Source organism: Thioalkalivibrio thiocyanodenitrificans ARhD 1 (assembly GCF_000378965.1).
Lineage (GTDB): Bacteria > Pseudomonadota > Gammaproteobacteria > Ectothiorhodospirales > Ectothiorhodospiraceae > Thioalkalivibrio_A > Thioalkalivibrio_A thiocyanodenitrificans.
In genome coordinates, this window is sequence record NZ_KB900536.1 from 485,321 (window position 1) to 599,240 (window position 113,920).

The 113,920-nt window shown below is 65.0% G+C and carries 108 protein-coding genes, 2 tRNA genes and 2 pseudogenes (2 of these 112 cut by a window edge); 78 read left to right on the top strand and 34 right to left on the bottom strand.

Going from position 1 to position 113,920, the window contains the following annotated elements:
• The 11 genes from hscA to der all read left to right on the top strand — a co-directional run.
• Positions 1-206: the end of a Fe-S protein assembly chaperone HscA gene (gene hscA / locus THITHI_RS0102210; RefSeq protein ID WP_018231437.1), read on the top strand. It extends 1,666 nt beyond the left edge of the window; only the last 206 of its 1,872 coding nucleotides appear in the window; the start codon falls outside the window, past its left edge; its stop codon occupies positions 204-206.
• A gap of 38 nt (positions 207-244) precedes the next feature.
• Positions 245-583, top strand: a complete 339-nt coding sequence (gene fdx / locus THITHI_RS0102215) for an ISC system 2Fe-2S type ferredoxin (RefSeq protein WP_018231438.1) — start codon at positions 245-247, stop codon at positions 581-583.
• A 17-nt stretch (positions 584-600) separates the two neighbouring features.
• Positions 601-801, top strand: coding sequence for a Fe-S cluster assembly protein IscX (iscX, locus tag THITHI_RS0102220; protein ID WP_018231439.1), 201 nt, complete (start codon positions 601-603; stop codon positions 799-801).
• Between the two features lie 216 nt (positions 802-1,017).
• A complete protein-coding gene (gene ndk / locus THITHI_RS0102225) occupies positions 1,018-1,449 on the top strand; it encodes a nucleoside-diphosphate kinase (RefSeq protein WP_018231440.1) in 432 nt (143 codons plus the stop codon).
• A 69-nt stretch (positions 1,450-1,518) separates the two neighbouring features.
• Positions 1,519-2,649, top strand: a complete 1,131-nt coding sequence (locus THITHI_RS0102230) for a bifunctional tRNA (adenosine(37)-C2)-methyltransferase TrmG/ribosomal RNA large subunit methyltransferase RlmN (protein WP_018231441.1) — start codon at positions 1,519-1,521, stop codon at positions 2,647-2,649.
• Entirely contained in the window at positions 2,646-3,416 is a 771-nt protein-coding gene (gene pilW / locus THITHI_RS0102235) for a type IV pilus biogenesis/stability protein PilW (protein ID WP_018231442.1), read from the top strand. The genes THITHI_RS0102230 and pilW overlap by 4 nt, the downstream gene beginning before the upstream one ends.
• On the top strand, positions 3,406-4,413 hold the full coding sequence (locus tag THITHI_RS0102240) for a helix-turn-helix domain-containing protein (RefSeq protein ID WP_018231443.1): 1,008 nt from the start codon (positions 3,406-3,408) through the stop codon (positions 4,411-4,413). Before pilW ends, THITHI_RS0102240 begins: the two co-directional genes overlap by 11 nt.
• 60 nt (positions 4,414-4,473) lie before the next feature.
• Complete coding sequence (hisS, locus tag THITHI_RS0102245) at positions 4,474-5,766, top strand: histidine--tRNA ligase (protein WP_026185984.1); 1,293 nt, start codon at positions 4,474-4,476, stop codon at positions 5,764-5,766.
• Positions 5,767-5,956: 190 nt separating this feature from the next.
• Positions 5,957-6,601 carry a YfgM family protein gene (locus THITHI_RS0102250; protein ID WP_018231445.1) on the top strand — a complete coding sequence of 215 codons (645 nt, stop codon included), beginning with the start codon at positions 5,957-5,959 and terminating at the stop codon, positions 6,599-6,601.
• The gene (bamB, locus tag THITHI_RS18315) at positions 6,598-7,791 is read left to right on the top strand and encodes an outer membrane protein assembly factor BamB (RefSeq protein ID WP_018231446.1); all 1,194 of its coding nucleotides are present in this window, start codon (positions 6,598-6,600) and stop codon (positions 7,789-7,791) included. Before THITHI_RS0102250 ends, bamB begins: the two co-directional genes overlap by 4 nt.
• Before the next feature lie 56 nt (positions 7,792-7,847).
• Entirely contained in the window at positions 7,848-9,242 is a 1,395-nt protein-coding gene (der, locus tag THITHI_RS0102260; protein ID WP_018231447.1) for a ribosome biogenesis GTPase Der, read from the top strand.
• Positions 9,243-9,527: 285 nt separating this feature from the next.
• Here der and THITHI_RS0102265 read toward each other — a convergent pair whose 3' ends face one another.
• Positions 9,528-10,334, bottom strand: coding sequence for a peptidoglycan DD-metalloendopeptidase family protein (locus THITHI_RS0102265; protein WP_018231448.1), 807 nt, complete (start codon positions 10,332-10,334; stop codon positions 9,528-9,530).
• Between the two features lie 153 nt (positions 10,335-10,487).
• Between THITHI_RS0102265 and THITHI_RS0102270 the strand changes: the two genes are divergently transcribed.
• The 11 genes and pseudogenes from THITHI_RS0102270 (at position 10,488) to THITHI_RS0102320 (ending at position 20,041) form a co-directional block, all read left to right on the top strand.
• Positions 10,488-11,657: a pyridoxal phosphate-dependent aminotransferase gene (locus tag THITHI_RS0102270; protein WP_026185985.1), complete on the top strand. Its 1,170-nt coding sequence runs from the start codon at positions 10,488-10,490 to the stop codon at positions 11,655-11,657.
• 307 nt (positions 11,658-11,964) lie between these two features.
• On the top strand, positions 11,965-12,756 hold the full coding sequence (locus THITHI_RS0102275; protein WP_018231450.1) for a hypothetical protein: 792 nt from the start codon (positions 11,965-11,967) through the stop codon (positions 12,754-12,756).
• A 48-nt stretch (positions 12,757-12,804) separates the two neighbouring features.
• A pseudogene (locus tag THITHI_RS20060) lies at positions 12,805-13,035 on the top strand (GNAT family N-acetyltransferase); the annotation flags it as partial.
• Between the two features lie 40 nt (positions 13,036-13,075).
• Positions 13,076-13,549: a GNAT family N-acetyltransferase gene (locus THITHI_RS0102285; protein WP_018231452.1), complete on the top strand. Its 474-nt coding sequence runs from the start codon at positions 13,076-13,078 to the stop codon at positions 13,547-13,549.
• A 104-nt stretch (positions 13,550-13,653) separates the two neighbouring features.
• Positions 13,654-14,328 carry a haloacid dehalogenase type II gene (locus THITHI_RS0102290; protein WP_018231453.1) on the top strand — a complete coding sequence of 225 codons (675 nt, stop codon included), beginning with the start codon at positions 13,654-13,656 and terminating at the stop codon, positions 14,326-14,328.
• Positions 14,329-14,481: 153 nt separating this feature from the next.
• Entirely contained in the window at positions 14,482-15,228 is a 747-nt protein-coding gene (locus THITHI_RS0102295; RefSeq protein WP_026185986.1) for an SDR family oxidoreductase, read from the top strand.
• 68 nt (positions 15,229-15,296) lie between these two features.
• Positions 15,297-16,394: an enolase C-terminal domain-like protein gene (locus THITHI_RS0102300; protein WP_018231455.1), complete on the top strand. Its 1,098-nt coding sequence runs from the start codon at positions 15,297-15,299 to the stop codon at positions 16,392-16,394.
• Between the two features lie 187 nt (positions 16,395-16,581).
• On the top strand, positions 16,582-18,189 hold the full coding sequence (locus THITHI_RS0102305; protein WP_018231456.1) for a choice-of-anchor Q domain-containing protein: 1,608 nt from the start codon (positions 16,582-16,584) through the stop codon (positions 18,187-18,189).
• Between the two features lie 42 nt (positions 18,190-18,231).
• Entirely contained in the window at positions 18,232-18,723 is a 492-nt protein-coding gene (locus THITHI_RS0102310) for a DUF2938 family protein (protein WP_026185987.1), read from the top strand.
• An 83-nt stretch (positions 18,724-18,806) separates the two neighbouring features.
• On the top strand, positions 18,807-19,310 hold the full coding sequence (locus tag THITHI_RS0102315) for a GNAT family N-acetyltransferase (protein WP_026185988.1): 504 nt from the start codon (positions 18,807-18,809) through the stop codon (positions 19,308-19,310).
• Between the two features lie 128 nt (positions 19,311-19,438).
• Positions 19,439-20,041 (top strand): short chain dehydrogenase, encoded by a 603-nt coding sequence (locus THITHI_RS0102320; RefSeq protein WP_026185989.1) that lies wholly within the window; start codon positions 19,439-19,441, stop codon positions 20,039-20,041.
• Positions 20,042-20,074: 33 nt separating this feature from the next.
• Here THITHI_RS0102320 and THITHI_RS0102325 read toward each other — a convergent pair whose 3' ends face one another.
• A complete protein-coding gene (locus THITHI_RS0102325) occupies positions 20,075-21,769 on the bottom strand; it encodes a hypothetical protein (protein ID WP_018231460.1) in 1,695 nt (564 codons plus the stop codon).
• A gap of 304 nt (positions 21,770-22,073) precedes the next feature.
• A complete protein-coding gene (locus THITHI_RS19700) occupies positions 22,074-23,195 on the bottom strand; it encodes a helix-turn-helix transcriptional regulator (protein WP_051079901.1) in 1,122 nt (373 codons plus the stop codon).
• 361 nt (positions 23,196-23,556) lie between these two features.
• Between THITHI_RS19700 and THITHI_RS0102335 the strand changes: the two genes are divergently transcribed.
• The 4 genes from THITHI_RS0102335 to THITHI_RS0102350 all read left to right on the top strand — a co-directional run bounded on the left by THITHI_RS0102335 (position 23,557) and on the right by THITHI_RS0102350 (position 26,889).
• Positions 23,557-23,913 carry a GFA family protein gene (locus THITHI_RS0102335; protein ID WP_018231462.1) on the top strand — a complete coding sequence of 119 codons (357 nt, stop codon included), beginning with the start codon at positions 23,557-23,559 and terminating at the stop codon, positions 23,911-23,913.
• Positions 23,914-23,949: 36 nt separating this feature from the next.
• The gene (locus THITHI_RS0102340) at positions 23,950-24,459 is read left to right on the top strand and encodes an OsmC family protein (RefSeq protein WP_033337015.1); all 510 of its coding nucleotides are present in this window, start codon (positions 23,950-23,952) and stop codon (positions 24,457-24,459) included.
• Positions 24,460-24,766: 307 nt separating this feature from the next.
• On the top strand, positions 24,767-25,696 hold the full coding sequence (locus tag THITHI_RS0102345; protein ID WP_018231464.1) for a TauD/TfdA family dioxygenase: 930 nt from the start codon (positions 24,767-24,769) through the stop codon (positions 25,694-25,696).
• Between the two features lie 266 nt (positions 25,697-25,962).
• Positions 25,963-26,889 carry a sulfurtransferase gene (locus THITHI_RS0102350; RefSeq protein WP_018231465.1) on the top strand — a complete coding sequence of 309 codons (927 nt, stop codon included), beginning with the start codon at positions 25,963-25,965 and terminating at the stop codon, positions 26,887-26,889.
• 133 nt (positions 26,890-27,022) lie between these two features.
• On the opposite strand, the gene THITHI_RS0102355 is transcribed toward THITHI_RS0102350, so the two are convergent.
• A complete protein-coding gene (locus THITHI_RS0102355) occupies positions 27,023-27,454 on the bottom strand; it encodes a universal stress protein (RefSeq protein ID WP_026185991.1) in 432 nt (143 codons plus the stop codon).
• A 365-nt stretch (positions 27,455-27,819) separates the two neighbouring features.
• On the opposite strand from THITHI_RS0102355, the gene THITHI_RS0102360 reads away from it, so the two are divergent.
• Complete coding sequence (locus THITHI_RS0102360) at positions 27,820-28,860, top strand: DUF21 domain-containing protein (RefSeq protein WP_018231467.1); 1,041 nt, start codon at positions 27,820-27,822, stop codon at positions 28,858-28,860.
• 97 nt (positions 28,861-28,957) lie between these two features.
• On the opposite strand, the gene THITHI_RS0102365 is transcribed toward THITHI_RS0102360, so the two are convergent.
• The gene (locus THITHI_RS0102365) at positions 28,958-30,166 is read right to left on the bottom strand and encodes an MFS transporter (protein ID WP_018231468.1); all 1,209 of its coding nucleotides are present in this window, start codon (positions 30,164-30,166) and stop codon (positions 28,958-28,960) included.
• Positions 30,167-30,230: 64 nt separating this feature from the next.
• A complete protein-coding gene (locus THITHI_RS0102370) occupies positions 30,231-30,896 on the bottom strand; it encodes a class I SAM-dependent methyltransferase (RefSeq protein ID WP_018231469.1) in 666 nt (221 codons plus the stop codon).
• A gap of 204 nt (positions 30,897-31,100) precedes the next feature.
• On the opposite strand from THITHI_RS0102370, the gene THITHI_RS0102375 reads away from it, so the two are divergent.
• Positions 31,101-31,772 (top strand): TetR/AcrR family transcriptional regulator, encoded by a 672-nt coding sequence (locus tag THITHI_RS0102375; protein ID WP_018231470.1) that lies wholly within the window; start codon positions 31,101-31,103, stop codon positions 31,770-31,772.
• Between the two features lie 18 nt (positions 31,773-31,790).
• A complete protein-coding gene (locus tag THITHI_RS0102380; protein ID WP_018231471.1) occupies positions 31,791-32,837 on the top strand; it encodes a metal-dependent hydrolase in 1,047 nt (348 codons plus the stop codon).
• 46 nt (positions 32,838-32,883) lie between these two features.
• Here the strand turns inward: THITHI_RS0102380 and THITHI_RS0102385 are convergent, their stop codons facing one another.
• Positions 32,884-33,261 (bottom strand): hypothetical protein, encoded by a 378-nt coding sequence (locus THITHI_RS0102385; protein WP_018231472.1) that lies wholly within the window; start codon positions 33,259-33,261, stop codon positions 32,884-32,886.
• A gap of 321 nt (positions 33,262-33,582) precedes the next feature.
• Positions 33,583-34,404: a mechanosensitive ion channel family protein gene (locus tag THITHI_RS0102390; RefSeq protein ID WP_026185992.1), complete on the bottom strand. Its 822-nt coding sequence runs from the start codon at positions 34,402-34,404 to the stop codon at positions 33,583-33,585.
• A gap of 103 nt (positions 34,405-34,507) precedes the next feature.
• Between THITHI_RS0102390 and mtnA the strand changes: the two genes are divergently transcribed.
• The 16 genes and pseudogenes from mtnA to galU all read left to right on the top strand — a co-directional run bounded on the left by mtnA (position 34,508) and on the right by galU (position 52,087).
• The gene (gene mtnA, locus THITHI_RS0102395; RefSeq protein WP_026185993.1) at positions 34,508-35,548 is read left to right on the top strand and encodes an S-methyl-5-thioribose-1-phosphate isomerase; all 1,041 of its coding nucleotides are present in this window, start codon (positions 34,508-34,510) and stop codon (positions 35,546-35,548) included.
• A gap of 204 nt (positions 35,549-35,752) precedes the next feature.
• Positions 35,753-38,347, top strand: a complete 2,595-nt coding sequence (gene gyrA / locus THITHI_RS0102400; protein ID WP_018231475.1) for a DNA gyrase subunit A — start codon at positions 35,753-35,755, stop codon at positions 38,345-38,347.
• Between the two features lie 117 nt (positions 38,348-38,464).
• Entirely contained in the window at positions 38,465-39,547 is a 1,083-nt protein-coding gene (gene serC, locus THITHI_RS0102405) for a 3-phosphoserine/phosphohydroxythreonine transaminase (RefSeq protein WP_018231476.1), read from the top strand.
• Between the two features lie 190 nt (positions 39,548-39,737).
• On the top strand, positions 39,738-40,901 hold the full coding sequence (locus THITHI_RS0102410) for a phosphoglycerate dehydrogenase (RefSeq protein ID WP_018231477.1): 1,164 nt from the start codon (positions 39,738-39,740) through the stop codon (positions 40,899-40,901).
• Positions 40,902-40,907: 6 nt separating this feature from the next.
• Positions 40,908-41,996 carry a prephenate dehydratase gene (gene pheA / locus THITHI_RS0102415; protein ID WP_018231478.1) on the top strand — a complete coding sequence of 363 codons (1,089 nt, stop codon included), beginning with the start codon at positions 40,908-40,910 and terminating at the stop codon, positions 41,994-41,996.
• A gap of 80 nt (positions 41,997-42,076) precedes the next feature.
• Positions 42,077-43,198, top strand: a complete 1,122-nt coding sequence (gene hisC, locus THITHI_RS0102420; protein WP_018231479.1) for a histidinol-phosphate transaminase — start codon at positions 42,077-42,079, stop codon at positions 43,196-43,198.
• Positions 43,195-44,052 (top strand): prephenate dehydrogenase, encoded by an 858-nt coding sequence (locus THITHI_RS0102425; protein ID WP_018231480.1) that lies wholly within the window; start codon positions 43,195-43,197, stop codon positions 44,050-44,052. The genes hisC and THITHI_RS0102425 overlap by 4 nt, the downstream gene beginning before the upstream one ends.
• A 176-nt stretch (positions 44,053-44,228) precedes the next feature.
• Positions 44,229-45,557: a 3-phosphoshikimate 1-carboxyvinyltransferase gene (aroA, locus tag THITHI_RS0102430; RefSeq protein WP_033336895.1), complete on the top strand. Its 1,329-nt coding sequence runs from the start codon at positions 44,229-44,231 to the stop codon at positions 45,555-45,557.
• Positions 45,554-46,234, top strand: coding sequence for a (d)CMP kinase (cmk, locus tag THITHI_RS0102435; RefSeq protein ID WP_018231482.1), 681 nt, complete (start codon positions 45,554-45,556; stop codon positions 46,232-46,234). Before aroA ends, cmk begins: the two co-directional genes overlap by 4 nt.
• Positions 46,235-46,321: 87 nt before the next feature.
• Positions 46,322-48,004 (top strand): annotated as a pseudogene (gene rpsA / locus THITHI_RS0102440) (30S ribosomal protein S1); the annotation flags it as partial.
• A 144-nt stretch (positions 48,005-48,148) separates the two neighbouring features.
• Positions 48,149-48,448, top strand: a complete 300-nt coding sequence (locus THITHI_RS0102445; protein WP_018231484.1) for an integration host factor subunit beta — start codon at positions 48,149-48,151, stop codon at positions 48,446-48,448.
• Between the two features lie 32 nt (positions 48,449-48,480).
• On the top strand, positions 48,481-48,774 hold the full coding sequence (locus THITHI_RS0102450) for a LapA family protein (protein ID WP_018231485.1): 294 nt from the start codon (positions 48,481-48,483) through the stop codon (positions 48,772-48,774).
• Positions 48,775-48,776: 2 nt separating this feature from the next.
• A complete protein-coding gene (gene lapB / locus THITHI_RS0102455) occupies positions 48,777-49,970 on the top strand; it encodes a lipopolysaccharide assembly protein LapB (RefSeq protein WP_018231486.1) in 1,194 nt (397 codons plus the stop codon).
• A gap of 13 nt (positions 49,971-49,983) precedes the next feature.
• Positions 49,984-50,709, top strand: a complete 726-nt coding sequence (gene pyrF, locus THITHI_RS0102460) for an orotidine-5'-phosphate decarboxylase (protein WP_018231487.1) — start codon at positions 49,984-49,986, stop codon at positions 50,707-50,709.
• Positions 50,710-50,813: 104 nt separating this feature from the next.
• Positions 50,814-51,080 carry a ComEA family DNA-binding protein gene (locus tag THITHI_RS0102465; protein ID WP_018231488.1) on the top strand — a complete coding sequence of 89 codons (267 nt, stop codon included), beginning with the start codon at positions 50,814-50,816 and terminating at the stop codon, positions 51,078-51,080.
• A gap of 110 nt (positions 51,081-51,190) precedes the next feature.
• Complete coding sequence (gene galU / locus THITHI_RS0102470) at positions 51,191-52,087, top strand: UTP--glucose-1-phosphate uridylyltransferase GalU (protein WP_018231489.1); 897 nt, start codon at positions 51,191-51,193, stop codon at positions 52,085-52,087.
• Positions 52,088-52,162: 75 nt separating this feature from the next.
• On the opposite strand, the gene THITHI_RS0102475 is transcribed toward galU, so the two are convergent.
• From THITHI_RS0102475 to THITHI_RS0102510, 8 genes are all read right to left on the bottom strand, one after another.
• Entirely contained in the window at positions 52,163-53,140 is a 978-nt protein-coding gene (locus THITHI_RS0102475; RefSeq protein WP_018231490.1) for a hypothetical protein, read from the bottom strand.
• Between the two features lie 208 nt (positions 53,141-53,348).
• Positions 53,349-54,530: a pyridoxal-phosphate-dependent aminotransferase family protein gene (locus THITHI_RS0102480; protein ID WP_026185995.1), complete on the bottom strand. Its 1,182-nt coding sequence runs from the start codon at positions 54,528-54,530 to the stop codon at positions 53,349-53,351.
• Between the two features lie 142 nt (positions 54,531-54,672).
• Positions 54,673-55,893: a glycolate oxidase subunit GlcF gene (glcF, locus tag THITHI_RS0102485; RefSeq protein ID WP_018231492.1), complete on the bottom strand. Its 1,221-nt coding sequence runs from the start codon at positions 55,891-55,893 to the stop codon at positions 54,673-54,675.
• 2 nt (positions 55,894-55,895) lie between these two features.
• A complete protein-coding gene (gene glcE, locus THITHI_RS0102490) occupies positions 55,896-56,969 on the bottom strand; it encodes a glycolate oxidase subunit GlcE (protein ID WP_018231493.1) in 1,074 nt (357 codons plus the stop codon).
• 102 nt (positions 56,970-57,071) lie between these two features.
• Positions 57,072-57,815 (bottom strand): metallophosphoesterase, encoded by a 744-nt coding sequence (locus THITHI_RS0102495; protein ID WP_018231494.1) that lies wholly within the window; start codon positions 57,813-57,815, stop codon positions 57,072-57,074.
• Positions 57,816-57,929: 114 nt separating this feature from the next.
• Positions 57,930-58,601 (bottom strand): hypothetical protein, encoded by a 672-nt coding sequence (locus tag THITHI_RS0102500; RefSeq protein ID WP_018231495.1) that lies wholly within the window; start codon positions 58,599-58,601, stop codon positions 57,930-57,932.
• 239 nt (positions 58,602-58,840) lie between these two features.
• Positions 58,841-61,591, bottom strand: coding sequence for a TRAP transporter permease (locus tag THITHI_RS0102505; protein ID WP_026185996.1), 2,751 nt, complete (start codon positions 61,589-61,591; stop codon positions 58,841-58,843).
• A gap of 28 nt (positions 61,592-61,619) precedes the next feature.
• Positions 61,620-62,606: a TAXI family TRAP transporter solute-binding subunit gene (locus THITHI_RS0102510; RefSeq protein ID WP_033337018.1), complete on the bottom strand. Its 987-nt coding sequence runs from the start codon at positions 62,604-62,606 to the stop codon at positions 61,620-61,622.
• Between the two features lie 157 nt (positions 62,607-62,763).
• Between THITHI_RS0102510 and glyA the strand changes: the two genes are divergently transcribed.
• The 7 genes from glyA (at position 62,764) to nusB (ending at position 68,881) form a co-directional block, all read left to right on the top strand.
• Positions 62,764-64,017: a serine hydroxymethyltransferase gene (glyA, locus tag THITHI_RS0102515; RefSeq protein WP_018231498.1), complete on the top strand. Its 1,254-nt coding sequence runs from the start codon at positions 62,764-62,766 to the stop codon at positions 64,015-64,017.
• A gap of 64 nt (positions 64,018-64,081) precedes the next feature.
• A complete protein-coding gene (nrdR, locus tag THITHI_RS0102520) occupies positions 64,082-64,600 on the top strand; it encodes a transcriptional regulator NrdR (RefSeq protein ID WP_026185998.1) in 519 nt (172 codons plus the stop codon).
• A 126-nt stretch (positions 64,601-64,726) separates the two neighbouring features.
• Positions 64,727-65,815, top strand: a complete 1,089-nt coding sequence (gene ribD / locus THITHI_RS0102525) for a bifunctional diaminohydroxyphosphoribosylaminopyrimidine deaminase/5-amino-6-(5-phosphoribosylamino)uracil reductase RibD (protein ID WP_051079966.1) — start codon at positions 64,727-64,729, stop codon at positions 65,813-65,815.
• A 123-nt stretch (positions 65,816-65,938) separates the two neighbouring features.
• Positions 65,939-66,604: a riboflavin synthase gene (locus tag THITHI_RS0102530; RefSeq protein ID WP_018231501.1), complete on the top strand. Its 666-nt coding sequence runs from the start codon at positions 65,939-65,941 to the stop codon at positions 66,602-66,604.
• Between the two features lie 147 nt (positions 66,605-66,751).
• On the top strand, positions 66,752-67,861 hold the full coding sequence (ribBA, locus tag THITHI_RS0102535) for a bifunctional 3,4-dihydroxy-2-butanone-4-phosphate synthase/GTP cyclohydrolase II (RefSeq protein WP_026185999.1): 1,110 nt from the start codon (positions 66,752-66,754) through the stop codon (positions 67,859-67,861).
• A 103-nt stretch (positions 67,862-67,964) separates the two neighbouring features.
• Positions 67,965-68,444, top strand: coding sequence for a 6,7-dimethyl-8-ribityllumazine synthase (gene ribH, locus THITHI_RS0102540; protein ID WP_026186000.1), 480 nt, complete (start codon positions 67,965-67,967; stop codon positions 68,442-68,444).
• 2 nt (positions 68,445-68,446) lie between these two features.
• Complete coding sequence (nusB, locus tag THITHI_RS0102545; RefSeq protein WP_033336896.1) at positions 68,447-68,881, top strand: transcription antitermination factor NusB; 435 nt, start codon at positions 68,447-68,449, stop codon at positions 68,879-68,881.
• A 54-nt stretch (positions 68,882-68,935) separates the two neighbouring features.
• On the opposite strand, the gene THITHI_RS0102550 is transcribed toward nusB, so the two are convergent.
• Complete coding sequence (locus THITHI_RS0102550; protein ID WP_018231505.1) at positions 68,936-69,817, bottom strand: diguanylate cyclase; 882 nt, start codon at positions 69,815-69,817, stop codon at positions 68,936-68,938.
• A 393-nt stretch (positions 69,818-70,210) separates the two neighbouring features.
• Between THITHI_RS0102550 and THITHI_RS0102555 the strand changes: the two genes are divergently transcribed.
• The 7 genes from THITHI_RS0102555 (at position 70,211) to THITHI_RS0102585 (ending at position 76,170) form a co-directional block, all read left to right on the top strand.
• A complete protein-coding gene (locus THITHI_RS0102555; RefSeq protein WP_018231506.1) occupies positions 70,211-71,005 on the top strand; it encodes a hypothetical protein in 795 nt (264 codons plus the stop codon).
• A 110-nt stretch (positions 71,006-71,115) separates the two neighbouring features.
• Positions 71,116-72,501 (top strand): sodium:solute symporter family protein, encoded by a 1,386-nt coding sequence (locus THITHI_RS0102560; protein WP_018231507.1) that lies wholly within the window; start codon positions 71,116-71,118, stop codon positions 72,499-72,501.
• Between the two features lie 14 nt (positions 72,502-72,515).
• Positions 72,516-72,941, top strand: coding sequence for a cupin domain-containing protein (locus THITHI_RS0102565; protein WP_018231508.1), 426 nt, complete (start codon positions 72,516-72,518; stop codon positions 72,939-72,941).
• A gap of 180 nt (positions 72,942-73,121) precedes the next feature.
• On the top strand, positions 73,122-74,069 hold the full coding sequence (gene thiL, locus THITHI_RS0102570; protein WP_018231509.1) for a thiamine-phosphate kinase: 948 nt from the start codon (positions 73,122-73,124) through the stop codon (positions 74,067-74,069).
• 35 nt (positions 74,070-74,104) lie between these two features.
• A complete protein-coding gene (locus tag THITHI_RS0102575; RefSeq protein ID WP_018231510.1) occupies positions 74,105-74,599 on the top strand; it encodes a phosphatidylglycerophosphatase A family protein in 495 nt (164 codons plus the stop codon).
• Positions 74,600-74,831: 232 nt separating this feature from the next.
• Positions 74,832-75,473 (top strand): retropepsin-like aspartic protease family protein, encoded by a 642-nt coding sequence (locus THITHI_RS0102580; RefSeq protein ID WP_018231511.1) that lies wholly within the window; start codon positions 74,832-74,834, stop codon positions 75,471-75,473.
• A 181-nt stretch (positions 75,474-75,654) separates the two neighbouring features.
• On the top strand, positions 75,655-76,170 hold the full coding sequence (locus tag THITHI_RS0102585) for a hypothetical protein (protein ID WP_026186003.1): 516 nt from the start codon (positions 75,655-75,657) through the stop codon (positions 76,168-76,170).
• A gap of 104 nt (positions 76,171-76,274) precedes the next feature.
• On the opposite strand, the gene THITHI_RS0102590 is transcribed toward THITHI_RS0102585, so the two are convergent.
• The 7 genes from THITHI_RS0102590 to THITHI_RS0102620 form a co-directional block, all read right to left on the bottom strand.
• The gene (locus tag THITHI_RS0102590) at positions 76,275-77,294 is read right to left on the bottom strand and encodes a 2Fe-2S iron-sulfur cluster-binding protein (protein ID WP_018231513.1); all 1,020 of its coding nucleotides are present in this window, start codon (positions 77,292-77,294) and stop codon (positions 76,275-76,277) included.
• 66 nt (positions 77,295-77,360) lie between these two features.
• On the bottom strand, positions 77,361-80,501 hold the full coding sequence (locus THITHI_RS0102595) for an efflux RND transporter permease subunit (protein WP_018231514.1): 3,141 nt from the start codon (positions 80,499-80,501) through the stop codon (positions 77,361-77,363).
• 2 nt (positions 80,502-80,503) lie between these two features.
• Positions 80,504-81,751 carry an efflux RND transporter periplasmic adaptor subunit gene (locus THITHI_RS0102600; protein ID WP_018231515.1) on the bottom strand — a complete coding sequence of 416 codons (1,248 nt, stop codon included), beginning with the start codon at positions 81,749-81,751 and terminating at the stop codon, positions 80,504-80,506.
• Positions 81,752-81,941: 190 nt separating this feature from the next.
• A complete protein-coding gene (modC, locus tag THITHI_RS0102605) occupies positions 81,942-83,012 on the bottom strand; it encodes a molybdenum ABC transporter ATP-binding protein (RefSeq protein ID WP_018231516.1) in 1,071 nt (356 codons plus the stop codon).
• Positions 83,009-83,695 (bottom strand): molybdate ABC transporter permease subunit, encoded by a 687-nt coding sequence (gene modB / locus THITHI_RS0102610; protein WP_018231517.1) that lies wholly within the window; start codon positions 83,693-83,695, stop codon positions 83,009-83,011. The genes modC and modB overlap by 4 nt, the downstream gene beginning before the upstream one ends.
• A gap of 72 nt (positions 83,696-83,767) precedes the next feature.
• On the bottom strand, positions 83,768-84,526 hold the full coding sequence (gene modA / locus THITHI_RS0102615) for a molybdate ABC transporter substrate-binding protein (protein ID WP_018231518.1): 759 nt from the start codon (positions 84,524-84,526) through the stop codon (positions 83,768-83,770).
• Between the two features lie 64 nt (positions 84,527-84,590).
• The gene (locus THITHI_RS0102620) at positions 84,591-85,388 is read right to left on the bottom strand and encodes a TOBE domain-containing protein (protein WP_018231519.1); all 798 of its coding nucleotides are present in this window, start codon (positions 85,386-85,388) and stop codon (positions 84,591-84,593) included.
• Between the two features lie 348 nt (positions 85,389-85,736).
• On the opposite strand from THITHI_RS0102620, the gene dacB reads away from it, so the two are divergent.
• Entirely contained in the window at positions 85,737-87,146 is a 1,410-nt protein-coding gene (gene dacB, locus THITHI_RS0102625; protein WP_026186004.1) for a D-alanyl-D-alanine carboxypeptidase/D-alanyl-D-alanine endopeptidase, read from the top strand.
• 150 nt (positions 87,147-87,296) lie between these two features.
• Here the strand turns inward: dacB and THITHI_RS0102630 are convergent, their stop codons facing one another.
• From THITHI_RS0102630 to THITHI_RS0102640, 3 genes are read right to left on the bottom strand one after another with little or no spacing between them, the layout of a single operon-like run.
• Entirely contained in the window at positions 87,297-88,088 is a 792-nt protein-coding gene (locus THITHI_RS0102630) for an ABC transporter ATP-binding protein (RefSeq protein ID WP_018231521.1), read from the bottom strand.
• Positions 88,088-89,056, bottom strand: coding sequence for a FecCD family ABC transporter permease (locus THITHI_RS0102635; protein ID WP_018231522.1), 969 nt, complete (start codon positions 89,054-89,056; stop codon positions 88,088-88,090). Before THITHI_RS0102635 ends, THITHI_RS0102630 begins: the two co-directional genes overlap by 1 nt.
• A complete protein-coding gene (locus THITHI_RS0102640; protein ID WP_018231523.1) occupies positions 89,053-89,934 on the bottom strand; it encodes a cobalamin-binding protein in 882 nt (293 codons plus the stop codon). The genes THITHI_RS0102635 and THITHI_RS0102640 overlap by 4 nt, the downstream gene beginning before the upstream one ends.
• Positions 89,935-90,139: 205 nt before the next feature.
• On the opposite strand from THITHI_RS0102640, the gene gltX reads away from it, so the two are divergent.
• The 4 genes from gltX to THITHI_RS0102660 all read left to right on the top strand — a co-directional run bounded on the left by gltX (position 90,140) and on the right by THITHI_RS0102660 (position 92,007).
• Positions 90,140-91,552, top strand: a complete 1,413-nt coding sequence (gltX, locus tag THITHI_RS0102645; RefSeq protein WP_018231524.1) for a glutamate--tRNA ligase — start codon at positions 90,140-90,142, stop codon at positions 91,550-91,552.
• A gap of 53 nt (positions 91,553-91,605) precedes the next feature.
• Positions 91,606-91,681 (top strand) — tRNA-Ala (locus THITHI_RS0102650).
• 38 nt (positions 91,682-91,719) lie between these two features.
• Positions 91,720-91,911 (top strand): hypothetical protein, encoded by a 192-nt coding sequence (locus THITHI_RS0102655; protein ID WP_018231525.1) that lies wholly within the window; start codon positions 91,720-91,722, stop codon positions 91,909-91,911.
• Between the two features lie 20 nt (positions 91,912-91,931).
• Positions 91,932-92,007, top strand: a tRNA-Glu gene (locus THITHI_RS0102660).
• Between the two features lie 114 nt (positions 92,008-92,121).
• On the opposite strand, the gene THITHI_RS0102665 is transcribed toward THITHI_RS0102660, so the two are convergent.
• Both THITHI_RS0102665 and THITHI_RS0102670 read right to left on the bottom strand, forming a co-directional pair.
• Positions 92,122-92,682, bottom strand: a complete 561-nt coding sequence (locus tag THITHI_RS0102665; RefSeq protein WP_018231526.1) for a cob(I)yrinic acid a,c-diamide adenosyltransferase — start codon at positions 92,680-92,682, stop codon at positions 92,122-92,124.
• A 63-nt stretch (positions 92,683-92,745) separates the two neighbouring features.
• Positions 92,746-93,624: a vitamin K epoxide reductase family protein gene (locus tag THITHI_RS0102670; RefSeq protein ID WP_018231527.1), complete on the bottom strand. Its 879-nt coding sequence runs from the start codon at positions 93,622-93,624 to the stop codon at positions 92,746-92,748.
• A 173-nt stretch (positions 93,625-93,797) separates the two neighbouring features.
• Between THITHI_RS0102670 and THITHI_RS0102675 the strand changes: the two genes are divergently transcribed.
• Entirely contained in the window at positions 93,798-94,850 is a 1,053-nt protein-coding gene (locus THITHI_RS0102675) for an AIR synthase family protein (RefSeq protein ID WP_018231528.1), read from the top strand.
• Positions 94,851-94,895: 45 nt separating this feature from the next.
• Positions 94,896-95,375 (top strand): YbhB/YbcL family Raf kinase inhibitor-like protein, encoded by a 480-nt coding sequence (locus THITHI_RS0102680; RefSeq protein ID WP_018231529.1) that lies wholly within the window; start codon positions 94,896-94,898, stop codon positions 95,373-95,375.
• Between the two features lie 47 nt (positions 95,376-95,422).
• Here the strand turns inward: THITHI_RS0102680 and THITHI_RS0102685 are convergent, their stop codons facing one another.
• Positions 95,423-96,691, bottom strand: a complete 1,269-nt coding sequence (locus tag THITHI_RS0102685) for an Npt1/Npt2 family nucleotide transporter (RefSeq protein WP_156820452.1) — start codon at positions 96,689-96,691, stop codon at positions 95,423-95,425.
• A gap of 89 nt (positions 96,692-96,780) precedes the next feature.
• On the opposite strand from THITHI_RS0102685, the gene THITHI_RS18330 reads away from it, so the two are divergent.
• A complete protein-coding gene (locus THITHI_RS18330) occupies positions 96,781-97,674 on the top strand; it encodes a serine hydrolase (RefSeq protein ID WP_018231531.1) in 894 nt (297 codons plus the stop codon).
• On the opposite strand, the gene THITHI_RS0102695 is transcribed toward THITHI_RS18330, so the two are convergent.
• From THITHI_RS0102695 to zapE, 3 genes are all read right to left on the bottom strand, one after another.
• On the bottom strand, positions 97,640-98,914 hold the full coding sequence (locus tag THITHI_RS0102695) for a serine hydrolase (RefSeq protein WP_198005562.1): 1,275 nt from the start codon (positions 98,912-98,914) through the stop codon (positions 97,640-97,642). The genes THITHI_RS18330 and THITHI_RS0102695 overlap by 35 nt on opposite strands.
• Positions 98,911-101,880, bottom strand: a complete 2,970-nt coding sequence (locus THITHI_RS0102700) for a PEP/pyruvate-binding domain-containing protein (protein ID WP_018231533.1) — start codon at positions 101,878-101,880, stop codon at positions 98,911-98,913. The genes THITHI_RS0102695 and THITHI_RS0102700 overlap by 4 nt, the downstream gene beginning before the upstream one ends.
• A gap of 220 nt (positions 101,881-102,100) precedes the next feature.
• Positions 102,101-103,183 (bottom strand): cell division protein ZapE, encoded by a 1,083-nt coding sequence (gene zapE, locus THITHI_RS0102705; RefSeq protein ID WP_018231534.1) that lies wholly within the window; start codon positions 103,181-103,183, stop codon positions 102,101-102,103.
• A 158-nt stretch (positions 103,184-103,341) separates the two neighbouring features.
• Here zapE and THITHI_RS0102710 point away from each other — a divergent pair, with 158 nt between their 5' ends.
• The 5 genes from THITHI_RS0102710 (at position 103,342) to THITHI_RS0102730 (ending at position 108,320) form a co-directional block, all read left to right on the top strand.
• The gene (locus THITHI_RS0102710) at positions 103,342-104,217 is read left to right on the top strand and encodes a phosphate/phosphite/phosphonate ABC transporter substrate-binding protein (protein WP_026186005.1); all 876 of its coding nucleotides are present in this window, start codon (positions 103,342-103,344) and stop codon (positions 104,215-104,217) included.
• Positions 104,218-104,270: 53 nt separating this feature from the next.
• Positions 104,271-105,656, top strand: a complete 1,386-nt coding sequence (locus THITHI_RS0102715) for a sensor histidine kinase (RefSeq protein ID WP_198005563.1) — start codon at positions 104,271-104,273, stop codon at positions 105,654-105,656.
• A gap of 3 nt (positions 105,657-105,659) precedes the next feature.
• Positions 105,660-106,994, top strand: coding sequence for a sigma-54-dependent transcriptional regulator (locus THITHI_RS0102720; RefSeq protein WP_018231537.1), 1,335 nt, complete (start codon positions 105,660-105,662; stop codon positions 106,992-106,994).
• Positions 106,995-107,165: 171 nt separating this feature from the next.
• Entirely contained in the window at positions 107,166-107,687 is a 522-nt protein-coding gene (locus THITHI_RS0102725; protein ID WP_018231538.1) for a DsrE family protein, read from the top strand.
• 156 nt (positions 107,688-107,843) lie between these two features.
• Positions 107,844-108,320: a DsrE family protein gene (locus tag THITHI_RS0102730; RefSeq protein WP_018231539.1), complete on the top strand. Its 477-nt coding sequence runs from the start codon at positions 107,844-107,846 to the stop codon at positions 108,318-108,320.
• 88 nt (positions 108,321-108,408) lie between these two features.
• Here the strand turns inward: THITHI_RS0102730 and THITHI_RS0102735 are convergent, their stop codons facing one another.
• On the bottom strand, positions 108,409-109,350 hold the full coding sequence (locus THITHI_RS0102735) for a LysR family transcriptional regulator (RefSeq protein ID WP_156820454.1): 942 nt from the start codon (positions 109,348-109,350) through the stop codon (positions 108,409-108,411).
• Between the two features lie 142 nt (positions 109,351-109,492).
• Between THITHI_RS0102735 and THITHI_RS0102740 the strand changes: the two genes are divergently transcribed.
• From THITHI_RS0102740 to THITHI_RS0102765, 6 genes are all read left to right on the top strand, one after another.
• Positions 109,493-110,971 (top strand): ribulose-bisphosphate carboxylase large subunit, encoded by a 1,479-nt coding sequence (locus THITHI_RS0102740; RefSeq protein WP_026186007.1) that lies wholly within the window; start codon positions 109,493-109,495, stop codon positions 110,969-110,971.
• A 30-nt stretch (positions 110,972-111,001) separates the two neighbouring features.
• Complete coding sequence (locus THITHI_RS0102745) at positions 111,002-111,436, top strand: ribulose bisphosphate carboxylase small subunit (RefSeq protein WP_018231542.1); 435 nt, start codon at positions 111,002-111,004, stop codon at positions 111,434-111,436.
• 106 nt (positions 111,437-111,542) lie between these two features.
• Positions 111,543-112,445 carry a CbbX protein gene (gene cbbX, locus THITHI_RS0102750; RefSeq protein ID WP_018231543.1) on the top strand — a complete coding sequence of 301 codons (903 nt, stop codon included), beginning with the start codon at positions 111,543-111,545 and terminating at the stop codon, positions 112,443-112,445.
• A 26-nt stretch (positions 112,446-112,471) separates the two neighbouring features.
• Entirely contained in the window at positions 112,472-112,894 is a 423-nt protein-coding gene (locus tag THITHI_RS18335) for a hypothetical protein (protein ID WP_018231544.1), read from the top strand.
• Positions 112,895-113,085: 191 nt separating this feature from the next.
• A complete protein-coding gene (locus tag THITHI_RS20960) occupies positions 113,086-113,367 on the top strand; it encodes a DsrE family protein (protein WP_232199376.1) in 282 nt (93 codons plus the stop codon).
• A gap of 74 nt (positions 113,368-113,441) precedes the next feature.
• Positions 113,442-113,920, top strand: partial view of a patatin-like phospholipase family protein gene (locus THITHI_RS0102765; protein WP_018231546.1) — the 5' portion only. It continues 424 nt past the right edge of the window; 479 of the gene's 903 nt are visible here — the first part of the coding sequence; the start codon lies at positions 113,442-113,444; its stop codon lies beyond the right edge, outside the window.

The window sequence follows — 113,920 nt, forward strand, 5'->3', positions numbered from 1 at the left end:
GCGACACCCTCTTGGAGGCGGCGGAACGCAAGGCCATCGATCAGGCCCGTGCGAAACTGGTGGCGGCCCGGCGCGACGGTGATTACGAAGCCATCAGGCAGGCAATCCGGACCGTCGAGAAGGCCAGCGAGGGATTCGTCGCACGGCGCATGGACTCCAGCATCCGCAAGGCCATGGCCGGTCACCGGGTCGAGGAATTCCAGTAACAGTCATTCAAGCCGAAACTCAAGGACAACAGAACCTGATGCCCCAGATCATCTTCCTCCCTCATGCGGACATCTGCCCCGAGGGGGCCGTTATCGAGGTGCCCACCGGCACTACCATCTGCGATGCCGCGCTCGCCAACGGCATCGAGATCGAGCATGCCTGCGAGAAATCCTGTGCCTGCACCACCTGCCACGTCTACGTGCGGGAAGGCGGAGAATCGCTGGAGGACCCCAGCGAGGATGAGGAGGATATGCTGGACAAGGCCTGGGGTCTTGAACCCGAGTCGCGCCTCTCCTGCCAGGCGCAGGTTCAGGACTCGGATCTGGTGGTGGAGCTGCCCCGCTATACCATCAACCAGGTCTCGGAGAATCACTGAGTTCCGGAGGAAGACGCATGAAGTGGACTGACACCCTGGATATCGCCATCGCCCTCGACGAGGCGCATCCCGAAGTGGACCCCAGGCACGTGAATTTCGTGGACCTGCGCAACTGGATCATGGCTTTGCCCGAATTCGATGATGATCCCGCCCACTGTGGCGAACGTATCCTGGAAGCCGTCCAACTGGCCTGGATGGGCGAGAAGGACGAGGATTGAGACACTGTTGACCCGTCCCCTTTCACGGCTGCCCGTCTATATCCCTGCTTTCGTTGCCAGTATCAGGATGGGCGAGTAGAATGGGGGGTTAGCATGGTGGAAGGTGCACGCGGTTTGTAACCGGATATCCGCCAGTCGCATTACCGCAAACCCGCGCCATTACGCGGGTTTGCGCCATTTCAACCCCAGATCACAATCTATACGGAGTTTCCCTGAATGTCCGTCGAACGTACGCTTTCCATCATCAAGCCCGACGCTGTCGCCAAGAACGTGATCGGCGATATCTATGCCCGCTTCGAGAAGGCCGGCCTGCGCATCGTCGCCGCGCGCATGCTGCACCTGAGCCGTGAGCAGGCCGAAGGCTTTTATGCCGTGCACAGGGAGCGCCCCTTCTTCAAGGACCTGGTCGACTTCATGATCAGCGGTCCGGTCATGGTTCAGGTGCTGGAAGGCGAAAACGCCGTTGCACGCAATCGCGAGATCATGGGCGCCACCAATCCCAAGGAAGCGGCTCCGGGCACCATCCGAGCGGATTTCGCCAGCAGCATTGACGAGAACGCGGTGCATGGTTCCGATGCCGCCGAGACGGCGCGCAATGAGATCGAATTCTTCTTCAAACCCGACGAGATCTGTGCACGCACCCGCTGATCGGCGGATGGCCCGGTTCGGGGCAAACCATCCGCGCCCGCGCCCGCGGGCGCGGATAACGAGAGTCAGATGACGGAAAGCGCAAAGTCCAATCTGCTGGGCATGACCCGGCAACAGCTCGAAGGCTTCTTCGCCGATATGGGGGAGAAGCCTTTTCGCGCTGTGCAGGTGATGAAATGGATTCACCAGCACGGCGTCGCCGATTTTGCCGCGATGACGGATCTGTCCAAGACTTTGCGCGAACGGCTTGCTCTGATGGCCGAGGTGCGCGCCCCGGACGTCGTCTACGATCAGGGCGCCTCCGATGGCACTCACAAGTGGCTGCTGCGGCTGGACGACGGCAATTGCATTGAAACGGTGTTCATTCCCGAGAAGGATCGGGGTACGCTGTGCATCTCCTCCCAGGTGGGATGTGCTCTGGACTGCACCTTCTGTTCCACCGCTCGGCAGGGTTTCAATCGCAATCTCACCCGCGCCGAGATCATTGGTCAGTTGTGGCTGGCCAACCGCAGATTGACGCCCGCGCCCGCGGCCGACGGCAGGACGCCGCCGCGGGTGGTGAGCAACGTTGTGCTCATGGGCATGGGGGAACCGCTGCTGAACTTCGATGCGGTGGTGGATGCCATGCGTCTGATGCTGGACGACAATGCCTACGGGCTCAGCAAACGGCGGGTGACATTGAGTACCTCGGGTATCGTGCCCGCCATGGATCGGCTAAAGAAGACACTGGACGTGGCCCTGGCCGTCAGTCTGCACGCGCCCAACGACGCCCTGCGGGATCAGCTGGTACCCATCAACCGCAAGTATCCTGTGGCGGAGCTTTTGGCCGCCTGCCGGCGCTATGTGCGGGAGGAACGTCATCACCAGCGCATCACCTTCGAGTACGTGATGCTGGAGGGCGTCAACGACAGCCCGGCCCATGCGCGCGAGCTGATCCGGCTGTTACGCGACGTACCCTGCAAGGTGAACCTGATTCCGTTCAACCCGTTTCCGGAAACGCGCTACAGTCGTTCCTCCGACGCCGCGATCGCGCGATTCCAGGACATGCTCGCGCAAGCGGGCTACACGACCATCACCCGGCGGACCCGGGGCGACGACATCGACGCCGCCTGCGGTCAGCTTGTGGGCAAGGTGGCTGATCGCAGTCGCCGGGAACTTCGGTTCGCACGGTTGGAAGGAAGTACCGGGAGCCCCGCATGAATGTCGTGATCCGTTACTGGCTGGTAGCCGGCCTGGCGCTGGTATTTCTCGCCGGATGCGCCACGCAGGCGACATTGCAGGACCGTGACCGAGCCCGCCAGGGTGCCGAAATCAATGTGGACCTGGGCCTGCATTACCTGGCCAACAACAACCTGGAGCAGGCGCGTACCAACCTCGCGCGTGCCCTGGATATGGCGCCCGACTATGCCCGGGCCCACAGTGCCTTCGCGATGCTTCAGGTGCGGCTGAATAATGAACGGGAGGCGGAGCGTTCCTTCCGCCGCGCCGTTGAACTGGATCCCGATGATTCCTTTACCTGGAACAGCTTTGGCGCCTTCCTGTGCGGGACGGGGCGTCTGGATGAAGCCCAGGATGCATTCAGGAATGCACTGGCCAATCCCTACTACCCGACACCGGAGCATGCGCTGACCAACGCAGGCGTCTGTCTGCTGGAGGCCGGACAAACGAAGGAGGCAGAGGAGTCTCTTCGCCGTGCGCTGGACAACAACGCGAACTACACGCCCGCCCTGCTCGAGATGGCGCGCCTGACCTTCAACGACGAACGCTTCCTGCAGACCCGCGCGTACCTGCAGCGCTTCCGCGAGCATCGTGAGCACACCGCAGAGACCCTGTGGCTCTGCTTCCGTGCGGAGACGGAGTTGCGCGACCGCGAAGGTGCGGGCAACTGCGCTGTGCGCCTGAAGGATCGCTTCCCGGATTCGCGCGAGACAGCCCGGTTGCTGGAGCTGGAACGCCGTGGCCGATGAGCGGATCCACAGCACTGACGAGGTTGCCGATCGCGACGTGATCGCCGGGCCGGGGGCCCGTATTCGGGAAGCCCGGGAACGGGCCGGACTCAGTCAGCAGGATCTGGCCGACCGGCTGCACCTGAATGTCTCCATGCTCGAGTCCCTGGAAACGGATCGTTTCGATGCGCTTCCGGTACCCGCCTACGTGCGGGGCTATCTACGCGCTGCGGCCCGCGCCCTGGACCTGGATCCGGAACCCCTTATCGCGGCGTTTGACGCCCAGGGCGTGCGTGAGCCGAAGCTGGACACCCCGCCGGTAACCGCCGGCCCCGGGGTTGCCGCGGCCCGGCGCGGACACCGCAGGGCGCCATATGTGCTGGGCGTCGTGATCCTGGCGGCTGTGGTCGTGCTCATCGCCTACGGCTGGTACGAGCGACAGGCCGAGGTGCGGGTGCTGCCGGGCCTCAGTTCGGATCGTATCACTCTCGAGGAGCCCCACCGGGCGCCCCTGTCGACGCGGGAAGACCCGCCGGTCACCGTGCCGGGCGATGAGGCGCAACCGGAGCCCCGCGCCGAGCCGTTGCAGGATATCGGTCCGCCGCCCGTGATCGGAGACCGGGGCGTGGAACCGGAGCCCGAACGGGAAGCGCAGGCCTTGGAGCCGGAAGCGGTGGAAGAGGCCCCGCCCGATATCGAGCCGGAGCCGCCGGTGGCGGAGAGCGAGCCCGAACCCCCCGGGAACGGGCTGCTGCCTGCCGGAGACGGGGCGGACAGCCTGTCGCTGACGTTCGTGGATGACTCCTGGGTGGAGATTCATGATGCCACTGACGCACGCCTGCTGGTGGGGCTGATGCGCGACGGGACCGAGCGCCGGGTGTCGGGCGTGGCGCCGTTCCGGGTATTCCTGGGAAACGCACCGGGTGTTCGGGTGCGAATCAACGACGAGGCCTACGATCCATCGCCGCACACCCGCTCGGACAACACGGCCCGCTTTGTCCTGGAGCGGTCCCGGTGATCCGTCCTGCGAGTGCCCTGCCGCGCGATAATATCTGAACCCGAAAGCGATCCCATCAACATGGCAAAAACCCTGCAATCCATCCGCGGCATGCACGACGTGCTGCCCGAGGACAGCGCCGGTTGGCAGCATCTCGAAACCACCACCCGTGATCTGTTGTCCGGCTACGGCTATCGGGAAATCCGCATGCCCATCGTGGAGCAGACGGAGCTGTTCGCCCGTTCTATCGGCGAGGTCACGGATATCGTCGAGAAGGAAATGTACACGTTCGAGGACCGCAACGGCGACAGCCTGACCCTGCGGCCCGAGGGCACGGCCGGTTGCGTACGCGCCGGCATAGAGCACGGATTCCTGCACAACCAGCAGCAGCGGCTCTGGTACCTGGGCCCCATGTTCCGCCACGAACGCCCGCAGAAGGGCCGTTACCGGCAGTTCCACCAGATCGGCGTGGAAACCTTCGGCATGGAAGGTCCGGATGTGGATGCGGAGCTCATCCTCATGACGGCGCGCCTCTGGCGGGTGCTGGGTATCCGCGATGTGCGCCTGGAGATCAATTCCCTGGGCTCCGCCGAGGCGCGTGCCGCTTACCGTGAACGGCTGGTGCGCCACTTCGAGTCCCATGCCAAGGTGCTGGACGAGGATGCGCGGCGCAGGTTGCACACCAACCCCCTGCGCGTTCTGGACAGCAAAAACCCCGCCATGCGGGATGCGATACGAAGCGCGCCGAGCCTGCTGGATCATCTGGATCCCGCATCCCGAGAGCATTTCGAACAGCTGCAGACGCTGCTGAAGGCCGCCGGCATCGGATTCACGGTGAATCCGGCGCTGGTGCGCGGACTCGATTACTATTGCCGGACCGTGTTCGAATGGATCACCGACACCCTTGGGGCCCAGGGGACCGTGTGCGCCGGAGGGCGATATGATGGTCTGGTGGAGCAACTGGGTGGCCGCGCCACGCCGGCGGCGGGTTTCGCCATGGGGCTGGAGCGCCTGCTCGCCATGATCGAGGCGGCGGGCACCTTGCCGCCCGCCGCGGTTCCCCACGCCTATCTGGTCCTGGCGGGCGAGGGCACCCTCGCGGAAGGGCTGCGCGTGGCAGAGCGGCTCCGTGACGCCCTTCCGGGCCTGCGCCTGGTGGTCAACGGGGGCGGCGGGAGCTTCAAGGCTCAGATCAGGCGCGCGGACCGCAGCGGCGCACTGCTGGCCCTGATTCTCGGCGAGTCGGAGCTCGCGGAGGGTACCATCGGTGTCAAGCCGCTGCGTGAGGGGGGCGGCGAACAGGAGACGGTGCCCCGGGAAGCCCTCGTGGAGTATCTGCGCGGCAGGATGGAGTGCGCGGCCCCCGTGCGCTAGCCCGAACCTTTTTCTGCCACAGAGGACACAGAGGTTACAGAGACAAGAGAGAACACGGAGATTATCGGGATTCATTCAGGGCGCCATGCCGAAGTCTTGGGCGGGGAAGAATCCGGATGGCCGGTGAATACTGTTCTCTCTGTGATCGCTGTGGCTGAAAGTCGATTGAATTCAATACGGAGAACACCCAGTGACCGAATACACCACAGACGAGGAAAAGGTCGAGGCCATCAAGCGCTGGTGGAAGGAGAACGGCACATCCGTGATTGCCGGCATCGTGCTCGGCCTGGCGGGCCTGTTCGGCTGGCGCTACTGGGTGGATCTCGGCGAGAGCCGGGCGGAGCAGGCCTCGGACATCTACATGGCTGTCCACCAGGCGACCCGCCAAGGCAATGTGGTTGAGGTGCGCCGCCATGCGGAAACACTGAAGGCCGATTATGCCCGGACTCCCTACGCCTCCATGGCCGCCATGGAACTGGCCCATCTCGAAGCGAGCCGGGGTGATCTGGCGCGGTCCGAGGAAAGCCTTCGCTGGGCCATCGAGCACGCATCGAGCGCTGAGGTGGCATGGCTGGCGAGAGTGCGATTGGCCCGTGTGCTGTTGGCCGGCGAGCGCCCTGGCGATGCGCTGTCCCTGGTGCAGGAGTCTTCCGCGCCTCCGGGGTTTGAGGCGCTGGTAGAGGAACTGCGGGGAGATGTCTATCGGGCGCAGGGCGACCATGACCGCGCGCTGCAGGCCTACGATCGTGCCATGGGGGCCTCGGCGGGCGGCACGGAATATCTGCAGATGAAGCGCGATGAGGTTGCCGCGCTGGCCGTGGGCGCAGGCGTATGAGCCCCGCCCATCAACGCATCGGGTTTCTCGCATGCGCGGTCATGACCGCGCTGTTGCTGGGCGGTTGCGGCCTGTTTCAGCGGGACACCACGGAGCCGCCGGCACCCCTGCCGGATTATGAGGCGGCTCTGTCACCGTCTTCGGCCTGGGAACGCAACACGGGGGACGGCACGGGGCGCTTCTACGTGCACCTGGAGCCCATGCTTCATGAGGACGTGTTCTATGTCACCGATGCGCAGGGGCAGGTGACGGCGGTGAATCTGGAGGACGGCCGGCAGCGCTGGTCCACCAATCTGAATGAGGCCATCACCGGCGGCGTGGGTGGTGGTGAGGGGATCGTGACGGTCGGCACCGCCAAGGGTGTCGTGATCGCCCTGGCCATGGAATCCGGCGAACTGCTCTGGCGGCGCCAGCTGTCCAGCGAAGTCATGGCGCTTTCGACGGCGGCCCAGGGTCGGTTGATCGCCCGCACCAACGACGGCCGTGTGCATGCCCTGAATGCGGAAACCGGCGAGCCGGTTTGGCTGGCCGGCCGCACCACCCCGGCCCTGAGCCTGCGTGGCGTGGGCCAACCCGTGATGGTGCCGGGCCGTGTGCTGGTGGGATTCGACAACGGCCGCGTCGTCAGCTTCGGCCTGGGGCGTGGCAATGTGCTCTGGGAAACCGTGCTCGCCCAGCCGACAGGGCGTTCCGAACTGGAACGCATGGTGGATGTGGACGGCCACATCGACGTGGTCGACGGCCGGGTCTACGCAGTGTCGTATCAGGGCCGGCTTGCCGCCATGAGCGTGACTGACGGGCGTATTGTCTGGGATCGTGAATTCTCCTCCTACCGGGGTCTCGCCGTGGATGGGGACCGGATATTCGTCACCGACGCCGAGGATCATGTCTGGGGGCTGGACCGCAATGGAGGCGTCGGCCTCTGGCAGCAGGACCAGCTCCGCCTGCGCCGCCTGACGCCGCCGGTGGTGTGGCGCGACTACGTGGTGGTGGGCGACTATCAGGGCTACCTGCACTGGATGTCCCGGGAGGATGGCAGCCTGGTGGGCCGCATGCAGGTGGATTCCTCCGGCTTGATGGCCCGGCCCGTTCTTCATGACGACCGGCTCTACGTGCTGGGCCAGGGCGGCCGCCTCGCGGCCGTTACCCTGGAAGACCGCCGCCGTGCCCGCCGGGCCGGTGACGAGTGAGGTCAGGCATGCTTCCCTTCACTACCGGCCACTGACGACGGACCACTGACCACGTCATGCTCCCCGTCATCGCCCTGGTGGGCCGCCCCAACGTGGGCAAGTCCACCCTTTTCAATCAGCTCACCCGGTCCCGGGACGCCCTGGTGGCGGATTTCCCGGGGCTGACCCGCGACCGCCAGTACGGTCCCGGCCGGGTGGGTGGCTTTGGCTACATGGTGGTGGACACCGGGGGCCTGTCCGGGGAAGCGGAAACCCTGGACGACCTCATGGCCCGTCAGACCCGGCAGGCCATCGCCGAATCCGACGTGGTGCTGTTCATGGTCGACGGGCGCGAGGGACTGACGGCCGCCGATGACGCCATCGCCCGGTCACTTCGCACCCAGGGCAAGACCGTCGTGGTGGTGGTGAACAAGACCGACGGCGTGGACCCCGATCAGGCCATGGCCGAGTTCCACGCCCTGGGGTTCGGGGCGCCCGTGCCGATCGCGGCATCACACGGCCGGGGCGTGGCCGGGCTGATGGAGAAGGTGCGGGCGCTGCTGCCGGAGGCGGAGGATCCGCAGGCCGAGGCGGAACGCTGGCCCGGCATCCGTATTGCCTTCGTGGGCCGGCCCAATGCCGGCAAATCCACGCTCATCAACCGCATCCTGGGCGAAGAGCGGGTGGTGGCCACGGAGGTGCCCGGCACCACTCGCGACAGCATCTTCATCCCCTTCGAACGGGACGGACAGGCCTACACCCTGATCGACACGGCCGGCGTGCGCCGTCGCGCCCGGGTCCATGAGGCTGTGGAGAAGTTCAGCGTGGTGAAGACCCTGCAGGCCATCGACGCCGCGCACGTGGTGGTGATGGTGCTGGACGCCCGGGAGGGGATCTCGGACCAGGACGCCCACCTGCTGGGCGTGGTGCTGGAAGCGGGGCGCGCCCTGGTGGTGGCCATCAACAAGTGGGACGGGCTCACCACGGAACAGCGCGAGCGAGTGCGTGACGAACTGGACCTGAAGCTGCCGTTCCTGGACTTTGCCGAGAAGCGCTTCATCTCCGCGCTGCACGGCACCGGCGTGGGGGACCTGTTTGCGCACGTCAGGCGGGCTTACGATTCGGCCTTCATCAAGGTGACCACCAACGCCCTCACCAAGATGCTGGAGAGCGCCGTGGTGGCCCACCAGCCGCCCCTGGTGCAGGGTCGGCGCGTGAAGCTGCGTTACGCGCACCAGGGCGGCCAGAACCCGCCGGTGATCGTCATCCACGGCAACCAGACCGAACGCCTGCCCGGCACCTACAAGCGCTACCTCACCAACCACTTCCGCCAGCAGCTCAAGCTGGTGGGCACCCCCATCCGCTTGGAATTCAGGACCGGCACCAACCCCTACGCCGGCAAGCGCAACACGCTCACCCCGCGCCAGGAGTACAAGCGCAAGCGCATGATGCGGCATGTAAAAAAGCGCTAGAGGCAAGATTCAAGATACAAGAGCTAAGCAGAACCGCATCACTTGCAGGTCGGGCGTCAGCTCGACACCGGTACCTGATGATGCCCCGTTGGCCGCTGTATCGACCGAATTGGCGTTGAGCCACAGAGGACACAAGAACCACCGGGATGGTTCTATGGTTCTGCATTCCCCTGTGGGTGCTGTGGCCAACAGCCGAATACGGGTCGCCACCGAACGGCCGGCACCGTGCGCCATCCGGCGTCATCCTTGATCTGGCGTTCCTTCCGCGATTTCGCGGCAAGGTCTTTATCGTTCGAAGAACAACTCGGGTTCCACAGCCGTCCGATTGAGATAAATCGTCCAGTGAAGGTGCGGCCCGGTCACCCGGCCGGTGGCGCCGATATCCCCGATCCGCTCACCGCGCTCCACGACCTGACCTTCCTCCACGTGAATATCATTCATGTGCGCGTAGAAGCTGATCACCCCGTACCCGTGGTCCAGAAATACGGCCTTTCCCGCAAAGAAGAAATCGCCGGTGAGGATCACTCGCCCCGGTGACGGCGCGTGGACGGGGGTGCCCGTGGGTGCGGCGATGTCGAGTCCGCTGTGGGGATTGCGGGGCTGGTCGTTGATAAAGCGGCGCAGCCCGAAGCCGCTGGAGAAACGGCCCTCGGCGGGCACGGCGAAATTGAAGTCCGGCACTGTGTCGGTCCAGGTGGCCAGGGCCTTCCGGATACGGGCGCGCTCGGCCTCGATTCTCTTGAGGTCCTCTGGGCCCGGGCTTACCAGGCGTTCCTCGTCAATGGTGATGCGGCTCTCGCCATACTCCCGGTCGTGCACCGTAAACCCGTGCCAGGAACGACGGCCATCCGCCCATGTGACCTCGACGCGGTGGTCACCGGGCTGGAGTGACAGCGGCAGCCCCACCACGGCCTTCCAGCCGCCATCGGTGGGCACGACCGCCACGCGCTCGTCATTGAAACCGGCCCGTGGCTGTGCGCCGGCCGGCCCCAGGCTCAGGATCGCCACGCCCCCGGGCGCCGGCAGCGCCGCGGGCAGGGCGTGGAGCAGGGCGGGCCAGAGGAATGCCAGGCAGAGCAGCAATGTACGCATGGTGCGATGCTATCATGAAGGGCGGCGGCACCATGCAGGGACGGGGCCCCGCCTCAAGGCCCCGCGGCGCGCCATCCCCGCCCCAATCAGCACTGCTCCCGCGGCCGGATCTCTCCATGGTGAATACCCCATCATCCGGGTTAGCATCCGGACATGGATAAGCCACGCGTACACATTGCCCGCCGCATGGCGGATATCGAGCCGTTCCATGTCATGGACCTGCTGGCGCGGGCCCGCCGGCTGGAAGCGGCGGGGCGGCGCATCGTGCACCTGGAGATCGGCGAGCCCGGTTTCCCGACCCCCGAGCCCATCATGGAGGCCGGCCGCAAGGCCCTGGCCGACGGTCATACCCATTACACGCCGGCCGTTGGGCTGCCGGCGTTGCGCGAGGCCATCGCCGGATTTTATCGGGACCGCCACGGGGTGGACGTCTCACCGGAGCGCATCATCATCACCCCCGGTGCCTCGGGCGCGCTTTTGCTGGTGATGGCGGTGTTGCTGGATCCCGGCGACCAGGTGCTCATGGCGGACCCCGGCTACCCCTGCAACCGCCACTTTGTGCGCACGTTCGAGGGTCAGGCCGTCGCCGTGCCCGTGGGCCCCGACACCGCATACCAGCTCACCGCCGAGCATCTGGAATCCCGCTGGGGCAACCGCAGTGTCGCCGCCATGGTTGCCTCGCCCGCCAACCCCACCGGTACCCTCGTACCCGTGGAGACCATGAAGCGCATGCTGGACTTCACCGCCGCCCGGAGCGGGCGGCTCATCGTGGACGAGATCTACCATGGTCTCGTCTACGACGACGAGGCCGTTACCGCGCTCGCGTATTCCCGGGATGTCTTTGTCATCAACAGCTTCTCCAAGTACTTCGGCATGACCGGATGGCGCCTGGGCTGGATCGTCGCGCCCGAGGACTATGTGCGCGCCATCGACAAGCTGGCCCAGAATCTGTTCCTGGCCGCGCCCACGCCGGCCCAGCATGCCGCGCTCGCGGCCTTCCGGCCGGAGACCCTGGAAATCCTGGACGCCCGGCGCGAGGCCTTCCGGGAACGCCGGGATTTTCTGCTGCCGGCGCTGCGGGAACTGGGCTTCGGGATTCCGGTGACACCGGAAGGAGCCTTCTACATCTATGCGGACAGCAGCGCGTTCGATGCCGACAGCCAGCGCCTTGCGGAGCGGCTCCTGGAGGAGGCGGGGGTGGCCATCACCCCCGGACTGGATTTCGGGCATTACAGGCCGGAGGCGCATGTCCGGTTCGCGTACACGCGCGAAATCGGGGAGTTGCAGGAAGGGGTTGAGAGACTGCGGCGCAGCCTTGACTGAAGGGAGAACGGGGAATCGGAGAACGGGCAGGGATACAGTGGACGAGGGTGTCCGGGGCATGCCCATGATTTCGTTGACACGCCGGCTCCAGGGAACTCGCATTGACTGGATTCCTTCGGACAGGAAGGGCCTCAGTGTCGTTCTTGCGGTGCTGTTCACGGGCTTTGTCGCCACAGCAGCTATCCTTGCATCAGGGTGTGCCTGCGCGTGAGCAGGGCTGTTGCAGTTCCCGGACAGGTGCTCACTCCGTGATCTGATCCCGGGCGCGTCATGGTAATTGGGGGAAGGGATTATGGATGGGATACGGATGTTTCCGGTCGTGGCGGTTGTGGTGCTTGTGCTTCTGTCAGGCTGGCATCCCGGCAATGCGGCCGAATTCGAGTTCGTCAGCGAGACGACGGATAGCGACTCCACGGACAGTACCGACCCTCCGTGCGCGACCGTCGCCAATGTGGCCTCCGGCATCGCAGTCGACCCCGATTTCGGGTTGAGGTCGGTCAGCGCCGGAATGACCGCGGTCGGGGAGGAAGGGAGTTGCGACGAGCAGGCCTTCGTGACCCTCGGGGGATCCCTCACGATGGATCTCGTTCCCGAGGTAGGCGAAAGCCCCGGTGATCCGGTCACGCTTTGCGCCAGCGTGGCGCTGGCGGTCGAGGCGGAGGTAGACGGGGATGCGGAATCGATGGCCGCCGCCGGTGGCTTTGATGTCATGACCCAACCCGCCAGGATCCTGCAGAACGGGTCCGCGATCGTGGCCGTTCCGACCATCGAGGTCGGCGTTTTCGGTACCGGTGCCGACTCCCGGTCTTATGCCTGCCAGCGCCAGTTCGTCGCGCCCATCGGCAGCCGATTCGTGCTCGAGGGCGGCACCAGGGCCCAATCGAACCTGCTGGGCATCGCCGAGGCGGAGGCAGGTGGCGATGCCACGATCAGACTCGATATCGGCGTTTGCAGCAACGGCGCGACGCCCGTGTGCCCCACCGGCGTATCTGCACCGGTCCGACAGATCCCCACGCTGGGGTATTGGGGAAGACTCGCCGTGATCCTGCCGCTTGCGGCAGCCGGCTTGGTGGCCATACGGCGGCGGGTTGCCGCTTGAGCCAGGAGGGCGCGCAGTGAACCAGGAAACAGGAAATTGCATTCCTGAGACCATCGGCGCCAGGGCATTGCCACGGCGCTGGTCAACGAATTGAAAAGAATCGCGGCAGGGCGTAGGTGTCATGTGATCTTCGTTCAGACCGACCACGGCGATACGCCGGCCATCGCGCTCTACAGCAGGTTGGGAACCCGCGAGGATGTCCCGCATTTCGACATTCCCGTGGCGCACGGGGGGCCGGTCCCTGACGAAGGCGTCAGCGACGCGGAGAGGGGCGGCTGAAGGCCGCGTCTTCGGGGTTGACCGGGCCGGGAGGTCGGCCATGACCACGATTCGACCATACAGCCATGCGGATCATGCAGTCCTGCGCGATCTCGTACTGGAACTTCACGAAACCCTGCGCCCCTACGATGCCGATCTCGCTGCGGGAGAAGCAATCATTGATCGCTACCTTGACGGACTGCTTTCGCGGGTGGATGAGACCGGAGGTGCCGTCTACCTGGCCGAGGATGAGGGTCGGGTCGTGGGATATGTGTGCGTCCGGGGCTCGGTGGTGCCGGATGAGCCGGACGAGCGCCAGGACCCGTACAGTTTCATGGCAGAGCTGTTCGTTCGCCCCGAACTGCGGCGGTCCGGGGTCGGATCCCTGCTGGTGGAGCGGGCGGAGGCCTTCGCCCGCGAGGCCGGCGCGTACAAGATGGAGTTGAACGTCCTGGCCCGCAATGCGTCGGCGCTGCGCTTCTATGAGGGGCATGGGTATGCCTCTCGAGTGGTGGTGATGAGCAAACGAATGTGAAGTGCGCGTGATCCGGAAGCCGTGCCGGGTTGACAGCCATCCGCGCGACCGCGAGGATTCGGGGCGTTCTCCGCGAGCGGCCGTTGTCGGCAGAGGAGGTGGCCATGTCCGGGACACTGGCTTTTGATATCTACGGCACACTGATTGACACGAACGGTGTCCTCGCCGCTCTGGGAGAACTGGACGCGGTGGGCAATCGGGCGGTGGAGTTCTCCCGGGTCTGGCGGGAGAAACAGTTGGAGTACACGTTCCGGCGAGGGTTGATGCAGAACTACGCGGACTTCGCCGTGTGCACACGCCAGGCGCTCGACTACCTGTGCGCCGTTTACCGGGTCGAGCTCACCGATGCGGACAAGGATCGGCTGCTGGAGGTCTACCGGACACTGCCGGCCTTCGATGATGCCGGCGAGGGCCTGGAACTGCTGAGCACGGCGGGATTCAGGATCCACGCCTTCTCCAACGGCAGCGCGAAGGCGGTGGAGACGCTGCTGCAAACGGCCGGGATCCGGGAGTATTTTCTGGACGTGGTGAGTGTCGAGGATCTGCGCTCCTTCAAGCCGAACCCCGCGGTGTATGCCCACTTTCTGCGCAGGGTCGGGGCCACGGGAGCGGACGCGTGGCTCATCTCCGGCAACCCGTTTGACGTCATCGGGGCGATTTCCGCCGGCATGAAGGGGGCGTGGGTGAAGCGCTCCCCGGATGCGGTGTTCGATCCCTGGGGCATCGAGCCGACGGTGACCGTCCGCAGTCTCACGGAACTGGCCGGACGTCTGGCGTAGCGGCTGCATGCATGCCCGAACGGTCGCGCGTCCGGAACGTCATTTTAACGTAATCTTGGTGCGGCGCATGGCGCGTTTCACGGCGCATCACGCATCATGCGCGGGCATTCCGGTGTTTTTCCATGAACAAGCATGCGCGGCGGAGGTCCCTCGATGAGCAGGATCCTGATCGTTACCGGTGGAAGCCGTGGGATTGGCGCGGCGACGGCGCGCCTTGCGGCTAAGGAAGGTTATACGGTGTGTTTGACCTATCTTCGCAGCAGGGAGGCCGCGGACGCCGTGGTGCGCGACATCGCTGAGGCGGGCGGCAGGGCCATGTCCATCGCCGCGGACGTGAGCAGGGAGGCGGACGTGGTCCGCCTCTTCGAGCACGTGGACTCGGACCTGGGGCCGGTGTCGGCCCTGGTGAACAATGCGGGCATCCTGGAGCAGCAGATGCGCGTGGAGGAGATGGACGCCGAACGGCTCGGGCGTGTCTTTTCCACCAACATCCTCGGCAGCTTCCTTTGCGCCCGGGAGGCCGTGCGCCGGATGTCCACCCGCCGGGGCGGCAACGGCGGCGTGATCGTCAATCTCTCCTCCATGGCGGCGCGGCTGGGCTCGCCGAATGAGTACGTGGACTATGCCGCCTCCAAGGGTGCCATCGACACCTTCACCGTCGGGTTGGCCAAGGAGGTGGCGGCCGAGGGCATCCGCGTCAATGCCGTACGCCCGGGCCTGATCTACAGTGATATCCATGCCGCCGGCGGCATGCCCGACCGGGTGGATCGTCTGAAGCACACGGTACCCATGCAGCGCGGAGGGTACCCCGAGGAGGTCGCCAGGGCGATCTTGTGGCTGCTCTCCGATGATGCCTCGTATTCCACGGGCACATTCGTGGATGTGGCGGGCGGTCGGTAGATACCCGGTATGTCCGGGCAAGCCTCACACGCCGTCCATGCGGCTCACGGTCAGGAGGGAACACACCCATGACGTCCCCGGTGCGGCTTACCATTCGTGATCTGCGCGCCCGCGCGGTCAATGTCCCCATGCAGCTGCCGCTGCAGACCAGCGGCGGCACCATCTCGACGGCACCGCTGGTCCTGGTGGACCTGCTTACGGAGGAGGGGGTCACCGGTTCCTGCTACCTGTTCTGCTTCACGCCGCTGGCGCTCAAGCCGGTGGCGCAGCTCGTGGGAAACCTGTCGGATCTGATCCGGGGCGATGGCGTGGCGCCCAGGGAATTGGAACGTAAGCTCCATGCCCGGTTCCGGCTCCTGGGGACGAAGGGTCTGACCGGCATGGCCATGGCCGGGATCGACATGGCCGCCTGGGACGCCCTCGCGAAGGCCCACGGGCTGCCGTTGTCGAAGTTCCTGGGCGGTGAGCGCCGGCCCATCGCGGCGTACAACAGCTGCGGGCTGGGCATGATCGGCGCCGAACGGGCCGCCGAGGAGGCGCAGCAACTGCTGGCCCCTGGTTTTCATGCCGTGAAGGTGCGCCTGGGTTACCCCGACGCCCAGGCGGACGTGAACGTGGTGCGTGCCGTCCGGGGGGCGATAGGACCCGGGATTGAACTGATGGCTGACTACAATCAGGTGCTGTCGGTGTCCGAGGCCACCCGGCGCGTTCAGGCCCTGGACGGGGAAGGCCTGTGCTGGATCGAGGAACCGGTATTCGCCCACGACGATGCCGGCCACGCCCGGATCCGGGGCAAGGCCGGGATGCCGATCCAGATGGGGGAGAACTGGTGGGGGCCGCACGAGATGGCCAGGAGCGTGGCCGCGGGCGCGTCGGACCTGTGCATGCCCGATGCCATGAAGATCGGCGGGGTGAGCGGCTGGCTGCGCGCATCGGCCATCGCCGAGGCCGCCGGCCTGCCCATGTCGAGCCACCTGTTTCCCGAACTGAGCGCCCATCTGCTGGCGGTCACGCCCACCTGCCACTGGCTGGAGTACGTGGACTGGGCTGCCCCGATCCTGCAGGCACCGGCGCGGATCGAGAACGGATGCGTGACCGCATCGGATGAGCCGGGCACGGGCGTCGCCTGGAACGAGGCCGCCGTGAAGCGCTGTCTCGCGGAGTGACGCGAGGGCGTTCAATCATGCTCGTTCAGAGCGGCGTAATGTCCGGGTGATCGCGGATCAACGTGTTCCGCAAGACTGGAGCGGACTCCCGGGATACCCGTCGCTGGTGCGTTGACCCCTGAGAAAGTGCGGTTTAGTATTTCCGGCGACCAGGAAACAGAACAATCTCATAAAAAGGGACTTCCTCATGCGCCTCGCAGCCCCGTCGAGCCCCTTGCGCATCGTCCGATGCGCAGGCCTTGCCGTCCTGCTTGTCCTTCTCATGGCAACCGGGTCTGCGCTGGCGGCCACGATCACCGTGACCAGCACCTCCGGCGGTACCGGCGGGCCGGACTGTACTCTGCGTGATGCGATCACCGCCGCCAATACCGATGCGGCGGTCGGCGGGTGTGCCGCCGGCAGCGGCGCCGACGTCATCGAGTTGCCCGCCGGTGCCACGATCACGCTGACGGAGGCGGACAACGCGGGGCTACAGGGCGCCAACGGGTTGCCGGAGATCACCAGCGAGATCACCCTCAACGGCAACGGCGCCACGATTGAGCGTGATGCAAGCCTGGCATGCAACCTGGACGAAACGACGGATGCGGGTGAGTTCCGTATCGCCTTTGTGGACAATGGCGCAGATCTGACCCTCAATGACGTGACGCTCAGGAACGGCTGTGCCGATGGCGATTCGCTCGGATTCGCGGGCGATGGCGGAGCGGTGCTCGTCTGGGCGTCAGCCTCCCTGAGCATCGACAACGGAACCATCAGCGGAAACCGGGCTTCAGGCATGGGCGGTGGGTTGGCCGCGTCAGGAGCCGATGCTGTCACGCTTACGCAAACGGCCGTGACCGGCAACTCGGCAGCAGGTTTCAGCGGCGGAGGCGGAATCCGATTCGCGGGAGTGACCCTCACCGTCGAGGACAGCGTGATCTCCGGCAATCAGGTCACCGGTGGGATTGGCGGCGGCCTGACGCTGGATGCAGGTCTTGGTACATTGCTGCGTACGGCGCTCGCGGGAAACTCGGCATCCAGTCATGCTGGCGGAGCCTATAACTTCGATCGGTTGCGGATCGTTCAAAGTACTGTTTCCGGAAACACGACCGGAGGAAGCGGCGGGGGTGTGCTGAGCACCAATATCGCGACCGAACTGCTGGTGCTGAACAGCACCATCTCGGGCAATTCGGCCTCGACAGGCGGCGGCATATGGAATGCCAGCGCGATGCAGATCGGCTACAGCACCCTGACGGACAATGCCGCGTCCTCGGACGCGGGCGGGTTGAATATCAACATCAATGCCCAGGGACAAACTCTGGAGATACTGAATTCGATCGTGGCAGGCAACAGCGCCGGTGGCGATTGCGGAGGCTCCGTCAATCTGCTGACCGTGTTGGGCGAGAATCTGGACGGCGACGGGAGCTGTACCGGTTTCAGTATTCAGAACGCCGACCCCATGTTGGCACCGCTGGGGAACTATGGTGGCCCGACCCTGACCCACGCCCTCTATGACGGCAGCCCGGCCATCGATCTCGTCCCCGCGGGCAGTTGCGAGAATTTCGATGAGGCCACGCTGGGCGAGGATCAACGCGGGGTCAGCCGCCCGCAGGATGGCGATGGAGACAGCGTGGCGTTGTGTGACATCGGCGCCTATGAGCAGGATGCCCCGTTGTCACCTCCTCCCCCGCCGGGGCCCCCGGGAGAGCCGGGCAGCCCGGTGGCCATTCCGACGCTCGGGACCTGGGCCACGCTGCTCCTCGGACTCGTGCTGGCCGCGACGGGTTTCGGCGCACGCCGCGTGCGCAGTCGATCCTGACGGCCGGGAGACGTACGGCCGTTGATCCCCGAGAGGCACTGAGTGGAAATCTGGGTTCTGGCATTGCTCGGGGGCATGGTGGGTGCCGTGCTCATGGACATCACTGAAACCTATGCGGCCAGGATCGGGGTCACCAGCGGTGTGACGATCGCTCTGGTCGGGCGGTGGTGCCTGTACCTGATGCGGGGCCAGTTCTTCCATTCCAATATCCTGAGTACCAGACCGCACCCGCAGGAAGTCAGGGCCGGGTGGGCGTTCCATTTCCTGATTGGAGGCGGTGGAGTGGCGCTCCTGTATCCGCTCTTCTTCTTCGCGACGGGGTTATCCTATCCGGCCAGTCACCTGCTCGGCGGCGTGCTGTTCGGGCTGGCGACGTCGCTGCTGCCCTGGTTTATTCTCCTGCCGTGCTTTGGCTGGGGCGTTTTCGGCCGACGCGGTCCGAGGGGTTCCAACGCCCTGCTTGCAAGCATGCTTTCTCATGTGCCATACGGCCTTGGTGTCGGCGTGGTCCTGGCAGTCGGATCGCGTGCGTGAGTGCCCGGATGAGCCACCCGGGATGAACGCTCGGGGGCTGTTCGCCATCAGGTGCGCGGGGAGTCTCCGGATCCGAAGAGATTATGCGTATTCGAGCTGAAAAAGAGCGAGACCGAGCCGCGGTGCGGGCTGTCAACGAGTCGGCTTTTGACACCCGGGCCGAGGCGGACCTTGTGGAGAATCTGCATGCACAGGCCGTGCCCGTCATTTCGCTGGTTGCGGAGGAGGGCGGCTCGGTGGTCGGGCACATCCTGTTCGGCCCGGTGGACCTGCCCGATCATCCGGACCTGAAGGTGATGGGCCTGGGGCCCGTGGCCGTGGTTCCGGAGCGTCAGTGTCAAGGGATCGGTTCCGCCCTGGTACGCGCCGGACTCGACCGGTGCAGGCGGTCCGGGGTGGGCGCCGTCGTGCTCGTGGGGCATCCGGAATACTATCCCAGGTTCGGATTTGTCCCCGGGGCGGGATTCGGCATTCACTGTGCGTATGATGTGCCTGAGGAAGCATTCATGGCGCTGGAGCTGCGGCCGGGCTACCTGAAGGATGCCTCGGGGGTGGTGAAGTACCACGATGCGTTCGACCATGTATGACACGACGCCGCGCGCGTGTGAGATCTGCCAGGGCCGGCCTATGGCTCTGGTCCGTCTGTCCCGGCGGCACGGGACCGGACGGGGATGTGTGGATGTTCCACACGGTTACATCAAGGGAGACTGGCTCCATGAGAATCATGCTTATTGGCGCATCCGGCACCATAGGGAACGCGGTCGGGCAGGCGCTTTCAGAACGGCACGAGATCCTGCGGGTGGGCCGATCAAGCGGCGACCTTCGGGCAGACATCGCGGATCCGGACGCGCTTCGGGCGATGTTCCGGACGGCTGCACCGTACGATGCGGTGGTCTGCGCAGCCGGTCTCGCCGCGTTCGGTGAACTCCACCGGCTCACCGATGAGGAGTTTCAGCTCGGCCTTTCCAGCAAGCTGATGGGTCAGGTCAATCTGGTCCGGCTGGGTCTGTCCGGGATCACGGACGCCGGTTCGTTCACGCTGACAAGCGGTGTGCTGAGTCAGGAACCGATTCCGGGCAGCTCCGCCATCAGCATGGTCAACGCCGGTGTCGAGGCCTTCGTTCGGGCGGCGGCGCTGGAGATGCCGCGCGGGGTGCGCCTCAACGTGGTGTCGCCGCCGTGGGTTCGCGAAACGCTCCAAGCCATGGGGTGGGACCCATCGCCGGGTCTGCCGGTCGCGGCCGTTGCGAAGGCATATGTGGACAGCGTGGAAGGCGGGATGACCGGCAAGGTCATTGATGCGCGCGATTACGCATGACAGGAATCGCAACCAGTCATTGCGGCGCCTTGCTCAATTCAGCTGGTTTGCACAATCGGGCTGAACGACGAGATCGAAGTGACCGGCGATGTTCCCGGAGATGGAGTCAAAGATCGGCACGTCGAAGCCCCCGATTGTTTCCATGCCACTGATCCGGAAGCCGGTAATCGGAGTCGAGAAGGTCCCGGTCACGCGGTCGCCACTGCCGGTCCCGTAGGCCGTCAGCGTGAGAAGGCCGCCGGACGACGAGAACCCGACAGGGGTATCGCCGAGATTGGCAGGGTGGTCAATGGGAACATTCCGGATCTCCGGTGATGAGTAGACAAGCATGCCTTGACCGCCGGGGTCTGTGAACAATTGCCCCAGGGTGTAGTTTCCAGATCCCGTGATTCTGTCCGTATCGAGAAAGATACTGACGTTCTTGTCATCGGCACCACCGGTAAAGTTTTCAAACGCGCCGATCGTCAATATACCGGGGGTTCCAGAGGCCCAGCACACGGTTGCATAGTCGGGATCAAGTGAGGCGGGATATCCCGGAAGACTAAACGAATCAATGGCAAAAAAGGCGTCCGGATCAGGCGCGGGAGACGGTTCAGGAATGGCCGGGGTGTCAGGATCGGGCGGTGGTTCGCCAACGGCGGGCGGTGAATCACTATTGCATCCCGCGATGGGGATTGGATTGACATCCAATGTCACCGGCGCGTGCACATGTGCCGTGACATCCGCTACACCATCGCGCAGGCGGCACGGTTGAAACAACACGGCATCCCAGTCACCGACCGGGAGATTGGGACAGAACCCGTTATCCGTGGAGCAGAGATAGAGGCGGCAGCCGTCAGGCGGTGTGCTGAGCGAGCCTACTTTCACCTGTGCTTTCATGGCATTGCTGCGCTCAACCGTCCAAACGGGGCGTGATTGAGGTCCGACGGATTCACCGCACTCCCTGCTGGAGAAGATGGAGCGCACATTCTCGCCAATGTCACCGAGATCGATGAGTGTGGTCAACCAGTCAGGGAGGTATTGGCTGAGCCCGGGCGTCAACCCCTCGCTGATAGCAAAGCGTCGCGCCTCTTCAATGCCCCATTCTGCGCCTTCGAGTGCGCTGACTTCCAAGGATTCGGCGATGGCCTGATTATGCGCGCTGGACGGGCTTCGCCCACTGGTTTCCAATTGGTTCCTGCGATGTGCAATGAAGTTCTGCCTTCTCCTCTCCATCTCGACTTCAAACTCGCTTGGTGGCGGCGGCCGCCCCTCCAGGCGGGCCTGCCTGTCGTCATATATCCATTTCCCCGTCGCGGCAACCGTTGCTGCCCATCCCAGCCATCCCAGGAAGCCTAACTGCGGGTTAACGCTTGCTGCGGGGAACGGCCTCCCGGTTGCCAGCGCCTGGACGTACTCCTCGCTCAGCAGGAAGTTGTCACTTGCCGTGCCGAGGCGCGTGATCAACGCCGGATACCGGTTTTCCCAGTAGTCGTCCCAATCGGCATACCTGCCTTCATCCAGCGCCAGTAGGGCATCATTTGCGCCCACCCGCATGGAGGTGAGCACGTCCATTAGTTCCGTGACCTGATCAAACTGGTAGTTGACAGCCTCGGCCGCATTGGTGGGGGCAGGGTCCGCGGCGCTTGAACCGCCGCCTCCTCCTCCACCGCAGGCGGCCAGTGCCATGCCGCCCAGCAGCAAGACAATCCGGGTAGCTTGATCAAGAACATGTGCGTTCCTGGGCATTTGGCCGCCCTCCTGAGAACGGGTGCCGGATTCCTTTTTCCCCAGGGTCCGCTCCCGGGAACTCAGGTCAGGATCCACCGCCTGCTCAATTTGAACATTACGCGGGAGCCGGGCACGTGAACAACGTGTGCAGCTAGTGCAACTGCACTAGCAAATAATCGAAACAGGAACGGATGCACAGAACCGGGGATGCGCGGGCAGGATGACAGTCAACAAGGGACTCGGTATCTGGGTAATGATGCGACGACGGGACAGATGGCACATGGCAGTGGAAGGACGCGAGGGCTCGCGCCAACGCGGGCGTCTACCGAGGGAAAAGCCTCGTCATCAGCCTTACCAGCGAATTCTGGCCATGGGTTTCCGTCTTGCAGAAGATGCTCTGCAGATGATTTCGGGCGGTATTGCGCGAGATCCGCATTCGATCCGCCGCCTCCGCGAGTGATCGGCCCGATCCGAGATGCGCTGCCAGGTCCGCCTCGCGTCGGGAGAGCCCGAACAGGGCGCGCAGATCTTCCGGATCGACATCCCACTGGCTGGCAAGGTCGGACACGTAGAGGATGGCCGCGGGTGCCGAAGTCGGGGTGTCCCGCCCTCTTACGACCGGCAGTATCTGCACCCCGTAGCCGGGCAACCCGCTGGGCCGGGCAAGCATGACGGCTCCACTCGTGGCATCGATGGACAGCCGGGCGGATCTGACAGAGTTGGCCAGGAGGGTCTGGAGTTTCCGATCGTCGGCAACGTTGCTCGCATGCAGACGGCCGTCGTCAAGACGCAAGCCGTCTCGTTCCGTCAATATCCGTTGCGCCTCCGGATTGGTCTCCAGGATACGTCCGGTGCCATCCAGGGCAATAATTCCCCATGGCGCGGTGTCCGATACCAGGAGAGCCACGTCGAGACCGGACCGGGCACGTTGCGTACGGCTGTGCAGGCCCCATGCGGTGGCCAGATGCCTTGCGACAAGACGGTAGCGCTGTATCTCGTGTTCGGAAACCGGGCCGTGTGCAGGGGTGAACTCGATGGAGGTGAAGGTCGAAAGTTCACCCGCGTCCAACAGCCGGGAGCCGACGAAATAGCGCACACCCGCAATCCTGCGGGCCCAGTCGTAGAATTCGTGCCGCCGCATGTCCCGTTCGCTGATGAAGCACGCATCCCATGCGACGTGGCCCGGAGCGTGCGCCAGTGAAAATCTCATGCGCGGGTTGATCCGGTTTATTCGTGCGGCATATTCGTCCCTTCCCGGATCGAGGCCATGGTCGATCCAGTCAGTGATCTCCCCGGTACGGCGGTTCAGGTTGAACAGGGCCGCGCCGGCGCCGCCAAAGCACCCAGCGACATCCCTCAACGCGACGTTCCAGGATCTGTCTCCGAGCGCCGCCCCATAGAATCCGCTAATCACGTCGATCAGATTGGGTTGTGGTTCATGCATGAATCCACCGCCTCTGTTCGCCGGCGCCACGAAACGTAGTATAGCCCGTGAGGGCTTACTACGGGCTGCACAGGGATTGATGGTCGGATCCGAATGTTCCTGCCCCGTCGGTGAGCCCTTGCGACCAGCACGGTCCTCGAGTGGCCTACCGGGCGGGCGAACCGGAAAGTGATGCTATGCTTCGTGATGACACGGGAGACAGGCGCGAATGCCGCTGGAATCCCGGGGTTTCAGTGCTGCGGACTGCGTCGGGTGAACGCATCCGCTCGCGGGGCGGAACCGGCGATCCGGATCACCGGATCGCAACGGGTCGGAATTCAACAGATCTAAGGCGTACCCGCCAGTGCAGAGGAGAATGACAATGACGCTGTATACCGGCAGCTGCCACTGCGGTGCTGTGCGTTTCTCGTTTGAGGCGGATCCCATCCAGAAGGGCATTCGCTGCAATTGTTCCATGTGTGCGCGCAAGGGGGCGCTGATGTCGGCGGAGCCCATGCCTCTGGAGAAACTGAATATAGAGGCCCCGGAAGGTGCCCTCGGGCTCTACCAGTTCGGCGCGAAGACCGCGAAGCACTTCTTCTGCAACACCTGCGGCATCTATCCCTTCCATGAGACGGCCCGATTTGCCGGACATTACCGGGTCAATCTCGGTTGCGTGGACGGTCTGGATCCGCTCTCCCTGGAAGTGGAGATCTTTGACGGCAAGCACCTGCTTTAGGTTTGCGGGGGCAGGTGGCTGTGCATGGAGGTGTCCATGAGCGATGCGGATGCGCTGCGTGCCGTACAGGCACCGATCAAGAAACGTTACCGGGAGCGCCCCCGGGAGGCGCGGGTGACGCTTCGCGCGGAAGGGCGGCTGGGCGAAGGGCTCAGTTGCCGGGTGGAGACAGGCAAGGCCCTGGTGACGGCCGGGCTGCACCCGGCGACCGGCGGCACCGGAGAGGCGGCATGTTCCGGCGACATGCTTCTGGAGGCGCTCGTGGCTTGCGCGGGGGTCACCCTGAGCGCCGTGGCCACGGCGCTGGAGATTCCGTTGCGTGGCGCGGTGGTTCGGGCGGAAGGAGATCTGGATTTCCGCGGAACGCTCGGGGTGTCAAAGGAGGCGCCGGTGGGTTTTGACGGAATTCGGCTGCATTTCGATCTTGACACCGAGGCGCCGGAGGAGCGGATTGAACAGTTGCTCAAACTGACTGAACGGTATTGTGTCGTCTACCAGACGCTCTGTCGGCCCACCGACGTGAGGGTGACCCGCAAGAACTACTGAAACGCCCCGACTGAGCGCGACCGGGTGCTGCGCGGACCCGCGTGCTTCCTCGGTTTCAGAGTGTCCGGACTTGCTTCAGATCAATATTCTGCCGAATTGACGGCCCGGATCGGCCCGATCGGACCTAGAATCCTCCGTGGCGGATATTGGAGCCGGGGAGTCCCGCGCCAGCGCCGGGTTGCGCGAACCCCGGGGACGTGCGCGAGGCCCGGGCGAATACGATCCCCTCCGCCGGCATGCTGGCACCCATTCACGTATCAACGATGCCTGCGAGATCGCAGGGGATATCGCATTGCAGAGACATGACATGACCATCGATGCCCCCGCCGGATCGCCCTTCAATCTGGACAGTGAAGAGGCCTATCTGCGCTGGCGCGAGGCGAAACTGGCCGGTTACCCGGAGCGGGTGGAGGAATTGCTCGTCGAGGTGAGCGATCCGCGCGCGCTGACAGACAGCGAAGCGGGTGCATTGCTGCAACGGCTGCGCAAGTGCAACATGGCGATCCTCGCCGGGACCACCGATGATAATCCGGACAAGGCCATCCCCAGGGAACTGGGGCGCCGCTTCGGCCTCGTCCGGATGGACAACAATTTCCTGGCCGACGATGATGGCATCACCTCCCTCACCGTCAATCCGGAAGGCGAGCATCCCAACTACATCCCCTATACCAACAGGCCCATCAGGTGGCATACGGACGGTTACTACAACGCGCCGGAGAAACAGATTCGCGGCCTGATCCTGCACTGCGTGCATCCGGCGGGCGAGGGCGGAGAGAATGCCCTGGTCGATCCGGAGATCGCCTATATTCTCCTGCGCGACGAGGACCCCGATCTCATTCGCGTACTGATGCGCCCCGATGTGATGACCATCCCCCCGGGTACCGACAGCCTGGGCGGGACGCGCGGCGCGGCGACGGGGCCCGTGTTCTCCTATCACGCGGCCACCGACAGCCTGCACATGCGCTACACCGCACGGAAGCGCAACATCCGTTGGAGCCCGGATTTCACGACTCTGGACACCGTGATGTTTCTGGAGAGGCTTCTGGACAGCGACTTGCCCTATTGCTTTCGAGCCCGCCTCGAACCGGGCATGGGGCTGATCTGCAACAACGTGCTGCATGACCGCAGCGGCTTTACGGACACGGCCGGCAGCGCCCCGCGCCTGCTCTACCGGGCGCGTTTTTTCGACCGCATTGCCGGAACCGGCATCGGTCAGGTGTACCCGCACCTGCGGTAGCCGGCTGCCCGTGACGGGGTGCTTGGTGGCCGTTGTGTTCGGGCTGCCCGCAGGGCGGATGCGGGGTCCGTTCTCTGCCCGCCACATCCGGTGCCCATGCAGCGAAGCGGGCCGTCATCAATGCCCCGAAACGGAAGGGCCGTGTGATACCATTGCCCGCCGTGAAGCGGCATGCTTTCCCACCAGTAAACTGTCCGGTGGCCCGGGATGGTCAGGGCACATCACTACGGACAACCCTGCGGAGTTGCAAGAGAGGTTGACTGAACATGCGATTCATCGTTTCGGCCCTGCTGGCCGCACTGCTTGGGTTTTCCTCCCTGTCCGCCACGGCGGACCCCTGGTTCCTGGTCGAGGCCGAGTGGCTCGAGGAGCGCATCGACGATCCGAAGACCGTGGTCCTCGAGGTGCGCTATTACCCTCATCGTTACTACACTGTCGGCCACATCGCAGGCGCTCACCAGGTACAGCGTTTCAAGGATCTCGGCGACAACTTCGGCTCGCCGATCATGCGCCTGCCGGCGCGCGAGGTGTTTCAGGAACGCCTTCGTGGCTGGGGTGTCGACAACGACTCCATGGTGGTGATCTATGACGACTCGCGCACCGCGCTCGCATCCCGCCTCTACTTCATGTTCGCCCTGTATGGGTTTGACATGGATCGCGTGCGTGTCCTCAACGGCGGCACCATCGACTGGAGCGCTTTCAACCCGATGTCGACCGAGCCTCCCGAAGCGCCCCGCCGCGGCAACGTCACCCTGAGCGAACCTGACACGTCCCTTCTGGTGGAGTGGACCGATGTCTTCGATGATGTCGTCTCGCGGCGAGACCCGTCGGTCGTTCTGCTCGATTCGCGTCCGGTCGAACAGTACACAGGCGAGGTGGTCAACGGGGCCGTGCGCGGCGGCCATATTCCCGGCGCCATCAACATCGTCAGCCTGGATGCGACAGACCCGATCACACAGAAGTGGCGCTCGCGGGAAGCCCTGGAAGAGATGTACGCGGAACTGCCGAGGGACAAGACCATTTACGTCTACTGCCACGACGGCTTTCGAAAGACACTGACCTGGATGCAACTGATCTACCTGGGCTACGAGGATGTGCGCCTGCTCAACGGCGGGTGGTCGTTCTGGGGCAATGAGTTCTCGCTCCCGGTGGTGATCGGGGACGCCCCCTACGACGCGAACTATGACCTTTAACCCGGGGTCCGACTGATCCGGCGGACGCGGCGCGGAACTGCCCCGCCGGTTGAGCCGGACGGCTTCGCCAGGATTCCCGGGGGCGCGCACACGGACCGTGGCTCGGGACACGACACGAGTGCGCGTGATGAGGCTACCTGACAACCGTCACGGGCCGTTTCACCAGGTGAAGGACCTTCAGCGTGGTGGACCCCATCAGAATGTGCGAGAGTACACCCCCGCCGTGTGTGCCCATCACGATGGCGTCACATCCGGTCTCTTCCGCGCGCTGTGCAATCATGGGGGCCACGTCGTCGGCCACACGCAGTTCACGTTCATAGCCGATGCCTGCCTCTTGCAGCAGCTTCTCCGCCTCGGCCAGAGCGGGGTCTGTGTACTCCCGTTCGATCTCCTGCAGTCGTTCATGCGGCACATGGGCGCTGATGGCGCCGTACGGGACCTGTTCCGCGTACACATTCAGGAGGGTCACCGACAGGGAGATGTCCGCCTTCGCGAGATTGATTGCATGTTGCACCGCACGAAGGGCGCTCTGGGAGCCGTCCATTGGAATGAGTAACTTCAGCATGGCTGGTCCTCCCGGATGAGGGATGAACCGGCAGGTGGAAGCGGATATGTCCGCAAATCCGCACCGAAGTAGGCCTTGGAAAGATCATCTTCCGAGTGGCCTTGCCTGGCCGGCATACCTCACCGCTGTTGCGTCGGTCGGTTCGGGAAGAATGGTTTCTTGCCACGGAGGCCAATCATTCTCCCTGAATCCGCCCGACAGATTGATCGGAACCACTTTCCCAGCATAGTTGAAATGCGGGATTCCGGTGGACAGGGCACAATATCCTCCGACGGCATCCAGGTCCTGATTCCGGGGCGGGCAGGTTTCCGGTCTCGTGGATTGCCGGGCAATCATCCTGATACAAGTCATAGGGAGTGACGGGCATGACCTTGTTCACCTGGATCGGGATTCTTCTGTGCCTGTCGCAGTCCGCGATGTTGTCGGGTCTGAATCTCGGCCTGTTCTCCCTCAACAAGCTGGAGCTGGAGGTGCAGGCCAGGAAGGGGGATCCGGGCGCCAGAAAGGTCCTCGGCCTTCGGAAGGATGCAAACTTCGCCCTGGTGACCATCCTCTGGGGCAACGTGGGCGTGAACGTCCTCCTGGCCCTGCTCTCGGGATCGGTGCTCGGTGGCGTGGCGGCGTTCATTTTCTCGACCGTGGTTATCACGGTGTTCGCGGAAATCATTCCCCAGGCCTACTTCACCCGTCATGCCCTGCGCATGTCCTCGGTGCTCGCGCCGGTGTTGAGGATGTACCAGATCTGCCTGTATCCCGTCGCGCGTCCGACGGCCTGGGCCCTGGACATCTGGCTGGGGGGTGAGGGGATCCGTTACTTCCGGGAGCGGGATCTGCGCCGGCTGATCCAGTTGCATATGGATGCCAGCGAAACCGAGATCGCGCGCGTGGAGGGGCAGGGGGCGCTGAACTTTCTGGAGCTGGACGATGTGGCCTTGTCCGATGAGGGCGAGGTGATCGATCCTCGCAGCGTCGTGCCCCTGGCGTTTGACGGCAACCGACCCGTTTTTCCGGGCATCGAGCCCAGCGCGGAGGATGCGTTTCTGCACAGCATCAACCGTTCGGGAAAGAGCTGGGTGGTCATTGTCGATGAGGATCATGAACCCCGGCTGCTGCTCAGGTCCGATGATTTCCTTCGCGAGGCCTTGTTCGCGTCGGAGCGCTTCAATCCCATGCGTCATTGCCACCGCCCGATCGTGGTGCGTAATCCCGCCGAGAAGCTGGGAGACCTGATTCAGCGATTCCGGGTGGGTCACGGGGGTGAAGGACTGGACATCCTGGAAGACGACGTCATCCTCCTCTGGGGGGACACCCCGCGGGTCATCACCGGCACGGACATCCTGGGGCGGCTGCTCCGTGGCATCGCCCGCCCGCCCGCGGGGCCTGTGGTCGCCAGTGCCGCGCTCTGAGTCCGGGAAACGAGGAGAAATATCCCGTACAGGATCAACAGGATTCACAGGATGCTGCGGTGCCTTGAGCCCTGACCCACCATCCCGCCCCTCGGATTCACTGCCGATCCGGCCCGCTGTCCGGGACCTGCCGCAGGCCGGCGGTGCGGTGCAGGCGCAGCAGCCAGGGCAGGCAAACCAGAACGCAGAGCGCCTCCAGTGATCCCACCACCAGAAACACCCCCGGATAGGGAGACAGACCCAGGGACTGCAGGCCGGTGAGCACCCCCACGCCCACCAGGGGGCCGAGCATGAAACCCAGGGAGCCGGCCAGGTGGAAGCCGCCCATGGCCGTGGCCCGCTGCGCGGGGTCGGCAAGCCGTGCCACGAGCACCAGGGAGGGCGCGAACATGAGTGCCGCCACGACGCCGCCAAGCGCCATCCACGCGAGTACGAGCTGCTCGGTGACCAGGCCGAGGCCGGCCAGCACAACGCCGTACAGCAGACTGCCGCTGGCCATCATCGCCGCCGGATCCCAACGCTGGGACAGCAGGCCGGCGGGCCAGGTAAGCACGGCGAAGGGCAGCAGGAAGGCGGCCATCACCAGGCCGATGCGCGCGGCTTCGAAACCCAGCACGGTGGCGAAATAGAGTGACACGGTGGAGATGATGAATCCCACGGTGAGGCGGTCGACGAAGGTGAATGCGTACGGCACCAGCAGCGTGCGCCGTTCCAGCGTGAGGGCCACCAGGGCCCGCAAGCGCAAGGGGGGCCGCGTGGCGGGCGCGTCGCGGATCAGCAGCGCACTGCCCAGCGCCAGTGCAAGCATCAGCGCACCGCCCCAGAGAAACACCCGCTCGGGCACCTCCGCCCCCAGTTGACCGCCCAGTACGGCACCGCTGGCCACGCCCAGGCTCATGGCGGCGCCTACCAGCCCCATGGCGCCGCCTTCGCGGCCCCGGCGCGCGCCGTCCGCCGCCAGCGTCATGGCCAGGCTCAGGGCGGTCATGTGGGCGCAGCCTTCGACGAAACGCAGTCCGAGGTAGACGGGATAGGGCCAGTGCCAGGTCATCAGCAGCAGGACCAGGCCGTTGACCATCAGTGCCGGGACAATCAGGCCCTTGCGCCGGCCCAGCCGGTCGGAGAGCAGCCCGGCCATCAGGGCGAACAGCAGGGCGCCCGCCATGTTTGCCGACATGAACAGGTGACGTTCCAGATCCGAGAGTCCCGGGTAGCGGCCTTCGGTCAACTGGTAGAGCAGCGGCACCATGGCCGTCACGGGCAGCATCAGCAGATAGATGCCCAGGGCGAGGGGCCAGACCTTCACGGATACGGGTGTCCGTGCCGCGGGCCCCGGGTCCGGGCCAGGCCGGCCGCCTGACGGGGCGATGTCATGTCCGCTTCCGCGCCAGGGTCAGCCCGTCACCTACGGGCACGAGACTGATGTCGACACGCGGATCGTCCCGCAGCATGCGGTTGAATTCGCGGATCGCGAGGGTGTCTTCATCGACCACGGTCGGATCGGCGACACGGCCGTCCCACAGCGTGTTGTCCACCGCGATCAATCCCCCCGTCCTCAGCAGGCGCAGGCAGAGCTCGTAATAGGTCGCGTAGCCGGCCTTGTCCGCGTCGATGAAGGCGAAGTCGAAGCGGCCGGTCTCTCCCGCCTCGATCAGGGTCCGGAGTGTGTCGGCGGCGGGCCCGAGTTTCAATTGAATGCGCGCCTCGACGCCGGCTTCCCGCCAGTAGCGCCGGGCCACGGCGGTGTACGTCTCGCTCAGGTCGCAGGTGACGATTTCGCCGTCGGCGGGCAGCACAAGCGCCAGGGCAAGACTGCTGTATCCGGTGAATGTGCCGATCTCCAGGCAGCGGCGGGCACCAGCGAGCCTGATCAGCAGTTGCATGAACTGCCCCTGTTCCGGGGCGATCTGCATGTTGGACTCGGGCAGCGACGCGGTTTCCTTGCGAAGCCGCTTCAGCAGGGGATGTTCCCGCAGGGAATGCTCCAGCAGGTATGCATGGAGGGCATCGGTGAGGGGTGTCGTTCGCGTGGACATGTGAACGGCTCCGGAAAGTTCGGTTTGCGCTCCGTGAGGGTGCAGGGGCAAGCTATGATCATGGCAAGCGGGGCGAATTTCCAGCCCCCTTTCTGCGCTCAGCGAATGAGCATGTCAACCCGATGGCGGACGGGTACGGCACCTGACGCGGCGTGTCCGCACGAGGAATGCCGGACGTCCGGGCAGCAGCTTGGAGGATCGAGCATGCCGAGGAAACCCGACCTGCGGGAGAAGATCGTCGATGCTGCCGTGGCACTGGCCGAGGAACGTTCATGGGAGGAGGTTCGCCTGTTCGACGTGGCGCAATCCCTGGACGTGGGCCTCGACGACGTGCGGCGGCATTTCAGGGAGAAGGAGGACGTCATCGAGGCCTGGTTCGACCGGGCCGATGCGGCCGTGCTCAAGGCCAGCGCGGAACCCGGGTTCACCGGGCTGCCGGCGCGGGTACGCCTGCACCGTCTGATCATGATCTGGCTGGAAGCCCTCGCGCCGCATCGGCGGATGACCCGGGAGATGATCTACGGCCGTTTCGAACCCGGACACGTGCACATGCAGGTGCGGGGCCTGCTGCGGGTGAGCCGCACGGTGCAGTGGATCCGCGAGGGCGCCCGGCGCGATGCGGCGTTTCTCACCCGCGCGCTGGAGGAAACGGTGCTCACCAGCATCTATCTGGCCACCTTCTTTCACTGGATGCAAGACGATACCACCGACTCGGCCGCCACCCGCCGGCTGCTGGACCGGCTGCTGCGTGGTGCGGAATGGCTGCCGGCCATCATGTTCACACCGGAGCGTTCCGTGCGGCACGTCGGGCCGGTGGTGTCCGAGGATGAGGACGAGCCGGCGGGCGAAGCCGGGCCTTCCATACCGGCATCCTGACGGACGTCCCGCGGCCCGGTGGACACCCTCACCCATGCCCTGAGCGGCGCCCTGCTGGCGCGGGCGGCCACGCCGGCCCGCACCGCCCCGGGCACCCCGGGCACAGGCGGTCGCATGCTGGCCGGATTCGCCGGTGGCGCCTTCCCGGACATCGACTTCGCCATGCGCGCGGTGGATACCCTCTGGTACCTGAGCGAGGTGCATCAGGGGGCGACCCATTCGTTGGTGCTGCTGCCCCTGTGGGCAATGGCCTTGGCCTGGATGTTCGGGCGGTTCTCGGGGCTTGGCTGGCGCGGGTATTTCGCGCCGGTCTCACTGGGCATCGGCATCCATATCGCCGGGGATCTGATCACCGCCTACGGCACCATGCTGTTCTATCCCTTTTCGGACTGGCGGCCGGCGCTGTCGTGGGTCTATGTGGTGGATCCGTACTTCACCCTGATTATCGCGGCCGGGCTGCTGGTGGCGTGGCGCCGCCCGGACCGCGGGCGTGCGGCATCGGTGGCGGCGCTGCTCGTGCTGTTCGCCTACGTGGGTGTACAGGGGGCCATCCAGATGCGGGCGGTCGGGGTTGCCGAGGCCTACGCACGGCACGCGGGTCTGTCCGAGGCCCGCGGGGAGGCCCTGCCGCAGCCCTTCTCCCCGGGCCACCGGGTGCTGATCGTGAGTGATGACGCGGCGGTCCATACGGCGTGGGTGCGGTTGCTGCCCGGGCGCAGCCTGGCGGAACGGATGCCCCTGCCACACCCGTTTCGGGACATGGCGACCCATTACATGCAGGTACCGCAATGGCAGCGTCGGCCCCGGTTCGGCCGGGGATCCGGGGAATCGGATCTGGCCCGGCTCGCGTGGGGACAGGACGGGTTCCGGTACTTCCGACGCTTTGCCCGGATTCCCGTCCTGCACGAGGTGGCAGAGGAGGGGGGACGCGAATGCGCCTGGTTCAAGGATCTGCGCTTCGAGCTGCCGGCGCTGCCGCCGTCGTTCGTCTTCGGCATGTGCCGGGATCCGGTGGACGGATCGTGGTACCGGGAGCGGCGCCGGGGCGCCATGTGGCTGGACTGATGTCCACGCAGCGCCGCGAATGTCGCGGGCTCCGAGCGGGCCCGTCTCAGATCGCGGCCCCGTGCTCGATCGCCTTCCTCCATTCCTCCACAAACTCCCGGATGGTCTCCACGAAATCCGGATCCTGCTCTGCCCGGTTGATGGTGGCATGAATCACCACCGCATCCGGGGCGGGCGGATACCCGGTGGTCAGGGTCCAGGTGAGGGCATTGGCGCAGTCGGGCAGCATGAAACGCACACCCCCGTTGATTCGATGGCGGAGAATGTCGAACTCGCCCCACACGGTCCACGCGCGGGCGCGGTCGTCGTCATGCACGGCCAGCAGGCGTTCAATGGACGGACAAAGGTCCGCGAGCCGGCCTGCTGTAATCCGCTGAAGGCTCTCGGCGGAGGCGGGGACCCGGGCAATGGCGAAGAACTCCATGGGCTGTACTCACTGGTTGGTGTGCGAACGCGGCGGACGTCGGGTGGGGGCGCGACACTAGTGTCGCGTCCCACAAATAACTTGCCATTCAGAGCCCCGCAAAAGCGCCAAGGCAAGGCGCACACCGCAGGCAATGGCAGGCCCTTGGCAAGGTGTGCAACGCCGCATTGGCGCTTTTGCGGGGCTCCCTTCGGGCGCGGCTGTGCGGGCGTGTGGCGGTGTTACGCTTGCTTGAAAGGGGGTGGCCCTTCCTGCGCAAGCGTGCCTTGCCACACGCCCGCACAGTCGCGCTGAATGGCAAGTTATTTGTGGGACACGACACTAGCCCGAATTCACCTGATAGAGATGCACGTCACGCTGAGGATAGGGGATATTGATGCCGTTTCGGTCGAAGGCGGCCTTGATACCCTCGAGCAGGTCCGCGCGTACTGCCCAGAAGTCACCGCTGCTGACCCACGGGCGCACTGCGATGTTGACGCTGCTGTCGGCCAGGTCGGCCAGCACCACGGCGGGCGCAGGGTCTTTCAGGATGCGTTCGTCCGCCTCCACGATCTCCAGGATCAGATCCCGGGCGCGGGCCAGATCGTCGCCGTAACCGATGCCGAACACCAGGTCCACCCGCCGGGTGTCGCGGGCGGTGACGTTGACGATGATGCCGTCGCTGATCTTCCCGTTGGGCACGGTGATCTCACGATTGTCCGGCGTGCGCAGCACCGTCTGGAAGATACGGATCTGCTCCACCACGCCGGCGGTGCCGGCCGCCTCGATGAAGTCTCCCACCTTGAAGGGCTTGAACAGGATGATCATGACCCCGGAGGCCAGATTTCCCAAGGAGCCCTGCAGGGCAAGGCCGATGGCCAGGCCGGCGGCACCGAGCACGGCGATCAGGGACGTGGTATGCACCCCCAGTTGATCGAGGGCCGCGATCACCACCACCAGACTCAGCAGGGCGCGCAGGATCGAGGCGAGAAAGCGGGTGAGCATGGGATCCATGCCGGTGCGCTGCATCAACCTGTCGGAGATGCGTACGACGAGTTTGACCACCCACAAGCCGATGAGCAGGATCCCGATGGCCAGGCCGATGTTGATGGCCCAGGGGATGAGATAGTCGTTGAGGATGACGGCCGAACTCACGGGTTCCATGGCATGCTCCGGGTGAAGATGGATGTACACCCCACTTATATAACATCGAATTTCCGGGCGTTACGGTTTCTAGGGGTGGGGCCGAAGCGTACAATCGCCGCCCATGAACCGAGAGACCCACGATACCGTGCGCGCCGTGCAATGGACCGGCGATCACCTGCGTCTGCTGGATCAGCGGCGGCTGCCCGGCGAGAGCGTGTACCTGGACATCCCGGACGCGGCAGGGGCGGCCGCCGCCATCCGGGACATGGTGGTGCGCGGAGCCCCGGCCATCGGCATCACGGCGGCCTACGGCGTGGCCATGGCGGCCCGCGCCGCCCCCGCGGACACCAGCGACTGGCTGAAGGCCCTCGAACCGGATATGGAGTGCCTGGCTGCGGCCCGCCCTACGGCGGTCAACCTGTTCTGGGCCCTGAACCGGATGAGACGGGTCATCGAGGCAAACGGCACGGATCTGCCGTCCGCCCTTGAGGCGGAAGCACGCCGGATCCATGAGGAGGATCTGGCCGCCAACCGGCGTATGGGTGCACTGGGGGCGGCGTTGATGGGGCCGGCCGGGGCCGTGCTCACCCATTGCAATACGGGCTCCCTGGCGACCGGCGGTTACGGCACCGCCCTTGGCGTCATACGCAGCGCGTTCGCTGCCGGGGACATCGACAAGGTGTACGCCGACGAAACGCGCCCGTGGCTGCAGGGCGCCCGGCTCACCGCCTGGGAACTGGTGCAGGACGGCATACCGGTGGATCTGGTCTGCGAGGGTGCCGCCGCCAGCCTCATGCGCCTTGGGCGCGTGGGCTGGGTGGTGGTGGGCGCCGACCGGATCGCCGCCAATGGTGACACCGCCAACAAGATCGGCACGTATGCACTGGCCGTACTGGCCCGTCACCACGGCGTGCGTTTCATGGTGGTGGCCCCCACTTCCACCATCGACATGGAGACACCCGACGGCGCCGGCATCCCCATCGAGGAGCGCGATGCGTCGGAAGTCCTGAGCCTGGGCGGACAGCCCGTGGCGGCGGAAGGGGCCGGCGCCTGGAATCCGGCCTTTGACGTCACCCCGGCGGAGTTGATCGATGCCATCGTCACGGAGAAGGGGGTGGTGGAGAAGCCGGATCGGGCCAAAATGACGGCCCTCATGAAGTGAGAAGTGAGAATTGGGAAGTGCGAAACCGCGAGACAGACGGTCTGGTGGGGTTTTGAAGTTTCTTCCCACTTCCCGATTCTCACTTCTCACTTCATGAGAGCGCCTGAGAGCCCGCCTGCGCCCTGATCTCGATCGACCCCGACCCCGGGGTCGTGGTATCATTTTCCTTTTGCCAATCCCCCATAGATGAGGGTGTTCCCCGGCATGGCCGAGTTCGCCAAAGAAGTCCTGCACGTCAATCTGGAAGATGAAATGCGCCAGTCCTACCTGGATTACGCCATGAGCGTGATCATAGGCCGGGCGCTGCCGGACGTCCGGGACGGGCTCAAGCCCGTGCACCGCCGGGTGCTCTACGCCATGCAGGAGTTGGGCAACGACTGGAACAAGCCCTACAAGAAGTCTGCCCGCGTGGTGGGTGATGTGATCGGCAAGTACCATCCCCACGGCGACACCGCCGTCTACGACACCATCGTGCGCATGGCGCAGCCCTTCTCCATGCGCTACATGCTGGTGGACGGCCAGGGCAACTTCGGCTCCGTGGACGGTGACTCGCCGGCGGCCATGCGGTACACGGAGGTGCGCATGGCCAGGCTGGCGCACCAGCTGCTGGCGGACATCGACAAGGAGACGGTGGACTTTGTCGAAAACTACGACGGCTCGGAGAGCGAGCCCTCGGTATTCCCCACGCGCCTGCCCAACCTGCTGATCAACGGTTCCGCCGGGATCGCCGTGGGCATGGCCACCAATATCCCGCCCCACAACCTGCGCGAGGTCGTGGACGCCTGCGTGGCCCTGATCGAAGACCCGGATATCGGCATCAGGGGTCTGATGGAGCACCTGCCCGGCCCGGATTTCCCCACCGCGGCGATGATCAACGGGGCCACCGGCATCCATGAGGCCTACCACACGGGTCGGGGACGCATCTATCTGCGTGCCCGCTCCCACGTGGAGACGGACGAAGGTTCGGGCCGGCAGAGCATCGTGGTGACCGAGTTGCCCTATCAGGTGAACAAGGCGCGGCTGCTGGAGAAGATCGCCGAGCTGGTCAAGGAGAAGAAGCTCGAGGGCATCAGTGAGCTGCGCGACGAGTCCGACAAGGACGGCATGCGCATGGTCATCGAGCTCAGGCGCGGCGAGGTTCCGGAGGTCATCCTCAATAATCTCTACCAGCACACCCAGATGCAGAACGTATTCGGCATCAACATGGTGGCGCTGGTGGACGGCCAGCCCCGCCTGCTGGATCTCAAGCAGGTGCTGGAGGCCTTCCTGCGCCACCGCCGCGAGGTGGTCACCCGGCGCACCATCTACGATCTGCGCAAGGCCCGCGAACGCGCTCACGTGCTGGAAGGCCTGGCCGTCGCGCTGGCCAACATCGACGAGGTGATCGCCCTGATCAAGGGCTCGGCGAACCCGGCAGAGGCCAAGGCCGGCCTGATGGGCCGGGCCTGGAGATCCGGCGTGGTGGACGAGATGCTAACCCGCGCCGGCGCCGCCACCTCCCGACCCGAGGATCTGGATGCCGTCTTCGGCATCCACGAGGACGGCTACCATCTTTCGGACGCCCAGGCCCAGGCCATCCTCGACCTGCGCCTGCACCGCCTCACAGGCCTCGAGCAGGAGAAGGTGGTCACCGAGTACAAGGATCTGCTTGAGAAGATCGACGACCTGCTGGACATCCTGGGCAGCCCGGATCGCCTGATGCAGGTGATCCGGGACGAACTGATGGAGATGCGCGAGCAGTTCGGCGACGAACGGCGCACCGAGATCGTCGAGAACCGCATGGATCTGACCCTCGAGGACCTGATCACCGAGGAAGACGTGGTGGTCACGCTTTCTCACGCCGGCTATGCCAAGTATCAGCCGGTCAGTGCCTACCGGGCTCAGAAGCGTGGCGGGCGGGGCAAGTCCGCCACGAGCTTCAAGGACGAGGATTTCATCGACCGTCTGGTGGTATGCAGTACCCACGATACCATCCTGTGCTTCTCCAGCCGCGGGAAGGCGTACTGGCTCAAGGTATACGAACTGCCCCAGGGCAGCCGTGCCGCGCGGGGCAAACCCATCGTCAACCTGCTGCCACTGGAGGAGGGCGAGCGCATCAACGCCATCCTGCCGGTGCGGGAGTACCAGCAAGACCTGTATGTCTTCATGGCCACCAGCTCCGGTACGGTGAAAAAGACCCCGCTGGTGGATTTTTCGCGCCCGCGCAGCAACGGCATCATCGCCGTGGATCTGCGCGAAGGCGATCAGTTGGTCGACGTGGCAGTGACCGACGGTACCCGCGACGTGATGCTGCTCACCTCCGCCGGAAAGGCCATCCGCTTCAACGAGGAGGACGTGCGTGCAATGGGACGTACGGCCTGCGGTGTGCGCGGTGTGCGCATGACGGAAGGCCAGCGGGTGATCTCGCTCATCATCGTGGACGAGGGCACGGTGCTGGTGGCCACCGAGAACGGTTACGGCAAGCGCACGCCACCGGGAGATTTCCCGGGGCACAAACGCGGCGGGCAGGGTGTGATCGCCATCCAGACCGGGGGGCGCAACGGTGCTGTTGTGGGTGCCACGCTGGTAGCCGACGGCGACGAGGTGATGCTCATTACCGATGGCGGGACGCTCGTTCGCACCCCCGTGGATGACATCTCGGTGCTGGGCCGCAACACCCAGGGCGTACGGCTGATTCGTCTCTCCGATGAGGAGCACCTCGTGGAACTGGCCCGGGTGGCCGGCCTCAACGGTGAGGGTGACGAAGAAGACGAGGAAGGCGGAGATGATGTCGAGGACACCGGCGGCGAAGAGGCCTGATACCCGTAGCCCGCAGGTTGAGGTTCGCTGCATTCACCCCAACCTGCATTGGGTCAGCAACCCTGCAAATCTGACGCATTTCCAGAAAACCACAGTGAACAACAAATCGAGGTCCCCATGACACGCGTGTTCAATTTCAGTGCAGGTCCCGCCATGTTGCCCGAGCCGGTGCTCGAGCAGGCCAGGGACGAGATGTTGGACTGGAACGGCACCGGCATGTCAGTCATGGAGATGAGTCACCGGGGCAAGGCCTTCATGTCCATCGCAGAGGCCGCCGAGCGCGACCTGCGCGTGCTGATGGGTATCCCCGATGACTACAAGGTCCTGTTCCTGCAGGGCGGCGCGTCGGCCCAGTTCGCCATGGTGCCCATGAACCTGCTGCGCGGGAGAACGCGCGTCGATTACGTGAACACGGGAGCCTGGTCCGGGAAGGCCATTGCCGAGGCCCGCAGGTTCGCGGACGTGAATGTGGTGGCGACGGGTGAGGACAGTGGTTTCAATGCCATCCCCGCCTTCGAGTCGTGGCAGCGTACGGACGATGCCGCCTACCTGCACTACACCCCCAACGAAACCATCGGCGGAGTGGAGTTTCACTGGATCCCGGACACGGGTGACGTGCCCCTGGTGGCGGACATGTCCTCAACCATCCTGTCGCGTCCCGTGGATGTGTCCCGTTACGGCGTCATCTATGCAGGCGCTCAGAAGAATATCGGGCCGGCGGGGCTGACTATCGCCATCGTGCGCGAGGACCTGATCGGGGAAGTCGTGCCGTCCACGCCCACCATGTTCGACTACAAGACCCACGCGGAAAGCGGCTCCATGTACAACACGCCGCCAACCTACGGCTGGTACCTGGCGGGGCTGGTGTTCAAGTGGCTGCTGGGCATGGGCGGCCTCGAGGCCATGGCGGGGATCAACCGGCGCAAGGCGGAGAAGCTCTACGCCGCCATCGACGGCTCCGATTTCTACACCAATCCCGTGAATCCGGCCTGCCGTTCGTGGATGAACGTGCCCTTCACCCTCGCCAATCCCGATCTGGATGGCGAGTTTCTGAAGGAAGCCGCGGCGCTGGGCCTCACCACACTCAAGGGCCATCGCTCCGTGGGCGGCATGCGCGCCAGCATCTACAACGCCATGCCCGAGGCGGGCGTGAGCGCGCTGGTGGACTTCATGGCGGATTTCGAACAACGTAAAGGTTAAGGAATTTCTGCCACAGAGGTCACAGAGAACGAAGCATTGACGGTCTTCTTCTTTGCGCCTTGGCGGCAGCCCTGTTCCCAGGCTGGAGGGAGCATTTCTCTCACAGGGCCGCAAAGGCGCAATGTAAATCGGTTAATGTTCCTTTCTCTGTGACCTCTGTGGCCAACAAGAATTTCAAGGCGCACTGACCATGTACAAGATTCTGACCCTGAACAACATCTCCGTGAAGGGGCTCGACTGTTTCCCCCGGGACCATTACGAGATCGCATCAGAGCTGACCCACCCGGACGCAATCCTGGTGCGTTCCCACAATATGCATTCGATGAAACTGCCCGATGAACTCAAGGCCGTGGGACGGGCCGGTGCCGGTGTGAACAACATCCCGGTGGAGGACCTGAGTGAGCGGGGTGTGGCGGTATTCAATGCGCCGGGGGCGAATGCCAACGCGGTCAAGGAACTGGTGGTGGCGGGTATGCTGATCGCTGCGCGCAATCTGTGCGGCGCCTGGGACTACACCCGTGGTCTGGATGCGTCGGCCGCGGATCTCGAGCAGCAGGTGGAGGCCGGCAAGAAGAAGTTCGTCGGTTTCGAGTTGCCTGGGCGCACCCTGGGCGTGATCGGGCTTGGTGCCATCGGCGTACAGATCGCCAATGCCGCCCGGGCACTGGGCATGCAGGTGATCGGCTATGATCCGAAGATTACGGTGCGGCGCGCCTGGCAGCTCTCATCCGAAGTGCAGCACGCCTCCAATGTGGACGATCTGCTGTCCCGGGCCGATTTCGTGACGTTCCACGTGCCCCTGGTTGATGCCACCCGCAACATGATCAACGCGGATCGCCTGGAGCGCATGAAGCCGGGGGCGGTACTGCTCAACTTTGCCCGGCCGGGCATCGTCGACGACGAGGCCGCCTGCCGCGCACTGGATACAGGCCGGCTCCATGCCTACGTGTGCGACTTCCCCACGCCCGGGCTGATGACCCATCCCGGGGTGGTGGCGCTGCCGCACCTGGGTGCCTCCACCCGGGAAGCGGAGGAGAACTGCGCCGTGATCGTGGCCGAGCAGTTGCGCGAGTATCTGGAGAACGGCAACGTGCGCAATTCCGTCAACCTGCCGGAAGTCTATCTGCCCCGTGCGGGGGATCTGCGCGTGACGGTGGTCAATCGCAACATGCCGGACATGGTGGGGCAGATGTCCCATATTCTGGGCAAGGCCGGACTGAACATCGTGCATATGGTGAACGAGTCACGGGGCAGCATCGCATACAGCATCATGGACGTGGAGGGCGAGATCACCGAAGATGCGGCAAGGGAGCTGAATGCCGTCGACGGCGTATTGCGCGTGCGGGTGTTGTAGAGACTCATGAGCGAGCAGGATTCACTGGAAACCATCCGGGCGCGTATCGATGCCCTGGATGAGCGGTTGGTGAAGCTCATCAGCGAGCGGGCCCGTTGTGCCCAGGCGGTGGCCCGGGTCAAGCGCGCCGGGGATCCCCGGGCCGAGTTCTATCGACCGGATCGGGAGGCTCGGATCCTGCGCCGTATTCAGGAGATGAATCCAGGCCCGCTGGATGATGAGGAGATGGGCAGGCTTTTCCGGGAGATCATGTCCGCCTGCCTGGCCCTCGAAGAGCCCCTCAAGGTGGCCTTTCTCGGGCCGGAAGGCACATTCACCCAGGCCGCGGCACTCAAGCACTTCGGCCATTCGGTGACCACCGTGCCACTCGGAGCCATCGACGAGGTCTTTCGCGAGGTGGAGTCCGGCGCCGCACACTACGGGGTGGTGCCTGTGGAGAATTCCGCGGAAGGTGTTGTGACCCACACGCTGGACCGGTTCATGCAGTCGCCGCTGAGCATCTGCGGGGAGGTGGCCCTTCGCATCCATCATCAGCTGCTGGCTGCCGAACCCATGGAGCGCGGCCGGATCGAGCGGGTGTATTCGCACCAGCAGTCCCTGGCCCAGTGCCGCGAGTGGCTGGACGCGAACCTCCCCCAGGCCGAGCGGATTCCGGTGAGCAGCAACGCGGCCGCAGCCAGGCGTGCGGCGGAGGAGAAGGGCGTCGCGGCCATCGCCAGCGAGGCGGCCGCGGAGCGCTATGGTCTGCACACGATCAATGCCAATATCGAGGATTCCCCGGACAACACCACCCGGTTTCTGGTGATCGGCCGGAGTGCCAGCGGCCCGTCCGGCCACGACAAGACCTCCCTGCTGCTTTCCACGAGCAACCGCCCGGGGTCGCTGTTCCGTCTGCTGGAACCCTTTGCCCGCGCTGACGTCAGCCTGACGCGCATCGAATCCCGTCCGTCCCATTGCGTGAACTGGGACTACGTGTTCTTCATTGACGTGGAAGGCCACGAGGACGACGACAAAGTGAGCAAGGCCATCGAGGCAGTCCGCAAGGAGGCGGACCTGGTCAAGGTCCTGGGTTCCTATCCGCGCGCGGTACTTTAAGAGCCGTCCGTTGTCAGTGGTTGGTCGTCAGTTGTAAAGACCGGATCACCGCGACGGACCACTGACAACGGACAAGTTCCATGATTTGTGATTATCGGGCCCTGGCGCTGGCCGGGGTGCAGAATCTGACACCGTACCAGCCCGGCAAGCCCATCGACGAGCTGGAGCGGGAGCTGGGGATTCGCGAGAGCGTCAAGCTTGCCTCCAACGAGAACCCACTGGGCCCCGGGGTCCGTGCGCTGGACGCGGCACGGGCGCAGTTGTCCGGCGTCGCTCTCTACCCGGACGGTAACGGTTTCGCCCTCAAGCGGCGCCTGGCCGAATACCTGAACGTGGACGCCACGCGTATCACGCTGGGCAACGGCTCCAATGAGATCCTTGAACTGATTGCGCGCGCCTTCCTGGCTCCGGGGCGCAACGCGGTGTTCAGCGCACACGCCTTTGCGGTGTACCCGATCGTGGTTCAGGCAGTGGGCGCCGAGGCGCGGGTGGCGGTGGCCAACGGGCCGGATCACGTCTTGCCCTGGGGCCATGATCTGGACGCCATGGCAGCGCTCATCGACGGGGATACCCGAGTGGTTTTCGTGGCCAATCCCAATAATCCCACCGGCACGTGGCTGGACGAGGCCTCGGTGCACGCATTCCTGAAACGCGTGCCGGAGGATACCCTGGCGGTCATGGACGAGGCGTATTTCGAGTATGCGGAGGTCGACGGTTACCCGGATGCCACCCGCTGGCTCGATGCGTTCCCCAACCTGATCGTCACCCGCACGTTCTCGAAGATCCACGGGCTTGCCGGACTGCGCATCGGGTACGGGGTATCCGGCGAGGCCGTGGCCGATATCCTCAACCGAGTGCGTCAGCCCTTCAACACCAACAGCCTCGCCCAGGCGGCCGCGCTCGCGGCTCTGGACGACGCGGATCACGTGCGCCGGAGCGTACAGGTCAACCGTGAAGGCCTGCGCCAACTGACCGCCGCCTGCGGGCAACGGGGACTCGGTTTCATACCGTCAGTGGGTAATTTCCTGTCCATCGACGTGGGGCGCGAGGCGGCACCGGTCTATGAGGCCCTGTTGCGGCAAGGGGTGATCGTGCGGCCCATTGCCGGGTACGGTCTTCCCAACCATCTGCGCGTCACGGTGGGCCGGGAGCATGAGAACCGGCGTTTCATCGACGCTCTGGACAAGGTGCTGGCCTCTTGATTCGCAAACTCTGCATCTTTGGCGTGGGCCTGATCGGCGGCTCCCTGGCCCTGGCATTGCGCCGGGGCGGTCATTGCCGCCAGGTGGTGGGTTGTTCCCGTTCCGAACAGCATCTGGCGCGGGCAGTGGAGCGGGGCGTGATCGACAGTTACAGCCTGGATGCCGTGGAGGCGATCAGGGATGCCGACATGGTCCTGCTGGCGGTGCCGCTGGGAGCCATGGGACCGGTATGCACCAGCATCCGCGATGCGTTGCCGGCCGATGCGGTGCTCACCGACGTGGGCAGCGCCAAGGCGAGTGTGGTGCATGCGGTGAGTGCCGCTTTCGGAGTTGCGCCGTCCGGCTTCGTCCCGGGTCATCCCATCGCCGGCACCGAGCAGAGCGGGGTGGATGCCGCGTTCCCGGAACTCTTTCAGGACCGGCGGGTGATACTTACGCCGCTCGAGACAACCCGCAAGGATGCCCTCGAAAAGGTGCGTGCCATGTGGCAGGCGGCCGGTGCGGTGGTGGAGGAGATGTCGGTGACCCATCACGACGAGGTACTGGCGGCCACCAGCCACCTGCCCCATCTGCTGGCGTTCGGCCTCGTGGACAGTCTTGCGCGCATGGGCGAACGCGAGGAGATCTTCCGTTACGCCGCAGGTGGTTTCCGTGATTTCACCCGCATCGCGTCCAGTGATCCGGTCATGTGGCGTGACATCTGTCTTGCCAACAGCGAGGCCATCCTCGAGGTCATGAAACACTACCGCGAGGACCTGGACGGCATCACCGAGGCCGTGAAGCACGGCGACGGCGATCAACTCCTGGAGATCTTCCGCCGCGCCAAGGCGGCCCGTGACCGATTCTGCCATTGACCACGCACTTGAGGACGACGCAGCGACGTTCAGGCTCGAAGATGGCTCAAAAAGGGAAGTGTCGATGCGAGGATGGCACGTTGCCGCGCCTCCACTTCAGGATCATGAATTTCTGTTTCGCTGCGTCTCCGCGTGTCGGCGGAGATTCAGTTTCAGTTCTCGGAAATCGATAGCCAATGTTACAAGCACAGAAAATCTCTTTCGACGTACAGTCCGGCGGGAAACTGACCGGGCGAATCCGGGTGCCGGGGGACAAGTCGATCTCCCATCGATCAATCATGCTGGGGGCCCTGGCGGAGGGGACGACGGAGGTGACCGGGTTTCTCAACGGCGAGGACTGCATGGCCACGCTCGCGGCATTCCGGGCCATGGGGGTGGAGATCGACGGTCCGGAGGCGGGTCGGGTGGCCATCCGGGGTGTCGGTCTGCACGGACTCAAGGCGCCGGCCGGGCCTCTGGATGTGGGCAACTCGGGAACCTCCATGCGTCTGATGGCGGGGCTGTTGTCCGGCCAGGCCTTCGACACCACCCTGGTGGGCGATGCCTCCCTGACCCGCCGGCCCATGCGGCGGGTCACGGAACCGCTGGCAGCCATGGGTGCGCACATCGAGACCAGCGGGAACGGCACCCCGCCGCTGCACATCCGCGGCGGACGGACACTTCAGGGTATTGGCTTCACCATGCCCGTCGCCAGCGCGCAGGTGAAGTCTAGCCTCCTGCTGGCGGGGCTGTACGCCCGTGGGACCACCTGTGTGACGGAACCGGCGCCGACGCGCGATCACACGGAGCGCATGCTCACGGGGTTCGGCTATCCGGTGAACCGGGAAGGCAGCACGGTGTGTATCCAGGGGGGCGGAACGCTCACCGCCACCGGCATCGATGTCCCGGCGGACATTTCCTCGGCGGCGTTCTTCCTGGTGGGCGCCTGCATCTCCCCGGGATCGGCGATCACCCTGGAGCACGTGGGCATGAATCCCACCCGGGTGGGGGTGGTCGACATCCTGCGGCTCATGGGGGCGGAGATCCATGTGGAGAATCCGCGAGAGGCGGGGGGTGAACCGGTGGCCGATCTGCGGGTGATCGGCGGCGCGCCGCTTCGGGGGGTGCGCATCCCCGTGGAGCTGGTGCCCCTGGCCATCGACGAGTTTCCCGCGCTGTTCATTGCCGCCGCCTGCGCGGAAGGCGAAACGGTGCTCACCGGTGCCGAAGAACTGCGGGTGAAGGAGAGCGATCGCATCCAGGTGATGGCGGACGGTCTCGACGCCTGCGGCATCGAGGCGGAACCCACCCCAGACGGTATTCGCATCCGGGGCGGGCGGTTGCGGGGCGCCACCGTGGACAGCCATGGGGATCACCGCATTGCCATGAGTTTTGCCATGGCCGCCCTGCGTGCCGAGGGTCCCATGCATATTCGTGACTGCGCCAACGTGAACACGTCGTTTCCTGGATTCGTCGAACTGGCGGCGGCGGCAGGGCTCGGGATCACACAGGGGGATCCGGCATGAACGCCCCGGTGATCACGGTGGATGGCCCCAGCGGCTCCGGCAAGGGGACCGTGAGCCGGCTGGTGGCGGAACGCCTGGGCTGGCACTGGCTGGACAGCGGCGCCATGTACCGGCTGGTGGCACTGGCAGCCCTGCGCCGGGACATGGACCTGGATGATGTGGATGCCCTGAGGGGTCTCGCTGCCGGCCTGGATGCCCGCTTTCAGGCGGATGATGCGGGGGATCCCGTGATCCTGCTGGACGGGGCACCGGTGGGTGCCGAACTTCGCACCGAGCAGGCGGGCAATGCCGCCTCCCGGGTGGCGGCTCACCAGTCCGTGCGCGATGCCCTGCTGGAGCGCCAGCGGGGCTTTCGGCAGCCCCCCGGGCTCGTGGCGGACGGTCGGGATATGGGTACGGTGGTGTTCACGGAGGCGCCGCTCAAGGTCTTTCTGACGGCATCCTGCGAGGAACGCGCCAGGCGTCGATATAAGCAGTTGAAAGAACAAGGACTTAGTGCTAATCTTCTCGCCCTTTCGGAAGAGCTTGCTGAACGCGACCGCCGGGATGCCGAGCGGAGCGTTGCACCGTTGAAGCCGGCCGATGACGCCGTGGTGCTGGATTCCACCCACATGGGCATCGAATCGGTACTTGAAGAGGTGTTGCGGCTGGCCCGGGAACGGGGTTTAACCGACTAAGGTCCGGGCAGGATTGCCCGCGGCCATGACATTCATCAATCAACCGGCTTGTGAACGGAACCCGTCAAGCCCAATTTCAGGTCCAGACAACTCATGAGTGAAAGTTTCGCGCAACTGTTCGAAGAGAGCATGGCCTTCACGCAGATGAAGCCAGGCAGCATCATCAACGGCACCGTGATCAACGTGACGCCCGACGTCGTGGTGATCAACGCCGGACTCAAGTCCGAGGGTGTCGTCCCCGCCGACCAGTTCCTCAACGAGAAGGGGGAAATGGAAGTCAAGGTGGGCGACGTGGTGGAGGTGGCACTGGAGAGTCCGGAGGACGGCTTCGGTGAGACACGTCTGTCGCGGGAGAAGGCCAAGCGCGCCAAGGCATGGGAACGTCTGGAATCCGCCATGGAGAACGACGAGACCATCTCCGGCATGATCTCCGGAAAGGTCAAGGGCGGTTTCACCGTGGAACTGGGCGATATCCGGGCCTTCCTGCCCGGCTCGCTGGTGGATGTGCGCCCCGTGCGCGACACCGCGTACCTGGAAGGCAAGGAACTGGAATTCAAACTCATCAAGCTGGACCAGCGCCGCAACAACGTGGTGGTGTCCCGCCGTGCGGTGGTGGAGAAGGAGTACAGCGCCGAACGCGAGGCCCTGCTGGAGAACCTGCAGGAAGGTCTGGTGCTCAAGGGCATCGTCAAGAACCTCACCGATTACGGTGCGTTCCTGGACCTGGGTGGCATCGACGGCCTGCTGCATATCACCGACATGGCCTGGAAGCGCGTCAAGCACCCCTCCGAAGTGGTGGATATCGGTCAGGAGATCGAGGTCAAGGTGCTCAAGTTCGATCGCGAGCGCAACCGCGTCTCCCTGGGCCTGAAGCAACTGGGCGACGATCCCTGGGAGAACATCACCCGCCGTTACCCGGTGGGTGCCCGTCTGTTCGGCAAGGTCACCAACATCACCGATTACGGCTGCTTCGTGGAGATCGAGGACGGTGTGGAAGGTCTGGTGCACGTCTCTGAGATGGACTGGACCAACAAGAACGTGGCGCCCAACAAGATGGTCGCCGTGGGCGACGAGGTGGAGGTGATGATCCTCGATATCGACGAGGAACGCCGCCGCATCTCCCTGGGCATGAAGCAGTGCCAGGCCAACCCCTGGGACGAGTTCGCCGCCACCCACAATCGCGGCGAGAAGGTCTCCGGTGTCATCAAGTCCATCACCGACTTCGGCATCTTCGTGGGCCTGGACGGCGGCATCGATGGTCTGGTGCACCTGTCCGACCTTTCCTGGAACATGGAAGGCGAGGAGGCCGTGCGCAACTACAAGAAGGGCGATGAGATCGAGGCCGTGGTGCTGTCCGTGGATCCGGAGCGCGAACGCATCTCGCTGGGCATCAAACAGCTGGACAAGGATCCCTTCTCCAACTTCGTGGCCGAACACGCCAAGGGCACCATCGTCACGGGCGTGGTCAAGGAAGTGGACGCCAAGGCCGCGATCGTGGAGCTCGCCGACAGCGTCGATGGCGTGCTGCGCGCTTCCGAGCTGTCCCGTGACCGCGTCGAGGACGCCCGTAGCGTTCTGAACGTGGGTGACAAGGTCGAGGCCAAGTTCATGGGCGTGGATCGCAAGAACCGCACGGTGACTCTGTCCATCAAGGCCAAGGACTATGAGGAAGAGGCCGAGGCATTGCAGGATTACAGTGGTGCCGGCACTGCCACGACTTCGCTCGGGGATCTGCTCAAGGAGCAGATGGGCGGCAAGCAGGACAAGTAAGACCGGTACGATCGGCCGCGCCGTGTGCGCGGCCGGTTTCTGTCAGTCAGGCTGCGATGTGATGCTGATCGGGTCGCCGCACCGGATCTGCCTGGCCTCGTGAAGGCACGCGGTTTTGCATCGGAGCCATTTGGAGCTGCTGTCATGACCAAGTCGGAACTGATCGATGTACTTGCCAGAAAGCAGAGCCATCTGGCCTACAAGGATGTGGAGCTTTCCGTCAAGACCATGCTTGAGCATATGAGCCAGGCGCTGGCCACCGGGGATCGTATCGAGATACGGGGCTTCGGCAGTTTTTCCCTCCATTTCCGGCCGCCTCGGGTGGGGCGCAATCCCAAGACCGGCGAGACCGTTTCCCTGCCGGGCAAGTACGTGCCTCACTTCAAGCCCGGCAAGGAGCTCCGCGAGCGGGTCAACACCCGTGAACCGGCCGCTCAGGCCTGACTGGTTCCCCGCGGCAGGATGAGGTCACCGCATTGCGTAAGCTGATCATGTTGATCGTTGTGATTCTGGCAGTCCTGACCGGGGCCAGTTTCACGTTGCTAAATTCGGGCTCCGTATCCCTCAATCTGTATGCGGTACACCTGGACATACCGCTGTCCGTGGTGATCTTCTCCAGTCTTCTGATCGGCGCGATCATGGGGGCGTTCGCCTGTGTGGGGTTGATGCTGCGCCACATACGCGACAACCGGCAGCTCCACAAGCGCGTTCGACTCGCTGAAGACGAGCTTTCCAAACTCCGCAGAATTCCCATCAAGGATCATTATTGACCATGACCGAGTTGCTCTGGCTGCTTCTTCCCATAGCAGCCGCCTCGGGCTGGATCGCCGCCCGCCGAAGCGGCAGGAAGCCTCGGCGCACATCCCGTGGCACGCTGTCGGAAGACTACATCAAGGGTCTGAACTTTCTGCTCAACGAGCAGTCGGACCGTGCCCTGGAAGTGTTCATCGAGATGGTGGACGTGGATGCGGACACGGTGGAGACCCATCTCATCCTGGGCAGCCTGTTCCGCCGGCGCGGAGAAGTGGATCGCGCCATTCGTATTCATCAGAATCTCATCGCACGACCTAATCTGGAACCCCGTCAACGTGCCAATGCGCTCATGGAACTGGGCCGCGACTACATGCGGGCGGGCGTGCTCGACCGGGCGGAGGGTCTGTTCCGGGAGCTCATCAATACCGGTTTTCAGAGTGCCGAGGGTTATGCGCGCCTGCGGGATCTCTACGAGCAGGAGAAGGAATGGGAGCGGGCCATCTGGGCCGCTGAACGCCTGAGAGGCCACACCCGTGAACCTCAAAGCACCCGAATCGCCCATTACTACTGTGAGCTTGGCGAGCAGGCGGCTCGTTCCGGGGATCCCGTGAAAGCTGCCCAGAACGCACGCCGCGCGCTGGCCAACGAAAGGGATTCCGTGCGGGCCAGTATCCTTCTGGGTGATCTCGCGGTGAAGGAAGGCGACGATAAGGGCGCCCTCAAGCATTACGGCCACGTGGCGAACCAGCATCCGGACTTTGCTTCCCTGGTTCTGGATCGTGTACGGGGCGTGTACATGCGCCTCAACGATGTGCCCGGGTACGAACGCTTCCTGGCGCAGCTCCGTGAGCAGGACGGTTCGCTGGCTACCCTGCTGGCCCGGCTGGATACCCTTCGCGACCAGGGCCGGCAGGCGGAAATGGATGACCTGCTGAATCAGGCGCTGACACGCGACAATGTCGCGTTGCCGGTCCTGGAGGTTTTTCTGCGGTCATGGTCCGGTCGGGTGACGGATGCGCAAGCGGCGGAGGTTCTCAATCGCGCGTCCCAGGTAATCGACAATCACCTGCAGCAACGGCCCATCCATCAGTGCGTGAATTGCGGGTTCAGCCTGCGCGCACACCTTTGGCATTGCCCGGGGTGCCACCAATGGAGCACCATCAAGCCCCGTGAACTGCATACGGAACGACCGCAGACCACCTTGAGCCGCTGAACAGGAACTACCCATGTCTGATGCCGTGCCGGAACCGAAGATCATCGTTGCCCTGGATTTCCCGGATGGGAATGGCGCGCTGTCGTTCGTGAGGGACCTGGATCCGGGTGCCTGCCGGCTCAAGGTGGGCTTCGAGCTGTTTGTCAGTTCCGGACCGGCCCTGGTGGAGCGGCTTCAACAGCTCGGCTTCGAGGTATTCCTCGATCTCAAGTTCCATGACATCCCCAACACGGTGGCTTCCGCCTGCCGTGCGGCCGCGCGCCTGGGGGTGTGGATGGTCAACGTGCATGCCGCGGGCGGCGGGCGGATGCTCGACGCGGCCCGCGAGGCGATCAACGGGGAGCGTCATCAACCCCGCCTCATCGCGGTGACCGTGCTGACCTCCATGGATGACCGGGACCTGGATGAACTGGGCTGTTCCAAGGACGTGGGCCGGCTGGCGGAGGCGCTGGCGGGACTGGCTCATGCCAGCGGGCTCGACGGCGTCGTGTGTTCCGCCAACGAGGCCCAGATGCTCAGGCGTCGTTACGGCGAGGAGTTCCTGTTGGTGACCCCCGGTATCCGGCCTCGAAGTGCCGTCCAGGACGACCAGCGGCGGGTCATGACCCCGGGCGAAGCCGTGAGGAACGGCGCGAGCTACCTGGTGGTGGGTCGTCCCATCACCAAAGCCGAGGATCCCATGGCCGTGCTGGCAGCCATGAACGAGGAGATCGGCGGGGCGGGTTTGCATTCCATTTGACTTTTGGTAGTCTTTCTGCGTCCCCGGCCCGTCACGGATGTGAGGATCAGGCCGGTGCGACGACCATGGAACGCCAAGGAAACCCCATAAGGGAGGCATAGGTCATGAAATATCTGTCCGCAGTACTCATCGTTTTGTCCCTCTTGTTCTCCGTGCCGGCCATGGCCGGTTCCGCGGACCCCGTGAACGTGAATACGGCTGACGTGGAGGCACTGACGTCGTTGAAAGGCATCGGCCCAAGCCGGGCCGAGGCGATCATCGCCCATCGGGAATCCAACGGGCCGTTCCGCTCCCTGCATGAACTGATGCAGGTGCGTGGAATCGGGGAAAAGACCATCGAAGAGAACGTCGACCGCATCGCCCTGGAGTGATGCAAACCCGGACGGGATTCCCCCGGTTCCGGGAGACAACGGCCCCGCTCACTGCGGGGCCGTTGTGCTATGGTTAGGGTGTTCTCAACGGGCGATGCTGCACATTCATCATGCACAAGAAGATTCGCAAAGCCGTATTCCCGGTCGCCGGTATGGGGACCCGTTTCCTGCCCGCCACCAAGGCCAGCCCCAAGGAGATGCTCCCGGTAGTGGACAAGCCCTTGATACAGTATGCGGCGGAAGAAGCAGTGGCCGCGGGGATCGACGTGCTGGTGTTCATCACCGGCCGGACCAAGCGTTCCATCACGGACCATTTCGACAAGGCCTACGAGCTGGAAACCGAAATGGAGCAGCGGGGCAAGGAGAAGGTGCTCGATCTGGTGCGAGGGATCCTTCCGGCGCATGTTTCCTGCGTATACATCCGCCAGGCGGAGGCGCTGGGGCTGGGTCACGCGGTGGGCTGTGCCCGCCCGGTTGTGGGGGATGACCCGTTCGCGGTGATCCTGGCGGATGATCTGGTGGATGGCCAGGGCAGTGGCGGTGCCCTGAAACAGATGGTGGATATCTACGACCGGTTCGGGTGCAGCGTACTGGGCGTGGAAGAGGTGCCTCCCGACGAGACTCACAAGTACGGCGTGGTGACCCCGGAAGACATCGAACCGGATCTCTGGGCCGTCAAGGCCATTGTCGAGAAGCCCGATCCCAGGGATGCCCCGTCCAACATGGCGGTGGTGGGCCGTTACATCCTCACCCCCCGGATCTTCGATCTGCTTGAGACGACGAGCAAGGGTGCCGGCGGCGAGATCCAGCTCACCGATGCCATCGCCGCGCTGCTGAAGGAGGAGCAGGTCCTCGCCCATCGTTTCAAGGGCAAGCGCTACGACTGCGGCAGCAAGCTGGGCTATCTGCAGGCAACGGTGGAATATGCCCTGAAGCACCCGGAGCTCCGGGATGATTTCGGTGCGTATATCAACACGCTCTGCGCGGACCGCCTGACCGGTTCCTAGTGTCCTGGCGTCCGCATACCGTCGTGTCCACCGCGCTTCGCCTGGCCGCCCGCACCGGGCATGGTCCGGCTGGATCTACGGGGTACGCGGCCTGTCCGGCAGCAGCCAACCTGGGACCCAGCGCAGGTAGGCGGACATGCCCAGCAGTTCCACCAGGGTCTGGAGCACGATCACCACCACGGCGGCCTCCCAGCCGACGGGCAGGGCGAGGGCCAGCGGAAGCACCACGAAGGAGTTGCGCGTGCCCAGACTGAACACCAGTGTGCGTCCGGCACTGGTGGGCAAGTTCGCCATGCGGGTCAGCAGGCGACCTGCCAGCGCCGCAACCACCAGATACGCGATGAATACCGCCGTCACATGACCCATGGCCGGCAGCCAGTGGATCACCACCTGGACCTGGGTGACTGCCACGAGGAACACCACCACGCTCAGCAGCGGTACGGGAAGCCATGCAAGCCCTTCCAGCACCTCGCTGCGCCGCGGGTGGCGGCCTGTCCAGTACTGCAGCAGGCCCGCCATGATCAGCGGGATGACCACCAGGCCCACAAACGCGCCGAGGATCCGCCGTATCTCCAGGCCCGCCTCGATCATCCGACCCCCTTCGAAAAACATCACCAGGTAGACCGGCAAGAGCAGCAACTGGGCCAGCAAGAGGAGGGGCGAGGCGGCAATGGCACGGGCGCCATCGCCGCCGCCCAGGTGCGTGAAGGTGATGAACCAGTCCGTGCAGGGCACCAGGAGCACCGCCGCCACGGCCACCCGGATCACGGGGTCGTCGGGCAGTGTCTGCACCAGCACCCAGACCATGGCGGGAACCAGGACAAAGTTGCCGCCCAGCAGGGTGGCATTGAAACGGAGGTCCCCGGCGGCCTTGCCCAGGGCCCGCATTGGAATCCGGGTGAACGTGGTGAATAGCAGCAAACCCAGCACGGGCCACAGCAGCCGGTCGGCGTCCTCCATGACACCGGGGGTCATCGCGCCGGCGCCAAGCCCCCCTGCGATGGCACCCAGGTAGATCCAGATCTGGTGGCGTTCCAGAGATTCACGGGTCACGGGCTGTCCCGATGGGGCAACATCGCATGTTCGCTTCCCGACCCGGGAGAGCAGGATGCGGCCACGAAGCCGCGAAGCGCGCGAAGAGGCCGACAGGGCCTATGGTACTCTTCGCGCGTTTCGCGGCTTCGGGAGAGATCCATGGATGTCCCTTCAAAGCCGGTCACCAGCGGGGCCCGTCACCACCGCTGAGGGTGTCGAGGACCGCTTATGCCCCGTAGACGGCCATGGCGGCCGCCACGGCACCCCCGGCGCGAACATCGGTTCCCTGACCGGCCAGTGTGTTCTCCAATGCGCCCAGGCACAGGAGGACGTTCTTGCGGTTCGCACCGAAACCCATGAGCCCGATGCGCCACACCTTGCCGGCCAGCGGTCCGAGGCCCGCGCCGATCTCCAGGCCGTAGTCGTCCAGCAGGGCCTTGCGCACGGCCGCTTCGTCCACACCCGCGGGCACGCTGACGGCGTTGAGCTGGGGCAGGCGGGAATCACGGGGGACGATGAGATTCAGTCCCATGGACTCGAGTCCGGCCTTGAGCGCCTCGTGGTGGGCCCGGTGCCGGGCCCAGGCGTTCTCCAGGCCTTCCTCCTGCAGGATCACCAGGGATTCGTGCAGGGCGTAGAGGGCGTTGATGGGCGCGGTGTGGTGATAGGCGCGCTTGGTGCCGCTCCCCCAGTAACCCATCACCAGGTTGAGGTCCAGAAACCAGCTCTGAACCTTGTGGCTGCGTCCCTTGATGCGTGCCACGGCCCGTTCGCTGAAGCTCACGGGCGACAGCCCGGGGGTGCAGGACAGGCATTTCTGGCTGCCGGAGTAGATGGCGTCGATGCCCCAGTCGTCCACGCGCAGCTCCACGCCGCCCAGACCGGTGACGCTGTCCACGATCACCAGGCAGTCGTGGCGGTGAGCGATCTCGGTGAGCGCCTTCGCGTCGGAGCAGGCGCCCGTGGAGGTCTCCGCATGTACAAAGGCAACGACACCGGCCTCGGGATGCGCCTTGAGCGCTTCCTCGAGTTTCCCGGGATCCACCGGCTTGCCCCATTCGTCCTCCACCACCACCGCGGTGGCGCCGCAGCGTTCCACGTTCTCCTTCATGCGCCCGCCGAACACGCCGTTGATGCATACCACCACGGTGTCGCCCGGCTCCACCAGATTGACGAAGCACATCTCCATGCCGGCCGATCCGGGGGCGGAGACCGGCAGGGTCAGTTGGTTCTCTGTCTGAAAGGCGTACTGGAGCAGACCCTTCATCTCATCCATCATGTCCACGAATACGGGGTCCAGATGCCCGATGGTGGGACGGGCCATGGCAGCGAGCACGCGGGGATTCACGTCGGAGGGGCCGGGGCCCATCAGTGTTCGGACTGGGGGATGGAAGGACTTGGCGGTCATGGGTTCACCTGAGCTTGGGTTGAAAAATACCTGATTGAATTCGTCGGGGGTGGAAGTATAGAGAGTGCGTCGACCCCCCTACAAGTCCGCCATGTGCGCGGCGCCCGCTTCGCATTCCGCCTCTGGCGAAGGCCGAACCGCTTCAACGCGCGCTCAGTTGATCCAGCAATTCCACCCAGTGCACCACAGGTACCCTGGCCTCGGGGGCCAGGTGAGTCTGGCAGCCCACATTGGCCGTGGCGATCACTTCCGGTTTGTCCTCTTCCAGGGCACGCAGCTTGCGGTACTTGAGTTCAGTGGACAGTGCCGGTTGCAGCAGCGCATAGGTGCCCGCCGATCCACAGCACAGATGTGAGTCCTTCACGGGCAGCAGGCGGAATCCGGCGGCGCGCAATGCCGCCTCGGTCCGCTCGCGCAGGCGCATGCCGTGTTGCAGGGTGCACGGGGGATGGAAGGCGACAGCCCGCTCTCCCGCGTTGAGCCCCAGGCGCTCGACGGCCGCAGCATCGATGACCTCACAGGGGTCGCGAATCTTGTCCATCAGGGCGGCTGCCTTGTCGCCATAGTCCGGGTCATCACGCAACAGGTGCCCGTAGTCCCGCACATGCACCCCGCAACCGCTGGCGGTGATGAGGATGCCCTCGGCGCCGGACTGTATCCTGGGCCACCAGACGTCGATATTGCGCCGGGCCCGCTCGCGTGCGGTCTCCTCGGCGCCCAGGTGATGATCCAGGGCCCCGCAGCAGCCGTCCGGGACCCGCTCGAGCGTGATGCCGAGCCCGTCCAGGAGCCGGGCAGCGGCCGCATCCACGTTGGGCGTCAACACGCCCTGCACACAGCCGGTCGGCAGGAGCATGCGCCGGTCGTGCCGTGCCGGGGGCCAGGTACCCGGCTGCGACAGTACGGCAGGAATCTTGTCCGCCAGGCGTCCCGGCAGCAGGGGCCTGAACCATCGTCCCAGCCCCAGGGCCACGGCGAAACGGCGCCGGTAGGGCAGTACCGTTCGCAGGAGCAGGCGTTCAATGCGCTCCAGGGGGCCGCGGCCGACGCGTTTCTCCACCTCGGATCGGCCGATATCCACCAGGTGCCGATAGTCCACACCGGAGGGGCAGGTGGTCATGCAGTTGAGGCAGGTGAGGCAGCGGTCCAGATGGCGCTGGGTGGCGCGGCTGGGTTCGGCCCCTTCCAGCACCTGCTTGATGAGGTAGATCCGGCCCCGCGGTCCGTCCAGCTCATCGCCCCGCACCTGGTAAGTAGGGCAGGTGGCATTGCAGAAACCGCAATGGACACAGGCCCGCAGAATGCGTTCGGCCTCCCGGCCCCGGTCCGTGTCCCGGATAGAGTCCGCCAGATGCGTTTCCATGGTCAGCAGACTCCGATGGGGTGACCGGGATTGAACAGCCCGTCCGGGTCCAGGGCCGCACGTACGCGGCCCTGGAGCGCGGAAAGCGCGGGGGGCAGGGGATGAAACCGGGGAACACCTGGCGTCGCATGACGGAACAGGGTGGCGTGACCGCCGGCGGTTTCGGCCATGGCGCGGACCACCTGCGCCGGCGTATCGCTGACCACCCAGCGCTGTGCTCCGCCCCAGTCCAGCAGACAGTCGCCGGGCAGATCGAGAGGGGGGGTGGCGGGGGGCACGCTCAGCCGCCACAGGGGTGTGTTCCCGGCGAAAAAGGGATGTGCATGTTCCCGAATCGCTTCCCAGAAGCCGTCGCCCCCGGCCAACTCCCGGCCACCCACGATGCGTGCTGCCTCGTCGATGGCAGCGGGTCCCCCGCTCAGCCGTACGTAGAGGGAGTCGCCCAGGTGACAGGCGGCGGTGACAGGCAGCGGTTGGCGGGCCCAGGCGCTGAAGAGCGTCAGGGCCCGTTCGGCGCTCACATTCTGCTCGAGGGTCAGCGAACGGATCGGTATCGGCATCACCCGCAGGGAGATATCCAGCAGAACGCCGAGTGTGCCCCAGGCGCCGGCCACCAGGCGGGAGACGTCATAGCCGGCAACATTCTTCATCACCTGCCCGCCGAACTGCAGGCATTCTCCCCGGCCCGTGAGCAGGCGAACACCCAGAACCGCGTCACGCACGGATCCCGAGTAGGGACGACGGGGCCCGGACAAACCCGCGCTGACCACGCCGCCCAGGGTGGCGTGCGGGCCGAAGGCCGGCGGCTCGAAGGGAAGCATCTGACCCTGGGCGGCGAGGGTGTCGTGAATCTCGGCAATGGGCGTGCCGCAACGGGCGGTGATCACCAGTTCGCTGGGTTCGTAGGTGACCACGCCGCGATGGCTCCGGACCTCCAGCGACTCCAGGTCGCCCGTGGCGGCGTCGCTCAGGAAATCCTTGCTCCCGCTTGCGCGGATGTGCAGCCTGCTGTTTCGGGTCCTGGCCTCACGCACCTGTTCGCAAAGGGTTTCGGAGGCGTCCTGGGGTGCGCTCATCGGGGATCGGTTTGCCGGTTCATTGGGCCGTCAGTCAAGCACAAAACGAGCCGTAAGACAAAGTCGGCCGCCGGGCGGCGGGACGGATGGCCTGTACCGCCGTCAGTCGCTTGTCGCGCCCGCGCCGGTGAAGAATGCGCTCAGCATGCGCACGGGCTGAATCTGGAGGATGCTCAACTTGGCATCGGCCAGCACGTCGGTATAGGCGGCGCCTGTATCCAGATAGTAGATGTTGGCGGCGTGTACGGCCTCCTGCAGCGGCGTGTGCCCCATGATGACCAGATCAATCCCTTCCACCGGCGGGATCTTGCTGCCGTTTCCGGAGCGGTTGATCCGTTTTCGGGACCACACGGCGTAATCGCGCAGGCGCTTGTCGGTTCCCAGTTTCTCGGTGAAATCCTGCCAGTTCAGTTCCAGGGGGATGTCCGCATGCACGATGCCCACCCTGCCCATGTCGGTGTCGACCTCCAGCAGGTACGGCAACTGACCGATACGGCGCCGAAACTGTTCCTGCTCTTCCCGGGCCACATCACGCCACCATTCTCCCCCGTTCAGGGCCACCCAGGTGGAGGCCATGTCGGGATCGTCCGCCGAATCCATCAACAGGCGTTCGTGATTGCCCTGGACGGAGAAGAACCACGGCCTGTCCAGGAATTCGAGGGCACGGTGGGATTCTGGGCCCCGGTCGATCAGGTCTCCCACCGACAGCAGGCGGTCCCGTTCCGGATCGAAATCCAGCGCTTCCAGGGCGCGTTCAAGGTGACTGAACATGCCGTGAAGATCCCCGACAGCGAAATCCCGGCCCAGGGCATTCTTCTCCAGACGCTGGATAATCCGTCCACTCATCACTATATGATACGACGAGCCGCCGCTCCGGGGCGACACGCCCCGATGCACGGCACCGGTACGGTCCATATACGGCCCTTGTCGCCGCTGCGCTCCGCACACGACCCCCACGGCTCAGAACTGGCGTGCGAACCAGATGCCCGCGCCACGGCGGCCGCCCGCCTCCACCTGGAAGGTGATGCGTCCTGTTGCGTCCACCAGGAGGTCAAGGGCGGCCCGGGCGCTGATCGCTTCGTCCTCGGAAATGCTTCGGGTGTCCCGGATGAGGCCGCGGGTCCGTTCGTCGCCGTCCACGGCCGTGTAGTCGACGCCCAGGCGTAACCGCACCCTGTCGAGGCGCACGGCAGTCTCCAGCCCGGCCCCGTACTCGTGCCAGTCATAGGCGGTGCTTTGCCCGTCGGCCGCGTCATCGGCCTCGTTGTACGTGTACTGGCCGAGCAGGCTCACAGACATGCTTTCCGCATGCAGAAAGCGCCAGCGTACCGAGGTGCCCAGGTGCCATCCGGTCAGATTCATTCCCCGGGTCGCGGGATTGCCGCTCTGGGTGAGGCCCAGGTACCCGCCATGAAGACCTATCCAGAGGCCCTCGGCCACGTGATCCCGGACAAGCACGCCCACCCGGTTGATCCGGGTCTCCACTTTGCCCGCACCCTCGGGGCGCCAGTCGCTGATCTCGCGCTTGAAATAGACCTCCAGTTCCGGTCCGACGGTGCGGGTCTGGGCGGCGGCGGTCTGGGCGAGCGCGAGGATCAGCAGTGGAACGGCAATCGGGATGCGTGGATGCATTCGTTCGGGGCCGGGCGATTGGGTTAGGAGAAACTGTAGCAGAGACCGCGACAAAGAAAAAAAGCATGTGCCGCATGGGACTGGCGAGAAGCGGATACAAGGATCACATTGTCACAGAGGGCACAGAGGATACGGCAGTGCGGAAAGCCCCCGGATGCAATGAATCCGACAGAGGCGTGCAAGAGGATGCTCGCTTCGAAACATCTGGCCCTCTGTGGCATGCCCTTCGTACGATACGCCTAGACATTGCTCAGTCGTCGTCGCTGCAGGCCGACAATGATCGACAGCACGGCAAGGGCCGGCAGATAGAACCACTCCGGCGCGGGGCGGTCGGCGGGGATCATGACGCCGGTGATCTGCCAGCCGCTCTCGATACGCAGCCGTTCCGCCGGGCTGCCGAACGTCACGAAACTCACACTCACCTGATCGCCCAGGACCATGGTGCCGAGTCCCGCCCGGGTCAGGCGTTCACCCCCCGGGCCGGCATCCCCCATGGGCAGCATGACGGCCCTGGAGACGTCCCTGCCGTCGGCGTCCATGCCTTCCACGAGCAGGCGCAGGTGACCGCCCGCGGGCGTGGCTTCGGCCAGCGACTCCAGGCGCTGTGGATCAACCGTCTCCAGTTCGGGGTGGAACCGGTCCATCCAGAATCCGGGCACGAACAGGGTGAACGCGACCAGCAGAAGCAGCGCCGTTTCCGCCATGCGATTGCGGGTCAGCATGTAACCCTGGGTGGCAGCCGCGAACACCAGCATGCCGGCGAGGGCCCCGAAAACGGTGAGTGTCAGTTGCCAGGCGCCGGTAATGCCGATGAGCAGCAACTGGGTGTTGAACACGAAGAAGAACGGCAGGGCCACGGTACGCAGGCTGTACCAGAAGGCCTGCACGCCGGTGCGGATGGGGTCGGCACGGGCCACGGCGGCCGCCGCGAAGGATGCCAGGCCCACCGGCGGTGTGACGTCGGCCATGATGCCGAAATAAAACACGAACAGGTGGGCGGCAATGAGCGGGATCAGGAGGTTGTTCTGCGCGGCCAGGTCGACGATCACCGGGGCCATAAGGGTGGCCACGATGATGTAGTTGGCCGTGGTGGGCAGGCCCAGTCCCAGCACCAGGCAGATCAGCGCGGTGAGCAGCAGCATGAGCAGCAGGTTGCCGCCGGAGAGCAGTTCCACCAGGTCCGTCATCACCAGCCCGATGCCCGTCATGGCCACGGTGCCGACGATGATGCCCGCCGCCGCGGTCGCCACGCCGATGCCCACCATGTTGCGGGCGCCCTGGGTGAGGCCATCGCCCAGATCCTTCAGACCGCGCAACAGCGCGTCCGTGTAGTCGTGGGTGCCTCGGAACAGGGCCGTGAGCGGTCGCTGGGTGAGCAGGATGAAGAACATGAACATCACCGCCCAGAAGGCGGACAGGCCCGGGGAGAGGCGCTCCACCACCAGGCACCAGATCAGCACCACGACTGGCAGGAGAAAATGCAGCCCGCTGCGGATGGTGGGCCCGGGTTCGGGCAATACCAGGTGCGCCTCATCCACCATGTGCGTGTCGGCGACCCGGCTGGCGATCCAGAGCAGCAGCAGGTAGGTGGCCAGCACCAGCACGGCGATGATCCAGACGGAATACGGTCCGGCGACGGCCTGAATCCATCCCAGGCCGTAATAGACCAGACCTGCCAGCACCAGCAGGCCCGATACGGTCAGGCCGAAACCGAGCATCCGGTGCCAGATAGAGACCTGCCGCGCGCGGGGCAGGCCCTCGAGCCCCATCTTGAGGGCCTCCAGATGAACGATATAAAGCAGGGCGACATAGGCGATCACCGCGGGCAGGAAGGCGTGCTTGATGACCTCCACGTAGGGGATGCCCACGTACTCCACCATGAGAAACGCCGCCGCCCCCATCACCGGGGGCATCAACTGGCCGTTGACGGAGCTGGCGACTTCGATGGCGCCTGCCTTCTCCCCAGACAGGCCCACCCGTTTCATCAGGGGCACGGTGAACGTGCCGGTCGTGACGGTGTTGGCGATGGAGGATCCCGATACCACGCCGGTCAGCCCGGAGGCCACCACGGCCGCCTTGGCCGGCCCGCCGCGGAAATGACCCAGCAGGGCGAAGGCCACGCGAATGAAATAGCCCCCGGCGCCCCCCTTCTCCAGCAGTGAGCCGAACAGGACGAACAGAAACACGAAGCCGGTGGATACGCCCAGGGCGATGCCGAACACACCCTCGTTGGACAGCCACTGCTGGGACATGGCCCGGCCGAAGGACGCGCCCCGATGGGCCAGCATGTCGGGCATCCAGGGCCCGGCGAAGGTGTAGAAGAGAAACACGCCGGCGATGATCATGAGGGCCGGCCCCAGTACCCGCCGGGTGGCCTCCAGCAGCAGGGCCATGCCGCACCCGGCGACGATCAGGTCCTGGGGCGTGGGCCGGCCGGGGCGGTGGGCCAACTCCTGGTGGTAGATGAACAGATAGGCGGCGCAGAAGGCGGCAAGTGCCGCGAGCAGCCAATCCATGGGCGGCACCCGGGTGTCGGGCACAGGGCGCAGATTCGGCCAGGCCATGGCCAGGATGACGGCGCCGATCCATCCGAATACGCCGGCGCGCGGGAGTTCCGAGAGGTGGTTGTAGGCTGCGAGCGCGAGCACCCCGAGGCCAAACACGACAAAGAACACCCCGGCGACAGGTCGGTGATGCCGCGACAGCGGAGAGTAGGCGGGGAAGGCCAGAAAGGCCAGGAATACCGCAAAGGCCAGGTGAATGGCCCGGGCCTGGGTCTCCGGGATGACGAGAAAGCCCAGCCAGTAGCCGAAGGGCGACGCGATCCAGACCTGAAACAGGGACCAGGCCATCGCGGTGGCATAGATCAGGCCGCGGGTCAGGGCGCCCGGGCTCCGGGCGCCCATCTCCATGGATGCGGCCATTTGTGCCGGCTCAGCGCTGCCCGGCTCCCCGGCCGCGGAAGCCGGGGTGTCGTTCCGATCCGTCATGGAGACTGGGCCTGTCGACCGGGTGGGGTCAGTCCTTCAGCAGGCCCGCCTCGCGATAGTAGCGCTTGGCGCCTTGATGCAGGGGGGCAGAGAGCCCCTGCCGCACCATAGACTCCTTCTCAAGCACTTCAAAGGCAGGATGCATACCTTTGAAAGTAGAGAAGTTTTCAAACACAGTCCTGACCAGATGGTAGGCGGCATCCTCGGAGGTGTCCGTGGAGGTCACCAGCGTGGCGCCCACCCCGAAGGTTCGGATGGGGCTGTCATGGCCCGGGTACATGCCGGCAGGGATGGTGGCGCTGAAGTAGTAGGGGGTGTCGCCCGCCAGGCGGTCGATCACCTCGCCCTCCACGGAGATGATGCGGGCCCCGCAGGTGGCGATCGGCTCCTGAATGGCGGCTGAGGGGTGACCCACGGTAAACAGCACCACGTCGATGCGGTTGTCGCACAGCGCCTGCCCCTGCTCACGGGACGGCAGTTCCGAGGCGAGCGAAAAATCCGACATGCGCCAGCCGTACTCCTCCATCAGGCGTTCCACGGTGCCGCGTTGCCCGGAACCCGGGTTGCCCACGTTCACGCGCTTGCCGAGGATCTCCTCGAATCGTTCGATACCGCTGTCCGGGCGCACCAGCACGGTGAAGGGCTCGGGATGCAGGGAGAACAGGGCGCGCAGGGATTCGTGAGGTCCTGCATCGGCGAATCGGTCGCTGCCGTGGTAGGCATGATGCTGCCAGTCCGACTGGACCACGCCCAGGTTCATCTCGCCCTGGCGAATGGCGTTGAGGTTGAATACGGAGCCTCCGGTGGACTCCGCGTTGCACCGGATCCCATGGGCATCCTGCTCCCGGTTCATGAGCCGGCAGATGTTCTGCCCCGTGGGATAGTACACGCCGGTGACGCCACCGGTGCCGATGGTCAGAAAACGCTCCTGGGCCATGACGAAGCCTGTCATGGAGACCAACAAAGCAGTCACCAGCAGATGAACGACAAGGCCTTTTGGACGCAGTGAGTTCATGATGCTCATCTCCTTGTTGGAATGCGCGGTCCGGGAGGCGGGCCGCACCGCAACGACACAGAATGTAGGGGCGAATCCTGTCGGTTGGCTAAAAATACAGTATAATTCGCCTCTTTTTCTGGACACCTTACCAGACGTATTCCCGGGAGTGTAAGACATGTTTTCCATACAGATGGGTATCGCAGGATACGACGACGAACTCTGGCAGGCGATCGAATCCGAGGCCCGCCGGCAGGAAGAACACATCGAACTGATCGCCTCGGAAAACTACGCCAGCCCCCGGGTCATGGAGGCTCAGGGGTCGGTGCTCACCAATAAATATGCCGAGGGTTACCCGGGCAAGCGTTACTATGGCGGCTGCGAAAATGTGGACATCGCAGAGCAGCTGGCCATCGACCGCGTCAAGCAGCTGTTCGGTGCGGACTACGCCAATGTGCAGCCTCATTCCGGTTCCCAGGCCAATGCCGCCGTGTACATGGCACTGCTGCAGCCCGGCGACACGGTGCTCGGTATGAGCCTGGCCCATGGCGGACACCTGACTCACGGCGCCAAGGTGAATTTTTCCGGCAAGCTGTACAACGCCGTTCAGTATGGAATCGACGACCAGGGTTACATCGATTTCGAAGAGGTGGAACGCCTGGCCCTGGAGCACAAGCCCAGGATGATCGTGGGCGGTTTCTCCGCCTACTCGCGGGAAATCGACTGGCAGAAGTTCCGGGACATCGCCGACAAGGTGGGGGCGTGGCTGCTGGTGGACATGGCTCATGTGGCGGGCCTGGTGGCTGCGGGCGTCTACCCGAGCCCCGTGAACATCGCCGATGTGACCACCTCCACGACCCACAAGACCCTGCGCGGTCCCCGCGGTGGCATCATCCTGGCGAAGAGCAATCCCGAGGTGGAGAAGAAGCTCAATTCACTGGTATTCCCAGGCACCCAGGGCGGACCCCTGATGCACGTGATCGCGGCCAAGGCGGTGGCCTTCAAGGAGGCACTGGAGCCTGAGTTCAAGACCTACCAGCAGCAGGTGGTGGCCAATGCCCGGACCATGGCGGCCACCATGATGGATCGCGGCTACAAGATCGTCTCCGGAGGTACCGATAATCACCTGTTCCTGGTGGACCTGATCGACAAGGGGCTTACCGGCAAGGCCGCCGACGCGGCACTCGGCGCGGCCAATATCACGGTCAACAAGAATGCCGTGCCCAACGATCCCCAGTCGCCCTTTGTCACCAGCGGCATCCGCATCGGTACCCCCGCGATCACCACGCGCGGTTTCGGCGAGCAGGAATCCCGCGATCTGGCCGGCTGGATCTGCGACGTGCTGGATGATCACGAGAACACCGGGATCATCGAACAGGTCAAAGCGAAGGTCCTCGACGTGTGCGCACGTTTTCCCGTCTACGGCAATTGAGGCATGAGGTGGCAAGCAGTGCCTTTCCCTTGCCACTTGAGACTTGCCACTTGAGACTGCACTCATGAGGTGCCCCTTCTGCGGAGCCCCCGACACCCGGGTGATCGATTCCCGCCTCGCCGGTGAAGGCGACCAGGTGCGCCGGCGCCGGGAATGTCTGTCCTGCTCGGAACGTTTCACCACCTACGAGAACGCGGAGCTCAACATGCCGCGTGTGGTCAAGCGCGACGGTTCCCGGGAGCCTTTCACCGAGGAGAAGCTCAAATCCGGAATGCTGCAGGCACTGGAAAAGCGCGCCGTGTCCACGGACCGGGTGGAGGAGGCCGTGGCCCGCATCAAGCGCAAACTCCTGGGTCAGGGGGAGCGGGAGGTGTCCTCCCGGCACATCGGTGAATGGGTCATGGAGGAACTGCGCGGGCTCGACCAGGTCGCCTACATCCGTTTCGCTTCCGTATACCTGAGCTTCGCCGACGTGCAGGCCTTCCGGGAGGTGATCGAGCGCCTGGAGAAGGACCTGACCCCCGAGATGCGCAAGCACCAGATGCCGTTACTGGGGGATGAGGAAGAGAATGGACAGGATTAACAGGAGTTTTCATGATTTACAGGGTATTAAGAAATATTTTTAATGCATTTTATAAATCCTGAAAAGTCCTGTTAATCCTGTCCATTGCCTTAGAGACCGGTGAACAACGAAACCGACATCCGCCACATGGCCCGGGCGCTGCAGTTGGCGCACCGGGGTCTGTACACCACGGATCCGAATCCGCGGGTCGGCTGCGTCATCGTTCGCGACGGCCGGGTGGCGGGCGAGGGTTTTCACGTGCGTGCCGGTGAGCCCCATGCAGAGATCCTGGCGCTGCGCTCGGCCGGAGACGCGGTGCGGGGGGCGACGGTCTACGTGACCCTGGAACCCTGCGCCCATCATGGCCGTACGCCCCCTTGCGCCGACGCCCTGATCGCGGCCGGGGTGGGCCGCGTGGTCGCCGCCATGACCGACCCCAACCCCCGTGTGGCGGGGCAGGGCCTCGCGCGGGTGGCCGGGGCGGGTATTGAGACGTCGGCCGGTTTGCTGGAACGGGAGGCGCGAGCCCTCAACCCGGGATTCGTGAGCCGCATGGAACGGGGCCGGCCCTTCGTGCGGATCAAGCTTGCCATGAGCCTGGACGGGCGCACCGCCATGGCCTCGGGCGAAAGCCGATGGATTACCGGCGAGGCGGCCCGTCACGATGTGCAGCGATGGCGGGCCCGGGCAGGTGCGGTACTCACCGGCATTGGTACGGTGCGTGCCGACGACCCGGGTCTGGACGTGCGCGTCCCGGCGCAGGCCCTGGGGATCGGCGGCGAGGTTCGCCAACCACTGCGGGTGGTCCTGGACTCGCGCCTGGAGTGCCCGCCGGATGCACGACTGTTCAGCGCCGGGGGCCCGGTGCTGGTGCTGACCGGCGAGACGGATGCGGCACGATATCTCCCGCTGCAGGCCCGGGGTGCGGAGGTGTTGCCGGTGACCCTGGCCGGTCGGGGCGTGGACCTTTCTGGGGTCATGACCCTGCTGGCGAGGCGCGAGGTCAACGAGTTGCATGTGGAGGCAGGTCCCCGGCTATGCGGCGCATTGATGGAAGCGGGGCTGGTGGACGAACTGGTGATCTACATGGCCCCGCACCTGATGGGCAGTACCGCCCGGAGCCTCGTGGAACTCGGGGTGGAGACCATGGACGAGCGCATCGCACTGGAGATCGGGGACATCCGCGCCGTGGGCGAGGACTGGCGCATCACCGCGCGGCCGATGAGGACATCTTAATGGACAGGATTGGCATGAGTTTTCAGTATTAACAGGACATTAAGAGATTTTCTTAATTCATTTAATCCTGAAGACTCATGTCAATCCTGTCCATTCTCGCTCTTAACAGAGAGAACCAGAGCCATGTTCACAGGCATCATCCAGGCGGTCGGCGAGATCGCCGCCATCGAGCCCAGGGGAGGAGACTCCCGCCTGCAGGTGCGTACGGGCAAGCTGGATCTGTCCGACGTGCGTCCCGGAGACAGCATCGCCGTCAACGGCGTGTGCCTCACGGCGGTGGAGCTGCCCGGTGACGGATTTGCGGCGGACGTGTCGGGTGAGACGCTCTCGCTCACCACGCTCGGTGCCTTGAATACTGGTGACCCGGTGAACCTGGAAGAGGCCCTGACGCCCACCACGCGCCTGGGCGGACACCTGGTCAGTGGCCATGTGGACGGGGTGGGAGAGGTGCTGGCAATGCGCGACGACGGACGCTCGGTGCGCTACGATATGCGCGCCCCGGAGGGGCTTGCGCGCTACATTGCATCCAAGGGTTCCATTTGCGTGGACGGCGTGAGCCTCACGGTGAACAGCGTCGACGGCGCAGTGTTCTCGGTGAACATCGTGCCCCACACCCGGCAGGAGACCACCTTCAGCACCTACCGGGCGGGCACCGGGATCAATCTCGAGGTGGACCTGATCGCCCGCTACCTGGAACGGCTCCTGCTCGGCGAAGAAGCGGCCCAACCCGGCTCGCGCCTGACGGAGGCCTTCCTGGCGGAACACGGGTTCCTCGGCAGGCACAAGTGATAATGGACAGGGTTGACAGGATAGTTCAGGAAAAACAGGATTATCTGGTTTAAAAAAAAGTTCTAATATACTGTTAATATTGAAAATTCCTGTTCATCCTTTCCATTCGGTCTTTTCATGAATGAAGTCTACAGCACCGGGATGACCATGCCCTTCAACAGCACCGAAGAGATCATCGAGGACCTGCGCCAGGGGCGCATGGTGGTCATCGTGGACGACGAAGACCGCGAAAATGAAGGCGATCTGCTCATGGTCGCCTCCATGGTGCGCCCGGAGGACATCAATTTCATGGCCCGTTACGGGCGCGGGCTGATCTGCCTGACACTGACCCGTGAGCGCTGCCGGCAACTGAATCTCCCCCTGATGGTCACCGACACCAACGATCAGCACGGCACCAACTTCACCGTTTCCGTCGAGGCGGCCGACGGGGTGACGACGGGCATCTCTGCCTACGATCGTGCCCACACCATCCGCACGGCAGTCGCCCCCAATGCGCGGTCCTCTGACCTGGTGCAACCGGGACACGTGTTCCCGCTCATGGCTCAGCCCGGCGGCGTGCTGGTGCGCGCGGGCCACACCGAAGCGGGCTGCGACTTTGCGCGTCTGGCGGGCTTCGAGCCGGCGGCGGCCATTGTCGAGATTCTCAACGAGGACGGTACGATGGCGCGGCGTCCGGATCTGGAGAGATTTGCGCAGGAGCATGGTCTCAAGATCGGCACCATCGAGAATCTGATCCGCTACCGCATCGAGAATGAGAAGAGCGTGGAGGTCGTGGCGGAGACGCCCTTCCCGACGGAAATGGGTGAGTTCAGGCTGGTGGCCTTCGAGGACATGATCGCCCGGGAGGTGCATCTTGCCCTGGTCATGGGCGACATTCGGGGTGAGACACCCACACTGGTGCGTGTTCACGTGGAGCACACGTTGTGCGATTCGCTGGCCTACAACGGACCCCAGTGCGGGTGGCCCTTGCGCGATGCGCTGTCGCGCATCGCCGAGGCGGGCACCGGCGTGGCCGTGATCATCCGCAAGCCGGAGTCACCGCGGGAACTGGTGCGCCGCATCCGGGAGATGGCCCTGGCCGACCGGGGAGAGGTCACGGAACACGAAACCGAGCCAGCGGAACTGCGCACGCATGGTGTCGGCGCACAGATTCTCGCCGAACTGGGTGTGCAGAAGATGCGGCTGCTCTCCGCACCGAAGCGCTTCCACGGGCTGGGTGGCTTCGGACTGGAGGTCGTGGAGTATGTGAATGACTGATCAGAGACATGATGCAGGATGCAGGATTCAAGACAGGGAGGTCGCCTCTGTGGTGGATCTGCCGTATCGTTGCCGATAATCCTCTGGACAGACTGGACTGATGATGAACTCGATCAAGACAATTGAAGGTGACTTCACTGGCGCGGCCGGGGGGCGTTACGGCATCGTGCTGGCACGTTTCAACAGCTTCATCGTGGAACGCCTGCTGGAAGGGGCGGTGGACACATTGCGGCGTCACGGGGTGAAGGACAAGGACCTCACGATCGTGCGCACGCCCGGTGCCTATGAACTTCCCCTGGCGGCCCGGGCCATGGCCATGTCGGGCAGGTACGACGGCATCATCGCGCTGGGTTGCGTAATCCGCGGGGCCACCCCGCACTTCGATTACGTGGCCGGCGAATGCGCCAAGGGTCTGGCATCGGTATCCATGGAGCAGGGCCTGCCGGTGTCCTTTGGCGTGCTCACCACCGACACCATCGAACAGGCCGTGGAGCGCGCGGGCACCAAGGCGGGCAACAAGGGCGTGGACGCCGCCATGGGGGCCCTGGAGATGGTGAGCCTGATGAAACGCCTGAAGGCCTGACCTTGAGCTCAGCGGAGGCACGTCGACTCAGTCATGCACGTCGGCAGGCCCGGCGTGTGGCCATGCAGGCACTGTACCAATGGCAGATGACCGGCTACGAGCCCAAGGACATCCTCCTGCAGTATCGGGATGATCCGGAGCTGGAGAAGGCGGACAGGGAATACTTCCGGGATCTGCTCCTCGGCGTTACGGACGAGGTGACGGATCTGGATGAACTGCTCACGCCCCATATGGACCGGGCGGTGGAGCAGCTTGACCCGGTGGAGCGGGCGATCCTTCGGCTGGCCACCTTCGAACTCAAGGAGCGCATGGACATTCCCTATCGGGTGGTGATCAACGAGGCCGTCGAGTTGACCAGGAAGTTCGGCGCCACCGATGCGTACAAGTATGTCAACGGTGTGCTCGACAAGCTCAGGCGGGAACTGCGCGAGATATAGGGGATCCGGGTCGGCCGGGGGTGTCGCACGCGGGGCAGGGTGAGGTCAGGCGTCTCAGGTCGCCGGATCGGGCGCTCGCAGACGGTTGCGGCCCGTGCTCTTGGCCTCGTAGAGATGATGGTCGGCGGTGCGCATGAGGTCGCCGAGTTCGGCCATGCCGTCCTGCCAGTCGGCCAGGCCGATACTGATGGTCACCTCCAGCGGTTGCCCGTTCTCGAGTCGGAACCCGTGTCTCTCGACGGCGATGCGCAAACGCTCACAGGCTTCGTGCGCGCCGGCCAGCGTCGTGTTCGGCATGATGACCGCAAACTCCTCTCCACCGATGCGGGCAAGCGTATCGCCCGAGCGCACGCGCTTGTTCAGCACCTGGGTGATCTGCTTGAGCACGGCATCCCCGGCCAGGTGCCCGATCCTGTCATTGATCTCCTTGAAGCGGTCAACATCAATGATCGCCAGCGCCAGTGTTGCTTTTTCCTCGTGCCTGCAACGCGAGATCTCGTCGGACAGAAGACCCATCGCGTAACGGCGGTTGTACAGACCGGTCAGTTCGTCGCGAAGGGCGTTCTGATGCATCTCTGACAGGTAACTGGATTCAATGTTGCCCGCGGCGAGAAACTTGAGTACTGAATTGCCGATGCGCACCCTGTCACCGTCGCGCAGTTGATACTTGTCGATGGGCTTCTCGTTGACAAAGGTGTGGTTGGTGGATTGCAGATCCTCGATCCAGTATCGGCCGTCGTGGGGGACAATGCGGCAGTGCCTGCGCGAGATACTGAGAGAGGCAATCTGAAAATCGGCGTCCGTGCCGCGCCCGATCACCATCGCGCTCTGATCCGGTTCCAGTTCCAGGCGCGCGCCCAGCCGGTCGCCGAGGATCACGACCAGGCAGGCGCCATGGCGCTCCGCCTGCTCCACGTCGGATGACGGCAGGACCAATGTTGGGGAATCAGTTTGTTTGTCCACTGGGTTGCGAACCGGGACTCATGGGTTCATCCGGACCGGCCACGCGGTATGACCTGCGCCGGGTGCCTCTTATTGGTAGTCAGCCCGATTCTAATCTATTCACGGAGAATCACCAACTTAGCGCGGTGCTCCTTTGGGATACAGCCCGGCGTAAACTCCTCCCCGGCGTCGACAGGATGCCCTGACGACAATTGGCCCGGCCATCTCCGGTCGGATGGGTAAACACCGCCGGGGGAATGTACACTTTGTCGCCAATCCTGCCCCGGGCATGGGTGCCAGGTACTCACGTGCCGGGCCGTGAGAGGTCGCCCGTTGCGTGTGCCGGGGCCTGCCGATGTTCCGCGCAGTATTTTCCAGGAGAATCAGATGACTCGATTCCGGTACCCCCTGTTCAGTACTCTGGCTCTGGCCATGGCGGCAGGCCCGGCCATGGCCGGGCCCGAATACTACTGGCGCCTTTCCCTGAGTCAGGAGTACTCGCGGGGCGCCACCTTCAGCGACCGGAGCTGTGAGCCGCCGGGCGGCGTGGCGGCCTACTTCGGATGCGTACGGGGACAGGACGGTCGACCGATCGGTGCGCGCGGCGATTTCGGCACCAGCCTCGGTGGCGAACTGGCCATCGGGATGGGGCCTGTCGAGGGGTGGCGGGTGGAACTCGTGGTCGGCCATCAACCGCGTTTCGGATTCAGCGGGAATGCGAACTTTCTCGATAGCGGGGATCACCAGCCGGTGCGTGGAAACGTGAGCCACACGCGGGCGGGGTTGAAAGCCTATCTCGATATCGCCGCGATGGGCGGACGCGATTTCGGTGTCTTCGAACCCTATCTCGGGGCCGGCCTGGGTGTGGCCCGCAATCGTATCGGTACCATGGTGTACGAGTTTCCGGCGCTGCCCGCTCAGCCGGCCCTGACCGTCGTGCCCGGCGACCGCAGTATCGGTCCGGCATGGATGGCCACCCTCGGTACCGGTGTTCGCCTGTCTTCAGACAGTCTGGTGGATGTGGGCCTGACATACAGTGACCATGGGCGGGTGACCACGGCTCATGACGAGATCGACGTCGTGCGCGGAGGAGATCCGGTCGCCCGGGTTGGCGTCGGGGAAACGCGGGCCAGGCTGCGGGCCTGGGGTCTGATGATCGGCTTGAGGCACCACTTCAGGTAAGGTGACCCGCAAGGGCCGGCAGACCTGTTTGATTCTCTTGAACAGATGCGGCCGCCCGAACCAGCCCATCGGGTTCAACCCGGTTCCCGGCAGCGTCACCGGAGAACAACGTGCAGAACATCATCATCTCGGGCTATCTGTCTGTCATTCTCATGGTCGGCGTGTGGGCGGGCCGCAACATCAGCGGCCTGAAGGAGTATGCGACGGCGGGCAAGGCGTACGGCCCGCTGGCCATCTTTGCCACCCTGTCCGCCTCCTTCATCGGTGGCGGCTTCTCCATGGGCAATGCCGAGAAGGTCTTCCTGGCGGGGATCGCCAACATCGTGGCCCTGTGGGGATTCAGTCTCAAGGAGATTCTGGTGGCGCGTTACATCGCGCCCAGGATCGGCCGCTTCCCTGAGGCGATTTCCGTCGGTGACATCATGGAACCGAGCTACGGACGCGGGGCCCGGGTATTCAGCGGTGTGTTCGGCGTCATTCTGTGCGCGGGTATCCTGGGAGCGCAGGTCGGTGCCATCGGCTACATATTCAACCTGTTTCTCGGCATTGATCGCGTCTGGGGCGTTCTGCTCGGTTGTGGCATCGTCATCGCCTACGCCACCATCGGCGGCATGCGGGCCGTGGTCTGGACCGATATCATCCAGTTCGTTGTACTGGCCATCGGCATTCCGCTGGCCATGTATTCAGGTATTCAGCATGCCGGCGGATGGGAAGTGTTGAGCACGCATGTGCCCGCCGAGCATTTCTCACTGCCCACCGAACCGCGGGCGATGATTGCCCTTGCGTCGCTGTTTCTGACATTTGTCCTCGGCGAGACGCTGGTGCCGCCCTACCTGCAGAGACTGTTGATCGGCAGAAACCCAGGCGCCGTAATCCATGGAACCCTGCTCAGCGGCCTCTTTTCGATCCCCTTTTTTGCCGTGACCGGCCTGATCGGGCTGGTTGCACTGGCGCTCAATCCCGCCCTCGACGCCAACCTGGCCATGCCGTATGTCATCAGGGAATCACTGCCGCCCGTTCTGCAGGGCATCGTCGCCGCAGCGATCATCTCCATCATCATGTCGTCGGCGGATTCGTTCCTCAATTCCGCCGCGATCGCCTTCAGTAACGACATCGTCAAGCCCCTGCGGCCCCGCCCGCTGACCGCCGCCGGTGAGCTGCGTCTGGCTCGCGTGACGACCTTGCTCACCGGTGCCATGGCCGTCATCTTCGCCCTTTCCATAGACAGCGTCATCGATATTCTGATCTACGCGTACAATTTCTGGGCGCCGACGGTGCTGGTGCCGCTTGTCGCGGCGCTGCTTGGCTTGCGTGTCGGGCGCAGGCGTTTCGTCGCCGGCGCCGCGGCGGGGATCGCCGGTACCCTGTTGTGGAACTATGGCCTGGGCACGCCGTACGGTATTGATGGACTCGTGGTGGGCTTCTTCGCCAATCTGGGTGCCTTCATGCTCACTGATCGACGTGCCAGGTCCATCAGGCCTCCAGTCCGTGAATGATCCGAGGTATCCAAATGCGCATATTGTCCGCCTTTCTCCTGCTTCTGATTGCCCTGCCACCGGCTGCCATTGCCGACGGTGAGGACGGGCCCGCTGCAGAGGTAGAGACCCTGGCACGCTCGACGAGCAGCTGGGACGGCGCCCGGCTCCCCGACTATCCCCGGGGACAGCCTGAGGTCACCATCCTCCGGATACGCGTTCCGGCCGGCACCCGGCTGCCCTTGCACCATCACCCGGTGATCAATGCCGGCGTGCTTCTGGAAGGGGAGTTGACTGTAGTAGGCTCAGGGGGATCCACCCTGCACCTGCAGGCCGGTGATGCCATCATCGAGATGGTGGATACGCCGCATTACGGCATGAACCAGGGCAGTGCCGATGCGGTCATCATCGTCTTCTATGCGGGCGTCGAAGAGAAACCGATCACCGTGACGGAGCCATGACAGGCATCGCCGGGAAGTTGCCGGCTTTTGTGCTTCGGAGATGATAAAGGGCTGGCCGTGGTCCAATGCAATGCAATGATTGTCCAATGTTTGGAAAAGCAGGATAAGAAAGCAGGCCGTCCTTTCGATCGAGACATGGCCGCCTACACACCGCAATCGGAAGTTCACGCACCCTGATCCGTGTCTGAATTCGACCTCATCCGCCGCCACTTCACCTGGCCCGCCGCACGGCGGGATGTCACCCTCGGCGTGGGTGACGACGCCGCGCTGCTGCAGGTGCCTGCCGGACATGAGCTGGCGGTCAGCGTGGATACCCTGGTGGCAGGCGTGCATTTCCCGAAGGAGACGCCGGCGGGGGCCCTCGGCCACAAGGCGCTGGCGGTCAATCTGAGCGATCTGGCCGCCATGGGTGCCGATCCCGCCTGGGCCACCCTGGCCCTCACCCTGCCGGAGGCGGATGACACGTGGGTGGCGGAATTCAGTGCTGGCTTCCAGGCCCTGGCCCGGGAATACCCCGTGGATCTGGTGGGTGGAGACACCACCCGCGGGCCATTGAGCGTCACCGTCCAGGTGATGGGGTTGGTCCCGCAGGGCAAGGCACTCCGGCGCAGCGGGGCAAGGGCAGGGGATGGGATCTACGTGACCGGCACCCTGGGCGATGGGGCCCTTGGGCTGCGTCTCCTGGCGCAGCAATCGGAGATCGATCCTGCAGGACAACGGCTCGTTGAGCGGCTGATGCGTCCCCGGCCGCGTATACAGGCGGGGATCGCCCTGCGTCATTCGGCCCACGCGGCGATCGACATCTCCGACGGACTCCTGGCGGATCTGGGTCACGTGCTCGACGCATCCGGCGTTGGAGCCCGTATCCATCTGGCGCAACTGCCCCTGTCGGATGAATTCCTCGCCGTCAGCGGAGAGGTCATTGACTGGTCACTGCCCTTATCGGGCGGGGACGATTACGAGTTGCTGTTCACCATGCCGCCGGACATGGAGTTCCTGATCGGGACGCAACCGGGGGTCAGGTGGACGCGGATCGGCACCGTGGAGCGGTCGGCGGGATTGCATGTGGAGGACATGGACGGACAACCCATGTCATTGTCCCGGTTCGGTTATCAGCATTTCGCCTGAACCGGCCGGCCTCATTCCCAAGCGGATCTTCTTTCATGCCCAGAACTTCACCGCCCCCGGCGCGCACCGTGTTCACCGATCCGGTGCATTTTCTGGCCTTCGGGTTCGGTTCCGGCCTGTCGCCCGTCGCGCCGGGTACCGCCGGCACGATCGCCGCCATTCCGCTCTTTCTGCTTCTCCAGCCATTGCCGCTGTGGGCCTATGTGGCGGTCACGCTGCTGGTGACACTGGCGGGTTTCCGGATCTGCGGTGAGAGTGCCCGTCGGCTCGGGGTTCATGACCATCCGGGGATCGTCTGGGATGAGTTCGCCGGATTTCTGGTGACCATGATCGCGGCGCCATCGGGCTGGTTCTGGGTGCTGGCGGGGTTCGCGCTGTTCCGCCTGTTCGATGTCGTCAAACCCTGGCCGGCTCGCTGGTTCGACCGGCACGTGCACACCGGCGCCGGGATCGTGCTGGATGACATCGTCGCAGGCGTCTATGCACTCATCGTGCTTCAGCTTCTGGCCTGGTGGCTGGTGCAGCCCTAGCAGGCTGTTGAAAAAGTCTCCGGCGGATGCCAGGCAAGGCGGAAAGTGGCGTAAAAGCGCAGTGTACACGGGAGTACATGAGCATTTTGAGCCGCTTTCCAACGCAGCATGGCGCCGCCCGAGGGTTTTTCAACAGCCTGCTAGTGTCGAGTCCCGCCGGAGGGGAATACGCATGGGGCGCTTCTCTCTCGTATCCTTTATCCTGAACCTTGTCTCTGACTCGGGTGACCCCATGAAGACACGCCTCCTCCTGCTGCTCCTGGCGCTCCTCGCACATCCCCTCCAGGCCCGGGACGTGCTGGTGCTGGGCATCTTTCCGGACCGGGCGATGGTTCAGGTAAACGGCGAGCGAATCGTGCTGCGTGTCGGAGAGGCCCCGGAGCAGGGTATCCGCCTGTTGTCCACGGACAGCCGCGCGGGTCACGTGTTGCTGGAGATTGCCGGGCAGCCAAGGCAGGTGATGCTGGGCAGCCGCGCAGGCGGCAGTTTTCAGCCACGTGACATGGCACGTGCGCAGATCCTCGCCGATTCCTCGGGGGCATACACCACCATCGGCAGCATCAACGGCCGGACCGTCACGTTTCTCGTGGATACGGGCGCCACGGCCGTGGCCATGAACAGCATCGAGGCGCGCCGCCTGGGCATCGACTATGCGCGCGGCGAGCCGACCGCAGTCCAGACCGCCTCGGGCACCGCCCCGGCCTATCGGGTCACCCTGGAACGGGTGCGGGTGGGCGATATCGAGCAGCGCAGGGTGGAGGCCCTGGTGATCGCGGGCGATGCGCCGCCCATGACCCTGCTTGGCATGAGTTTTCTCAGAATGGTGGAGATGCGCAACGAGGGGCGGGCGCTGATTCTTGAGCAGCGCTTCTGAGGGGGCCGGGATCACCGTCAGGTCAGCCGCCGCGGTCTTTTCGCATCCTGCGGTTCCGGCCGGGTCCCGCAGTTTTCTGAATGGTCGCCGTTCGCCCTCGCCACGGAATCCGGTACGCCAACCGACCCGCCATCTGCTATACCCAATGACAAGGGAGATCGCTGAACAAGGAGGACCCCTCATGAGACGACTATATTTCCTTGCTCCCGATGTGGATAGTACGCGGCGTATCGTGGACGACCTGCTGCTGCACCACGTGGAGGAACGCCATATTCACGTCGTTGCGTCGGACGAAAAGGCGGTGACCGACGCCGATCTGCCCGAAGCGGGCCTGCTCCAGGAGTCGGATTTCATCCCCGCGGTTGAACGCGGTCTGGCACTCGGCGGTGCCACGGGCGCCCTGGCCGGACTGGCGGCCATGGTGCTGCCCGGGGTGGGGCTCGCCTTCGGTGGCGGCGCGATCCTGGGGACGACGCTCGCGGGCGCCGGTGTCGGGGCCTGGGCATCGAGCATGATCGGCCTGTCCGCACCCAGTTCACGGCTCAGGGCCTTTGAAGAGGCCATCCGGGACGGACAGGTCCTGGTGATCGTGGACGTGCCCAAGCGGTCGGAACAACCGGTGATCGACCTCATCATCAGCCACCATCCGGAGGCCCGGGTCGAGGGCACGGAAGCCACGGTACCCGCCTTTCCCTGAGCATCCGGGGTTCATGGTGCCGCAAGGCGGTGACCGGGACGCCCGAGTATCGTGCGGCCATCGCGCCCGTCGCCGGGTGCCGCCCGGAGGACGCGCGACAACCTTCAGCCTGGATTCACGGTCGCCTGTGGCATTTCCTGAACCCGCTGATGGTCCGGAAGAATTCCCATCGCCAGGGCCAGTTCCCGTGCCAGCCGCACGAACTCCCCGGGGCCGGAGATGAAGCAATGACGGCGCGCCGGGTCGTCGATGCCCGCGAGTGCGGTTCGCAATCGGGCACTCAGGGCGTCCATGTCCATACCGGGCGTCCAGTCCACCGACTGAAAATGGACATTGTCGAAGGCGTCCTGCCAGGAGCGGCACAGGTTGTCCTGGTAGTGGCCCGTGGCCTCGTCCGCCACCCAGATCAGGTCGATCTCCTCGGTGATCTCCTGGGCGAGCACATTCTCCACCAGGCTGCGCACCGGCGCGAAGCCCGTGTTGCAGGCCAGAAACAGCAGGGGCCGCGGCGTCTCATCAGGCAGCACGAAGTGTCCCAGGGGACCTTCCACCTCCACCTGCTCCCCGTTTTCCACCTGATCGAAACAGCGGGTGATAAAGGGATCTCGGGAATCCGCTGACAGGTGCAGGACCAGGTTGCGGTCGTCACAGGGGCAGTTGGCCAATGGCTGCGTGCTGCTCGGGGAGCCGTCGTCCATGCTCAGCCGCACCTGCTGCCCGGCGAGAAAACGCAGACGCCGCGTGCGCGGCGTCTGCAGTCGCATGATCAGCACCTGCGGATTGGGGCGCTCCATGCCGCGGACCGTGGTGGTGATCTGCTGGAGGGGGATCTGGTCCGGGCTCGCGGCCACATCCATCTCAATGACCAGATCGGAGGCCGGGGTGACCGAGCACATGAGCGCGTAGCCCGCCAGCTTTTCCGCCTCGTTGAAGACATAGTCATGCGGCCGGATTTTTCTCACCTCACCGGAGAGAACACGGGCGCGACAGTCTCCGCAGTTGCCGCTCCTGCAGCCGTAGCCCACCGACACGCCGGCCCGCAGTGCCGATTCCAGCACGCTCTCTTCGCCTTCCACCCGAAACTCGTGATCACCGGGGGTCAACCGGACCTTCCACGACGCCATACGGTCTCCATGCCTGTTTTTGAATCGCCACCAGCTTATCACCCGACAGGGGTGAACCGGGCAGGATCAGCGCGGCACGTGCGTAAGGCCGCCCTCCGGCCCGTCGGCCCGGTGCTTCAGCCGGTCTGCGATGCGTTCGTGCACCGCCAGCAGGGCCGGGATCACCACGAGTACGAGCACGGTGGACACCCCGAGCCCGAAGACGATGGATACCGCCATGGGTATCAGGAACTGGGCCTGCACCGAGCGCTCGAACAACAGGGGCGTCAGGCCGGCAATGGTGGTGAACGAGGTCAGCAGCACGGCGCGCAGGCGCTGGCAGGAGGCCTCGACGATGGCCGCCTCGCGTCGCAGCCCTTCCTCTCGCAGGGACTGGTAGAAGCTCACCAGGATGATGGAATTATTGACGACGATACCGGTGAGACCGAACAGGCCGAACAGGGACAGGATGGTCAGTTCCAGCCCCATGAGCCAGTGGCCCACCAGCGCGCCGAGCACACCGAAGGGGATGATCGCCATCACCACCAGGGGCCAGCCGTAGGATCCGAACACCCAGGCCAGCACCAGGTAGATCATGGCGAGTGCGAACAACAGACCCATGCGCATGTCGCCAAGGGTCTCCGCCTGATCAGCTGCCCGACCTTCGAACGAGTATTCCACCCCGTAGTGCCGGGCCAGATCCGGCAGCACGTCCCGGGCGAGCTGGTCGCGGATGCGGGCCGCGTTGTTCCGGGTGCGGTCCACCTCGGACGAAACCGACACCGCGAGGCGGCCGTCCGCGTGACGCAGGGTCTCGAAGCCCTGCCTCGGCAGCAGTTCCGCAACGGTATCCAGCGGCGCGATGCCGCCGTCGGGCAGGACCACGGCAAACCGTTCCAGCGTGGCCGTGCGGTGGCGTTCGGCGTCCGGCAAAACCACCCGCACCTCGACCTCTTCAAGGCCGTCCTGATAGATCTGCGCGAGACGCCCATCGAAGGCGGCACGAAGCTGGCGGCCCAGTGAGTCGGTGGTGAGCCCGAGGCTCAGCCCCTCGGGACGCAAGCGGTAGATCAGTTGCTCGCGGCCGAAGGGCATGTCGTCCTCCACCGCGAAGACACCCGGATAGTCATTCATGGCCTCGGCCAGATCCAGGGCCGCTGCCTTCAACGTGTCGGGATCCGTACCGGTCAGCCGCACGTCCACATCGCGCCCGGGCGGGCCGGCCTGGCGCTCGGTGATACTGAAGACCTCGATGCCGGCGGGTTCACGGACGCGCTCATGCCAGGCATGGATGAGCTGTGTGTTGCGCACGTCGCGCCGGTCCGGCGAGACCAGTTCCACCAGGATGGCACCGAACTGGTCGCCGGTGGGGGCCTGCGTGGCGCCGCCCTGTTCCACGCCGGTGCCCAGACGCACCACCACGTTGCGGATCAACCCGCCACCCAGCGCCGCTTCAGCATCGAACAGGGACTCTTCCACATGCTCCAGAAAGGCCTCCACCCGCTGCGGCGGCGTGCCGGCCACGAAGTTGGCCGCCGCGTTGACCACCGTGCCTTCGGGACTCGGAAAGAACGTGAAGCCGATGCGCCCGCCGGCCATGAGGCCAAAGGCCAGGATGAGCACTGCCACGGCGCCCGCCAGGGTGATGCCGGACTGGCCCACCGCCCCCTGCACGATGCGCCGGAAGCTGTGTTCGCGAAAATGCTCGAAGCGCGCGTCGAAACGGGCGCGGAACGAACCCTCCCGGGGCGGGCGCACCTTTTCCATGCTGTTCTTCAGATGGGCCGGCAGGATCAGGAAACTGATCAGGAGCGTTGCCAGGATCACGCACACCACCACCAGCGGTATGTCGAACAGGATGTTGCCGATCACCCCGCCGATGAGCATGAGCGGCAGGAAAGCGGCCACCGTGGTGAGTGACGCGGAGATCACCGGGGCCAGCATGCGCCGTGCCCCGCGTTCGGCCGCCTGGGTGGGAGTCATGCCTCGCTGGTACTGGGTGTAGGCGTGCTCGCTCACCACGATGGCGTTGTCCACGATGATGCCCAGCGACATGATGAAACCGAACAGGGAGATCATGTTGATGCTGCCGCCCAGCAGCCACAGCACCAGGAAGGCGGCGGTGAAGGCCACGGGGATGCCGAGCGCCACCCGCAGCGCAAGCCGGCCGTTCAGGAACAGGAACAGGATGGCCAGCACCAGCACCAGACCACCGATGCCGTTCTTGAGCAACAGCATGATGCGCTCGTGGATCAGTTCCCAGAACTGGTCGTACACATGCAGTTCGACCCCCGGGGGCAGGGTGGGAGTCACTTCCGCAAGCCAGTCGTGGAGGATGGCGGAGGAGCCCAGCGCGTCCGCGGTCTCGCTGCGTTGCAGCTGCATCTCAACTGCCGGTTGCCCGTGATAGCGCACGGTCACCTGATTGTCACGGGCGCGTCGTTCGATTTCGGCCACGTCGCCCAGCCGGATCAGGCCGCCTTCAGCGTCGGATCGAAGGGGAAGACGCGCGAACGCCATCTCCTCGCGGCGCTGTTCCAGGCTTCGCAGCTGCCGCGCCGTATCGTCCCGGCCCACCATGCCGGCGGGCAGGTCCCGGGACAGGCCCGCCACGCGGTCTCCGATCTGGTCCAGGCTCATGCCCAGTTCCAGGCTGCGTGCCATGGGGACCTGGATGGCCATCTCCTCCTCGGGCAGTCCCTTGAAGTCGATGCGGGCGATGCCCCGGTCCAGAAGCTGCTGCTCGAAGTCCCTGGCCAGGGGCCGCAACTGGCGCATGTCTTCGGGCCCGGTGACCAGCAGGCGTGCGATGGGTTCGTAGCGGATCACACGGGTGACCACCGGCTCCTCGGCGGCCTCCGGCAGATTGCGTTGCTGGTCGACCAGGTCCTTGACCTGATCCGTGGCGAGTGACATGTCGGTGCCCGATTCGAACTCCATGGTGATGGAACCCACTCCCAGGGCCGACGTGGAGGTCATGTTGCGCAGCCCGTCCACGGTGCGCAGTTCCTGCTCCAGCGGCGTGACGATGCCGGTCTCCACATCCTCCGCGCTGGCGCCGGTCCACATCACACGCACCGTGACGAAATCCAGAGCGAAATTGGGGAAGAACTGGGTATTGAGTTCCTTCAACGCCCAGGCCCCGGACAGCAGCATCAGGGCCACCAGCAGGTTGGCGGCCACGCGATGGCACAGGAACAGGTAGATGATGCCGCGGCGCCGGGCCATGGTCAGTCCGCGTCCGTGCTGATCCGCAGGCCGTCCAGGGCGTTGGGCAGGCGCGTGGTCACCAGCCGATCCCCGTCACGAATCTCCGGGTTGTGTACCAGCACCCGTTCGCGGCCGTCATCGTCGATCCACTCGCCCCGCCGCACCACGGAGATGGCACGCATGCGGCCGTCCTCTATCCGGTAGACCCGGTCGGTGCCGTAGAGCGCCTCGAAGGGCAGGGCCACCACGTCCTGCTCATCGGGCAGTTTCAGGTGGACCGTCATGAAACGCCCAAGTGCGGCGTGTTCGCCTCCCGCGGTCACCCGGAACAAGCCCTCCACGCCGGCGCCGGTGGCGGGCGCCTCGCCGGCAAGGCGGGTGAGTTCGAGGTGGACGGACTCGCCGTCGATCTCGCCACGGGCAGACAGGCGTTCGCCGGAATCCAGCGCTGCGCGAACGACGGGCAGATACCGCGCGGGAATGCGCGCGCGCACTTCCAATGCCTCGGCGTCGTAGAGCGTGATCAGCGGGTCACCCACACGCACGCGGTCACCGGGCGACACCGACAGGCGCGCGATCCGGCCGGGAAAGGGGGCGGTCACCGAGGTGCGCGCCAGGTCCAGGCGCGCATCCTCCAGTTGCGCCTCGGCACGTCGGGCCCGCGCCTCCAGCTGTCGGATACGGGCGTCGAAGTCCTCCAGCGCCAGACGGCGCGCGTTCACCGCCAGGGCCTGCTGCTCGTAGGTCCGCCGGGCATCGTCCAGTGCGCTCTGGCTGCCCGCGTCTCGTTCGAACAGGTCCCGTGCCCGCGTCACGCTGCGCTCGGCCAGGTCCAGGAGCGCCTCGTCGTGCTTCAGCGCCTCGCGGTCCCGGACGTTGCGCAGCCGCTCGGCGCTGATCTGCGCGCGGATGTCGGCCACATCCGACTCCCGCTGAATCACCAGGAAATCGATCTCACGGTGGTCCAGGCGGACCAGCACGTCGCCTGCTGCCACCCGCCGGCCTTCCTCCACCGGTGTCTCCAGCACGTCCGCTTCCACCGCGGCACGCAGGTTAGCCGTGCGCGGCGTGGTCACGTGGCCATAGAGGCTCAGGGATGGTGCCATGGTCGATGGCGACACGCTTTCCGTGTTCACCCGCCAGATCCGTTCGCCCACCTCCATGGGCGGGCTCTCGGGGGCCGTGGCCCTGAGAATCAGAAAACCGATGATCCCGAGCGCCAGTATGAGGATGGGCAACAGGACGCGGGCGACGGGGGACAGGGTCATGATGATGGGCGCTTCCTTGATGGGTCGCTCATTGGCATCCCGGCAGACGGGCCGGTCGGGCGCTTCGCGTCAGTGATGCAATCACCGGAAGCAAGCGCAGAGCAAAGATACAAGATACCAGCGGCAAGAGGGAAACCCGCCCGCTATTTTTCCTGAATCTTTTCGTTGGCCGGCCGCTTCCCGTGCCCTCCTACCCGACGAGGGCCACGCTCTTGACGAGCGCATAGACCGGCACACCGGGTGCCAGCCCCAGTTGAGCTGACGCCCGCATGGTGATCTCGGCGAGCAGCAACTGTCCGTCGGCGGTGCGGGTGGACACCAGGCAGCGGTGATCCCTGAAAGGGTCGATGCGCTCGATGGTGACGGGCAGGTGGTTCTGGATACTGATGCGCCGGGGATCGTCCAGCGCCAGGCTCACGTCCCGGGCCAGGATGCGCAGGCGGCAGGACCTTCCGGCCCGCATGTCATCGGCGGCGGCAACCCATAATTGTGTGGTGCCGGCGGCGAAGGGTCGCAACCCGCGTTCGCCGGTCTCGCCGAGGATGCCTTCCAGCACGGAGACCGCCCCCTCGTCGGCGAACAGGGGGGAATCCGGGCGGGCCAGGGCCTGCTTGAGGCATTCACTGCGCTCGATGCGTCCGTCACGCATGAACACCACGCGGTCGGCCAGGCGTTCCACCTCGTCCGGTGCGTGGGTGACCATGATGATGGGCACGCCCGCCTCCCCGGAAAGTCGCGACAGGAAGGGCATGATCTCGCGCTTGGTCTGGGTGTCCAGGGCGGACAGGGGTTCGTCCAGCAGCAGCAGTTGCGGGCTGGTGAGCAGGGCCCGGCCCAGGGACACCCGCTGTTGCTGGCCGCCGGAAAGCCGGTCGACGGGCCGTTCCAGCAGGGCGGAGATGTCCAGCATCTCCGCCACCTCCTCGAGCTGCAGGCGACGGTGCTGCTTCGGGGTACGCCTGTAGCCGTAGAGCAGATTGTCCAGCGCCGTCAGATGGGGCAGCAGGCTGTGTTCCTGGAACACCAGGCCGATGCGCCGGCGGTGCAGGGGCACGAACTGCCGGTCTCCCTGCCAGACCCGTCCGCCAAACCGGACGTCGGCGCCGCGCACCCTCTCGAGACCCGCGATAATGCGCAGCAGGGTGGTCTTGCCGCAGCCGGAACGCCCGAACAGGGAGGTGACCCCCTCCAGGGGCAGGTCCATGTCCACGTCCAGGTCGAAGCCATCCCACTTCAGATGTGCGCGCACCGAGAGGCTCATACCCTGGCCACCCGGAAGCGACGGGTCATGCTGTAGACGATGAACAGGGTGATGAAGGAGAAGATCAGCAGCATGAGCGACAAGCGGTGTGCCGAATCGTAGTTCATGGCCTCGGTGTGGTCGTAGATAAGCACCGACAATACCTTGGTCTCACCCGGAATGCTGCCGCCCAGCATGAGGATCACGCCGAACTCACCCAGGGTGTGGGCGAAAGTGAGGGTGGCCGCCACCACGAAGCCGCCCCTGGTCAGCGGCAGGATCACGGTGAGGAACCGGTCCACGGCGTTGGCGCCCAGGCTGCTGGCCACTTCCACCGGACGGCGGCCCAGGTTGTTGAAGGCCTCGGTCAGGGGCTGCACGGCAAAGGGCATGGAGTAGATCACCGAGGCGATCAGGATGCCCTCGAAGGTAAAGGCCAGGTGATGCAGGCCCATGGACTCCAGGGTACCGCCCACGAGGCCCCGGGGACCGAGCACGATGAGCAGGTAGAAGCCGAGCACCGTGGGCGGCAGCACCAGCGGCAAGGCCACCACGGCCTGGACGGCAACCCGTCCCGCCGAGCGGCCGCTGGAGAGCCACCAGGCGACAGGCGTGGCGATCACCAGCAGGATGACGGTTGTGTAGAGGCACAGCCTGAAGGTGACTTCAATGGCCTGCCAGTCTTCCGGGCCGAGACCGGTCATGGGATCCGTCCTGTTGTCATGGCTGGAGAACAAGCCGGGCCATCGCGAAGGCCGCAGGACCTGTTTGCGGGCCTATTTCGGTATCACGAATCCGTAGCGCTCCATGATTTCATGGGCCTCACCGGTCTCCATGAACCGGGCGAAGTTCATCACCGCCTCTTTCCCGGCGCCACGGCGGGTCACGATATAGCCCTGGGTCAGCGGGTGGTGCAGCGTGTCGTCGATCAGGTGATGCGGATGCTCGGCCATGGCCGGAAAGCTCGCCAGGGACAGGGCGATGATGCCCACGCTGGCCGCGCCGGATTCCACCATCTGCGCGGCGTGGGCGATGTTCTCACCGAACACCAGCTTGCGCTGCAATACCTCCCAGACGCCGGTGGCCTCCATCGCCTCCCGGGCACGCAGGCCGTAGGGGGCATGGGAGGGCTGGGCAATGGCGATACGGCGAATGCGGTTGTCGGTCGCCAGATCCCGAAGGGTGAGCTGCGAGGCATCGAGGGTGTTGCTCCAGAGGACGATGCGCCCGATGGCATAGACGGCGGGCTCCGTGGCGCTGAACCCTTCGGCCTTGAGGCGTTCGGGAAAGGCGATGTCGGCGGAGAAGAAGATGTCGTAGGGAGCGCCGTGGATGATCTGGGTGGTCATCTTGCCGGAAGAACCGTAGATCACCTCCGGTTCATGTTCCGGGTGCTGCTGGCGATAGAGCCCGATGATGTCATCCAGGGCAAAACGCAGGTCCGAGGCCGCGGCGATGGTGAAGCGCTCCGCATGGGCGCCAGCGGAGAGGGGCAGCAGGATCGCCGTCAGGAGGATCAGGATCGGGCGTTTCACTTGCACGCTTCCGGATTGGCAGGTCGATATGGGTGCATGGTCAGAATCATCGGGAGGCCGGTTTTCACTCGCCCACGGCGAGCATCACATGGGGTGCCTTGATGAGAGCGCAGACCCGGCTGCCCGTCGCCAGCCAGGGGGCGGCCAGGGATTCGCTGGTGACGATGGCGGTGAGTACCCGGCCTTCCGCGAGGCTCAGCTTAACTTCCCCGTTGACCGCACCGTCCCGGGTCTCGATCACGGTGCCGCAGAGGCGGTTGCGGGCGCTGCATCTGAGCGAGGGGTTGTCCTCGGCCAGGATCACGCTGGAGGCATCGAAAAGGACCTGCACGTCGGCGCCCTCGGCCAGCCCCAGGTCGTTCACCGCCTCCCGGGTGACGATGGCCACCACGGCGTGGCCACCACCGATGTCCACCGACACCTGATCGTTGACGGCGCCGGTACGGATGGCGCTGATCCGGCCCTGGAAGTGATTCGCTGCGGTGGTGCGCATGGACATCTTCCTCATGAATCCGACCACGTCCCCCAGGTCGGAGAGACGGTGTTCCAGTTGACCCATGAAGCCGCGATAGGCGGCGTCTGCGGCCCGGTAATGCCGGATGACCTGTTGACCGAACCCGGTAAGGCTGGTGCCGCCGCCCCGCTGCCCTCCGGCCCGCCTGATCACCAGGGGCTGTTCGGCCAGGTTGTTCATGGCCTCGACGGCGTCCCATGCGGCCTTGTAGCTCATACCCATGGACCGGGCGGCGGCGGAGATGGACCCCGTCTCACCGATGCGCTCCAGCAGCTCGATACGCCCGGCGCCCAGGAAGCCCCGGTCGCTCACGTTCAGCCAGAAACGTCCGTCCACATGGGCCTTCATGCACGACCTCCAGGCAGTAACCGTTATATATCGTTATATATAACGCATCTGTCAAGCCGCCCACGGATCACGGCTTTCCGGTAGATGCCTGGAGGATGCGGCTTATTCCTGATTCAGATGGGATTGTTTAGCCACAGAGGTCACAGAGGTCACAGAGGGAAGAAGAACACAACAGATCTGCGAGCGACGTCCGATGGCTTTTCTCTGTGGCCTCTGTGACCTCTGTGGCTAAACAAAAACCGTCCTGGTCCCGGCAATCTTCTGCGGTAATATGTGATGATAAATCCGCGCTTCGGACCCTTCAGTATCGGCCCGGGGTCGGGCCTCCCATATGACCACTTCGGCACCATGCATCGGCCAATCTCCGGTTTGCTCCTTTTCGTCCTGATCGTCTGGCCGGCGGCCGTGATGGCGGGGCCCGACGTGCCCGGATCCGTTCAGCGCGTCATCGAAGCCCACGGCATGGATCGGGCACGTATCGGCATCTGGGTGCAGCCGGTGGGCGGTGCCGACCCGTGGATCGTCCACAATGCCGATACCGCGCTCAATCCCGCCTCGGTGATCAAGTTGGCCACGAGCCTCGCGGCCCTGGAGGTGCTCGGCCCCGCCTACACGTGGACGACCCGCGTGTACCTTGACGGTCCTGTGGAGGCGGGGATCCTCAAGGGCGACCTGTGGATCAGGGGCGGCGGCGATCCGTTCCTGGTGACCGAAGAGTTCTGGAAGCTGCTGGGAGCGCTGCGCCGCAGTGGCATCCGGCGGATCGAGGGGGATCTGGTGTTCGATCTGGGTCAGTTCGAACCCTCGACCGAGGCGCCTTCCGCTTTCGACGGGCAACCGCATCGGGTCTATAACCAGCCGCCCCATCCGCTGCTGGTCAACTTCAATGCCCTGCATGTGGAGGTGGCCCCGGGGCCCGATGGCGAATCGGTACGGGCGTCCGTCGATCCGCCCCTGGCCGGTCTGCGGGTGGACAACCGGCTGCGTCAGCGTCGCGGCTCCTGCGGCGGATACCGGCTGGGGATCACCTATCGTGTGCTTGAGTCGGAACCCGGCATCGCGCTGGCGGGCGAGTATCCGGCCGCCTGCGGGAACCACCGCTTTGCCCGCACGGCACTCAAGCCGGAGGCCTACGTGCACAGCCTGTTCCGGGCCCTGTGGGCCCAGTGGGGCGGAGAATTCGAGGGCGGCTGGCGGATCGCCACCTGGCCGGATCCCGAACAGGAACCCGATCTGATGCACGAATCCCGGCCGTTGGGCGATCTGGTGCGCCTGTCCAACAAGCACAGCAACAACGTGATGACCCGCCACTTCAAGCTGACGCTGGGGGCGGAAGTCCTCGGCGTCCCCGCCACACGGGAGAAGGGCGTCAATGCGATACTCGATTTTCTCTCCGCCCGGGATATCGACGCCCGGGGGCTGGTGCTGGACAACGCGGCGGGCCTGTCCCGTGACAACCGGGTCACCGCCCGGCAACTGGCCGGCGTCCTGCGCGCCGGCCGCGAGAGCCGGTTCATGCCGGAATTCGTCTCTTCCCTGGCACTGGCCGGCATGGACGGCACCCTGCGCACCCGCTTCGAGGACGACCCGGCCGCTGGCCGCATGCATCTCAAGACGGGCTTTCTTGAGGGGGTCTCCGCCGTCGCGGGCTACGTGAAGGCCGCCTCGGGCGAGGATGTGATGGTGGTGGTCATGGCCAACGGCCCGGGCGTGCAGTGGGGTACCGGCATTGAACTGCAGGACGCGGTGCTGCGTTGAGTGTTCGAGCGATGATGCGGGTGGTCAAAGGCGTTTGGCCACAGAGGGCACAGAGGTCACAGAGAAAAGACGGCCCGAAGAAATGCCCCGGTCTTGATGAGCTTGGGTTTTAACTCTGTGACCTCCGTGCCCTCTGCGGCTAAACGGTATTCAAGACCCATCCACCGTCCCGCCAGCCGCCATGAACACCGGCGCACCGTCCACTTCACCTGTCACCAGCTTCTGCCCGTACAGCCGTTCCAGCACCGGTAACAGCAGCATTTCCTTTGTCGGCCCCCAGCAGGCATTGCCGTCGGGATAAAGCAGCAAGAGGTGATCGCAATGGCGGGCGGCCAGGTTGACGTCGTGCAGACTCATCATGGCGGCGCATCCGCTGTTCACCCGCTCCTTGACGATGTCGAGCACCGCCACCTGGTGATGCAGGTCCAGGTGACTGAGCGGCTCGTCCAGCAGCAACAGGCGAGGGTCCTGACTCAGTGCGGTTGCGATGGCCAGCCGCTGGCGTTCGCCCCCTGAAAGCGTGTCCACGAGCTGCGCCTCCAGCCCCGCGAGATCCACCTGCTCCAGGGCGGCCCGCGCAGCAGCCACGTCTTCGGCCGATTCCATGTCCCAGGGATGCAGGTAGGGGTGGCGGCCGATAAGGGCCGTCTCCAGCACCGTGGCGGGAAAGCCGTCGTGGTGGTCCTGAAACACCAGTGCCAGCTGCCGGGCGACCTGACGCCTGGACAGTGTGCGCATGTTCGTGCCGTTCAGGCGGACCATGCCGGAGTGCGCCGGCCGCAGACCCGCCAGGGTGTGCAGCAGGGTGGTCTTGCCGGCGCCGTTGGGGCCCAGGATCGCCCAGCATTCCCCGGGCCGCACCGTGACGCCCAGCGGCGATCCCGGGGGGCGGCCCGGAATACGGATCACCAGATCGCCGAGTTCCAGCAGCGGGCTTCCCATCAGCGGCTCCGGTGCAGCAGGTACAGGAAGACGGGTACCCCCAGCATGGCCGTGATCACACCCACGGGCAGTTGCTGGGGCGCGATCAGGGTGCGCGCCAGGGTGTCCGCCAGCGTCAGGAGAATACCCCCCGCGAGCGCGGAGGCGGGCAGGATGATGCGCTGGTCATTGCCCAGCACCAGGCGCAGCATGTGCGGCACGATCAGTCCGACGAAGCCCACGGTGCCCGCCAGGGTCACCGCCGTGGCGGTCAGCAGTGCCGCCACCAGGTACACGGTCCATTCCAGCGGGCGCACCGACACCCCCAGCGACGCCGCCTGCAACGCGCCCCGGGCGAGCACGTTCAGACTCCGGCCCAGGGGCCAGGCCAGCACCACGGCGAGCAGCAGCACCAGCCAGGCGGGTCCCGGGTGGCGGGCATGGGAGAGATCCCCCATGAGCCAGTAGAGCATGCCCGGCAGTTCCGCCCCGGGACTGACCGCCAGGATGAAGCTGATCAGTGCCCCCCAGCCGGCGGCCACCACCACGCCGGTGAGCAGCAACCGCACCGGGGTCCAGCTGCCCGTGCCGTGGGCAAGGCCGAACACCAGAAAGGTGGACAGCAGGGCGCCGGCAAAGGCCGCGCCCGAAACCAGGGCCACGCCGAGGCCGGCCAGCATGGCGAGCAGGGCGCCCACCGCCGCGCCCCCTGACAGGCCCAGCACGTAGGGGTCGGCGAGGGGATTGCGCAACAGCACCTGCATCAGCGCCCCCGCCACCGCCAGCAGCCCGCCGGTGGCGAAGGCAGCCAGCGTGCGGGGCAGACGCAGTTCCAGCACCAGGGTGCGCGACAGGGACTCGCCGCCACCGGTGACCACCGCCCAGACCTCCATGGGCGCAAGCGGCACGCTGCCCAGCGTCAGGGACAGTCCCATGGCGGCGAGGCCGGCGGCCGCAAGCAGGCCGAGCATCGGTACCAGCCGGTTCATGGGCTGCCCGCCGGCCGCCGGGAGCGGGCCAGTTCGAGGAACTCGCACAGCAGGGCGGCACCCTCGAGGATGCGCGGTGTCTGGCGCTGGATCAGCGATGGCGGGATGAAGAACAGGTTGTCTCTCCGAACTGCAGTGAGTCCGGCCCAGCGTCGCCATGCGTCGACCCAGGCCGAGTCCGCCTCGCCTGAACCGCCGCCTGCGATCACCTCCGGGTCCGCGGCAAGCACCGCTTCCCGGTTCAGGCGCGGCACGAGGCTGTCGACATCCCCGAACACGTTGACGCCGCCGCACAGGCCGATGATCTCGCCGATCAGGTGCTCATCGTTGACGGTCATCAGCGGGCGGTCCCAGATCTGGTAAAACAGCGGCACCGGCGAACGCCCGGCGTACCGGACCTCAAGGGCCCGGGCCCCCTCGCGGAGCGCCTCCGCCCGGGCAGTCCCCACCGCTTGCGTGCCTGTCAGCCGGGACAGCCGCTCCAGGGTCCCGGCCAGGTCCGCCAGGCGGCGGGGTTCGTTCAGGTAGACGGTGATCCCCAGGCGTTGCAGGCGGTCCAGCTGTCGGGCGGGATTGCCGCTTTGCCAGGCGACCACCAGATCGGGCTCCAGTGCCACGATCCGCTCCAGGTCCAGTTGTCCTGCGCTGCCCACCACCGGCAGGCGGGCGGCCGCCGCCGGGTAGTCACTGAAGCTGACGGTGCCCACCACCCGTTCGCCCGCATCCACATGGAACAGGATCTCGGTGAGGTGCGGCGAGAGGCTGACCACGCGCCGGGCCGGTTCCGTGAGTACGACCTCGCGGCCTGCGTCGTCGGCGACCCGGATCTCGCCGACACCCGCCCCGGGCAGGACCGCAGGCCACAGTCCCAGGCACACCAGGCACCAGAACCGAATTCTGACCGGGGGACGGCGTATGGATGCAGGGAATATCATGTAGGCGGTGATTGCAGGACCGTAAGCGCCGGGGGACGGGCAATCATAACAGTTCGCCCCCCGGGGCCCGATGAACTGCGCTGATGAACGGGCGGGGCCCGTTTGGTACCCTATCGCATCCTTCAATCCGCCCAACCCGAGCATTTTCATGAAAGTTCGCACCCGCTTTGCCCCAAGCCCGACGGGCTATCTGCACATCGGCGGCGCCCGCACGGCGCTGTTCTCCTGGCTCTACGCCCGCAAGCACGGCGGTGACTTCGTGCTGCGCGTGGAGGACACCGATCTGGCCCGTTCCAATGCAGACTCGGTGAACGCGATCCTGGAGGGCATGAGCTGGCTGGGCCTCGAATACGACGAGGGCCCGTTCTATCAGACCCAGCGTTTCGACCGCTACAAGGAGGTCATCGCCCGGTTGCTGGACGAGGGCAAGGCCTACCACTGTTACTGCACCAGGGAAGAACTGGACGCCATGCGCGCCGAGCAGATGGCCAACAAGGAGAAACCCCGTTACGACGGCCGCTGCCGCCACCGGACCGAACCCCGCGAAGGGGTGGAGCCGGTAGTGCGATTCCGCAATCCCGATGACGGTGTCACGGTGGTGGAGGACATGGTGCGCGGGCGCGTGGTGTTCCAGAACAGCGAACTGGACGATCTCATCATCGCCCGCTCCGACGGCAGCCCCACCTACAATCTCACCGTGGTCGTGGATGACTGGGATATGGAGATCACACATGTGATCCGGGGTGACGACCATCTCAACAACACCCCGCGGCAGATCAATATCCTGAAGTCACTGGGCGTGGAACCGCCCCGGTACGCTCACCTGCCCATGATCCTGGGTCCCGACGGCGCCAAGCTCTCCAAGCGCCATGGTGCCGTGAGCGTCATGCAGTACCGGGACGACGGATTCCTGCCGGAGGCCCTGATCAACTACCTGGTGCGCCTGGGGTGGTCCCATGGTGATCAGGAGGTGTTCACCCTGGAGGAACTCATCGAGCTGTTCGATATCCTCGACGTGAACCACTCCGCTTCTGCGATCAACCCCGACAAGCTCCTGTGGCTCAACCAGCACTACATCAAGCACTCGGATCCGGATCACGTGGCACGTCATCTCTCGTGGCACATAGGCAACCGCGGCGTTGATCCGTCACTGCCGCCGCCGCTCCGGGATGTGGTGGTGGCCCAGCGTGAACGGGCAAAAACCCTGGCGGAGATGGCCGCCAACAGCGTGTATTTCTACCGGGATTTCGAGGATTACGACGAAAAGGCTGCCCGCAAGAACCTGGGGGATGAGGCGAAGCCGGTACTCCAGGCTCTGCACGCCGCCCTGGAGGCGGTAGGGGAGTGGACGCCCGAGGCCATCCATGGCGCCGTGGAAGCGGTGGCGCAGCGCCACGACCTCAAGCTCGGCAAGGTGGCCCAGCCGCTTCGGGTAGCGGTGAGCGGCGGCGGCGTCTCACCCCCCATCGACCAAACCCTGTCCCTGCTGGGTCGGGAGCGCACCCTGGCCCGCATCAAGCGGGCACTGGCCTATATCGAAGCCGGTGGCGATGATGCCTAGACCACTGCTTGACAAGGTAAAATCAGTCGCGTAAATTTCGCGACTTCCTTTAGGGGGCCATAGCTCAGCTGGGAGAGCGCTTGCATGGCATGCAAGAGGTCGGCGGTTCGATCCCGCCTGGCTCCACCAGATTTCCGTCCCGGTGCCTGACCGAGGAGCGATCCGCCATGTACCACTTCGGCCGCTACTCGATCATCGCCGGGATTGTTTTGACGGTGATCGCCATGGTGCTCGGCTTCGGGGCCATGTTCAGAGATGTGGAAGAATGGGCCAAGCTCTTCCTCTCGCTGATCCCCCTTGGATTTCTGATTGTGTTTACCGGGCTCGTCACCGTACTGCTGGTGGGTCCGAGGAAGTAGCGGTCAGGACGTTGTACACCGTCCCCATCGTCTAGAGGCCTAGGACACCGCCCTTTCACGGCGGCGACCGGGGTTCGAATCCCCGTGGGGACGCCATCTCCAGCATGCAGCCGGTGAAAGCGGTTGCCAGCAAAAAACCCGCCTCGTGCGGGTTTTTTGCTGGCCGATGCGCATTGCATACCCCGACGGCGCGGCTGCCGTCCCTCGAGTTCAGCCTTCATCCTTCTTCCTTCCACCTTTCCACAACACCTCTCCTTCCCCCGTCTCCCGGGCCAGCACGCGGGCCATGACGAACAGCAGGTCGGAAAGGCGGTTCAGGTACCTGCGCGCACCCGGCGTGACCGGTTCCTCCCGCGCGAGGTGTACTAGGCGGCGCTCGGCGCGCCGGCAGATGGCCCGGGCCTGGTGGCACAGGGCGGCGGCCTCTCCGCCTCCGGGCAGGATGAATTCCTTGAGGGGCGGAAGCGTGTCGTTGAGTTCATCCAGGCATGCTTCCATCCACGCCACCCGCTCGGGATCGAGCAGCGATTCCCCGGGCATGGACAGTTCGCCGCCCAGATCGAACAGGTCGTGCTGGATGTGCAGCAGCGGTTTCCGGCAGGACGCGGGCACCGGCCGCGCCAGCAGTACGCCGATCACGCTGTTCAGCTCGTCCACGTCCCCCATGGCCTCCACCCGCGCTGAATCCTTGGCAACGCGGTTGCCGGTGGCGAGCCCGGTGGTGCCGTCATCGCCGGTGCGGGTATAGATACGGGTCAGTCGATTGCCCATGAGGGCCTCCTGTGGCGAAGCATCCGGTGATGGCGTGCGCCAGGATCTGAAAAACTCGATGCATCAGTCTCCGCGCGCACCCTGCCAGTCGAAACCGGAATGACGTGCCAGTTCCTCCGGCGTCAGGATCTCCTCGTAGCGGCGTCCCCGGATGATCCAGGTGGGGAAGTTGCTGATACCCGCCGTGACACACTCGCCCGCAGGGCGTCCGTGACGCCCGTCCGGGGAACATTCCACGTAGGGCAGGTGCTCGTATGCACCGCGGAACAACCGGTTCTGTTGCTGGCAGGCGGGACACCAGTAGGCGCCGTAGTAGCGCGCGCCCGTATCGTCCAGGTGCAGTGCGAGGCGTTCCAGGCGGGGATCCGCGGGTGGACTGAACAGGTCGCTGTAGTAGGCATGCAGCGTACCCACGATCACGGCGGCCACCACGACGCTGCTCAGGGACCAGTTGAGCCAGGGCATGCCGGGCGCCGTTGCCGGGCGCCTGAACGTGAGCCAGACGAACAGGGCAGTGATGATGGCCAGGGACAACAGGCACCAGATGCAGACCGCATCCAGGGCGACGATGCCCATCACGGTCAGGTAAGCGCTGATGGACAGGCCGATGAATGCGATCATCCAGAGCCGGCGCCAGCGTTTCAGCCGGGGAGCGCCCGCATACGCGATCAGTGCCAGCAGCGCATACACGCCGAATCCCCAGAGCGCGACCGGCAGGCCCAGCACCCGGGACCAGCGGCTCTGCTGTACCACGTCGCAGCCCGAGCCCTCGGCGCAGAGCGCCGGACCCGCGCCGGTCCATGCCACCAGGGTCAGATACGCGGTAATAAGCATGCCCAGGGCAGCCAGGCCCACGACCGTCCATTCGGGGGCATGCGCCGCGGCGGCGGGAGCGGGTCGTGATTCGGCCTTGCGGGAGGGCTTGCGTCTGGTCTTTGCCATGGGGCTGTGTTCACCTGTCCCTGAGTACCGCCGGAAGGCTAGCACCGCGCGGGATGGCAGACAATCCGGGCATCCGTTCATGGCGGAATCGTTGAGACCGGATATGCTCGGGACAGCGGCCCACGGCGGCGGGCGTGCGCAGACACCCGAAATCGGACGGAGGATCTCCCTCGATGGCACACGACACGCAGGATCCGGCACACCTGCCGGTCGGCAAACTGCCGCCGGCCCTGTTGGAGAAGCTCCTGCGCGCCGCGCCAACGGAGCACCCCGACCTGATCGTGGGTCCCGGTGTCGGACTGGACTGCGCGGTGCTCGACCTGGGCGACCGCCTGCTGGTCTGCAAGTCGGATCCCGTGACGTTCGTCACCGATGACCTGGGCCGGTACCTGGTGCGGGTGAATGCCAACGATGTGGCCACCACCGGCGCCGTGCCGCGTTGGCTGCTGGTGACCCTGATGCTGCCGGAAGAGAGTGCCGACGCGGCCATGGCAATCCGCATTATGGAACAGATCGGGGAGGTGTGCCGGGCGCTCGGTATCACGCTCATCGGCGGCCACACCGAGGTGACCCACGGCCTCACGCATCCGGTGGCCGCGGGCACCCTGCTGGGCGAAGTGGCGCGCGAACGGCTGGTGACGCCCCGGGGCGCCCGCAGCGGCGACCGGCTGCTGCTGACCAAGGGTGTACCCATCGAGGGCACGGCGATCCTTGCTGCGGAATTCGCCGACCGCCTGCAATCCGCATTGACGCCCGGGGAACTGGAGACTGCCCGCCGGTTCTCCGATGACCCGGGGATCAGCGTGGTGGAAGATGCCCGCATCGCCCTGTCGGCGGGCCGGGTGACGGCCATGCACGATCCCACCGAGGGCGGCGTGGCCACGGCTCTGTGGGAACTGGCCAGGGCGAGCGGCAGGACCCTTCGCGTGACGCCGCAGGCGATTCCCGTACCACCCCTGGCGGCCCGCGTGTGCGCCACGCTCGGGCTGGACCCGCTGGCCACCATCGCCTCCGGCGCCCTGCTGCTGACGGTGCCGCCCGAGGATGCGGCCCGCGTGATCGAGGCCATGGAGGCCGCGTCGATACCCTGCGCCGACATCGGCGAGGTGGCGGGGGAGGGTGCCCGGGTCGAGGGACCCGATGGCCCCTGGCCGGAGCCGGCGCGCGATGCCCTGGCGGCGCTGTTCGACGGGCGGCCCGCGTCCTTGCACCGGCCTTCCGGTTAGGCGTACGGTTTTCAGGCCAGCCACGGGATCATCGAGGAGACGGCCATGGGGTTTGCACTGTCGGACATGCAGCTGACCGGCCCGGCGTTCGGTCAGGGGGACGCGATTCCGGTCAGACACACCGGCGAGGGCGACGATATCTCGCCGCAGCTGTCCTGGAGCGGGGCGCCCAGGGGGACGCGCGGTTTTGCCGTGATCTGCCATGATCCCGATGCGCCGCTGCTGTCACCGGGCGGCACCTACGGATTCGTGCACTGGGTGCTGTACAACATTCCCGCATCGGCGGACGGACTGGTCGAGGGCACGGGCGATTTCACCGCGGGGCGCAATGACTTCGGCAGGCCCGGCTACGGAGGACCCATGCCGCCTCCGGGACACGGGCAGCACAGGTACTATTTCTGGGTGCTGGCCCTGGACCGGGAGACGCAGTTAAAACCGGGCCTGACACTCTGGGAGCTGCTGGCGCAGGTCGAACCCATGGTCATCGGCATGAACCGGCTGGTGGGTACGTATCAGCGCGGTTGATGGCATATCCCTGCCGTCCGGCGCGGGCGGGGCAACGGTGACCACCCTCATGCAGGCGCCCGGATGGCGGCCGCCCTGGCCAGGATCCCCTTGTACTCTCTGCCCAGATGCGTCAGCGCCAGCATCCACACCAGACACACGCCCAGCACCAGCCAGCCCAGCTCGGCGGCGCTGATGGTCCAGGGTAACCACTGGGTGAGCAGGAGGATGAGCAGCGAGCCCAGCACCTTGAACATGCGGTAGCCGAACATGTCGATCCAGGCCTTGGCGCGGAACATGAGCAGCGGTTCGATGGGCACGTAGAGCAGTTCCTTTGATGCGCGATTGATGGAATACGACAGGCCCCGGTCGGCGATCTTGAGAAATGCGCCGGCCTGAAGCGTGGCCTGGGACATGTACCACAGGCTGCCGATCATCACTGCCACGGGTTGTGCGAACAGCCCCGCCATGACGCCGAACCAGCGATGCACCAGCGGGGTGATCAGCAGGTTGATGCCGATGGCCACCGCGCTCATGACACTGAAGAAGGCGCCCAGGTAGGCGGTGCGCGCGTCCCGCCCGACGATGTTCTCCTCGATCACCTTCATGAACTGGTATTCGATCAGCGGTTCGGCCACCTGCGCGAGCAGCAGGATGGCCGCGATGATCAGCAGGTAGCGGTGCTGCAGGATGGCACGCCAGTCGCGCGATGTGACTTCGCGATGATTTCGCACGCCGGGCCGCTCGTGGTACAGGCCGAGTCTGCCCATGAGCAGGGTCAGGCACACCAGCAGTCCGATGATGCCGGCCGCCACCAGCAGCAGGTCCATGGTTTCCAGCCCCGTCCGACTGATCAGCAGGCTCGAGGCACTGCCGCCAGCCACGCCACCGGCCAGCCCGCCGGTCGCGATCAGGCCGTACCAGCGCTTGCCCTCGCTGGTGCTGAAGGTGGTGTTCGTCAGGCTCCAGAACTGTTCGACCATGATCACGCTGAACATGTCCACGAAGATGTAGAACGCGAAGGCCTGGACGAATCCGCTGTCGCTGACCAGCGGATAAAACAGGAACAGGACGGCGATGACGATGGCGCAACTGCCGAGCACCACGTGGAAGCGCGAGAAGCGCGCGATCAGGTGATGGTAGAGCCCGATTGTGATGGCGAGCGCCAGTGCGGTGGCGATCCACACATAGGGCAGATAATCGGCGCCCAGCGAAGAGATGAAGATGGAGCGGCTCGCCGGCTTGAGGTGATACAGCGCGGCAATGATCAGGAAGAAGTTTGTGAACAGCAGCACACCGCGCAGGAGGGATGCACTGCGATTATGAGGTTCGATCATTGCGTTGCGTTCGCGCTGTGTGGCATGATCGTTGCATTCCCACTTTGAATTCAACTCCTGACGACCGTTGACCGGTTACGAGGCGCTTCATGCTGTTCAGACTGCTGCTGGTGACAGGCGTTTCACTGGGACTGCTGATGGCAGTCCATGCCGCGCCTCCGCAACAGACGTCGCCCCTGCGTGATGCCGTGAACCCCGCCCTCCAGGCGAAACTGGAGGAACGACTCCAGCGCCTGAACCTGGAATCCGCGGTACGCAGCAGGCAACTGGCCGTGTCCCTGGTCGACATCACCGATCCCGCCAAGCCCCGCCTGGCCCATGTCAACGGACACGACATGATGTATGCGGCCAGCCTGCCGAAGATCGCCATCCTGCTGGCCGCCTTCGAACGCATCCATGAAGGGAAACTCCCGCTCGATACCGAGAACCGTCGGCTGATGACCGACATGATCCGCCGCTCGTCCAATACGGCCGCGACCGAGATGATACGGCGGGTCGGGCCGGAGTATATCAACGAGCTGCTCAGATCACCGAAATACCGTCTCTACGACGCGAACATGAACGGCGGACTCTGGGTCGGCAAGGAGTACGGCCGGGGCGCGGCCTACCAGCGTGATCCGCTGCACAATCTCTCCCATGGCGCCACCGCCTTCCAGGTGGCGCGTTTCTACTACATGCTCGAGACCGGACGGCTGGTGTCGCCCGAGCTGTCCCGGGAAATGAAGGGCATGCTTGGCGATCCGGGTATCCGGCACAAGTTCGTTCAGGGCCTGCTGGCCGGCGCCCCCGAGGCGCGGGTCTACCGCAAGTCCGGCACCTGGCGCGAATGGCATGCCGACAGTGCCATCGTCGAGCACGCCGGGCGCACCTACATCGCCGTGGCGCTGGCCCGGAACCCGAACGGCGGTGAATGGTTCACCAATCTCATCGTCGAACTGGACAGGATCATCATGGGGCAGCCGGTTCGGCATGCCGGTCTCTGATCAGTGCATGCAGGCGGGTCGCAAAGGTCTGATGCTCGACGGCGGCATTGCGGTACAGCACGTTCGACGTGAGTGCGACCAGGTAGAACAGCCGGGGCTCACCCGCCGGTGACTCGATGATGGCCACTGAGTGCATCAGGTTCATCACGTTGCCCTGGTATCTCCTGCACGTGTAACCCTCTTCGGGCTCGCACCGGTAGAATGACCCGGACTTGAAATAGACCGCGGCGTCATTGAGCGCGGGCGAAGAAGCGTAACGGATACGCCGCTCCGTCATGTACAGCAGCCGCTTCAGCTCCAGGCTCGACCACTCGTCCACCAGCAGTCCCTGTTCCATGCGTACCAGCATGCGCATCAGCTCGCGCACCGTGCTGACGCTGCCGGAGCCCGGCACCAGACGCCTGCCCTCGCTGGTAAAGAACGATCCCTGGCGCAGTCGCTCCGTATCCAGCCCGTTGCGTGCCAGCGGCGACACCAGGCTGTCGCGCAGCAGCTCGCCGCGTTCTCCGACCGGGGTGTCGCGAAACAGGGCCGCTTCGTCATCGGCGGAGACCGGATAGTCCCGGCCGAAACGGCGCAGCAGCATCAGTTGCCTGATGACCGTGCTGGCGGCCGCATTGGAACTCGCCGACATCATCCAGTCCAGGTAACTCCACAGGTTCGCGGTATCCCCCTCGCGCAGCGGCCGGCGCGTCATGCGCTGCTGTTCGGGTTCCCAGAGGGGTACCGTGTGGGAATCGTGGCGGATGAAGCGATCGGCCGTGACCTGGGTCTCCCTGAGCAGCCGCTTGCGGGCGGCTATGTCGTCGGGATGCAGATCAGCCAGGGCCTGCAGCATCGCCACGCCCACCATGACCTTGCCGACGCTGCCGGGAATCAACGCCGCCTGCCCCCTGTGTTCCGCATACAGCGGCACATCGGGATCGCTGAGGTCGAGCACGCTGACGCTGGTATCGGGTGCCGCATCGCCCAGCAGGCGGGCGATATCCCTCGCGAGTGCCGAATCGGGTTCGGGGATCTCGAAATCCGGCCGATCACGCAGGCGCAAACGGATCTGACTGCTGCCGAGCAGGGCGCCGGGCAGCAGGCGGTTACCTGGTATCTGCCCCTGATTGGCGAGCCGGTAGCCTTCCAGCCGGGCGATACCGGTCTCCTCGAAGGCATCGATGGGATAGCCGCCGGCGCCATTGAGTGACAGCGCCAGCGCGCCTCCGAGCAGCATGAGGAGCGGGCGTTTCACGGGAGGGCTCGCTCCACGACGATGGACGGTGGCGGTTCACGCAGGTCAACCGGTATTCGTTGACGGGCGGTCTCGGGCAGATCCATCCCGATCAGATACTGACTCTGGCGCGCGCGCCGGCTTTCCACGAAGGGCCTGATCTGGAACAGGGAGAGTCGCCCGTCGCTGAATCCGAACTCGATGTCCGCTGCCACGGGTGTGCCGTCAGGACCGGACGGCATCTCCATGCGCGAAGCCAGGTCGTCGACCAGCGCGCGCAGCTGATCGATCTCGTCCGGCGTGAGCACGGTTTCGTGCCCGCTGGCCGGGACCATGCGCATACCGCCGCCCGCCACAGGTTCGGCGCGCAGCGGCGCACTGGCCTGGGACAGCAGTCGGACTTCGCCGGTGGCGCGATGCACGCGCAGTTCCTCGGCAGCCTGTCCGTCCACGGCGCCGCCAACACCTTCGCTGGTGGCGATGGACAGCCAGTCCCGGTCTCCCGTGTCCACGTCCGCCGTCACCAGCACCCCGGACTTCTGCGAGGGAAAGGTTTCCAGGAGCAGTACCGACGGATAGACATGCTCGGGCTGCGGCATGTGCGCCTGGCGCCAGGCATAGGCGCGGTCACTGAAAGGCGAGGCCCACACCGTGCGAATGGCCCGCACGATGGACTCGAAGCCCACGACATTGGGTACGGTGAGGTTCAGGCCGGCGCCGGTGAAGCCGGGCAGATCCTCCACGTTGGTGTCGCTGCGCACGAACACGCCGGGCGTATCGGCGCTGCCGAAGGTCTCTTCCAGCGCCTCCCGCAGCCGGGCACGGAATGCCTCGCCGGGGTCGGTCGTGACGATCCAATCGCGCAGCATTTCAAGCATGACTCGGGTCTCCGCCTCCCGCCGTGCGGGGTCACTGATGGCGTGCAGCCGCGCGTATTCGTCCCGCAGCCAGTCGTAGGCGGCCGGTCCGTCCGGGACGATGGGCTGATCGAGCATGGCCCGAAACACGCCGAAGGGGATCACAACGCCGGGGTTCACGTGCTGCGGGTAATGGTGCAGGAGTTCTCCCAGGTTGGCGGCCTTGGGGCCGACACTGCGTCCCGCATCCTCCGCCCGGAGCGCGCCCAGGGGCAGAAGACGGGTGGTGCGCAGGTCGAGCTTGCCGAGATTCGGGGCAATGACCACCTCCGGGGCGAGCGCCTCCGCGCCGAGGACCTCGTCCCAGTGTGTGCCGTCGGATGCAATGCGCACACCACCGCGCGGGCTGACCGCCACCACCACCCGGGCACCCAGATGGGCGTCGAGCAACGGGATCAACGCATCGTCGATGACCACGTTGGGAATGCCGAGATTGCGCGCCAGCAGCTGCACATGGGACAGGGAACTGCCTTCACCGCGGGTCAGGATGCCGGAGACCGGCGGCAGCTCCGACGTGGTGGAGGGGAGCAGGTAGATGCCGTCCCTGCGAAATGCCGCCGGGTCCTCCGGCGCCTCCAGCAGCACGCCCCGGGCCAGCCCCGGGTTGAGCGGCCGCAGACCGCCGGCTACCTCCTGTCCAAACAGTTCCTGCCGCACCCCGGCAAGCACATGGGCGTCCTGCAGGAGGACGTCGAGCGTACGCGTATAAGGCAGCAACGGGCCGCCGCGCAGGGTGTCCGGGACATAATGGACCCCCAGCGGCGTGATGTCGGACCACAGTCTCACGGTGGGCTCGAAGTGAAACTCCAGTGCCCGCTGTGCCCACTGTGACACCCGCGACAGGTAGCGCATCCAGGTGAAATAGGCCTCGGCATCCAGGGCGTCGTCCTGCACCAGGCGGTCAATGTGCGCGTCCAGGGCCTGCCATTGCCGCTCCGACAGCAATCCCGCCGCGAACAGCGACATCCCGAAGCTGCGCAACCAGTTCAGACGGGTCAGGCGATCGGCCCCGGCGGATGCCTCCATGAGCCAGTTGCCCACCGCATAGACCTCGTGTTCCATGGCCAGGCCGGCCTGAAGGAGCCGCAACCGGTCCGCCGGCGCGAGGGCCGCGTCTTCCTGAAACAGGCCGCGCCACTGCCGCGCGAAACCGGCCGCCAGGTGGAGCCGTGCCTCCAGATCCGCGGCGTCGTTCAACTCCCCGACAGCATCGGCGATGGCGGCCCGCAGGCGCGACCCGCCGCTCTCCGCCATCAGCCGCTCCAGCCGGTCGACGGCGGTCTGCGGCCCGTACAGCGCATCCAGAGCCGCCGCCAGGCTGCGGTAATCATCCACCAGTTCCGGCAGTCCCTGACGGGCCGCGTGGTTACGTACCCGTTGGGCGTCACCGGCATCCGGCATGCCGTGAAGCTTGATGCGCAGATCCTGAAAGCCGGGATCTTGTGCAGCGATCTCCGTGGACAGCCGGCGTACGGTTACCGTGGCCGGTTGCTCGGCGTCGATGGGCAACAGGCGGGCCGCCTCGCGCAGCAAAAGGTAGCGGGCCGGATCGCGCCAGCCGGGATCGTCCACCATGGCCAGCAGCAGCCTGCGCGCGGAAGCGTACTCGTCCTCCACCTGGATGGCACCGCGATAGTAACGGGCCTGGCGGAAGACCCAGCCGTCGTCGTTGCGGATCAGGAAGCGTTCCAGCAGGATCTGGCGCAACGCGTCCAGGCGCGCATCGGGGCCGGTAAAGTCCCCGGGTTCCAGGTCCGCCAGCAGCGTGGCGATCAGATAGCCCTGGTCGCGAATCGCCCGGGTGCGTTCACCCCATTCCCCGTGCTGGACTCCGCCGCCGTGGGGTCGGCAGGCATAGGGCTCCGGCGGAAGGATGGTGCCATCGGCACAGAACCAGCGGATGCGCCAGAAGGGTCCGCGCGGCGCGGTCTTCATCTCGTCGATCCATTGACGCATCTGGGCCGGCTCGGGCGCCGGCGGCACCCCGGTGTCGGCACGCAGGCCGCCGGCCAAAACAAGCAGGCATGCCAGGGCGGGAAACAACAGCAGACTTGGGCGGGAGACAGGCATGGGAGTGCGCGTTTCCGGTGAACGCCGACGGTGCCGGACGCCCCCGGCAGATCTGTCCGTATGAGCCGCGGATCCGGCAGGCATGGGACCTACTGTATCCACCTTAATGGCAGCGGACGGGTCTGGCAAACGCAGCGACGCGTCCGGACCGCTGGATCCATAACGCAACGAACCCAACGGAAGGCGGAAACGGAGTGTCGTCCGCCATGGGAGGACGGCCTCAGGGCAGATGCGGCTCCGCAAGATACCCCCGCGACTGCATTTCGTGCAACCGGCTCAGGGTGCGCTGAAACTCGAAGGACAGCCACTTGCCCTGATAAAGGTCTTCAGGGGTGACGGCCGCGGAAAGGATGAGCTTGACGTTGCGATCGTAGAACTCGTCCACCATGGCCATGAAGCGCCGGGCCGGGTTCTCCATGGACTCGTCCATCATGGGCACATCGGACACCAGCACCGTGTGGAACATGCGGGCGATCTCCACATAATCCAGCTGACTGCGGGGACCGTCGCAGATGTCACTGAACCGGAACCAGACAACTCCGTCGGCCACGCGCTCCACCGGAATGCGCCGGCTGACAATCTCCACGTGCCCGCCCGCATGGCCCGGTTCCGGGGCGATGGCGTCAAAGGCCTCGGTCAGACGCCTGTCGGCATCCTCGTCCAGGGGTGCATGGTAGAGCTCGGCCTTCTCCAGGGAGCGCAGGCGGTAATCGGTATCCCCGTCCAGGTGGAGAACTTCCAGATGCTGCCTGATCAGGTCGATGGCGGGGAGAAACAGGTGCCGGTGGAGACCGTTTCTGTAGAGATCGTCGGGGGGGATGTTGGAGGTGGTGATGAGGGTGACCTTGTGCTCGAACATGCCTGCCAGGAGCTTGTGCAGTAGCATCGCGTCGGTGATGTCGGAGACGTAAAACTCGTCCAGACAGACGACACGTGCCTCGGCCAGCCGCCGGGCGACGATATCCACGGGGTCGGGCTGCTTGCGAAGCGTCTTCAACTCCTCGTGCACCCGTTGCATGAAACGATGGAAATGCAGCCTGAGCTTGTTGTCGACGGGCAGTTGCTCGAAGAACGAATCCACCAGATAGGTCTTGCCCCGGCCCACGCCGCCCCACAGGTAGAGCCCCTGGACAGAAGGCCTCGGCGGTTCGCGGCCCAGAAGGCGGGCCACGAGGCCCGCACGCGGGGCAGGGCGGTGCATGGCATCATGGATTCGCTGCAGGCTGACCACGGCCCGTTCCTGGGCAGGGTCATAGTCCAGGTGATCCTGCTGCACGGCTTGCAGGTAGGTTTGAAGAGGCATGCTGCTCGAGGTTCGAATCCGTCCGGGATGCTGCGTCGCAGCATAACATGCCTCCGCACCCGCTCCTACCCGCACGGCAGGGGATGCCGCCATTGCCCGGGATGGCTGATACACTCGACGCGATCACAGTCATGGCAGGTCGGTCCAGGAGAATGATGATGCATGTCGCTTTTCGTCCGGACGGTCTTTCGGATGCGCTTGTACGTACCTGGATCGGGTTCATCCTGTTTGCGTGCCTGGGTGCGGCGCCCCTTGGCGCGGCGGCAGGTGACCCGCGTCAGGCCCTGGAAGTCCCGGAGCACTATCGCCTTGGCGTAATCCCCTGGCAGAGCCCTTCGAAGCTGGCCGGCATGTTCCTGCCATTGGCGGACGTGCTGGAACGGGGCCTGGCCCATCCGGTGCAGTTCGTCACCGCACCGGGATACCGGCAGTTCGTGGAACGCGTGAAGGCCCGGGACTATCACCTGGTCTACCTGAACCCCCTGCTGTACCCCCAGGCCCGAGAGGCCGGCTACCGGGTCGTGGCCCGGCTGGCGGGGGACGGGATGAACGGCATCCTGGTCGCCCGCCAGGATCGCGCCATGCCCTCCTTTGACCAGTCCGTGCGCGAGCGCCGCCTGCGCCTCGCGCTGCCGTCCGAAGAGGCCTATTCGGCGCGGGTGCTGCGCGAGCACCTTGGCACCATGGGGCTTTCCCTGGACGACTTCGATGTGGAGTACTTCGGTTCCCAGGATTCGGCACTGCTCGCCGTGCACAGCGGCCGGGCGGACATCAGCGGCACCTGCCTGCCTTCACTGCGATCCATGCCCGAGGCGGTGCGCAGCGACTTGCAGATCGTAGAGCAGACGCCGCCCCAGGCGGCCATGCTGCTGGCAGTGCGTGACGATGTGCCCGAGGCCGTGTCCGCCGCACTGGTGGAGATACTGGTGGAACTCCACAATCATGGCGCGGGACAACAGGTGCTCAATGCACTGGGCTTTTACGAAGGTTTCGCGGTGGCCAGCGAAGCCGATATCGCGCAACGCTCTCGGTAATGTCTGCAGACAGCGGGACACACCCCGCCGGGAGCGGGGATACCGATCCGCGTGTGCCCTTGACGCGCACCCTGCGTTTCCGCCTGATCATGTCGGTGGCGCTGGTGCATGCGCTGCTGATGGGTGTGTTCGTCTGGCATGCCTTGACCACCGAATCGGAGCGTCTGCGCACGGACACTCAGAATCGCGCCGAGGCCCTGTCGGTGCTGCTGTCGGTGGCCACCACCAACGCGGTGCTCACAGAGGATCTGGGCTCGCTGGCGGAGGTGATCGACCGGGTCGGCCGGCACCCGGACGTGACCCATGCGCAGATCATCGACCGCCGTGGTTTCGTGCTCGCCGGCACCGAGGCGGAGGCGGTGGGCCGGCCCGTGGTCGAAGCCGCGGCGGACGAATTGTCGCGCGAGGACCTCCTGCTGCGGCTGCACCGGGACATCGAGGTCTCGGGCAATGTGGTGGGCGAGGTATATCTGGAGATGTCCATGGCCCAGATGCACGGGCTCCTGGCGGCACGCAGAAACCAGGCACTGATCTTCATTCTGTTCGCCATGGGTATCGGCGGCGTGGTGGCCTGGCTGATCTCCCTGCACATCACCCGGGATCTCCATGCCATGAGCGCGGCGGCCAGCCGCGTGGGGCAGGGGGACCTGAGCGTGCGGGTGGGTGTCAACGCCCGCGACGAGATCGGTCACCTCGCCGCGGGTTTCAACAGCATGGTCGAATCCCTGGAGGCCCTCTCCGCCGAGGCCCGTGACGAACACGCCAAACGCATCGAGGCCGAGCGCCTCTCCTACGCAGGCCAACTGGCCGCCCACATGGCCCACGAGATCCGCAATCCCCTGTCCGCGGTGATCAATTCGGTGAAGCTCCTGGAGCGCGCGGAACTGGCCTCCCGGGACCGCTCGCAGCTGGTGGACATCATCAACGGAGAGACCCAGCGCCTTCAGCGGATCCTTCAGGGTTTTCTGGACTCGGCCAGGACCCAGGAACTGCGGCTGGAGACGGCGGATGCCTCGAGTCTGGTCGAACAGGTGGTGCACCTGGCGTGCCGGGATTCGGAGGCGGGCGAGCGGATCCGGGTGCATCTGGATTTTCACCAGCGCCCCTGCCCGGTGGTGCATGATGCCGACCAGTTGCGCCAGGTGATCTGGAACCTGGTGCTCAATGCCATCCAGGCCATGCCTGAAGGGGGCCGGCTCACGATCAGCACCGATCCCCGTGGCGAGCGCGTACGGTTCACGGTGCAGGATACGGGCGAGGGCTTTCCGTGCCACCTGCTTTCGTTCGCCACGGAGCCCTTCTATACCGGGCGCAGGAACGGCATCGGGCTGGGGCTGGTGATCGTGCAGCGCATCCTCTCGCAGCACGGCACGCGGCTGGAGATCGACAGCCGCGAGGGGCAGGGTACACGCATGAGTTTCGAGCTGGACATGGGATAGACGATGGCGACGATTATGATCGTGGATGACGAGTTCTCGGTACGGCGCACCCTGGGCATGTACCTGGACCTGGAGGGGTTCCGGATTCTGGAGGCGGCCGATGTGCCGCAGGCCCGGGAACTGCTTGCCGCCAACCGGGTGGATGTCCTGGTCACCGATATGCGACTGGGTAATGATGCCGGCACCAGCCTGCTGACATTCCTGCGCGAGCAGGGCAGCGACACGGGCAGCATCGTCATGACCGGCTACGGCTCCATCGAGAGCGCCGTGGAGGCCATGCGTCTCGGGGCCTTCGACTACCTCACCAAGCCCGTGAATCCGGACGAGCTGGTGCTTCGGGTGCGCAAGCTTCTGGAGCAGCGTTCACTCCGCGAGGAGGTCATGCGGCTGCGTGATCAGCTGGCCGGCCAGTCGAAACTCGCGCACGTGGTGGCCAGGAGCCAGGCCATGCAAGACATCCTGGGGGTGATCGAGCGCATCCGGCAGCGTGACATTCCCGTGCTCATCACCGGCGAAACGGGCACCGGCAAGGAGGTGCTGGCCACCGCACTGCATCAGACCAGCAGCCGTGCCGACAAGGCGTACATCACCGTCAACTGCGCCACGCTGCCCGAGGATCTGCTGGATTCGGAGCTGTTCGGCCACATGAAGGGCGCATTCACCGGGGCCGTGAGCAACGCCCGTGGCCTGTTTCAGCAGGCCGACGGCGGCACACTGTTCCTGGACGAGATCGGCGATGTGAGTCCCCGGCTCCAGGCCAAGCTCCTGCGCGTCCTGCAGGAGGGGGAGGTACGCCCCCTGGGCGGCGAGAGGACCCTCACGGTGGACGTGCGCGTGATCGCCGCGACCAATCGGGACCTGGGTGCCATGGTCTGCGCGGGCGAGTTCAGGGAAGATCTCTTTTTTCGCCTCAATGTACTGCCGATCCATATTCCGCCCCTGCGCGAACGCCGTGAGGACATTCCCGCGCTGGCGGAAAGTTTCGTGGCACGTGTACGTGCGCAGTATGAACGGCCGGAACTGGGCCTCAGCCAGGACGCCATCCGGAAGTTGGCGGCCCATGACTGGCCCGGCAACATCCGTCAGCTTCAGAACGTGATCGAACGCAGCTTCGCGCTCCATCCGGGGCCCGTGCTTCGCGCGCAGGAGGTGCTCATCACCACCGGGTCCGGCGCGGGCCCGGCGGATGAGCCCGAACACCTGCTGCCGCTGGCCCAGGTGGAGCGGCGCCACATCCGCCGCGTCCTGGCCGCGCACAACGGCAACCAGGTGGCGTCGGCCCGCGTTCTGGGCATCGGACGCTCCACGTTGCGGCGCAAGCTGGAAGAGGATGGGTGATTCAATCTGATACATGGCAGTCCCGTTTTGAGACATTCCGCTCCAGGGTCACGCACTCAAGTCACTGAATCCACGGGCAGACTCCGGATGGCATCAACATTGCTCCTTCGCCGGTGCGGGCCGCAAGAGGCTTGCGTGGAAACAGCCATCAATGACCGGAGGAATACCCGAATGTCCCTGACAAAGTCACTCATGCTCGCCTGCCTGCTGATCCTGCCCGTGTCCGCCTTTGCGGATCAGGCACCCTCGCCGTACGGCAAGGCCAAGACCAACATGCACGAGTACGCGAAGATCGATACGGTGTTCGACGTGAACTACGAGGATCCGAACCAGCTAAACACCCTGTACTTCTTCGTGCGCAACACCTCGCGGGCACTGGGCGGCAAGGTCGTGGTGGTGACGCACGGACCGGAACTGCGCGCCTTCGCCCGTGAGAACTATGACAGGTACCAGGGTGTCATGGATCGCATGGCAGAGCTGGCCAAGGAAGGCGTGGAATTCCGCATGTGCAACAATGCCATGAAGGCGGCCGGATTCGAGGCCGAGGACATGCACGGGTTCGTCACCATCGTGCCCGCCGGATTCCCGGAGGTCGCGGCCCTTCAGGCCCAGGGCTACCAGTATGTCAACCCGCTGCCGCTGCCGGTACGCGACGTACGCTACCTGGAGCGTCCGGAACTGAAGAAGCAGTAATCGTCAGGCCCGGGGCACAGGCGCCCGGCCGAGCGGCAACGCGGCCCCGGTTCCCGGGGCCGTTTTCATTGCACCGATCGGACGCCGCGATCGGCGGCGCGCTAATCTCGTCCGGTCCGGATTTACATCGGTCCTGTCAAAAACGGAGGATATGTCATGTACAGCAAACTGAACCGGATACTCATCGTGCTGACTGCCATGCTGCTCCCGGTCCAGATCCATGCCGGCGAGGCCCCCTGGGGCCGCGCAGCGGAGATGGCGTCCGAGTATGCCGAACAGAAGGTCGTCTATGACCTGTTCGGCGCCGCGGAGGCGGTGGAGAGCGCGCTGGACCGGGCCAGCTTCCTGAGCATGCTCAATGACGCCGATCCCTTCGATCACAAGATCGTGGTGGTCATACACGGCGATGCCATACCGCATTTCGCCGTGGCGCATTACCCTGACAACAGGGAGCTCATGATCCGGGCACAGAGCCTGTCCGTGGGGGACATCGTGGAATACCGGTTGTGCGGGGCCGCTGCCCGGATGCGCGGGTTCGAGGCGTCGGATTTTCACGGGTTCGTGAAGGTGGTGCCCATGGCGGACGCCGAGATCGTGAAGTTGCAGCAGCAGGGATTTGCGTACATGCAGTGACGGGCCCGGCCTACATCAGTGTGATCCGCTGGGGAGCAGCCGGACCTGCGCATCAACTCCATTGCCGTGGCCACGGCCATCATCCGCATCACGCCGCGGCGTCGGGGCGCGGCTCCATGATGCGTTCCCCCTCGTTCCTGAGAAACTCCAGGAACGCGCGGGCCACCACTGACAATCGCTTGCCTCTGGCGTGGCCCACGTACCACTGCCAGGGGATGGGAAACCCTTCCACGTCCAGGATTGCCAGGCGCCCGGATTCTCCGTCGAAACCGAGCGTATGGCGGGAAAGAATCGAGATCCCCAGCCCCGCATCGATGGCCTGCTTGATGGCCTCGTTGCTCCCCAGTTCCATGCGAATCCGCGGACGGATGCCCTGTTCCGCGAAATAATTCTCCGTGGCCATGCGGGTGCCTGATCCGGGTTCGCGCATGACGAAGGAGCATCCCGCCAGGTCCCGGGCGGTCACGCCTCTGCATCCGGCCAGGGGATGCCTGCGGGACGCCACCACCACCAGCGGATTGTCCAGGTAGGGTTCGAAGATCACGTCGTGGCTGTCCGGCGGGTGGCCCATCACGTAAAGGTCGTCGATGTTCTCGGCGAGCCGCTCCAGCAGGCGCTCGCGGTTGGTCACCTTGAGCGCCACCTCCACGCCTGGATGGCGTTCGCAGAAGCGTCCAAGTGCGCGCGGTGCGAAGTACTTGGCCGTGGTCACCACTGCCAGGCGCAGGGTGCCGGTCTTGAGTCCCTTCAGATCGGCAATCTCCATATGCAGATTATTCAGGGCTTCCAGGGCCTCTCGTGCATGTGCATAGACCACCCGACCGGTATCGGTCAGGTGCGTGTGCTTGCCCACATGTTCGAACAGGGGCATGCCGATGCCTTCCTCAAGCTTGCGGACCTGCATGGAGACGGTGGGTTGTGTCAGAAAGAGGGATTCCGCGGCCCGGGTGAAATTCCCCGTGCGCACGATGGCATCGAAGATCTGGAGCTGACGCAGGCTGATGCGCCGCAGCAATTGGGTGGAGGTCATTGCATCCATAGATTCTGATCTATGTTCGTCATTTGAAATATCGAATGTTATTTATAGCGCTTACTTCGCATGCTTGCAGGCGGTGCCATATGCGGACTCTGAGGGGTCCGGATTCCTGCAAATCAACGGAGGAGAGCAAGCGATGGGAACGAGTGAAACCATTACCAACGCAAAGGACCGATACAAGTCCGGAGTTATCCCTTATAAGAAAATGGGTTATTGGGAGCCGGACTACAAACCCAAGGACACCGATGTTATTGCGTTGTTCCGCATCACACCACAGGCCGGCGTCGATCCGGAGGAGGCCGCCGCTGCAGTCGCGGGTGAATCGTCCACCGCCACCTGGACCGTGGTCTGGACCGACCGCCTGACGGCCTGCGAGTTGTACCGTGCCAAGGCCTACCGGGTCGATCCGGTGCCCGGAACCGGCGAGGGTACCAAGATCGATGCCCAGTATTTCGCCTACATTGCCTACGACCTCGACCTGTTCGAACCGGGCTCGATCGCCAATCTCACGGCCTCGATCATCGGCAACGTGTTCGGCTTCAAGGCGGTGAAGGCGCTGCGGCTGGAGGACATGCACATCCCGGTCGCGTACCTCAAGACCTTCCAGGGTCCGGCCACGGGCATCGTGGTCGAGCGGGAGCGCCTGGACAAGTTCGGCCGCCCGCTGCTGGGTGCTACCACCAAGCCCAAGCTCGGCCTGTCCGGTCGCAACTACGGGCGTGTGGTCTACGAGGCCCTCAAGGGCGGCCTCGACTTCGTGAAGGACGACGAAAACATCAACTCGCAGCCCTTCATGCACTGGCGCGACCGCTTCCTTTACTGCATGGAAGCCGTCAACCGCGCCTCCGCCGCGACCGGGGAGGTCAAGGGACATTACCTCAATGTGACGGCCGGCACCATGGAAGAGATGTACGAGCGCGCCGAGTTTGCCAGGGAGCTGGGCAGCGTGATCGTCATGATCGACCTGGTAATCGGTTACACCGCCATCCAGTCCATGGCCAAGTGGGCGCGCAAGAACGACATGATTCTGCACCTGCACCGCGCCGGCAACTCCACCTACTCGCGCCAGAAGAACCACGGCATGAACTTCCGCGTGATCTGCAAGTGGATGCGCATGGCGGGTGTGGACCATATCCATGCCGGCACCGTCGTGGGCAAACTCGAGGGCGATCCGCTCATGATCAGGGGTTTTTACGACACGCTGCGCGAGCCGCACACGCCCGTGAGCCTGGAGCACGGACTGTTCTTTGATCAGGACTGGGCTTCGCTCAACAAGGTCATGCCCGTCGCTTCGGGCGGCATCCACGCGGGACAGATGCATCAGCTCCTGCATTACCTGGGCGAGGACGTCGTGCTCCAGTTCGGCGGCGGCACCATCGGCCACCCCATGGGAATCCAGGCCGGTGCGATTGCCAACCGCGTTGCCCTGGAAGCGATGATCCAGGCACGCAACGAGGGGCGCGACTACCTCAAGGAGGGTCCCCGGATTCTGGAGGAGGCAGCCAAGTGGTGCAGCCCGCTCAAGGCGGCGCTCGATACCTGGAAGGACATCACCTTCAATTACGAGTCCACCGATACGCCGGACTTCGTGCCCACGCCCACCGCCAGCGTGTAAGGGGCCAGAGCATCAAGAGGAGACACCACCATGATGACAAACCACGGAAATCGCGTTACCCAGGGACAGTTTTCCTTTCTGCCCGATCTGACGGACGAGCAGATCACCGCTCAGATCAAGTACGCCCTCAACAACGGCTGGGCGGTAAGCGTGGAGTACACGGACGATCCGCATCCGCGCAATACCTACTGGGAGATGTTCGGCATGCCCATGTTCGATCTGAAGGATCCGGCCGGTATCCTCATGGAGATCAATAACTGCCGCAAGACCTTTCCCAATCACTATGTTCGGGTCACGGCATTCGATTCCTCGAGGGGCTGGGAGACGCCGCGCATGTCCTTCATCGTGAATCGACCCAGGGACGAACCCGGATTCGGCGTGGTCCGTCAGGAAGGGCCGGGGCGCACCATTCGCTACACGGTCCACTCCTACGCCACCGACAAGTCCGAGGGCGGGCGCTACTAAGCAGGTGCCGGCGGGCCGGGTACCCTGATCCCCGGCCCGCCGACCTTCCCGCTGATCCGTACCAAGACACGAACCGCTGTCGCACAAAAAACAGGCACACCGAACCATGAGCGAACCCAACGAGACGCCACCACCGCCCGATGATACGCGCGTCGACCTGAAGGCGGAGTATGACGCCTCGCACATACACGAGGTGCTGGAGAAGCTGGACCGTGAGCTGATCGGACTCAAGCCGGTCAAGACCCGCATTCGAGAGATCGCCGCATTGCTGCTGGTCGAGCGCATGCGCAAGAAGATGGCTCTGACAGCCGATACGCCCACGCTGCACATGTGCTTCACCGGGAACCCCGGCACGGGGAAGACCACCGTGGCCCTGCGCATGGCCGATATCCTGCACAAGCTGGAGTATGTTCGGGAGGGCCACATGGTGCCGGTTACCCGCGACGACCTCGTGGGCCAGTACATCGGGCACACGGCACCCAAGACGAAGGAGATCATCAAGAAGGCCATGGGCGGCGTGCTGTTCATCGACGAGGCGTACTACCTCTACAAGCCCGAAAACGAGCGCGACTACGGACAGGAGTCCATCGAGATCCTGCTTCAGGTGATGGAGAACAACCGGGATGACCTGGTGGTGATCCTGGCGGGCTACAAGGACAAGATGGATCGCTTTTTTCATAGCAATCCGGGCATGCGTTCGCGCATCGCCCACCACGTGGATTTTCCCGACTACCAGCCGGACGAGCTGCTGGCCATCGCCAAACTGATGCTCGCCCAGCAGAACTACCGACTCAGCCCGGACGCGGAGAAGGCCTTCGCGGAGTACATCGTCCGGCGCATGGAGCAGCCCCAGTTTGCCAATGCCCGGTCGATCCGCAACGCACTGGATCGCTGCCGCCTGCGTCAGGCGAACCGGTTGTTTGCCCGCAGCGGCGGATTGCGCAAGGTGGACCTGATGACCATTGAGGCAGAGGACATTCTCGCGAGCCGGGTGTTCTCGGAAACCTGACGGACCGGGCGCGGGGGAGGGCGGTCATGGCAACAGACGGCGAGCACTACACGCCCCTTCGCGTCATGCGCAAATCCATCGCGGCGGAGGACTACAATCGCATTCGCCTCGGTCTGCTCCGTGAACGCCTGCCCTGGGAGATCCGCCTGGAGCGGTTCCACTGCCTGGTCTGCGTCCTCGACGACGGCCAGTGGCTGTGCCTGGATGAGTGCAACAACGGCCTGCCGGTGCTGGCATGGCGCAACTTCAGTACCCGCCGGAGTGCGTCGCTCGACGCCCCGGTGGAATGCGACCTCTACCTCTACCACATCCAGGCGGGTCTGCTGATGGGTAACGTGCTGGAGGCACTGGCACAGGCCGTGGACCGGCATCGAAGGGCAAGGGAACCCCGCAGCGCACCCGTCTCCGCCATCCGCAGCCCCGACGACGCGGACGAGGCACCGCAGTGAGCGCTTGCCCCCGGTAACGCCGGGTGATCTCGTCGCCGTGCCGTATCCGTGCGCAATGCCTCGCGGGCACTGGGCGGCCAGGTCGTGGTGGTGACACAACTGCGGAGTACGCCGAACAGAAGGTCGTACTTGCCCTTTTCGGCGGCGCGGAGGCGGTGGAGAGCGCGCTGGACCGGACCAGATTCCTGAGCATGCCCAATGACGCCGATCCCTTCGATCACAAGATCGAGGTGGTCATACACGGCGATGCCATACCGCATTTCGCCGTGGTGCATTACACTGAGAACAGGGAGCTCATGATCCGGGCACATAGCCTGTCCGTGGGGGACATCGTGGAATACCGGTTGTGCGGGGCTGCGGCCCGGATGCGCGGGTTCGAGGCGTCGGATTTTCACGGGTTCGTGAACGTGGTGCCCATGGCGGACGCCGAGATCGTAGAATTGCAGAAACAGGGGTTTGCGTACATGCAGTGATGGACCCGGACCGCCGGGCTCGCTGATGACCCGCGCCCCAATTGCAGGCCCGACGGCCAGGAACCCGGATACGCATGGCGCCAGCCCACCAGAGACAAAAACACCTATCTCTTGCACTGGGCAGCGGCGGCGCGCGCGGGCTGGCACAGATCGGGGTACTCCACTGGCTGGAGGAAAACCGGGATCTCCGGATCAAGTCCATAGCGGGCTCTTCCATGGGCGCCCTGGTGGGCGGTATCTACGCGGCGGGCAAACTGGATATCTACGAGGAATGGGTCACTGCCCTGACCAAGCGGGATGTATTCCGCCTGCTGGATTTCGCCTACAGCCGGTCCGGCTTGTTCAGTGGGGACCGGCTCATGCAGAAGTTGCGTGACATGCTGGGCGATATCGATATCGAGGATCTGCCCGTTTCCTTCACCGCAGTGGCCACCGATCTGGAACGGGGCAGGGAGGTTTGGCTTAACCAGGGATCGCTTTTCGACGCAATCCGCGCCTCCATCGCCATTCCCACGATATTCACCCCGGTCAATAACGACGGCCGCGTGCTGGT

Bases quoted from the DNA above. Each gene is read 5' to 3' on its own strand.
- fdx (WP_018231438.1), top strand. From the start codon at position 245: ATGCCCCAGATCATCTTCCTCCCTCATGCGGACATCTGCCCCGAGGGG.
- iscX (WP_018231439.1), top strand. From the start codon at position 601: ATGAAGTGGACTGACACCCTGGATATCGCCATCGCCCTCGACGAGGCG.
- ndk (WP_018231440.1), top strand. From the start codon at position 1,018: ATGTCCGTCGAACGTACGCTTTCCATCATCAAGCCCGACGCTGTCGCC.
- THITHI_RS0102230 (WP_018231441.1), top strand. From the start codon at position 1,519: ATGACGGAAAGCGCAAAGTCCAATCTGCTGGGCATGACCCGGCAACAG.
- pilW (WP_018231442.1), top strand. From the start codon at position 2,646: ATGAATGTCGTGATCCGTTACTGGCTGGTAGCCGGCCTGGCGCTGGTA.
- hisS (WP_026185984.1), top strand. From the start codon at position 4,474: ATGGCAAAAACCCTGCAATCCATCCGCGGCATGCACGACGTGCTGCCC.
- bamB (WP_018231446.1), top strand. From the start codon at position 6,598: ATGAGCCCCGCCCATCAACGCATCGGGTTTCTCGCATGCGCGGTCATG.
- der (WP_018231447.1), top strand. From the start codon at position 7,848: ATGCTCCCCGTCATCGCCCTGGTGGGCCGCCCCAACGTGGGCAAGTCC.
- THITHI_RS0102265 (WP_018231448.1), bottom strand. From the start codon at position 10,334: ATGCGTACATTGCTGCTCTGCCTGGCATTCCTCTGGCCCGCCCTGCTC.
- THITHI_RS0102270 (WP_026185985.1), top strand. From the start codon at position 10,488: ATGGATAAGCCACGCGTACACATTGCCCGCCGCATGGCGGATATCGAG.
- THITHI_RS0102275 (WP_018231450.1), top strand. From the start codon at position 11,965: ATGTTTCCGGTCGTGGCGGTTGTGGTGCTTGTGCTTCTGTCAGGCTGG.
- THITHI_RS0102285 (WP_018231452.1), top strand. From the start codon at position 13,076: ATGACCACGATTCGACCATACAGCCATGCGGATCATGCAGTCCTGCGC.
- THITHI_RS0102290 (WP_018231453.1), top strand. From the start codon at position 13,654: ATGTCCGGGACACTGGCTTTTGATATCTACGGCACACTGATTGACACG.
- THITHI_RS0102295 (WP_026185986.1), top strand. From the start codon at position 14,482: ATGAGCAGGATCCTGATCGTTACCGGTGGAAGCCGTGGGATTGGCGCG.
- THITHI_RS0102300 (WP_018231455.1), top strand. From the start codon at position 15,297: ATGACGTCCCCGGTGCGGCTTACCATTCGTGATCTGCGCGCCCGCGCG.
- THITHI_RS0102305 (WP_018231456.1), top strand. From the start codon at position 16,582: ATGCGCCTCGCAGCCCCGTCGAGCCCCTTGCGCATCGTCCGATGCGCA.
- THITHI_RS0102315 (WP_026185988.1), top strand. From the start codon at position 18,807: ATGCGTATTCGAGCTGAAAAAGAGCGAGACCGAGCCGCGGTGCGGGCT.
- THITHI_RS0102320 (WP_026185989.1), top strand. From the start codon at position 19,439: ATGAGAATCATGCTTATTGGCGCATCCGGCACCATAGGGAACGCGGTC.
- THITHI_RS0102325 (WP_018231460.1), bottom strand. From the start codon at position 21,769: ATGCCCAGGAACGCACATGTTCTTGATCAAGCTACCCGGATTGTCTTG.
- THITHI_RS19700 (WP_051079901.1), bottom strand. From the start codon at position 23,195: ATGCATGAACCACAACCCAATCTGATCGACGTGATTAGCGGATTCTAT.
- THITHI_RS0102335 (WP_018231462.1), top strand. From the start codon at position 23,557: ATGACGCTGTATACCGGCAGCTGCCACTGCGGTGCTGTGCGTTTCTCG.
- THITHI_RS0102340 (WP_033337015.1), top strand. From the start codon at position 23,950: ATGAGCGATGCGGATGCGCTGCGTGCCGTACAGGCACCGATCAAGAAA.
- THITHI_RS0102345 (WP_018231464.1), top strand. From the start codon at position 24,767: ATGACCATCGATGCCCCCGCCGGATCGCCCTTCAATCTGGACAGTGAA.
- THITHI_RS0102350 (WP_018231465.1), top strand. From the start codon at position 25,963: ATGCGATTCATCGTTTCGGCCCTGCTGGCCGCACTGCTTGGGTTTTCC.
- THITHI_RS0102355 (WP_026185991.1), bottom strand. From the start codon at position 27,454: ATGCTGAAGTTACTCATTCCAATGGACGGCTCCCAGAGCGCCCTTCGT.
- THITHI_RS0102360 (WP_018231467.1), top strand. From the start codon at position 27,820: ATGACCTTGTTCACCTGGATCGGGATTCTTCTGTGCCTGTCGCAGTCC.
- THITHI_RS0102370 (WP_018231469.1), bottom strand. From the start codon at position 30,896: ATGTCCACGCGAACGACACCCCTCACCGATGCCCTCCATGCATACCTG.
- THITHI_RS0102375 (WP_018231470.1), top strand. From the start codon at position 31,101: ATGCCGAGGAAACCCGACCTGCGGGAGAAGATCGTCGATGCTGCCGTG.
- THITHI_RS0102385 (WP_018231472.1), bottom strand. From the start codon at position 33,261: ATGGAGTTCTTCGCCATTGCCCGGGTCCCCGCCTCCGCCGAGAGCCTT.
- THITHI_RS0102390 (WP_026185992.1), bottom strand. From the start codon at position 34,404: ATGGAACCCGTGAGTTCGGCCGTCATCCTCAACGACTATCTCATCCCC.
- mtnA (WP_026185993.1), top strand. From the start codon at position 34,508: ATGAACCGAGAGACCCACGATACCGTGCGCGCCGTGCAATGGACCGGC.
- gyrA (WP_018231475.1), top strand. From the start codon at position 35,753: ATGGCCGAGTTCGCCAAAGAAGTCCTGCACGTCAATCTGGAAGATGAA.
- serC (WP_018231476.1), top strand. From the start codon at position 38,465: ATGACACGCGTGTTCAATTTCAGTGCAGGTCCCGCCATGTTGCCCGAG.
- THITHI_RS0102410 (WP_018231477.1), top strand. From the start codon at position 39,738: ATGTACAAGATTCTGACCCTGAACAACATCTCCGTGAAGGGGCTCGAC.
- pheA (WP_018231478.1), top strand. From the start codon at position 40,908: ATGAGCGAGCAGGATTCACTGGAAACCATCCGGGCGCGTATCGATGCC.
- hisC (WP_018231479.1), top strand. From the start codon at position 42,077: ATGATTTGTGATTATCGGGCCCTGGCGCTGGCCGGGGTGCAGAATCTG.
- aroA (WP_033336895.1), top strand. From the start codon at position 44,229: ATGTTACAAGCACAGAAAATCTCTTTCGACGTACAGTCCGGCGGGAAA.
- cmk (WP_018231482.1), top strand. From the start codon at position 45,554: ATGAACGCCCCGGTGATCACGGTGGATGGCCCCAGCGGCTCCGGCAAG.
- THITHI_RS0102445 (WP_018231484.1), top strand. From the start codon at position 48,149: ATGACCAAGTCGGAACTGATCGATGTACTTGCCAGAAAGCAGAGCCAT.
- lapB (WP_018231486.1), top strand. From the start codon at position 48,777: ATGACCGAGTTGCTCTGGCTGCTTCTTCCCATAGCAGCCGCCTCGGGC.
- pyrF (WP_018231487.1), top strand. From the start codon at position 49,984: ATGTCTGATGCCGTGCCGGAACCGAAGATCATCGTTGCCCTGGATTTC.
- THITHI_RS0102465 (WP_018231488.1), top strand. From the start codon at position 50,814: ATGAAATATCTGTCCGCAGTACTCATCGTTTTGTCCCTCTTGTTCTCC.
- galU (WP_018231489.1), top strand. From the start codon at position 51,191: ATGCACAAGAAGATTCGCAAAGCCGTATTCCCGGTCGCCGGTATGGGG.
- THITHI_RS0102480 (WP_026185995.1), bottom strand. From the start codon at position 54,530: ATGACCGCCAAGTCCTTCCATCCCCCAGTCCGAACACTGATGGGCCCC.
- glcF (WP_018231492.1), bottom strand. From the start codon at position 55,893: ATGGAAACGCATCTGGCGGACTCTATCCGGGACACGGACCGGGGCCGG.
- glcE (WP_018231493.1), bottom strand. From the start codon at position 56,969: ATGAGCGCACCCCAGGACGCCTCCGAAACCCTTTGCGAACAGGTGCGT.
- THITHI_RS0102495 (WP_018231494.1), bottom strand. From the start codon at position 57,815: ATGAGTGGACGGATTATCCAGCGTCTGGAGAAGAATGCCCTGGGCCGG.
- THITHI_RS0102500 (WP_018231495.1), bottom strand. From the start codon at position 58,601: ATGCATCCACGCATCCCGATTGCCGTTCCACTGCTGATCCTCGCGCTC.
- THITHI_RS0102505 (WP_026185996.1), bottom strand. From the start codon at position 61,591: ATGACGGATCGGAACGACACCCCGGCTTCCGCGGCCGGGGAGCCGGGC.
- THITHI_RS0102510 (WP_033337018.1), bottom strand. From the start codon at position 62,606: ATGAACTCACTGCGTCCAAAAGGCCTTGTCGTTCATCTGCTGGTGACT.
- glyA (WP_018231498.1), top strand. From the start codon at position 62,764: ATGTTTTCCATACAGATGGGTATCGCAGGATACGACGACGAACTCTGG.
- nrdR (WP_026185998.1), top strand. From the start codon at position 64,082: ATGAGGTGCCCCTTCTGCGGAGCCCCCGACACCCGGGTGATCGATTCC.
- ribD (WP_051079966.1), top strand. From the start codon at position 64,727: ATGGCCCGGGCGCTGCAGTTGGCGCACCGGGGTCTGTACACCACGGAT.
- THITHI_RS0102530 (WP_018231501.1), top strand. From the start codon at position 65,939: ATGTTCACAGGCATCATCCAGGCGGTCGGCGAGATCGCCGCCATCGAG.
- ribBA (WP_026185999.1), top strand. From the start codon at position 66,752: ATGCCCTTCAACAGCACCGAAGAGATCATCGAGGACCTGCGCCAGGGG.
- ribH (WP_026186000.1), top strand. From the start codon at position 67,965: ATGAACTCGATCAAGACAATTGAAGGTGACTTCACTGGCGCGGCCGGG.
- THITHI_RS0102555 (WP_018231506.1), top strand. From the start codon at position 70,211: ATGACTCGATTCCGGTACCCCCTGTTCAGTACTCTGGCTCTGGCCATG.
- THITHI_RS0102565 (WP_018231508.1), top strand. From the start codon at position 72,516: ATGCGCATATTGTCCGCCTTTCTCCTGCTTCTGATTGCCCTGCCACCG.
- THITHI_RS0102575 (WP_018231510.1), top strand. From the start codon at position 74,105: ATGCCCAGAACTTCACCGCCCCCGGCGCGCACCGTGTTCACCGATCCG.
- THITHI_RS0102580 (WP_018231511.1), top strand. From the start codon at position 74,832: ATGAAGACACGCCTCCTCCTGCTGCTCCTGGCGCTCCTCGCACATCCC.
- THITHI_RS0102585 (WP_026186003.1), top strand. From the start codon at position 75,655: ATGAGACGACTATATTTCCTTGCTCCCGATGTGGATAGTACGCGGCGT.
- THITHI_RS0102590 (WP_018231513.1), bottom strand. From the start codon at position 77,294: ATGGCGTCGTGGAAGGTCCGGTTGACCCCCGGTGATCACGAGTTTCGG.
- THITHI_RS0102595 (WP_018231514.1), bottom strand. From the start codon at position 80,501: ATGGCCCGGCGCCGCGGCATCATCTACCTGTTCCTGTGCCATCGCGTG.
- THITHI_RS0102600 (WP_018231515.1), bottom strand. From the start codon at position 81,751: ATGACCCTGTCCCCCGTCGCCCGCGTCCTGTTGCCCATCCTCATACTG.
- modC (WP_018231516.1), bottom strand. From the start codon at position 83,012: ATGAGCCTCTCGGTGCGCGCACATCTGAAGTGGGATGGCTTCGACCTG.
- modB (WP_018231517.1), bottom strand. From the start codon at position 83,695: ATGACCGGTCTCGGCCCGGAAGACTGGCAGGCCATTGAAGTCACCTTC.
- THITHI_RS0102620 (WP_018231519.1), bottom strand. From the start codon at position 85,388: ATGAAGGCCCATGTGGACGGACGTTTCTGGCTGAACGTGAGCGACCGG.
- dacB (WP_026186004.1), top strand. From the start codon at position 85,737: ATGCATCGGCCAATCTCCGGTTTGCTCCTTTTCGTCCTGATCGTCTGG.
- THITHI_RS0102630 (WP_018231521.1), bottom strand. From the start codon at position 88,088: ATGGGAAGCCCGCTGCTGGAACTCGGCGATCTGGTGATCCGTATTCCG.
- THITHI_RS0102635 (WP_018231522.1), bottom strand. From the start codon at position 89,056: ATGAACCGGCTGGTACCGATGCTCGGCCTGCTTGCGGCCGCCGGCCTC.
- gltX (WP_018231524.1), top strand. From the start codon at position 90,140: ATGAAAGTTCGCACCCGCTTTGCCCCAAGCCCGACGGGCTATCTGCAC.
- THITHI_RS0102655 (WP_018231525.1), top strand. From the start codon at position 91,720: ATGTACCACTTCGGCCGCTACTCGATCATCGCCGGGATTGTTTTGACG.
- THITHI_RS0102665 (WP_018231526.1), bottom strand. From the start codon at position 92,682: ATGGGCAATCGACTGACCCGTATCTATACCCGCACCGGCGATGACGGC.
- THITHI_RS0102670 (WP_018231527.1), bottom strand. From the start codon at position 93,624: ATGGCAAAGACCAGACGCAAGCCCTCCCGCAAGGCCGAATCACGACCC.
- THITHI_RS0102675 (WP_018231528.1), top strand. From the start codon at position 93,798: ATGGCACACGACACGCAGGATCCGGCACACCTGCCGGTCGGCAAACTG.
- THITHI_RS0102680 (WP_018231529.1), top strand. From the start codon at position 94,896: ATGGGGTTTGCACTGTCGGACATGCAGCTGACCGGCCCGGCGTTCGGT.
- THITHI_RS0102685 (WP_156820452.1), bottom strand. From the start codon at position 96,691: ATGATCGAACCTCATAATCGCAGTGCATCCCTCCTGCGCGGTGTGCTG.
- THITHI_RS18330 (WP_018231531.1), top strand. From the start codon at position 96,781: ATGCTGTTCAGACTGCTGCTGGTGACAGGCGTTTCACTGGGACTGCTG.
- THITHI_RS0102700 (WP_018231533.1), bottom strand. From the start codon at position 101,880: ATGCCTGTCTCCCGCCCAAGTCTGCTGTTGTTTCCCGCCCTGGCATGC.
- zapE (WP_018231534.1), bottom strand. From the start codon at position 103,183: ATGCCTCTTCAAACCTACCTGCAAGCCGTGCAGCAGGATCACCTGGAC.
- THITHI_RS0102710 (WP_026186005.1), top strand. From the start codon at position 103,342: ATGCATGTCGCTTTTCGTCCGGACGGTCTTTCGGATGCGCTTGTACGT.
- THITHI_RS0102720 (WP_018231537.1), top strand. From the start codon at position 105,660: ATGGCGACGATTATGATCGTGGATGACGAGTTCTCGGTACGGCGCACC.
- THITHI_RS0102725 (WP_018231538.1), top strand. From the start codon at position 107,166: ATGTCCCTGACAAAGTCACTCATGCTCGCCTGCCTGCTGATCCTGCCC.
- THITHI_RS0102730 (WP_018231539.1), top strand. From the start codon at position 107,844: ATGTACAGCAAACTGAACCGGATACTCATCGTGCTGACTGCCATGCTG.
- THITHI_RS0102735 (WP_156820454.1), bottom strand. From the start codon at position 109,350: ATGACCTCCACCCAATTGCTGCGGCGCATCAGCCTGCGTCAGCTCCAG.
- THITHI_RS0102740 (WP_026186007.1), top strand. From the start codon at position 109,493: ATGGGAACGAGTGAAACCATTACCAACGCAAAGGACCGATACAAGTCC.
- THITHI_RS0102745 (WP_018231542.1), top strand. From the start codon at position 111,002: ATGATGACAAACCACGGAAATCGCGTTACCCAGGGACAGTTTTCCTTT.
- cbbX (WP_018231543.1), top strand. From the start codon at position 111,543: ATGAGCGAACCCAACGAGACGCCACCACCGCCCGATGATACGCGCGTC.
- THITHI_RS18335 (WP_018231544.1), top strand. From the start codon at position 112,472: ATGGCAACAGACGGCGAGCACTACACGCCCCTTCGCGTCATGCGCAAA.
- THITHI_RS20960 (WP_232199376.1), top strand. From the start codon at position 113,086: ATGCCCAATGACGCCGATCCCTTCGATCACAAGATCGAGGTGGTCATA.